We start from the raw sequence: 112,785 nt of genomic DNA, 5'->3' as shown, positions 1-112,785 counted from the left end.
GAGGACCAAAAGGCCTCAAGAATGCATCAACGCAGGTCAGGCGTGGAGAGACCGCGGTGCGTCTCAGCCTTTCGGCCCGCTGTCGGCGGTGCAGCCCGCCAGCTCGGCGCTGGTCGCCCTCGCCGTTGTACGCACCGTGACGACCTCGTCGACGCGGCTCCCGGGAGCGTCGAAACGGACGTCCCTGCGGCCGACCTCGCTGCCGTCGTCGGCGCGTGAGCGCAGAGTGCAGTAGCCCTTGACGTCCTTGTCCTTGCGGACCTCGAGATGGACCTGGACCTGGTCGTCCGCGGTCACGTCCCACTTGATCATCTCGGCGCTGATCCGCTGACCGCTGATGTAGTCGTAACCGAACCACGTGATCATGGCGAGCAGACCCGCGCCCAGCACGGCGCCCACGATCTTGAGCCCACGGTCCGCGCGCTCGTCCGCCGAGCGGCCGTAGCGGCCCCCGGGAACCTGCTCGCGCGACGGGGTCATGATCGTCCTCCCAGAGTGCGGGACACCGGAATTTTTCCGCCCCCCTATTCCGTCACTATAGAAGCCTGCCGCCGCCGCCCGACCGGCACCCCGCACCGACGGACCCGGCGGGACGGCACCGACAATTCGACCAATCGCTGAGGATCGAGTCTTGACTGAGCAGCTGCGACTTATGGCCGTTCACGCCCACCCCGACGACGAGTCGAGCAAGGGTGCGGCGACGATGGCCAAGTATGTGTCCGAGGGGGTGGACGTGCTGGTCGTGACCTGCACGGGGGGCGAGCGCGGCTCCATCCTCAACCCGAAGCTCCAGGGGGACAAGTTCATCGAGGAGAACATCCACGAGGTCCGCCGCAAGGAGATGGACGAGGCCCGCGAGATCCTGGGCGTCAAGCAGGAGTGGCTGGGCTTCGTCGACTCCGGCCTTCCCGAGGGCGACCCGCTGCCCCCGCTTCCCGAGGGCTGTTTCGCCCTGGAGGACGTCGACAAGGCGGCCGGCGAACTGGTGCGGAGCATCCGCTCGTTCCGCCCCCAGGTGATCACGACGTACGACGAGAACGGCGGCTACCCGCACCCCGACCACATCATGACCCACAAGATCACGATGGTGGCCTTCGAGGGCGCGGCCGACACCGAGAAGTACCCCGAGTCCGAGTACGGCACGGCATGGCAGCCCCGGAAGCTCTACTACAACCAGGGCTTCAACCGCCCGCGCACGGTCGCCCTGCACGAGGCGCTGCTCGCCCGCGGCCTGGAGTCCCCCTACGGCGAGTGGCTGGAGCGCTGGAAGGAGTTCCAGCGTGCCGAGCGGACGCTGACCACGTACGTCCCGTGCGCCGACTTCTTCGAGATCCGTGACAAGGCCCTGATCGCCCACGCGACGCAGATCGATCCGGACGGCGGCTGGTTCCGCGTCCCGATGGACATCCAGAAGGAGGTCTGGCCGACCGAGGAGTACGAGCTCGCGAAGTCCCTCGTCGATACCTCCCTCCCCGAGAGCGACCTCTTCGCGGGCATCCGCGACAATGCCTGACATGAGCGCAAACCTCGCTGTGACCCACCTCGTCCCGCTCGCCGCGACCGGGCTGGACAAGAACAAGGTGACTCCGGGCCTCCTCGGCTTCCTCGTCTTCGCGGCGCTCGCCGTGGGCGTGTGGCTGCTGATGAAGTCCATGAACCGGCACATGGGGCGGGTGAACTTCGAGGAGGCACCGGAGGCGGGCGCCCCGGCCGCGCCGAAGGGCGCCGCCGCGGCCGGGTCCGGGTCCGCGGCCAAGGAGTAGGCGTCGGCGGGTGACTCCCCTCTCCCCGCCGGGGCAGGTGGGAGTCACCCGTGTGCCGTCTCCACCGGCACCCCCATCACCTCCCGGGCGTGCCGGTTCGGCACCATGCCGAGCGACCAGACCTGCCAGGCGTCCTCCAGCCGCACGCCCCGCTCCAGGACCACGGCGAAGGCCTCCATGCAGTCCTCCAGCTTGCCGTCGCGGGTCCGGTGGCCTTCCTCGCGGAGCCGCGCGAGTTCCTCCTGGGCGACGACCGTGCCGATCTCGACGCCGCCCGCCGACGCGTACGGGAGGAGCGTGCAGCGCAGGAAGCGCGCCCAGTCGCCGCCGCGGCGGTCGTGGTACGAGGCGAAGAGCGCGACCGCCTCGTCGCAGAGGGCGAGCGCCTGGGACGCGCGGTCGTTGCCCGCGTCGATGATGGCGAGTTCCAGACAGGTCCAGGCCTCTCCATGCGCCACCCCGATGCGGTGGAAGTCCGCGCGGGCGTCGACGAGGAGCTGGCGGGCGAAGCCGGAATTGCGGAGGTTGCCGGTCTGTGCGGCGCGCTGGTCACGGGTGGCGCGGCCGGAGTGGTGGCGGGCACAGGCCAGGCCGTAGACGTCCCGCATCCGCGAGAACATCGTGCGGGCTCGTTCCAGTTCGCGCACCGCCTGATCGCGGTCGCCGCATTCCTCCAGGGCCTGGCCCAGGTAGTAGAGGGTCCACGCCTCGCCGCGCGCGTCCTCGCTGTCACGGTGCCGGGAGAGCGCCTGGCGCAACCGGTCGACCGCCGGTGACGGGTCGCCGTCGACCAGCCGGGCACGGGCGAGCTGGGTGAGGGCCCACGCCTCGCCCCGGTCGTCCCGCATCCGCCCGTACAGATCGAGGGCCTCGTGCAGCTCCGACTCGGCGCGCGGCACATCGCCCATGCGCAGACACACCTGGCCGAGCTGGAAGTGGGTCCAGGCCTCGCCGTGCAGGGACTCGCCACCCCGGTGCAGCGTCAGCGCGTTGGAGAGCAGGGTGAGCGCCTCGGCGAGATTGGCCCGGTCACGTTCGACGGCGGCCAGCGCGTGCAGGGTCCAGGCACGGTCGGCGGCCAGCACGTCGGACGACTGCAGCTCGATCGCCTCGCGCAGCCTGGCCGAGGCCTCCACGAGATTGCCCTGGTGGTGGAGGGTGATGCCCAGGGAACACAGGGCGCGGGCGGCGCCCGCGTCGTGCTGCGCCTCGCGGTACAGGTCCACCACCGACGACAGGGTCGTACGCGCCTTGTCGAGCTCGCCGAGCTGACGGGCGGCGATACCGGTGCGCCACTGGACCGAGCGGATCAGCAGGCCCTGGTCGACGGCCTGAGTGAGGTCGTTGATCTCGCCCAGACGGTAGAGATCGCCGCGCAGCAGGCAGTAGTCGCACAGAGCACCCAGCAGATTCAGTACGGCCTGCTGGTCGACGCCCTCCGCGTGCCGCAGCGCCGCCGTGATGAAGCTCGACTCGTCGTCCAGCCAGCGCAGCGCCGCGTCCAGCGAGGAGAAGCCGTGGCCGTCGAATTGGTTGGCGCGGGTCGAGGTCTTCCCGTCGACGAGCCGGATCACCGAGTCCGCGAGCTCGGCGTACGCGATGATCAGCCGCTCCTGCGCGGCGGTGCGCTCGGCCGGCTCGTCCTCGTCCAGGAGCCGCGCGTGCGCGAAGGCCCTGACGACGTCGTGGAGGCGGTAGCGCTCTCCCCCTACGCCCTGCGGCGTGGAGGGACCCCCACGCACATGGTCCAGCAGCCCGGCCCGGGCGAGCCCCGACAGCAGCCGCTGCCCCTCCGTCTCGTTCGTGGCCAGCAGCGCCGCCGCGGCTGCGGCCCCGAGCGACGCCCGCCCGGCGAGGGCGAGCCGGCGCAGCAGCCTGCGGGCCTGCTCCGACTGGTCGGTGTAGCGCAGCCACAGGGCCCGCTCGACCGGCCCGACCGGGCCGTACGCGGACAGGTCCGCGGCGAGTTCCTGTGCGGTGCGGGCCCCCAGCGAGGAGCCCGCGATCCGCAGCGCGAGCGGCAGCCCGCCGCACAACTCCCTTACGGAGTCGGTCGACCGGGCGTCGTAGGGGCCTTCCTGCGACTCTTCGGCCGCCGCCTTCAGCAGCTCCTCCGCACCTGCCGCGTCCAGCGCCTCCACCGGCAGCTGATGCACCCAGGCCGGGATGTCCTCCGGCAGCTCGAGCGGCTTACGGGAAGTGACCAGCACGAGCGAGTCCGAACGCTCCGGTACCAGCGTCCTGACCTGCCCGGCGTCGCTCGCGTCGTCCAGGACGACCGTGACCGGCAGCCCGGTCAGATGCTGGTGGTACAGCTCGCTCAGCCGACGCACCTGGTGCTCGGCCGAGGACCGTTCGCGGAACAGCAGCTGCTCCCGGGGAGCGCCCAGCCGGTTCAGCAGATGCAGCAGTGCGTCGCGCGTGGACAGCGGCTGCTCGTCGGCCGAGCCGCCGCGCAGATCGACGACGCAGGCGCCCCGGAACTGGTCCTTGAGATGGTGTGCGGCGCGCACCGCGAGCGCCGTCCTGCCCGAGCCGGGTTCGCCGTGCAGCACGACCACCGTCGGCTTCGTCTCCGTCGAGGCCCGTGCCGCATGCACCCACTGTGCGATCCTCGTCATCGCCTCCCGCCGGCCCGCGAACGGCCCGTCGGGCGCGGGCAGATGCCCGAACGACTGCTCGAGCACACTCCGCCTGCGTGCCGCCTGACTCCGGTCCCCACCGCGCAGGACAGGGCTGGACGCCGTCTTCTTCGCGGGCCTGGCCGTGGTGGACGTCAGCATCCGCTGCTGGTCCAGGAACGGGCGGATTCCCCTTATCTCCAGGGCGGTCAGCCACTGCAGCCGCAGCTGCTCGGGGCCGCCGGGCTGGCCCAGCGCCCCGGCCCTGCGGTGCGCGGCCGGCCAGTGCGACGCGGTCACCTTGGCCACGGTCGCGGCGGCCCCGGCCACGGCGACGACCGCCCCGGCGCCGAGGGCCGTCCCTGTCGCCGTGCCCAGCGCCATGTCCGCCCCGATCGCCGCGGCGGCGGCAACAGCGGTGACGAGTGCGGGAGTCGACACGTTCTGCCGGCTGAACCCCGCCGCCAGCGACGGCTGCCCCGCCTCCGCCTCCTCCAGGGCATGGAGGTACGCCGCGTACTCCTCGCCGGCCGTGTCCGCCATCGCCTCCAGTGAAGCCCGCCCGCGCGCCAGCAGCGCCGCGGAGTCGGAGCGTCCGCCGGAGCGCCGCGCCTCCTCCTCGACGGCACGTACCAGCAGCCGCTCGGCTTCCGCCCGATGGCTGTCCCGCATGTGTGGTCCCCCTCCGAGAGCTCGGGTCCGGACGTCAAGTGTCCTGCGTGACGCGCGTCGGCGCGAGGGAGTCCGGTGATCGTCCGCTGCCGGGGCGGCTGGGAGGTGGAGGCACCCGACGTCGAGCATCACCCGATAAGAGGACGTTTGTCCTTATTCTGGGCGGGCAGTTGATCGATACCGAAGAAATCCTCAACGAAGGGAGGCCCGCCGGTATGACCGCGAAGTACCGGACCCGGACAGTGAGGAGATCAGGCATAGGAACCGTCAGATGTCCGTCCGGCGGCGGACGGAGGCTCGCCGAAGGCCTGCTGCCGGACGAAGCTGCCACGTACCGGGCTCTGCTCATCGACCGTCATGGAGCAACAGGGAGGCTCATGAAGCGCTGAATCAGTCGAACCTCGGGGAAGTCGGAGCGGGGAGAGCCATCGGGCTCTCCCCGCTCCGCCGTTCCCCGAGTGTGTGCCTGTGCCGGACGTCGGTTACTCATGAGTTCCTCACGGGCTGTTCGTTACAGCTGTGACTGTCAGCCCCACTTCGCCCGTGACAGCCTCATGGCCGTCAGCCAGCCGAGCCGGGCGAAGGAGCGACATGAACAAGGGGTACGCCGTCTTCTGCGACGTCGACCGGCAGTTCTACGACGCTCCGCACCGGCTGGCAGAGGACGGCGACGGCACCGGCCGGCTGTACGAAGCGGCGCGCCGCGCCGCGCCGGCGGGCTGGCGGCGGCACCGCTCGGGCGACTGGCTCGCCTACCGGCCGCTCGCCGCCGAACTCCCCTCACAGGGCTGGAAGATTCACATATCCGCCTGTCTCGACAATGCGGAGAAGGTGCTCGCCCAGGTGTGGGACTACTGCGTGCCCCGGGACATCGCCTTCAAGTTCATGCCGAGCCGCTATCTGCTGCACACCCGCAACGCCAAGTACGCCGACCGCGGCGGCAGCGGCAAGTTCATCACCGTCTACCCCGCGGACGACGCGCAGTGCCGTGCCATCGCCGAGGACCTCGACGCGCTCCTGACCGGTGAGCCCGGCCCGTACATCCTCAGCGATCTCCGCTGGGGAGAGGGACCCGTACATCTGCGGTACGGCAGCTTCACCGAGCGGCACTGCCGGGACGAGCGGGGGGAGTTACGCCCCGCGATCGAGAACGCAGAGGGCCGTCTCGTACCGGACCGCAGGGAGCCCGCCTTCCACGTCCCGCCGTGGATCACTCTCCCCGACTTCCTCCGGCCGCACCTGGACGCCCGCTCCGCCACCACCACGCACGACATCCCGTACACCGTCGAGCGCGCCCTCCACTTCTCCAACGGCGGCGGTGTCTACGTTGCCCGGGACAAGCGCACGGGCCGCAAGGTGGTGCTCAAGGAGGGACGGCCGTACGCGGGTCTGGCCGCGGACGGTGCGGACGCGGTGACCCGCCTCGAACGGGAGGGTGACGCGCTGGAGCGGCTCTCGGGCCTGTCCTGCACACCCGAGGTGCTGGACCGGTTCACCCTGGGGGACCACCGGTTCCTGGTGCTGGAGTACGTCGAGGGCCGCCCGCTGAACAGCTTCTTCGCCCTGCGCCACCCTCTGATCGAGGAGGACCCGGCCCCGCAGGTGCTGGCCGAGTACACGGAGTGGGCGCTGCGCATCCACGGGCTCGTGGAGCGGGCCGTGGCGGAGGTCCATGCCCGCGGAGTGGTCTTCAACGACCTTCATCTGTTCAACGTGATGGTCTCGGAGGACGAATCGTCGGTGGTCCTGCTGGACTTCGAGGCGGCGGCGCCGATCGAGGAGGGACGGCGGCAGGTCATCGCCAACCCGGGCTTCGTGGCACCGGCCGACCGCAGGGGCGCGGACGTCGACCGGTACGCGCTCGCCTGCCTCCGACTCGCCCTGTTCCTGCCGCTGACGAGCCTGTTCGCGGTGGACCGCGCCAAGGCGGCGCATCTCGCGGACATCGTGGCGGAGAGCTTCCCGGTGGACCGCGCCTTCCTGGACGAGGCGGTCGCGGAGATCACCCGGGGACACCGTGCCTCGCGAGAGCGCCGAGGGCCGGACGGGCATCGCGCCTCCCAAGACCATCACGCCTCCCAAGACCATCGCGCCTCCGACGCACATCGCTCCCCCGAAGAGAGCTCTGCCTCCGAGAGGCGCCGGGAGACCGGGAACCGCGGCTATCTGCCCGTCGAGCCGGGGGACTGGCCGCACAGCCGCGACTCGATGGCCGCAGCCATCCGCGCATCGGCCACCTTCGGGCGGGAGGACCGCTGCTTCCCGGGCGACATCGCCCAGTTCGCCGGGCCCGCGGGCGGCAGCTGCTTCGCCAACGGAGCTGCGGGAGTGCTCCACGCCTTCGCGGAGACGGGCTGCGGCCGTTGGCCGGAGGCCGAGGAATGGCTGCTGCGGGCGGTGCGCGACCCGGCCCCCGGCACTCCGCCCGGCTTCTACGACGGACTGTCCGGCATCGCATGGACCCTCCACCGGCTCGGGCACACCGCACGGGCCCTCGAGCTGGCCGACATCGTCCTGGCCCAGGACTGGGCCGGGATGGGTCCCGACCTGCACAGCGGTCTGGCGGGCGTCGGGCTCGCACTGGACGCGCTGGCCGCGGCCACCGGCGACAGCTCCCTGCACGACGCGGCCACGCGCTGCGGACGTCTCGTCGCGGAGAGATCCGCGGAGTCCAGCGGCAGGGCGACCCGGCGGGCAGGGCTGCTGCACGGCGCGAGCGGTGCGGCGCTGCTCCAACTGCGCCTGTACGAGCGGAGCGGCGACCCCGCCCTGCTCGCACTCGCGGCCGAAGCGCTGCACCGCGACCTCGACCGCTGTGTCGTCCGTGGCGAGCGCGGGACGCTTCAGGTCGACGAGGGCTGGCGCACGATGCCGTACCTCGGCGCGGGAAGTGCCGGTATCGGCATGGTGCTGGACGACTGGCTCGCCCACGGCGACGACGAACGGTTCGCGCGGGCGCGGAGCGGGATCGTACGGGCCGCGCAGGCGAAGTTCTACGCCCAGCCCGGTCTGTTCCGGGGAGCCGCCGGCATGGTGCTGTATCTGAGCCGGACGACCGCGAGCGGCCCCGGCACCTCCGCCACCGACCTCGCCCGGCAGGTCGGCGTGCTGTCCTGGCACGCCCTCCCCTACGAAGGCGGACTCGCCTTCCCCGGCGAGCAGATGATGCGGCTGTCCATGGATCTCGCCACCGGCACGGCGGGATGCCTGCTCGCGCTGGGCGCGGCCCTCCACGACGCCCCGGTGCGGCTGCCCTTCCTGCCGCCGCTTCCCCCGGCCGCTCACGCGGCCCCCCGAACTGGCCCCTGACACAGGGGTCATGGCAAGAAACAACCGTCCCCGATGAAAGGAAGACGACATGTCGCTTCTCGACCTGCAGAGCATGGAGACCCCCAAGGACGAGTTCGGCGAGGACATCGCGACCGGTGGTGGCAGCCGCGCCAGCCTGCTGCTCTGCGGCGACAGCAGCCTGAGCGTCACCACCTGTAACTGACCCTCGGCCGCCGTGCGGAGTCCGCTCCGCAAGGCGGCGACTCGGTCCTCCGGTCCCGGGCGGTCATCCGCCCGGGACCGTTCCGCACCGACGACGAGGAACCATCCATGACTCCCAGACCGACCGGCGCCCCGGCGTCCCGTGCCGGCGACAGTGACGTTCCGGGAGGGGCCGAGGCCGGAGCCGCATCGGTGTCCGGAGCGGGCGCCGGGGCCGTGTCCGGAGCGGGAGCCGGGGCCCGGGGCCTGTTGACGGGCGCCGCCCGCGCCTCAGCCGCGCGGATCGCGGCCGTCGCGGCCCTCGGCATCGCCTCGGCGGCAGCCGCCATCGCTCTGCCCGCACTGCTGGGCCGCACACTCGACCTCGTGCTCGCCGGGGACGGGAACGCCGGAGCGTGGGCGGCGATCTGCGCCGCGCTCATCGCCGCGGACATGCTGTGCGACGCCGCCTCCGCCCTGCTCACCGGCACGGTCACGGCGCGCTCCGCCGCATGGCTGCGCCGCCGCGCCCTGCGGCATGTGCTCGCGGCGGGGCCCCGTGGTGCGGCAGGCTTCACCTCCGGGGACCTGGTGACCCGGCTGACGGGAAATGTGAACGAGGCGGCCGTGGCTCCCGCGACCGCCGCGGCTGCGGTTCCCGCCCTCGTCCTGCCGGCGGGCGGTCTCGTGGCCCTGGCCCTGATCGACGTCTGGACGGCAGCCGTCTTCGTGGTCGGGGCCCCGGTGCTGGTTCTGCTGCTGCGTGCGTTCACCCGCGACACCTCGGCCGGGGTGGCGCACTACCAACGGGTCCAGGGCGACATCGCCGCCCGGCTGGTGGAGGCGCTCGGTGGGGCCCGTACGGTCGCCGCCGCCGGAACGGAGGAGCGCGAGCGCGCCCGGGTCCTGGCCCCGCTGCCCGAACTCGCCGTGCGCGGGCGGCAGGTGTGGCGGGTGTACGGCAGGGCCGTCGCCCGGGGCGCGGTCCTGCTGCCGCTGCTGGAGACCGCCGTGCTCGCGGTCGGCGGGCTGCGGCTCGCGGCCGGTGAACTGACCGTCGGAGAGCTGCTCGCCGTCCTCCGCTACGCCGCCCTGGCCGCCGGGCTCGGGTCGGTCGTCGGACAGCTCGCGGCCCTGCTGCGCGGGCGCGCAGCCGCCCGGCGCACCGCCGAGGTGCTGGCCGCACCTGTCATGGCGTACGGGAACCGGGAACTGCCCGCGCACGGGTCGGGACGGCTGGAGTTCCGCGGCGTCGGCGTGGTGCGCGACGGGCGGCCGGTCCTCCGGGACGTGGATCTCGTCGTGCCCGGCGGCACAACCCTGGCCCTGGTCGGCCGGTCGGGCGCGGGCAAGTCGGTCCTGGCCGCGCTGGCAGGCCGGCTGGCCGATCCCGACGGCGGAACCGTGCTGCTGGACGGCGTCCCGCTGCCCGAAGCCGAACAGGGCGTGCTGCGACGCGAGGTGGGGTACGCCTTCGAGCGGCCCGCGCTCTTCGGCGGGACGGTGGGTGAGGCCATCGCCTTCGGGCCGTACGAACCGTCCGGGGACGAGGTCGTCGCCGCGGCGCGGGCGGCGGGAGCGGACCTGTTCGTCCGGCGGCTTCCTGGCGCCTACTCCACCGAGCTCGCCGACGCCCCGCTCTCGGGCGGTGAGGCACAACGGCTTGGGCTGGCACGCGCCTTCGCCCATGCGGGCAGGCTGCTCGTGCTCGACGACGCGACATCCAGTCTGGACAGCGTCACGGAACGTCAGGTCGTACGCGCGCTGATGCACGACGTCCGTCCCGGTACCCGACTGGTCATCGCCCACAGGGCGTCGTCCGCGGCCCGCGCCGACCTGGTGGCCTGGCTCGACGACGGCACGATCCGGGCCGTCGGGCCGCACGCGGAGCTGTGGGCGCTGCCCGACTACCGCGCGGTGTTCGCCGCCGCCGACGAGAACAACCACCCGTCGGAGGGGTCGCGTTGACGGCCGGGCACAGGACGACGCGGGCGCCGGAGCGGGCAGTCGTTCGGGCCGGGGCCGGGGCCGGGCCCAGGGGCGGTCGTGCCCGCGGGCCCGCCGGGAGCCACCCGCGAGGTGCGCTGCGCAGGGTGCTGTCCAGGGCGGGGCCGTTTCTCGCGCGGCGGCGCCGTGTGCTGCTGGGCCTGGCCGGCTGGTCGCTGCTGGAGTCCGTACAGACCTTCCTGGGCGGATACGGCGTGGCCCAGGCGCTGGACCGCGGCTTCCTCGCCGGGCGGCCCGGGGTGGGCCTGGCCTGGCTGGCGGTGGCGGCGGTGGCGATCGTCGCGGGCGGAACGGCCACCGACCGGGTCTTCCGCCGGCTGGCCGACCTCGTGGAGCCGCTGCGGGACGGGCTGGTGCGCCGGGTCGTCACCGCCGCCCTGAGGACCGCGGTGGCCGGTACCGGCACGCATGCCGACCGCACGGCCCTCTCCCGTCTGACGCATCAGACGGAGTCGGCGCGGGACGGCTTCGCCGGACTGGTCCTGGTCACGCGGTCGTTCGTCTTCACCTCCGCCGGGGTGCTGCTGGGCCTGGCGGCCCTCGCTCCCGCGCTGCTGCTGGTCGTGCTGCCGCCGCTGTTTCTCGGGCTGCTGCTGTTTCTCGCCGCGCTCCCGCCCATGGCCGCCCGGCAGCGGGAGTTCCTCCGTACCGACGAGGACCTCGCCCAGCGGCTCGGCTCGCTGGTCCCCGGTCTTCGTGACGTCGTCGCATGCGGCGCGGGCGAGCGGACGGCCGAGGCGGCCGGGGAGCTGATCGACGCCCAGACCCGCGCCGCCCGGTCGCTGGCCCGCTGGGCTGCCGTACGCACGCTGGCCGTCGGGGTGGCAGGGCAGTCGCCGGTCGTCCTGCTGCTGGCAGCGGCGCCGTGGCTGCTCGGGCAGGGGATCACGGCCGGGGCGCTCCTGGGGGCACTCACCTATCTGACGCAGGCGCTGCTGCCGGCCCTCCACACGCTGATGACGGGCCTGGGCGCCGCGGGCACACGGCTGCTGGTCATCCTCGACCACCTCACCGCCGATCCCGCGGGCCGCGCTGGTTGGGCTGGTCGGGCTGAGGGGGGCCGCGCCGACCGCCTTGACCCGGCCGACCGTGCCAGCCGGGCTGATTTGGCTGTGGGCGCCGACCAGGCTGACCGTACCGACCCCGCTCACCTTGCTGATGGTGCCGGTCGCGCCGAGCGCGCTGACCTGGTTGACGGTGCTGACCTCGGCTGCCGGGCTGACCGGGCTGATTGCGTCGGCCGTGTCGGCCCGGCTGACCGTACCGACCCTGTTCACCTTGCTGATGGTGCCGGTCGCGCCGAGCGCGCTGACCTGGTTGACGGTGCTGACTTCGGCTGCCGGGCTGACCGGGCTGATTGCGTCGGCCGTGTCGGCCCGGCTGACTGTACCGACCCTGTTCACCTTGCTGATGGTGCCGGTCGCGCCGAGCGCGCTGACCTGGTTGACGGTGCTGACTTCGGCTGCCGGGCTGACCGGGCTGATTGCGTCGGCCGTGTCGGCCCGGCTGACCGTACCGACCCCGCTCACCTCGCTGACGGTTCTGGACCTGCCGAGCGCGCTGACCTCGGCTGCCGGGCTGATCGCGTCGGCCACTCCCACCTCGGCCGCGACGCCGGCCGTGCCGACACCGTCGGCACCCGCGAGCCGGCCGCGCTGCTGCCTGCGCAGGCCCGCCCACCGTCGAACGGGACCTCGCCCGCCCCCGCCGGCACGGCGGGTACGGGCGCGGCGGCCCACCGGGAGGAAGCGCCGCCCGGCGGGGCCGTCGGTCCGCGCGTGGAGCTGCGGGCGGTGTCGTTCGCCTACGGGCCGGGGGCGCGGCCCGTCGTGGACGGTCTCGACCTGGTGGTGGAGCCGGGTGGGCATCTGGCTGTGGTCGGCCCCAGCGGTATCGGGAAGTCCACCCTGTTCGGGCTGGTGGCCGGGCTCCTCGTGCCCGACAGCGGGGAGCTGCGCCTCGGTGGTTCGCCCGTACGGCGCCCCGACCGGCATGAGTCCGCGTTCTCGCGGGTGCTCATACCGCAGGAGGCGTACGTGTTCAGCGGGAGTCTGCGGGAGAACCTCCTGTATCTGTCCCCCGGCGGGGCGCCCTCCGCCGCGGTCGACGCCGCGGCGGAGGCGGTCGGACTCGACTCCCTGGTGCGCAGGCTCGGGGGGCCGGACGAGCCGGTCGACCCTGCGGTCCTCTCCCAGGGGGAACGTCAGCTCGTCGCGCTCACGCGTGCGTATCTCTCACCGGCAGGACTCGTCCTCCTCGACGAGGCCACGTGCCATCTGGACCCGGCGGCCGAGGCGCGGGCCGAGCGGGCGTTCATCGAGCGGCCGGGAACGCTGATGGTGATCGCCCACCGGATCAGTTCGGCGCGGCGGGCCGACCGGGTGCTGGTGCTGGACGGTGTGCGTGCCACCTGCGGGCGCCATGAGGACCTGCTCGACCGGTCGGAGATGTACCGGGATCTGGTGGGGCACTGGGGGTCCGGGCGCGCGTGAGCCGCGTGGCGGCCCGGCCGCCGGCGGAACGCCCCCACACGGCTCACGCGCGCCCGGCGCGGCCGGTCAGACCCAGCCCGCGTGCTGCGAGATCCGTATCGCGTCCACCCGGTTGCGGGCTCCGGTCTTGCGGGTGATCGCGGACATGTAGTTGCGGACGGTCCCCAGAGAGAGATGGAGGCTGCGCGCGATCTCGGAGACCGTGGAGCCCTCGGCGGCCAGTCTCAGCACGCTCAGTTCGCGGGGGGTGAGCGGCATCTCGGCGGCCTGGAGGAAGCAGAAGGCGAGCGCTTCGTCGACGAAACGTTCACCCGCGGCGACCCGCCGGATGCCGTCGAGTAATCGCTGCGGGCCCGCGTCCTTGCTGACGTAGCCGAGGACTCCGGCGTCGAAGGCGCGGCGCAGCAGGCCGGGTCTGGAGTCCGTGGTCAGGACGAGCATGGCGGCCCCCTTCCCCGTCACGCGCCGGGCGAGACCAGCCACCGTGCCCAACACCGCAGAGCCGGGGCAGTCGACGTCCACGACGCACACATGGGGGCGCAGCGACTGCGCCCGGCCCGCGGCGGTGCGCCAGGAGGACGCGGTGACCTCGAGGTCGCCTTCCCTCCCGAGCAGCGCCGCCAGCGCCGATCTCATCAGGTGTGCGTCGTGCACCAGCAGTACCCGTATCAACGCGGTCCCCTCCCACCGCCAGTGTCCGGTGATGCGTTCCGCCGAACACATTCCGTCAACTCCTCACAGCCGGTGCCCGCTTGCGACGCAAGTACTCGGTCATGCGGAGGCAAGGGAGCGCAGACGGCTCGTATTGTGCGCCCCGCGTGCGCCAGAGAGCCCTTACGCGCGCACGGTGGCGCGTGGGGAGCATGTGGCTCCGACGGCCGGGTCATCGAGCCGATGGGACTCCTGAGGCAGGATGGACACATGCCGAACCGCCTGGCCCATGAGACGTCCCCGTATCTGCTCCAGCACGCCGACAACCCGGTCGACTGGTGGCCGTGGTCCGCCGAGGCGTTCGAGGAGGCGCGCAGGCGGGGGGTGCCGGTACTGCTCAGCGTCGGCTATTCGAGCTGCCACTGGTGCCATGTGATGGCGCACGAGTCGTTCGAGGACGACGACACCGCCGCGTATCTGAACGAGCACTTCGTGTCCGTGAAGGTCGACCGCGAAGAGCGCCCCGACGTGGACGCCGTCTACATGGAGGCGGTCCAGGCCGCCACCGGGCAGGGCGGCTGGCCCATGACCGTGTTCCTGACCGAGGACGCCGCGCCCTTCTACTTCGGTACGTACTTCCCGCCGGCCGCCCGGCCCGGCATGCCGTCCTTCCGGCAGGTGCTGGAGGGAATCTCGTCGGCCTGGAGCGGGCGGCGCGAAGAGGTCGCGGAGGTTGCCGGGAAGATCGTCAGGGATCTGGCGGAGCGGTCTCTCGCGTACGGGGGGCAGGGCCGGCCGGGCGAGGACGAGCTCGCGCAGGCGCTGCTGGGGCTGACCAGGGAGTACGACCCGGTGCACGGCGGGTTCGGCGGAGCGCCGAAGTTTCCGCCGTCGATGGCCCTCGAGTTCCTGCTGCGGCACTCTGCGCGCACCGGCGCAGAAGGCGCGCTGCAGATGGCCGCGGACACGTGCGAGGCGATGGCCAGGGGCGGGATCTACGACCAGCTCGGGGGAGGGTTCGCGCGGTACTCGGTGGACCGCCGGTGGGTGGTGCCGCACTTCGAGAAGATGCTCTACGACAACGCGCTGCTGTGCCGGGTGTACGCGCACCTGTGGCGCATCACCGGCAGCGATCTGGCCCGCAGGGTCGCGCTGGAGACGGCGGACTTCATGGTGCGGGAGCTGCGGACCCCGGAGGGCGGGTTCGCCTCCGCGCTCGACGCCGACAGCGAGGACAGCAGCGGCAGGCACGTCGAGGGGGCGTACTACGTCTGGACGCCCACGCAGCTGACCGAGGTCCTGGGCGAGGACGACGCAGGGTTTGCCGCCCGCTGCTTCGGCGTGACGGAGGAAGGGACCTTCGAGGAAGGCGCTTCGGTGCTTCAACGTCCCGAGGGGGCGGCGGGCCCGGAGGACGCCGCGCGGCTGGAGAGCGTCAGGGCGCGGCTGCTCGCCGCCCGCGACGAGCGGCCGAGGCCGGGACGGGACGACAAGATCGTCGCCGCGTGGAACGGGCTGGCGATCGCCGCGCTCGCGGAGGTGGGCGGATACTTCGACCGGCCCGATCTGGTCGAGCGGGCGACGGAGGCCGCCGATCTGCTCGTCCGGCTGCACATGGGCACGGACGCCCGGCTGGCCCGCACCTCCAAGGACGGCCGCACCGGCGCCAACGCGGGGGTGCTGGAGGACTACGCCGACGTAGCAGAGGGCTTCCTGGCGCTCGCGGCCGTCACGGGTGAGGGCGCCTGGCTGGAATTCGCCGGCTTCCTCCTGGACATCGTGCTGGACCGGTTCACCGGCCCCGAGGGGCAGTTGTACGACACCGCCCATGACGCCGAGCAGCTGATCCGGCGTCCCCAGGACCCCACCGACAACGCTGCTCCGTCCGGCTGGACGGCCGCTGCGGGAGCCCTGCTCTCGTACGCCGCCCACACCGGCTCCGAGGCCCATCGCACCGCCGCCGAGCAGGCGTTGGGCGTGGTCAAGGCACTGGGGCCGCGTGCGCCCCGGTTCATCGGGTGGGGGCTCGCCGTCGCGGAGGCACTGCTCGACGGGCCGCGCGAGATCGCCGTCGTCGGGCCGCAGGGCGATCCCGGCACACGCGAGCTGCACCGCGCGGCGCTCCTCGGCACCGCCCCCGGTTCGGTCGTCGCCGCCGGTGAGCCGGACAGCGCGGAGTTCCCGTTGCTCGCGGACCGGCCTCTGGTGGACGGGCGGCCGGCGGCTTACGTGTGCCGGCACTTCGTGTGCGCCGCACCCGTCACCGAAGTGGAAGCTCTGAGGCGGGAGTTGACGCCTGTTGAGTAAGTGGTTGCGAGGGAATCCGGTGACCTGACCCAGACGACACCGTATTCATCGAAACGACCACACCGCCGTCACAGAAGATCCGGACCGGGACGGCCGTATCTGCGGGAAGGGGGATCTGAAGAGGTGTTCAGAGGGTCAGTCCGTCCCTGAGGGTGTCGAGGGCGCGGTCCAGGAGCACGACCAGATCGTCACGCTGGTCGTGCTCCGCCCAGTAGATCGTCACCTCGCGCAGGGCGCCCGTCACGGCGGCGGTGAAGACCCGCACCTCCAGGTCGTCCGGCTCCCGGCCGGTGCGCTCGGCCAGGACCCGGGAGAGCAGGAGGGAGGTCTCGGCCATGGTCTCGGTCATCCGGGCCCGCACGGCCGGGACCTCCACCAGCAGTCTGGTCCGCTGGTACATCTCCTCCGGGTCGTTCTCCAGGACGGCCCTGACGGAGTGGGTGATGACGAACCGAAGTGACTCCAGCGGCGGCTCGTCGGCGGGGCGGCCCCGCAGCACCGACTCCATGATCGGGTCGTACTCGTCGGTGAGGACGATGTCTTCCTTGGTGGGGAAGTAGCGGAAGACGGTGGAGGGGGAGACCTCGGCCGCCGCCGCGATCTGCTCGACGGTCGTCGCCTCGTACCCCTGCTCGGCGATCAGCCGGTACGTGGCGCGCCGGATCGCGATACGGGTCCTGAGCTTCTTGCGCTCGCGCAGTCCCATCGGGGGCCGGTGTTCTTCGAGCGGTGTACCTGCGGTGGCGGCCATGGTCGTCATTGTCGGGTATCGGCCGGTGCCTCCACCATGTCCTGGCCCCCGGCCGCCCTGGCCGGGCGCCCACCAGCGACGGTTCACGCCGCCTCAAATTTTGAAGTTGACCGTGAAATGGCAGTTACTCTCAAAAGGTGGGGAGTGTCCATGCATATGCTCCGTCGCCAGGCGGGCGTGAACGCGGAACGGCCCGTGGCTGCTGCCACAGGCCGTTCCGCGAAGGAGCTCGGTGCGCGGACGTCCGTCCCGCGCGTGAGCTCAGGCGTGCCGATAGGCGACGAGTGAGATCCCCACGTAGTGGACGACGAAGGCCGCCAGCGTGAGCGAGTGGAAGACCTCGTGGAATCCGAACCAGCGGGGGGACGGGTTCGGCCGCTTCAGCCCGTAGATCACACCGCCCGCGCTGTAGAGCAGCCCGCCGACGATGACGAGCACGAGCACCGCGATGCCGCCCGTGCGCATGAAGTCGGGCAGGAAGAAGACCGCCGCCCAGCCCATCGCTATGTAGCACGGGGTGTAGAGCCACCGGGGCGCGCCGACCCAGAACACCCGGAACGCGATTCCCGCCACCGCAGCCGCCCAGACCGCCCACAGCAGTACCCGCCCGGTGGAGTCGGGGAGGAGGAGCAGCGTCAGCGGGGTATAGGTACCGGCGATTATGAGAAAAATGTTCGCGTGGTCGAGCCGGCGCAGCACGGCCGTGGCGCGCGGACCCCAATCGCCCCGGTGGTACAGGGCGCTCACACCGAAGAGCAGGCAGGCGGTGAGTACGTAGATGCCGCACGCGATCCGGCCACGCGTCGAATCCGCGAGTGCCGTCAGCACGATTCCCATGATGAGTACGGCGGGAAACATCCCGGCGTGCAGCCACCCTCGCAGCCGTGGCTTCACCGGTGGTGGATCAATCTCGGTCACTTCGGGCCCTGCTGCAGTCATGGCCGCATGCTATCTACGCGTCCGTAGGTTGCGGAGCCGAGTGGCAATGCTCACGTGAGAAGTCCTCTGGACATATGGGCGGACGACACGGATGATCAGATGAGTGCGGTCGGCACCGGATGAGCGCCAAAGAGTTCGATGCAGTGAAGCATCCGGGTCGCAGCCCCCACGGGGCAACAACCTTCAGACCCCTCACTTAGGAGCGATCGTGGCGCGCGACATCGCGGCTCCCAGCAGCGTCCCCACCCAACACCAGGAACTGATCGCCTGGGTCGACGAGATCGCGGCCCTCACGCAGCCGGACAGGGTGGTGTGGTGCGACGGCTCCGAGGCCGAGTACGACCGCCTGTCCGAGGAGCTCGTCGCCAGGGGCACGTTCAAGAAGCTGGACCCGATCAAGCGCCCGAACTCCTACTACGCCGCGTCCGACCCGTCCGACGTGGCGCGTGTCGAGGACCGCACCTTCATCTGCTCCGAGAAGGAGGAGGACGCGGGCCCGACCAACCACTGGAAGGCCCCCGCGGAGATGAAGGCCATCTTTACCGGAGGGGAGAACGGTTCCGCCGGTGAGCAGGGGATCTTCCGCGGCTCGATGAAGGGCCGCACGATGTACGTCGTGCCCTTCTGCATGGGCCCGCTCGGCTCGCCGCTCTCCGCACTCGGCGTCGAGATCACCGACTCCGCGTACGTCGCCGTCTCCATGCGCACCATGACCCGCATGGGCCAGGCCGTTCTCGACGAGCTCGGCGAGGACGGCTTCTTCGTGAAGGCCGTCCACACGCTGGGCGCCCCCCTCGCCGAGGGCGAGGCCGACGTCCCGTGGCCCTGCAACTCGACCAAGTACATCTCGCACTTCCCGGAGACCCGCGAGATCTGGTCGTACGGCTCCGGCTACGGCGGAAATGCGCTGCTCGGCAAGAAGTGCTACGCCCTGCGTATCGCCTCCGTCATGGCCCGCGACGAGGGCTGGCTCGCCGAGCACATGCTCATCCTCAAGCTGACCCCGCCGCAGGGCGAGTCGAAGTACGTCGCAGCCGCCTTCCCGTCCGCCTGCGGCAAGACCAACCTCGCCATGCTGGAACCCACCATCTCCGGCTGGACCGTGGAGACCATCGGCGACGACATCGCCTGGATGCGGTTCGGCGAGGACGGCCGGCTCTACGCGATCAACCCGGAGGCGGGCTTCTTCGGCGTCGCTCCCGGCACCGGTGAGCACACCAACGCCAACGCCATGAAGACGCTGTGGGGCAACGCCGTCTTCACGAACGTCGCGCTCACCGACGACAACGACATCTGGTGGGAGGGCATGACGGAGGAGACCCCGGCCCACCTCACCGACTGGAAGGGCAACGACTGGACCCCCGAGTCCGGCACCCCGGCCGCCCACCCGAACGCCCGCTTCACCGTCCCGGCCGCGCAGTGCCCGATCGCCGCGCCGGAGTGGGAGGACCCGAAGGGCGTGCCGATCTCGGCGATCCTCTTCGGTGGCCGCCGCGCCTCGGCCGTGCCGCTGGTGACCGAGTCCTTCGACTGGCAGCACGGTGTGTTCCTCGGTGCGAACGTGGCGAGCGAGAAGACGGCCGCCGCCGAGGGCAAGGTCGGCGAGCTGCGCCGCGACCCGTTCGCGATGCTGCCGTTCTGCGGCTACAACATGGGCGACTACATGGCCCACTGGATCAAGGTCGGGCAGGCCGCCTCGGCAAGGGGGGACCAGTCCAAGCTGCCGAAGATCTACTACGTCAACTGGTTCCGCAAGAACGACGCGGGCAAGTTCGTCTGGCCGGGCTTCGGCGAGAACAGCCGCGTGCTGAAGTGGATCGTGGAGCGCCTGGAGGGCAAGGCCGAGGGCGTCGAGACCCCGATCGGCATCCTGCCGACGAAGGAGTCCCTGGACACCGACGGCCTGGAGCTGGCAGAGGACGACCTGGACTTCCTGCTCAAGGTCGACGCCGACGTCTGGCGCGAGGAGGCCGCCCTGGTCCCCGAGCACCTCAACACCTTCGGTGACCACACCCCGAAGGAACTGTGGGACGAGTACCGCTCGCTGGTCGCCCGCCTGGGCTGACACCCACGCTCGGCATCCGGCCGGGGCCCGCTCCGTACAACGGCGTACCGAGCGGGCCCCGGCCTTTTCGCTGCCCGGCTCCGGGCGGCAGCCGGCAGACGCACGTGTGCCGTGCCCGGACGGATCCGGGCACGGCACACATCAGGTCGTCAAGGCTTCCGACCGGGTCAACCCCTGCGGAAACCCTGCCCCGTCCTCAGGTGCGGCTAGGGGGCGGGCGGGAAGAACCCGTCGGCCACGAAGGGATCGCAGGCGAAGTCGTCCGGATCGATCGCCGGGGTGCACTCTGCGACGAAGCCCTGACCCGTCGTGGTCAGCGCCTTGACCCAGACGCGGTCGTTCGGGAAGACGTTGGGGAGGGGTTCGAGGTCCACGCCGAGCAGGCGTCGCTCCTCATAGGCGATGGCGAGGGTGCAGGTGTTCGCCGGTGCATTCGCGATCGGGGTGGCTTCGCCGATGTCGGGGTCGCCCGGCGTCGACTGCTTGGCGTACACCGTCCCGTTGTAGAGAAGGGCTTCATACTGGTTGTTGACGAAGATCCCCGCGATGTCCCCGTCGAGCGGCGCGGTCAAGCCGCGGTGGGTGACAGCGTCCCACTCGATGCACGGACCCGTGGCGCCGGTGGAACCCGTGGCTCCGGTGGAACCCGTGGCTCCGGTGGCCCCCGTGGCTCCGGTGGCTCCGGTGGCGCCGGTGGCGCCGGTGGCGCCGGTCGCACCCGTGGCTCCGGTGGCGCCGGTCGCACCCGTGGCGCCGGTGGCGCCGGTGGCGCCCCTCGGACCGGTCGCGCCGGTCTTGCCCTTGCACTTGTCCCTGTCCCCGCCGCTCGCGAAGAACCCGGCGAGGTCGTCGTAGGAGGCGAGATCGGCGTAGTCGTAGTAGCACCTGTCGCTCGCCGACAGGAACACGTCGTCCACCGACTGGTGGCTGGGGGCGGCCGCCAGAGCGGGGTTGGCGAGGCCCAGCATCACGAGGGCAAGCGACGCCGTCACGCCGCTGCTGAGCACCCTTGACCGCTTCGGGCGCGGGCCAAGACCGGATCCGGTCCTGCTCTCAGGACTCATGAAGTGTCCTACTTTCTTGGTGGTTCGAACTGGTTGCGGAGGTCGGTGCGCCGGAGCGAATCACCCGTGGGCCTCCCTCCGGAATCATTCGGTCGCTTTTGCAGTGAGTAGGTAAGGCGCGCGCATTGCTCAACACAACGGCCGAGTGATAAGCGTCCAAATGGACCTGCCCGGATGGATGCAGCACGTCGGCAAGGACGCCGGATGCGACTTGGACGGGATCCTGACGGCAGGTCGGCACGCATCGCGTAGCGGATGCGAAGGACGCACTGTGGCTGAGCGATTGTCGTCGAACAAGACGCATGCCGCGGCCCCGCGGTCCCGTCGAGCGTGGCGTGGCTCGTTGAAGACCTGGCGGATCTTCCGGCATGCCCGCTGCAGCCCCACGTGGCTCACGTCAGCCGCCAAGACAGTCCTCACCCCGGCGTGCCACCGCTGAAAAGCTCACTGCCGAACTCCGCGACGCTGGCGCGCTCATCAACCACAAGCGGATCGCACGGGCTGACACACGCCCTCGGCATCCGGCCCAGGCCCCGGCTCCGTACAACGGCGTACGTGCGGCCCCGGCGATTCCCCCGCGTGCCTTGCGTGTCCAGCGGACGCACGTGTGCCGTGCCCGGAGCATCCCGGGCACGGCATCACGCTGTTTCGTCAGGGCCCCGATCGGTCGGCAGGTTCGACCGCTCAGTAGTCCTTAGTCGTTGACGTACTTGGCGACCTGCGGAACGCCCTTGATGGCCTTGTCGGACAGGAAGTTCAGGACCGTTCCCGGCTGGTCGTCAAGGATGTCCCAGTCATCATCCCAGTCGAAGGGTGCGAGGCCCGCACCGGAGTTGACCCGACCCTCGGTTTCCCAAACGGTGCCCGCGAGAGTGAGCACCTTGACGAAGGCCGTGTTGCCCTGTGCCGTGAAGGACACGGCACAAGGGACCTCGGCCACGATGGCGTCGTAGCCCTCGTTGTCGCTGAGGTTCTCCCACGAGTAGTCCCCGGTCGGCTCGAAGACGATGCCGTCACCGTCCGGGTCGACCAGGCCATCGTGGGGCCGCTGGCCGACCCAGGTTGTCCCGTCGGGCAGGAGCGCGGCGCTGAACTCCTTTGCGCCGCTGGTGGCGTAGGAGTCGATGTCGACGCACCCGCCCGTGCCGGGCGCGCCGGTGGCACCCGTCGCACCCGTCGAACCCGTGGCTCCGGTGGCTCCGGTGGCTCCCGTGGCTCCGGTGGCTCCGGTGGCTCCGGTGGCGCCCCTCGGGCCGGTCGCGCCGGTCTTGCCCTTGCACTTGTCCCTGTCGCCGCCGCTCGCGACGAGGCTGGCGAGGTCGTCGTACGTGTAGTAGCACCTGTCACTCGCTGACAGGATCACGTCGTCGATCGTCCCGTGGGCGGGGGCGGCCGCCAGAGCGGGGTTGGCGAGGCCCAGCATGACGAGGGCCAGCGACGCCACCGCGCCGCCGGTGAGCACCCTGGTCCGCTTCGGGCGCGGGCCAAGACCGGATCCGGTCCTGCTCTCAGGACTCATGAAGTGTCCTACTTTCTTGGTGGTTCGAACTGGTTGCGGAGGTCGGTGCGCCGGAGCGAATCACCCGTGGGCCTCCCTCCGGAATCATTCGGTCGCCTTTGCAATGGGCGGGTGAGGCGCGCGCATCGATCAACACAACGGCCGAGTGCCAGTGCTCGAAGGGACCAATGACCGGCGCGCCACGGCGGAGCCGGACGAACCGGTGCCTAGCCTCGCGCGCACAGACACGCGGGGATTGGGGATGCCGTGAAGCCGTCCATTTGCCTTTGCATGATCGTGAAGAACGAGTCAGGCGTCATCGAGCGCTGCCTCGCCTCGGTCCGTGACCTCATCACCACCTGGGTGATCTCGGACACGGGATCGACGGACGGCACCCAGGACCTGATCCGTCGAACACTCAAGGACATCCCCGGCGAGCTTCATGAGGAGCCGTGGGTGAACTTCGGCCACAACCGGAGCCTGAACATCAGTCATGCTCGCGGTAAGGCCGACTATGTGCTCCTGCTCGACGCCGACCTGGAGATCCGTCAGGACGGCCCCCTCCCGCCCCTGACGGCCACGTCCTACATGCTGCGCCATGAAGGCGACATGGAGTACCGCATCAAGCGGCTGGTCAAGGGCGACATCGCCTGGCGCTATGAGGGCGTAACCCACGAGTACCTGACCACCGACGAACCCGACAGCCAGGAGAACCTCGACGCCCTGGTCATCGTGGACCATGCCGACGGGGGCTCGCGTCACGACAAGTTCGAGCGTGACGCACGCCTGCTGAGCGCCGAGCTCGAACGGGACCCCGAGAACGCCCGCACCGTCTTCTACCTGGCCCAGACCATGCGCGACATGGACCGGAAGGCAGAAGCCATCGCTTTCTACGAGCGCCGCGCGGCGATGGGTGGCTGGCCCGAAGAGGTGTACTACTCACTGCTCCAGGCCGGAGTGCTCAAAGCCGACACCGGCGACTGGCCGGGTGCCATGGAGGCCCTCGTGCAGGCGTGGGAGGCGCGGCCGCACCGCCTCGAAGCCTGCTACGAGCTGGCCTCGCGGCTGCGCGTCATGGGCCGCCACCAGGCCGCGCACGCCTTCGCGCGCGCCGGAATCGGCCGGCGCGTCCCGGACGACCTGCTGTTCGTCAGCCCCTGGGTGTACCACTGGGGGCTGCTGTTCGAGTTCTCGATCACCGCGTACTGGGTGGGGGACTGGGCAGGCTCGCTCCAGGCGTGTGAGCGGCTTCTTCTGATGCCGGGTCTGCCCGACGTCCATCGCAAGCAGACGCTTGCCAACCGCGAGCACGCCCTTCAGCGCCTCTCCTCGGTCCTTCGTCCGCAGTCCACGGCATCGGCCGGGCGCAAACAGACGAAAGCGAAGGCGAAGTCCAAGCGCTAGTAGTGCTTCGTTATGTCGGATGATCTCGCCTTGTGCTGGGCATCTTGCTGTTGCCAGGTCGCGTTCAGTGTCCACGCGGCCACCGGGGGTGCCCGACGAGGTCGGGCATGCGTCAAAGACCCGTCTGGCCCTGGGCATGCTCGACCGGCTTGCCACCTGGTTGCCGCAGGTGCCGGTGATTGTGGCCGATGCGGGCCACGGCCGTAGCGTCTCGTGAGGTACTGGACCGGCACATGCAGCACCTGCGGCCACCCTCTTCACCGCAACAGAAACAGACGCAGACGGGGAAGACATCCTGGAAGCGGCCGGAGACCCGCCAGGTCAGTGGCCGCGGCCCCGGTCCTCCAGGTAGCGCGTATGGGTCTGCTGCCGGCGTGCCTCCTGCTCACGCAGGGCGGAGGCGAGGGACTCGGCCTCCGCGTGCAGGAGGCCGAGCTGCCGCTCCAGGTGGCGCTCCGGCGGTTCGCTGCCCGGGTTGAGGCGGGTCCACCAGCGTGTGCGGGTGTAGGTGTCGACGGACTCGGGGAGGTCCTGCCGGATCGCCCGGGACAGTGCGTGCACCGCCTCCGCGTCCGCGGCCAGCGCGTCGGCCACCCAGCCGGGCTCGAGCAACGCGGCCAGCAGTGCGTCCAGTTCGGTGAGCCGGCCGGCCGCGGCCGGCGGCAGGTCCACCTCCGCGAGGTAGGCGCGCAGCCTGCCGAGATCGCCGCGCAGTTCGTCGAGCTGCTCGGCGGGCTCCGGGAACCCGGGCGCCCGCGGCCGCTCCGGCGGCGCGATCAGGGCGCCCGCCCCGTACAGTCCCGCGACGACCACCGGCCAGTACGCGCCCGCGACGCCGGCGAAGGTCAGGCCGAGCCCGGCCAGACCCAGGGCGCTGCCCGCGAGGTTCTTCCTGGACTCGAGGTAGCCGAGCACCCGGTCACTGGTAGCCACGGATCTCCTCGAAGGCGCCGTCCAGCGAGCCCTTCTGCGCGTCGAAGAGCCGGCCGCCGGTGAGCTCGGCGATCCGGTTGAGCTCCGCGCGGTCGGAATCGCCGAAGAGGATGGAAAAGACGGGCGTGTGGCGCTGCGCTTGCGGCAGTGCCCGGTAGTACGACTCGAAGGCCTCGGCCGACGCGCCGGCCGTGTTCTCGCCGTCCGTCATCAGGACCACGGACGTGAACGTGTCCTCGGAGGACCTCCGGCCCAGGTAGGCGTACGCGTCCCGCAGACTGCTGAAGATCGCTGTGTCACCGTCGGCCGAGAGCTGCTGCGCGTCCTTGCGGACCGCCTCCCGCCCCGCGTCCGGGTCGGCCGGGTCCATCGTGTGGGTGAGCTGCCGCTTCACCTGCGAACCGAACGGCATCAGCGTCACCTCCTCCCGGTCCCGGAACTCCCCGGTCAGTTCCACGAGTGCCGCCTTCAGCCCGTCGAGCCTTTCACCCTCCATGGACCCCGATGTGTCGAGGACGTACACCGTGCGGGAGGGTCTGCGCAGCTTGTTCTCGTACGAGCGCAGGAGCCCGTCGGCCACGGATCGGCTGCCGGGGAAGGGAAGTTCACGCCGCCGGTCGGTCGCGATCCCGGTTGCGGGGGGTACGGAGGTGACGACCGGGCGCCGGAACGTCCGCTCGGTGATGGCCTTCTGTGCCTCAGCGCCGCGCAGATGGTCGGTCAGTGTCCTGCCCGACTCGCGGGCTTCCCGGGGCGCCGAGGCCAGCAGCGTGAACGGGTAGTCGGCCGTCACCACGCCGTCCCTGGGCCGGATGACGGTCAGCCCGGCCGCGCCGTCGCGGTTCAGCGACATCAGCACGGACTCGTAGTTGATGAGGGCGTCGACATTGCCGCGCCGGGTGTAGGCGGAGGCGAGCCAGCCCGACGAGCCGGAGGTCAGCTTCTGCCCGGCGAAGAACTCCTTGAGCCGGGGGGTGGCCTTCTCGACGTCTGCGTCGGTGAGCGCGGACTGCGCGCCGGAGAGGCCGGAGGCGACGGAGACAAGGGCGGAGAAACCGGAGTTGGACCGCTCGGGGTCCGTCATCCCGTAGGTCAGGCTGCCGTCCGTGACGGCACGGTGCAACTGCGACCAGGTGACGTCGTCGCCCTTCCAGCCGAGGCGCCGTACGGTGTCCGCCTTGACGCCGATCGCGACCGGCGACGTCATCACGGGAGTCTCGCTGCCGATCCTCGCCGCGGCTTCCGGCCGCAGCCGCAGAGGGTCGTTGGACGACAGCCACACCGCGTCGTACTTCCCGTCCGCCTTTCCGGAGGCGATCTGCTCCACGGCGTCGAGGGTCCCGGCCCAGGTGGGCCGTACCGTGACGCCGGTCTTCTCGGCGGCGGCGTCGAGGACGGGCTTCATGTCGCTGAGTTCGCTGCTCGCGAGCACACGGAGCGTGCCCGGCCGGTATTCGGTGTCGGGCTCCTGCCGGGACCCGCCGTTCTCCGCGGTGCATCCGGCGGCCAGCCCCGCCGCCATCATGGCGGCGACGGCTGTCGCGCGCAGGGCGGGGAGACGGCCGCGCAGGCGGACCGAGGGGGTGCTGGGAGTCATGTCAGTCCGCCCTCCAGCGCGTTGGTGCGGCGGGTGCGCTCCAGGTGGGCGCTCGCCGCCTGGAGCTCGGCCGTCAGCGACTCGACCGTCGCCGCCATCGACTCCGTCGCCTGGACCTTGTAGGTGTCGATCGCGTCGAGCGTCCGGTAGATCTGCTGGAAAGCTGTCCGCAGGGTCTCGGCCCCCACGGCGGGGTCGGCGGCGATGCGCTGGATCTCGCCGCTCTGGGTGGCGAGCATCTCCGCGTTGCCCCGGATCAGGTCCTCGGTCGTCGCGCGCAGGGTGTTGACCTGCTCGGTCACCTTGCGCTGGTTCTCCAGCGCCGACGAGAGCATGACCGCGATGCGCAGCGCGGAGACCGTGGTGGTCGCGGCCCGGTCGACGCCCTTGACGAGTTCCTCGTTGTTGCGTCGTACGACGTCCATCGCCAGATAGCCCTGTGCGCAGACCGCGAGCTGGGTCAGCAGGTCCTGGTGCTTCTGGCGGACCGGGAAGAGCACGTCGGCGCGGAGGGCGTCCGCCTGAGCGGGATCCGGTGTGGCGGCGATGCGCTGTTCGACGGCGTTGTCCAGGGCGTCCGTGAGCACGGCGTACTCCTGGAGCTTGCCCATGGTCTCCCACAGCCGCGTGCGCTCGGTGTGCAGGGCGGCGTTGTCGCGGCGCAGTTCGTCCTGGCCGCCGCGCAGGGCGCCGACGATCCTGTTCAGCGTCGCCTGCGAGGAGGCGTACTTGGCGACGTGGTCGCGGAACCTGTTCCCGCCCGGCAGCCTGGACAGGAACTTCCGCGCTCCCTTGCCCGGGGTCTCCCGCGGGTCCAGGTCCTCCACGGTCCTGCGCAGCTCGACGAGTGAGGAGGCGACCCGCGACTGCGTGTCCTCGCCCCCGCCCGCCAGCGAGCGGACCGTGCGGTCGAGCATCCGGTTGGACTGCTGCGCGGCGCTGCGGATCTCGCCGGCACCGAGACCCGCGATCTCGCCGATCCGGCTCGCGAACTCGGGGGATCGGGCGTCGAGCACGGCCAGCGAGCCGACGAACTCGCTCGCCTTCAGAGTCATCTCTTCCCGTACGGACTCGTCCAGCGGTACCAGTCCGGCGGCCTGTTCTGTGCGTACCGGCGCGACGGGCTCCGGCGGAGTGAGGATCAAGGCGTCGCTGTTGTTGTCGTTCATCTGTGAGCCCCCCTACGACCGGGCCCGCTGCGCCATGGTGTGCAGCACCTTGGAGGTGGGCACGGGCGCCTGGCGGACCCCGGTCAGCTTCTGGTTGAGATAGCCGGTGTGTGCGGCGGTGGCGGCGGTGAACTCGGCCGCGGCCCCCTGCGGCCGGAAGCCGTGACGCACCGCCAGCTCGCGCAACCGCTTGTCCGTGCCGAGCAGTTCGCCCAGCGCCTTCCCGTTCTCCGTCAGCGGTACGAGCGTGTGGTCGCTGGAGACGGTGGTGTCGGGATACAGCAGCACCAGGTCCCCGACGTCCTGCTTCTGCAGCAGGAGCGAGGCGACCTGCGACTCGTACACGAGCACCAGCGGATTGCCGACCCCGCTGATGAAGTCCCGGAACGGCGCGTCGGAGCTTGTCTGCTGGGCCCCCTGCACCGAGATCAGCTTCTTCAGCAGCGGCGCGGTGCGCGAGAGCGCGGCGTCGTCCGCGACGACCTTGCCGCCGTCGGCGACGTAGGAGGCCGCGGCCAGATACAGGGCGCCGGAGCTCGATGCGAGTGGATCGGTACTGGTGATGAAGAGAGTGCCGCTCAGCTCGGCGTGCCCGGCGGACCCCTTCAGCTGCTGCCACGTCCGGTCGGCCTTCGCCGCGGCCAGATACGGACCCATGCGCAGGGTCCCGGTGGCCTTGCCGCCCAGTGCGGCCAGCCCGTTGGCCGCGAGGATCCCGGCCGCGTCGCGGTGCGCGACCACGACGAGCGGCGAGTAGAAGGGCCGCAGCGGCGCGCCCTGGATCTTCGACTTCTTCCGCAGCTCGTCGGCCGGTGCCTTGGCGGCGGGGAAGGCGAAGTCGTAACCGGTAAGGGGAAGTTGCTCCATGTCCCAGGAGCCGGACGTTTCCGTCTTCACGGTGAAGCCCTTGGCAGCCAGGGCCTTCACCACCTCGGGATCGCTGAAGAACTCCGCCTTCTCCGACCCGATCACTCCGCGCACGGTCTTCGTTGCCGTGCCGTTGTCCTGGCTTTCTCGGCCTGCTACGACGGCGACTGCCACTCCGCCGATCAGCAGCACCGCCAGGACGATGCCCACGATGCGTCTCACGGGTGCAGACTGCTCGCGGAATCCCACATTCCAGGCGGAGTTGCGTACGGGAGGTGAAGCGCCTATCCCGGTATGCAACCGGAACCGGTTCTCCGGATCAGGAGTCCATGGGTGGCACCCGGTCCGCGCGCCTTCGCGGCCCGCGGACCGGGGCCGTCAGAGGGTGCCGACCAGCTGCGTGTCGCGCAGGGCGGCGGTGTGTGCGTCCATGCGCTCGGCGGCGAGGATCGCTGCGGCGGTGTCCGCGCGCGAGGCGGCGACGACCAGGGCGCGGCCGGCGAGGGCGAGGGCGCGGTCGTGCAGAGCGGCGGCGCCGGCGCCGGACGGCCCGGCGTGCCGCGTGGGCGCGGTGCCGCGGAGCCGGGCGACCTGGGCGGCTATGCGGTTGCCCTCGGTCTCGAGCCCGAGCTCGTCGGTGACGGCGAGGAGCGCCGCCAGATGACCGGCGAGCTGGATGTCCAGCTCCTCCTCGCGGGTGCGGTGGGGGAAGTCGGACGCCTCGGCCATCGAATGGGCGGACTTCGAGCGGATCGGTTCGTACATGGCGGATGGCCTCCCTCGCACTGTCAGGAGACCATCCTACCTTGGATTCAGTCTAAAGTTATGGGTGATCGGGAAAGTGTTCCCTGTGCCGTGTTGCGCCCGCCCGTCGTGGCCCGCCTTGTCGTGCCCGCCTTCTCGACGGCGACCGTGACGGCGAGGCGGCGAAGACGGCGACGGCCGGCTACGGCTGGCTGTAGCCGTTCAGGAAGGTCCCGATGCGCGTCACCGCGTCCGCCAGGTCCTTCGCGTTCGGCAGTGTGACGATCCGGAAGTGATCCGGCTCGTGCCAGTTGAAGCCCGTGCCGTGCACGACCATGATCTTCTCGGCGCGCAGCAGGTCGAGCACCATCTGCCGGTCGTCCTTGACCTTGTAGACCGCCGGGTCCAGCCGCGGGAACAGATACAGCGCGCCCTTCGGCTTCACGCATGTCACGCCCGGGATCTGCGTCAGCAGGTCGTACGCCACGTCCCGCTGCTCCAGCAGCCGCCCGCCCGGAAGCACCAGGTCCTCGATCGACTGCCGCCCCTGGAGGGCCGCGGCGACCGCGTGCTGTGCCGGCATGTTCGCGCACAGGCGCATGTTCGCCAGGATCGTCAGGCCCTCGATGTACGAGGTCGCGTGCGCCTTCGGGCCGCAGACCGCGAGCCAGCCGCTGCGGTAGCCCGCCACCCGGTAGTTCTTGGACATCCCGTTGAAGGTCAGGACCATCAGATCGGGTGCGATCGCGGCGGTCGGGGTGTGGGTGACCCCGTCGTAGAGGATCTTGTCGTAGATCTCGTCCGAGCAGACGACCAGCTGGTGGCGGCGGGCGATCTCCGTCAGGCCGCGCAGCAGCTCGTCGTCGTAGACCGCACCGGTCGGGTTGTTCGGGTTGATGATCACGATCGCCTTGGTGCGATCGGTGATCCTCCGCTCGATGTCCGCGAGGTCCGGCATCCAGTCGGCCTGCTCGTCGCACCGGTAGTGCACGGCCGTACCGCCCGCGAGGGAGACGGAGGCGGTCCACAGCGGGTAGTCGGGCGCGGGTACGAGCACCTCGTCGCCGTCGTCGAGCAGCGCCTGCATCGACATCTGGATCAGCTCGGAGACGCCGTTGCCGAGGTAGATGTCCTCGACCGAGAGCGGGATGCCCTTGGTCTCGTAATGGCTCATGATCGCGCGCCGCGCGCTGAGTAGGCCCTTCGCGTCACCGTAGCCGTGCGCGTCCCCGACGTTGCGCAGTATGTCCTCGAGGATCGCCGGAGGGCACTCGAAGCCGAAGGCGGCGGGATTGCCGGTGTTGAGCTTGAGGATGCGGTGACCCGCGGCCTCCAGCCGCATCGCCTCCTCGAGCACCGGACCCCGGATCTCGTAACAGACGTTGGCGAGCTTGGTCGACTGGATCACCTGCATGACGCGAGCTTACGGGGGTACCGGGAGTCGCGCTTCGTGTTCTGTGCCACGTCGGAGCCCGGGCCGGGCGCCGATCCGCAGGTCGTGGGGGTGGTCGAAGTCGCCCAGCACCCCTCGGGAGGGTGATACGGGTCGCCGTCGTCCCGTCACTCGGACGGCCCTGGCGCCGGGGCGTCTCAGGGGGCGGACTCCCGGTCGCGGTCAGGGAGCGGGCTGCCGGTGCTGTCCGGCGCGATGATGCGGGCCACGGTCTCCACGACAGCAGTGCGGTGCCGCTTCCTGCGCTCCTCCTGCCAGACCGAGCCGTCCGCGTCGGTGGCGGGGCCGCCGGGCGCGGCGAACCAGGCCTGGGCCAGGGCCAGTACGAGCGTGAGGATGTCGGCGGGGTCGAAGCCGGGCGCGATGCGCCCCTCTCGCTGTGCGGCGGCAACCGCGTCGATCTTGCGCCGGTACGCCTCGGTCGTGGTGGCCGTGGCGCCGGGTCGCTCCAGCTGCTTCCACGCGACGAGCCGCATCAGCGCGGGCCGCGCCGTCAGATGGTCGAAGATCACCCCGGCGTACCCGGGGAGATCCGTGACGTCGAAGGGCACCGACTCCGCGCCGAGATCCATGGCCTGCTGGATCACCAGATCGAAGAGCTGTTCCTTGTTGCCGAAGTAGACGTAGATGAGGCGCTTGTTCGCCCCCGCCGCCTCGGCGATGCGGTCCACCCGGGCCCCGGCGATGCCGTACTCGGCGAACTCGGTGAAAGCCGCGTCGAGCAGGCGTGCCTTGGTTGCGCTGGAGTCCCGTGCCATGCCCGCAGTCTACAGAGTAACTATCCAGTTATTGACATCCGGGGAAGTCACGCCTCATAGTGGAACTAACGAGTTAGTTACCAACAGAGGAGAGCGTGATGGAGCGGCGTGCACTGGGATCCCAGGGACTGGTCGTCGGGGCCGAAGGCCTCGGCTGCATGGGGATGAGCGCCTTCTACGGCGCGACCGACGAGACGGAGTCGCTGGCCACGATCGACCGCGCCCTGGAGCTCGGCGTCACCATGCTGGACACCGCGGAGGGGTACGGCCCCTTCGTCAACGAGCAGCTGATCGGCAAGGCGCTCTCCGGTCGCCGCGAGAAGGTCGTGATCGCCACCAAGACCGGCCTCGAGTTCACCGACGACGGCGCCATGACCGGCCACAACGGGCGGCGCGAATATATCCACCGGGCCGCCGACCGGTCCCTGCGCCATCTCGGCACGGACCACATCGACCTGTACTACCTGCACCGCGTCGACCCGAACGTGCCCATCGAGGAGAGCGTCGGGGCCATGGCGGAACTCGTCACCGCGGGAAAGGTCCGCTACCTCGGGATCAGTGAAGCGGCCGCCGCGACGATCCGGCGCGCCCACGCGGTCCACCCGCTGACGGCGGTGCAGACCGAGTACTCGCTCTTCGAGCGGGGCATCGAAGGCGACGGGGTCGCGGCCACGCTGACGGAACTCGGTATCGGTCTCGTCGCCTACTCGCCGCTCGGCCGCGGCTTCCTCTCGGGCGCCATCACCAGTCCCGAGGACTTCGCCGCCGACGACTTCAGGCGTATCGACCCGCGCTTCCAGGGTGAGAACTTCGCCCGCAATCTCGCCGTCGTGGACCAGGTCCGGCGTCTGGCCGAGGAGAAGTCGGTCACCCCCTCCCAGCTCGCGCTGGCCTGGGTGCTGCGCACGGGTGCCCTTCCGATTCCGGGCACCAAGCGCCGCCGCTACCTGGAGGAGAACGTCGCGGCCCTCGATGTGACGCTCACCGACGAGGACATCGCGGCCATCGAAGCCGTGGCGCCGCGCGGGGTCGCCTCCGGTGACCGCTACGCGCCCGAGCTCATGCAGTCGCTCAACGGGTGACCGTCCCTGCCGGCGGGGCGCCGCAACCGAGTGGCGCCCGGGCCGGTGGCAGGGATCCCGGCAGGTGGCCGGTGATCGATTAGCTCACTTGTTCGGTTTCTTCGTACTCTGGAGACATGGCAGCAGTCCATCTCCAGGGTTCGCTCTTCGACCAGGCCGACGAGATCCGCCTCGGCCCGCTGAAGGACGTCCGTCGCACCGTGCTCGGACAGGGCGCCTGGCTCGACGTCCTGCCGGGCTGGCTCACCGGGGCGGACGCGTTGTTCGAGGAACTGGCGGACGGCGTCCCGTGGCGCGCGGAGCGGCGCCGGATGTACGACAACGAGGTCGACGTGCCCCGGCTGCTCGCGTACTACGGCCAGGGAGTTCCTCTCCCGCACCCCGTCCTCGCCGAGGCCAGGGACGCCCTCTCCGCGCACTACACCGACGAGCTCGGCGAACCGTTCGTCACCGCCGGGCTCTGCAACTACCGTGACGGCCACGACAGCGTCGCCTGGCACGGCGACCGCATCGGGCGCGGCTCCCGCGAGGACACGATGGTCGCGATCCTCTCCGTCGGCAGCCCGCGCGACCTGGTGCTCCGGCCCCGCGGCGGCGGCCACACCACGGTCCGCAAGGCCCTCGGGCACGGCGATCTCGTGGTGATGGGCGGTTCCTGCCAGCGGACCTGGGAGCACGCCGTACCGAAGACGGCGCGGGCGGTCGGGCCGCGGATCAGCATCCAGTTCCGCCCGCGCGGTGTGAACTAGCGGGTACTCGGTGCCGAGGGCGGCCCAGGTGCGCGCCCGCAGGCTTCGCCCCGCCGGACTGCCCGCCGGGGGCCGGGAGTTAAGGTCTTCCCTTCGTCATCCTTCACTTCTGGTGATGACCACGAGACCAAGGGGGACTCCGTGGCCACCCCGCCACCACCGCACGGCGCCGACCCGCAGCCCTGGCCGCCGCAGCAGCAGCCCGTCGGCCCGTACGCCGGACATCCGGCACAGCCCGGCCCGTATGCCGCGCCGCCGCAGCCCGGCCCGTACGCCGGACATCCGGCACAGCCTGGCCCGTACGCCGGACATCCGCAGCCCGGCCCCTACCTGTCGCAGCCGCATGGTGTGTACAACGCTCCGCAGCCGCACGTCGTGTTCCCGCCGCAGGGAGCAGTTGCTGCCTGCCGGATCTGCGGGGCGGTGCCCGCCGCGCCCACGACGGTGCGCGGTCACCAGGGCTTCCTCGTGATCATGCGGTTCCTGAGTCTGCAAGGGCCGTTCTGCCGCGACTGCGGGCTCGCCACCCTGCGCCACATGTCCGCGAAGACCCTGTGGCAGGGCTGGTGGGGCCCGCTGTCCGTGGTCGTCACGCCGATCACCCTGCTGGTGAATCTCGGCCCGTGGGCCGCTTTCCGTAAGCTCCCCACTCCGGCCGGCGGTTTCCGGCCCCCGCTCGACCCGGGCAAGCCGCTGGCGCGCCGCCCTGAAGCCCTGCTGTTCCTCGTGCCGATGCTGCTCGTGGCCCTGGCGATCCCCACCCTGATCGTGATCGGCCTGCTGGTCGGCGGCGACAAGGGCTCCGAAACGGCACCGACGCTCTCCGTGGGGTCATGCGTGCGCAACGACGAGGACTGGCCCGACCAGGACCTGCAGGTCACGGACTGCGGTGCGCCCGATGCCGAGTACAAGGTGAGCCGGCGACTGGAGGAGCCCGGGTCGACCTGCGCCGACGGCGACTTCTACGCCGACCTCAAGTACGGCCCGGGCGGGGCGACCGTCTCTTGCCTGGAACCTCTTCGCTGAGCCGTGACGTCGCCGGGCCGGAGGCCGTACACGTACGACTTCCCGGCCTTCGAGCCCCGCCACGCGCCGATGGAAGGCCCCTCCTCCTCGCCGGTCGAATCCAAGGTCAACCGTTCGGAACGTTCCCTTCGCCTTCCTTGTCCAGGGGCCGCAGCCTGCACCGGGCCGGCCCCGCCGCGCGCAGGGTGATGCCCGTGTCGACGGGTACGTCCAGGTCGACGGCCTCCAGTTCGTACGCCCGCAGGATCATCGAGAGTGCGAGGACCGACTCCAGCATCGAGAAGTGCTGACCGATGCAGGCGCGCGGGCCTCCGCCGAACGGGAACCAGGCGTACCGGGGCCGCTCTTTCTCGAGCTCGGGCGTGAAGCGCTCCGGGTCGAAACGTTCCGGCTCCTCCCAGTACCGCGGATGCCGGTGCGTCACCCACGGCGCGACGATCACATCCTTGCCCGCCGGGATCGTGTGGCCGCCGATCTCGGCCGCGGCGACGGTCTGCCGGCCGATGACCGGCCCGGCCGGGTAGAGCCGCATGGCTTCCTTCAGCACCTGCGTGAGGTAGGGGAGCGCGTCGAGGTCGTACGCCTCGGGCGTCCGCCCGGACAGTACGCGCACGGCCTCGTCCCGCGCCCGTGCCTGGTGCTCGGGATGACGGGCGAGAAGGTGCAGGGCGAACGCGAGGGAGGTGGCCGTCGTCTCGTGCCCGGCGAGCAGGAACACCAGGACCTGGTCCCTGATCTCCGACGCGTCCAGGCTGCCGTCCTCCGCGCTCTCTGCCTGCGCAAGGAGGGTGAGCAAGTCGTCCCCGGTCGCCGAGTCGCCGTCCGCGCGCCGCTTCTCGATGATCCGGTCGCACACCGCGTACAGCTCGTCCATGGCGGAGGCCGCCTTGCGGTTGGCGGGAGTCGGCCAGTTGCGGGGCGGATTGACGGGCGAGTATCCGCGCTGGAGCGTGTAGTTCCCGATCACCGGGAAGCAGCGCTCCACGACATCGACCGCGGCCTCGACATCCACGCCGAACAGGATGCGGGCGACCGCGCGCAGAGTCAGCCGCGTCATCTCGTCGACGACGTCGACGGTGGCGTCGGGCGCGTCGCGCCAGCTCGCGAGGAGTGAGGCGGTCTCGCCGGTGACGGCCTGGGCGTAGCCGTCGACCCGGCGGCGGGTGAAGAGCGGCTGCACGAGGCGGCGCTGACGGAGATAGTCCTCGTCCTGGCTGGTCAGCAGACCGTTGCCGAAGGACTCCCGGACCTCTTGGTAGAAGGCGTTGTCCTTGCGGAAGTTGGCCGAGTCGGTCGCCAGCACCTGCTGAGCGCCCTCGGCGGAGAACACCGCGTAGAGCTCGACCCGCAGGCCGGGGGGCCCTGCCGTGAACCTGACGATGTCACCGTGCTCGCGGTGGGCGTTCAGGTAGGTGCCGAGCGAGTCCCGCTTGAGGTCGAGCATCGACCCGAGCAAGGGCAGACCGGTGGGGCCGGGGATGTTCGTGGACGGTGTCGTCATGCGGTGACACCACCCAGGAAGAGGGTCCACGCGGTTCCGGCGACGGCGAAGGCGGGGCTCGTCTCGCCGAGCTTGGAGTCGCGGACGTGGACGGTGCCGGGGCAGGTGGCGACCTCGACGCAGGCGGCGTCGAGGTTGTCGCTGTAGGTGGACTTGCGCCAGTCGAGGGCGACTTCGATGCAGTCGCCGCCCTGGCTGTCGCTGTAGCTGGACTTGAACCACGTGAGTCGGTTGCTCATAGTTCCTCCGCCACTTCCCTGATGAAGTCCGCCGATTCCTCGACGCTGAGGGCCTGCATGCGGATCATGCCATGCGCCTCGGCAAGCGCACTGACCTTGCCTGGCTCTGAGTGGAGGGCGCTCGTCTCCGGCGCCTCGACGTAGGCGTACCGGTCGTGGTCGGTGGTCTCCAGCAGAACCATCGAGCCGTTCAACGCGAGGCCGTTGCAGCGGCCTCGCGGCAGGACCTGGATCGACGCGTTCCGCAACGTGCCTACGTTCAGCAGATGTTCGAGCTGCGAGCGCATTGTCTCCCGGCCGCCGACCAGCGTCCGCAGCGCCGCCTCGTACAGCACGAAGCTGAACACCGTGCTGGCCTTGCGCGTCAGCGCCACCTGCCGCTGTAACCGCGCCCGCACCCGCTCCTCGACCGTCTCGTCGTCCAGCGGCGGATGGCTCGCGCTGATCAGCGCGCGGGCGTACTCCTCGGTCTGGAGGAGGCCGGGAATCAGGAGGGCGTCGTAGGAGTGGCGCGCGATGGCCTCTGCCTCGATGGCCATGAACTCCTGCGCCCTTGCCGGAAACGGCTCAGGCTTCAGGAACTCCCGCGCAGCCAGCAGCTTCCCGCTCGCCCCGCACAACTGGTCCGCCACCTGAAGCAGGCGGATGCTCGGCTTGCGGCGGCCCTGCTCCATGGACTTGACCGTCTCGTACTCGTAGTTCGCCTCCTTGCCGAGCTCCTCACGAGTGATCCCCGCCTCCGTCCGCCACAGCTTGATCTGGCTGCCGCAGTACCGCCACGCCTCGCTCACGGGCCCGCCTTCCCGGGACGTCCTGGGTACAACGGCCTTGCGTACCCATGCCGGTACTACACGAGACCTTGTGCCCGCCAGCAACCTGTGGGTCATGAATCAGCACATCGAGTGGCGCCTCCCGCGCCACCCCCGCAGCGTGGGCCGGGCCCGCGCGCTTCTCGCCGAGCAGGCGAGGGAGTGGAAGCTTCCGGAGGACATGACCGACACGGCCGTACTGCTGCTCAGTGAGCTGATGACCAACGCCTGCAGGCACGCCCGGGTCTCGCCCGGCCGTGAGATCCGGGCGCGTTGCGTGCTGCGGCGGGACGAGAGCCTGCGCGTCGAGGTCTCGGATGCGAGCGACGTACTCCCCACCCCGCGTATCGCCGCACCCGACGACGAGTCCGGCCGTGGCCTCGCCCTCGTCGCCGCGCTCGCTCACACCTGGGGAGCTCACCCTCGCGCGTGCGGCATCGGCAAGACGGTCTGGTTCGTGCTGTCGCCCCCGGGCGTGCCCGCGGCGGCAACGGCTCAGTACCCGGCCGGGCGGACGAGTCCTGTCTCGTAGGCGAAGACCGCGGCCTGGGTCCGGTCACGGAGACCCAACTTGACCAGAATGCGGCTCACATGGGTCTTCACGGTCTGTTCCGCGACGACCAGCCGCTGGGCTATTTCGTTGTTCGAAAGCCCCTGGGCGATCAGGGACAGGACTTCCGTCTCGCGCTCGGTCAGGGTGCCGACGCGGTCCTTGAGCGGGGCGCGGGGTGCCTGGGTCACCCGGGAGAACTCGCTGATGAGGCGCTTGGTGATGTTCGGGGCGAGCAGGGCGTCCCCGGCCGCCACCACCCTGACCGCCTGGGCGAGTTCGTCGGCAGAGGCGTCCTTCAGCAGGAATCCGGACGCGCCCGCGCGCAGCGCCTCGTACACGTACTCGTCGAGATCGAAAGTCGTCAGGACGAGGACCTTGACGGTGGAGCCGGCCGGTTCGGTGATGCGGCGGGTCGCCTCTATGCCGCCGAGCTCGGGCATGCGGATGTCCATCAGGACCACGTCCGGCGCGAGTTCGGCGACCTTGGCGACCGCGTCGAGGCCGTCCACGGCCTGGCCCACGACCTCGATGCCGGGTTCGGCGTTGAGCAGCACCGTGAAGCCTTGGCGGACCATCATCTGGTCGTCGGCGATCAGCACACGGATGGGGGTCGTCATGGGATGTCCTCGGCAGGGTGGACGGAGGGCTTCGGGGCGTCGGCGGGCAGGATCGCGGTGACTTCGTAGCCGCCGTCGGGGGTGGGGCCGGCGGCGAGTTCGCCGCCCAGCATGGCGGCGCGCTCGCGCATGCCGAGCAGCCCGTGCCCGGCGCCGGGCGAGGGTGGAGGCGTCGCGCGGGGAGGGGTGTTGGTGACCCGGATGGTGAGACCGTCCGGCCGGTACCGGAGCTCCACCCGTACGCCCGCCCCGGGCGCGTGGCGCATCGCGTTGCTGAGTGCTTCCTGCACGATGCGGAACGCCGACAGTTCGACTCCCGGCGACAGCGGGCGCGGTCGGCCGGTGGTCGCGGTGGTGACGGCGAGCCCGGCGCCGCGCACGTTGCCGACGAGCTCGCCCAGCCGGTCGAGGGTGGGCTGCGGGGCGTGCCGGACGCCGTCCGCCTGGGCGTCCTCCGAGCGCAACACACCCAGTACCCTGCGCAGTTCGGTCAGCGCCTCGACCGCGTTCTCACGGATCCCCGCGAGGTTCTCCTTCAGCTCACTGGACGGATTCTCGACCAGGTGCGGGGCGACCTGTGCCTGGATGGATATCACCGACATGTGGTGGGCGACGACGTCGTGCAGTTCGCGCGCGATGCGGTTGCGTTCCTCGAGGAGGGTGCGCCTCGCCCGTTCCTCCGCGGTGAGCACCTGCTGATCCACGAGCCGTGCCTGTGCCACCCTCCTCGTGCGCAGCGACGTGCCGACGAACACGGCGGTCACGAAGGAGATCATTCCCCACTCCGTGAGGACCCCGTTGTGGAAGGGGGGCGCGAGGGTGATCTGGAGCAGCCCCAGCACAACCGTGGCCACCAGCCCCGTGAAGGCGGCCCGGGGGTGGACCCGCAGGGAGAGGAGCAGCAGCACGAGGGTGTGCAGCACGATCCCGCCGATGGTCCACGGCCAGTGCGCGTCGGGTCCGGCGGACTCCCGGTACTGCGCGACCAGGACGAGCGCGAGCGTGGACAGCCACCAGGCCGGTACCGGGCGGGACAACGCCAGGACGGTGGCCGCCGACTGGAGCAGGGGGAGCAGCGTCGCGATCCACGCCGGGCCCGGGACGGCGTCCTCCAGGTTGAGCCAGAGCATCAGCACGGCGAGCAGCACCGTGTGGACGTGCGGCAGCCACCCCAGCCAGCCCCTGCGCGGCAGTGGGTCGCGCGCCGTCGTCCACAGATCGTCACGCAGCGCACGGGGGGTTGCCGCCAGCGCCCGCACCAGCCGCCGCCCCGCGCCCCTCCCGTCCCCCTCGTTCACAGTCCGCATCTTAAGGACGCCCCTTAGCCGCCGGCTGCAGAGCCCGCTGTTCGCGTACGACCCGGGAGCCGCCCCGGCTCGCCCGTCGCTTCTGCTCGTACGTACGGAATGCGGTCCAGCACACCAGCAGCGCCACTGCGAACACCGGGAGCCAGGCCAGCCGGGCGAGCACCCAGCCCGCGCCGTCGGGGACCGTGTGCAGTCCGGGCAGGGCCCCGCCCGCGAGCAGGCCCGTCGCGGTGACCGCCATCATCGCGGTCTGGTGCCACAGGAAGATCGTCATCGCGGAGAGGTTCACCAGCGCCACGGCCGCCCAGGCGCCGGGACGCCGCATCAGCCGCCGCAGCGGGCCGAGCAGCAGCAGGGCCGCCCCGCACTGGGCGAGACCGAAGGTGACCGCGGCGAGGGTGGGCGGGTTGAGGTTGGAGATCTCCGCCCCCGGGACGCCGACCATTGCTGCCGGGTAGCCGGCTGCCAGGACGAGCAGGGCGGTGGCGGCTGCGCCGCCGAGCAGCAGTGTCCATGCGGTCCTCCGACTGCGCAGGCCGCCCCGGGCCCAGCACGCGCCCAGGCAGTAGGGGACCAGCCAGCCGGCCGCCACATTGATCCAGCCGAGCCGGTCGGTCCAGCCGGACCCGGCAGCCTCGCCCAGCCCGAAGCGGGCCAGGTCGACATGGAGCACGACGGCGAGCGGCCACAGCGGGCTGAGCTTCGAGAGCAGCGGTGTGGCCGCCGTCAGCGCCGCGAAGACCAGCAGGAACCAGAGCGGGGACAGCACCAGTTTGAGCAGGGTGTGTACGGTCTCCAGCCCCACCCCGGACACCAGCATCGCGCCCGTCACCACGGCCCACACCGTCAGCAGCGCGGCGACCGGCCGGAACAACCGGGCCATTCGTGCGCCGAGCCACCGCCCGTACGTCCCTCCTCCGGCCCGCTCGGAGGCGTAACTCTGCGCGCCCACCCGCCCGCCGACCAGGAAGAAGACCGCCAGGGTCTGGAACACCCAGGACACGGGCGTGAGTCGGGGCAGGTACTGCAGGGGACTTGCGCCGCGCACCGTGCCACTGTCCGCGACCAGGGCGGTCACCAGCCAGTGGCCGAGTACCACTCCGAGGACGGCGAGGGCGCGCAGGGCGTCGACGGTGCGGTCGCGGTCGGCGGGAGTCGCCGCTTCGATCCGGCGGACGAGATCACGCATGGCGGTCTCCCTCGGACGGAACCTTTCCGGCGGCGATCAGGGCGATGTTCCGCAGGGGCACGGAACCCGGTTTCAGGTAGTCGCTGTGGCCGCCGTCGCCCGCCGCGAAGACCCGGGCGCCGAACTCCGGGGACACGGGATCGGCCCCCAGGCCGACCTCCGCGAAGGGCAGGCTCAGCCGGGTGTGCGGGACTTCGCTGATCCAGTCGTCGGCTCCCCGGCCCGCCCATACGGTGGCCGTGGTGCCCAGCGCGGCGACGTTGTCGGCACCGGATCCGGGGCTGCCGTAGAGCACGATGTCGGTGACCCGCGCGACCGGCCCGGCTTCCCGTCCCGGGGCCTTTCCCGCGGTCCTTCCTGCGGCATTTGTCCCGCCCGCGGCTCGGCCGCAGACCACCGAACCGTAGGAGTGACAGATCAGCGAGATCCGGGCGGCGGGCCTGAGCGTGCTCAACTCGGCGACGAAGGACCGCAGGAGTGGAGCGGCGTCCTCCGCGCGGCCCGGGGTCAGCACCTCCGGTCCCACCGTGGCCGGTGTCCTGTATCCGAGCCAGGCGATGACGGCGGACCGCCCGCCCAGCTCCTCCGCAAGCGCCGCCGCCCCGGCCCGGAGGCGTTCGTAGGAGTCGAGACTGGTGTCGGAGCCCGGGACGAGCACGGCGATCCGCTCCGCAGCGGACAGATCGCCGAAGACCTCGGCGCTGCGGCCGCCGTCGCGGCCGTCGAAGGACAGTAACTGCCGCGCCGGTTCCGCCATCGCCCGCAGCGTGGCGGCCCGCCGCCGGTCCCCGTGCGCGTCGGCCATCCGCTCCGCGGAACGGATGGCGTCGCGGGTGGCGGCGTACCGCTCGGCGAGGGCGGCGGGTGTCGCGGCACGGATCGGGGCGAGTGAGGGCGGGACGGGCGCGGGGACGGCGGACGGCCGGGCCGCGCCCGACAGCGGCACCGCCACCGAGGCCACGACGAGCGCGGCGAGAAGGGCGCGGTACAGCCGGCTCCTGCGCGGGCGAGTTGGCATGGCGGATGCTCCTTCGGTGCCGGACGTCTTCGCGTTCGGCACCGAAGTTATGGATCACACCCGCTGGTCGGCGTCACGCCAGGGAGCTGACCTTGCCCGTAGCTCCCAGGTATGACGAGTAGGGGGCGGGTCCCGTGCCCGCCCGCACCGGTGCACCGCCGGGACCGGGAGGGACGGTCGGGGGACGGACGCCGGTCCGGAGCGACGTCCATTGGAGGTGCCCGGTTCCCTGCCTGGCACGGGCATCGCCCCGGACCTTGCCCCGTCGCCTACCCATATCGGGCGATCACGAACAACGAGGTCCGGATGCCCACAAGAAAGCGGGGCCGCACCCGAGTCGGGTGCGGCCCCGCTTCCATGAGCCGGGTCGAGCTGCGCTCTACCAGCGGTACCAGCGGCCTCGCCTGCCTCCGGCCGGGGTGGAGCGCATGACGAAACCGAGGAGCCACACGACCAGCACGATGACGGCGATCCACCACAGAGCCTTGAGCGCGAAACCGGCGCCGAAAAGGATCAGGGCGAGCAGAAGAACGAGAAGCAGGGGAACCATAGTTATCAACCTCCGAGACGCCGTGTACCCCCCGCCCACACCGCCACACGCCCGAATTTACGCGTTTCTTATCCGGGTGCCGGGGAAGTCGTTGACGCCCGTCGCGCATCAGTGCTGCATCTCGTGGCAGGGCTGCTCCGGCGCTTCCGGCGATTGCCCGTTTAATTGTCCGATCGAGGGCAACCCGCAGTGCGGACGTTGTTTCCGCCTCAAAGGGAGTGGTCGCCGTGTCGGCAAGCGAGAAGGCGAAGGCCAAGGCCGAACAGGGCAAGGGCAAGCTCAAGGAGGCCGTCGGCCGCGCAACGGGCAACGAGCGCGTGACCGCGGAGGGTCGGGCCGAGCAGACAAAGGGCGATGCCCGGCAGGCCAAGGAAAAGGGAAAGGACGCGTTCAAGCACTAGCTTGAATGCACACGTATTCGGTGGGGGCGCTCGCGCATCGGGCGTCCCCACCGATATGTCTCACCCGGTTTTCCGGCCGGCTCCTGCGGCGGCGCATTCCGAGTGCCGCGAACGCGGATCGGTGCGGACGGGATTCACCACGTCATTCCGCGGGTCCCGCGAACCGGCGTGCTGAGGCGCACCTGTCGGCGCGCGTCACCTACGTCGCCCGCGCGGTGCCCCCCTCCACGTCGCCCCCCGTCGCCCGCGCGGTGCCGCGCACCGGGGCGGCGCCGGGCCGAGAGGTAGGCTCGGCAATCCGTGCGGACCGGCGAGCCGGGTGGGGATGAACTGACTGCTCATGTGGATGCTGAGTGCGGCCGGGGCACGCCGGCTGGGGGCGACCGGGTCGCTCGCGATCGCCATGGGCGGGCTGGCCGCAGGGACGCTGCCCGCCCGTGACCCATGGGGTCTGTGGGTGCCGCGGGGCACCGTGACGACCACCGCCGCCTCCGTCCTCGCGTACGTCGGGCTGACACTGCTGGTCGTGGCCTGGTGGGCGTACAAGGAGCACCGCGTGCGCGACACCCTGGTCACCCTGGCCTGGTGGACAGCGCCCCTGCTGCTCGCGCCGCCGCTCTACAGCGCCGATGTGTACAGCTACATCGCCCAGGGCGCGATGGTCCTCGACGGCCATGACGTCTATGCGCACGGGCCGTCGGCGCTCGGCCCGGACTCGATCGGTGCCGACGCCGCGGCGAGCGTGGGCGGGAACTGGACCGACACCCCCGCGCCGTACGGGCCGGTGTTCCTCGTCCTGGCCAAGGGTGTGACCTGGGTGACGGGTGGGAGCATCGTGCCTGCCGTGATGCTGATGCGGCTGGTGGCCGTGGGCACGCTCGTCCTGATCGTCCGGGCCGTGCGGAGCCTGGCGGTGGAGTGCGGCGCCGACGAGAGCCGCGCGCTGTGGCTGGCGGCGCTCAATCCCCTCCTGCTGATGCATGTCGTGGGAGGCATGCACAACGACGGGCTGATGATCGGCCTCATGCTGACCGGTGTCGTCTGCGCCCTGCGCGGTCGGTGGGTGCTGGGCAGCGCGGTCGTCGCCCTCGCGGCGACGGTCAAGTCACCGGCCGCGCTCGCGCTGCTCTTCATCGGCGTGATCGTCGTCCGGGGGAGCCAGGGGCCCGTCATCGGACGCGCGGCGAAAGGGCTGCTCGGACCCGGTCTGATCGCCGCCGGGGTGGCGGCGGCGGCCACCGTGCTCAGCGGCACCGGCTTCGGCTGGCTGCGGACCCAGAGCGTCGCCGCGGCCATCCACACCCCGCTCTCTCTCGTGAGCGACCTCGGCCTCGCCGCCGGGCAATTGGCGCGCCTGGTCGCCGGCACGGACCCGACGGCGGTCAGGAGCGTGGCCCACAGCCTCGGACTGGCCGCCGCGCTCGCGGTCGTCGCCGTCCTGGCCGTCCGGTCTCTGCGCGGGCGGTCGCATCCCGTACGCGGTCTGGGGCTTTCCCTGCTGGCGCTGGTCGCGCTCTCGCCCATGGTCCAGCCCTGGTATCTGCTGTGGGGCACGGCGGTGCTCGCCGCGACCGTCGGCCGGCACGCCGCGTACGACAGGGTCGTGGCCGCCGTGACGGTCCTGTCCGCCGCCCTCGTGTACGAGACCCAGCCCTCGGGCCACACCCCGGCGTACGGCTTCGTACTCGGCGCCCTCGCGGCAGCGGCCGGGACGGTGGCGCTGCGCCGCTCGTCCAGGGCGGTGGACGGTTCACACGCGAGGATCTCCGCGCCGACGGCCGCGTCCGCGGGGGGCGCGCCGGTGCGCTAGGGAGACGGTCCGGTCCTTCGTCCCTCAGGCTCCCACCACCCCGTCGATCCCCTCCCGCAGGAAGTCCGCGTGCCCGTTGTGCCGCGCGTACTCGTGGATCAGGTGCAGCATCACGAACCGTAGCGACACATCCTCGCCCCACCTGGCGACGTGCCCGGTGACCTCGAGGGAATCCGCCTCCCGCTCGATCCGGCGCGCGTGCCCGACCTCCGCCTCCCAGGCGTCGAACGCCTCCGACCGCGTGGCATGCGTCGCGTCGTAGGCGACTTGGTAGTCGCTCTCGGCCGACCAGACGAACGCGATGTCCTCGCCCGCGATCACCCGGCGGAACCAGGTCCGTTCCACCTCCGCCATGTGCCGTACGAGTCCGAGCAACGAGAGCGTCGACGGGGGCATCGACCGGCGGCGCAGATCGTCGTCGGACAGTCCTTCGCATTTCATGGCGAGGGTCGCGCGGTGGTAGTCGAGGTAGGCGCGCAGCGTCTCGCGCTCGTTGCCGTGCAGGGGCGGGGGGACACGTGTATCCGTCATTGAGCCACCGTAAGGCCGAGCCGGGGAGCGCGAGGGGCGACAACTGGCCGAAAAGGACCGCTTGATGGGGCAAGCAGGGCCCTCGACAATGCGCATGACAAGTTCGGAGCCGCTCCGGACTGCTCACGTCGCAAGAGGGGACCCCCACATGAACAAGCCTCTCGTCGGCGCGCTCCTCGCACTCGCGCTCCTCGGAGCGGGAGCCGCGCCCGCGATCGCGTCCACGCCCACCGAAGACATCACCGCCGGCAGCAATGCGGCCGTCAAGAGCATCAAGGCTGCCAAGGCCGACAAGGCCGACAAGGCTGCCGCGGCCGTCACGTCGGTCCGGGCCGTCAACTTCGCCGGAACGGTCGCGCTCAGCAACTGTTCCGGGTCCGTGGTCCGTATGCCCGACTCGCAGCCGAACGACCCGGCCCTCGTGCTCTCCAACGGCCACTGCATCGAGAGCGGCTTCCCGGGCCCCGGCGAGGTCGTCGTCGACCAGCCCTCCAGGCGCTCCTTCAGCCTCCTCAACTCCTCGGGCAGCAGAGTCGCCACGCTCCGGGCCGGCAAGATCGCATACGCGACGATGACCGACACCGACATCTCGCTGTACGAACTCACGACCACCTACGCGCAGATCCAGAGCCGGTACGGCATCAAGGCGCTGGAGCTGAACGCGGCCCACCCGGTCAAGGGCACGGCCATCAAGGTGGTCTCCGGCTACTGGAAGCGCATCTACAGCTGCAACGTCGACGGGTTCGCGTACCGCCTGAAGGAAGGCGCGTGGACCTGGAAGGACTCGGTCCGCTACACCTCCACCTGCAACGTCATCGGCGGTACGTCCGGCTCGCCCGTCATCGACGACGCCACCGGCAAGGTCGTCGCCGTGAACAACACCGGGAACGAGGACGGCGGACGCTGCACGGACAACAATCCCTGCGAGGTCGACGAGAACGGCAATGTGACCGTTCGCCAGGGCATCAACTACGCCCAGCAGACGTACATCGTCGTCCCGTGCGTCGGAATCGGCAACAAGATCGACCTCGGTCGCCCGGGCTGCACACTGCCCAAGCCCTGAGGCGAGCGGCGCGGAAGCCGGTGAGGCCCCGCGCCCGACGGGGCCCGCACCTGTGAGGCCCCGCACCGGCAAGGCCCTGGGCGCCGACTTCCGTCGGTGCCCAGGGCCTCGGCCGCGCCTGCTGCCCGCCCACGGCGGCTGCGGCGCCGCCCGGACTCAGCCGGAGACGGCCGGTGCGCTGAGGGCGAAGACGTCCTCGGCGCTGTTCAGCTCCGGGGCCGGAGAGGTCTTCGACTGCGCGCTCTTCCCGGACTTCGCCGGGGTCGCGGTCCGTGTGCCTTCCGCGAGCTCCTCCGCGGCTTCGGGATCGCGCGGGGTCTGCAGAACACCGTCCTTGGCGCTGACGACACACTTGGCCGCGGAGGCGCAGCTGTAGACCGGACCGTCCGGGCCCTGGTACCAGGACGTGAGGTAGAAGACGTACTTGCCCTTGGGCAGATCGGCGACGATGTCGTTCAGCTCGGTCCCCGGCGCCCGCGTGAACTCGACGACGGCGCCGGTCACACCCGGCTTGCTCGACTTCTCGACGCGGATGTCGATGTTGGACGTACGGTTCGGCGGCTTGCCCGCCTCGGTGTAGTCCTTGCCCTCACGGGCGCCCCCGACAGTGCCGAGGACGACCAGCTCAGAGCGGCTCGCGAGGTCCGGAATGCTCGTCGGCGGGTCCACCTCGGAGGCCGCGGCAGTGGCGTGCGTGTCCCAGAACCCGCCGGAAGCGGACCTGGCGGGGGCGTCGTCGGACTCCGGGCCGGAACCGCAGCCCGTCGTGGCCAGCAGGACGGCAAGGGTGGCGGCACCGGCGGCGGCCGGTGCGAGGCGCATGCGATGGCTCATCAGTTGCTCACTCTCCTCTTGTTCTGTATGCCCTGCTCAGTAATGGCCGTTGATGTGATTCTTGTCGTGCGTCGAGTAGTAGGTGTGGTCGGGGTTGCCACGCAGGCAGGAACGATTCGCCGATGAGTAGCTGCTGTTCTTGCCGCTGTTGTGGCCGAGGCCGACGCTGTGCCCGATCTCGTGGCAGCTCAGGGACTTGAGGTTCGAGTGCGGCTGCCTGTTGTTGAACACGATCGTGTGCTGGTCGCAGACCTCCGAGCCGCTGCGGACCCGCTTGATGCAGGTGGTCCAGGCGTAGGCGTTCTTCTGGTCACCGGTCGGGTTCCAGGTGGCGTAGGCCCACACATCCACCTTGTTGTTGTAGGTCCGGTCGACCTTCGTCGTCATGTCGGTCGGACCGGCCAGCGACTTGGTGCGCGCCCAGTCCATGCCCGAGCGCTGGGCCGACGACAGGTCGTCGTCGTAGAAGAAGCTGTGATCCTTGTTGTCGGCGTAGCCCGGCCCGAAGGAGTTGGCCGACGCCGGCTGCGCGGTGAGGAACAGCGATGCTGCCGTCGCGCCGAGCGCGGCGAGCATACGTATGCCCTGTCTCATGGATCTTCCCCGTTTCCCCGTAGTTGCTCACGTCACGAGGGGAGCGGATGCATCAGGCGTCCACGCCGTCCATGTGGATGCGCACGACCTCGTACGCCCCGTTCCCCCCGGCTGTCCCACAGCTTATACAAGGCAACTGACAATGCCCTCGGGGGTTTTGGGGACGCGGTGCCGCGACGGTCACCGGCCCTTGCGGCGGACGGAACGACCCGCGAGGACGTCCGTGCGGCGGCCGTCCTCGATCACGAAACGACCGTCTATCAGGACGTGCGGAATGCCCGTCGGAAGCTTCCGCGGCGTCTCGAACGTCGAACCCGCCGCGACCGTCGCGGGGTCGAAGAGCACCAGATCCGCCCGGTAGCCCTCGCGCACATGCCCCCGGTCGGGGAGGCGCAGCCTGGCCGCCGGGCGGGAGGTGAGGTGGGCGACGGCCTCCTCGAGGGAGAGGACGCCGAGCTCGCGTGCGTAGTGGCCGAGAAAGCGTGGGAACGTCCCGTACGCGCGCGGGTGCGGCTTGCTGCCCTGGAGGATGCCGTCAGAGCCGCCCGTGTGGGCCCGGTGGCGCATGATCGCGCGGACGTTCTCCTCATGGCCGACGTGCTGGAGGATCGTGGAGCAGAGCCGGTCGGCGACGAGGAGACGGCGGGCGGTGGTCCACGGCGTCTCACCGCGCTCGGCGGCGATCCGCAGGACGGTCCTGCCGACGAAGGACGCGAGCCCGGGGTCGGCGACGCCCGAGATCTCGATCGTGTCCCAGTCGACGGGCACGCCGTGGCAGCCGTCGGAGCCGGTGACCTCCAGATGGTGGCGGATCCTCTCCGCTGTCCCGTCGTCGTGCAGCCGCGCCAGCACCGCCTCTGGCCCGCCCTCGCCGGCCCAGCCGGGCAGCAGCGCGGCGAGCGTGGTGCTTCCGGGGGTGTACGGGTAGGTGTCGAGGGAGACGTCGGCCCCCGCGTCGATCGCCTCGTCGAGCAGGGCGAGCAGCTCGGGCGCGCGGCCCTCGTTCACGCCGAAGTTCATGGTGGCGTGGGCGAGATGCAGCGCACAGCCCGCCTCACGGGCGAGGCGCACCATCTCCTCGTACGCCTCCAGGGCGGCAGCACCGTAGGAGCGGTGGTGCGGGCAGTAGTAGCCGTCGTAACGTGCGACCACCCGGCACAGTTCGGTGAGTTCGGCGTCGTCCGCGTACATTCCCGGGGTGTAGGTGAGCCCGGACGACATACCGACCGCGCCCTGCTCCATGCCCTCGGCCACGAGCTGTTTCATGTGCCGCGTCTCAGGGTGTGTGGCCGGCCGGTCGTCCCAGCCGACCGCGTACATCCGCACCGTCCCCTGCGGGACGAGATACGCCGCGTTGACGGCGATGCCCCGGCCGCCGAAGTTGCCGTCCAGCCGGTCCAGGTACTCGCCGACCGTCCGCCAGTCGAAGTCGACGGAGGTGTCCTCTGGGCCACCGCCGTTCCAGCCGGTGACGGCCCGGCGGACGGCGTCGAGCGTGCGGTCGTCGACGGGCGCGTACGACAGCCCGTCCTGGCCGAGCACTTCGAGGGTCACGCCCTGGGCGGCCTTGGCGCTGTGATCTGGGTCCCTGAGCAGTGCGAGGTCGCTGTGCGCGTGCATGTCGATGAAGCCCGGGGAGAGGGCGAGGCCGTCGGCGTCCAGTACGCGCCGGCCCGAGGGACGCCCCCTGCCTTCACGGTGGATCGCCGCGATACGGCCGTCGGCGACGGCCACGTCCGCGCGGTAGGAGGCACCGCCGGTGCCGTCGACGACCCGTGCGTCGCGGATGACGAGGTCCATCCCAGGGCTCCCGCAGCCGGTCTCAGAGGTTTCCGGACGCCTCCGTAGGCTTTCTGAGGCTTCTAGAAGAACGTGCGGATGTAGTCGGACACCGTGCCGTCCGCCTCCACCAGCGGGATCAGCTGCCACTTGTCGAACGACGTGCACGGATGCGACAGGCCCATGCCGAGCCAGTCGCCGACCTCCAGATCCGCCCCTTCCTCCGTGCGGATCCAGGCGTGCTGGTCGGACAGGCCGGTGACCGTGATTCCGGTGGCCGGGCGGACGTCGCCGGTGCGGGCGTCCCGCACGACCTGGGCCTCGGGAAGGTCGAGGTCGTAGGCGGCGTCGCGCTTGCCCGCGTTGCCGAACGCCTGCTCCGGGGTCGGGCGCGAGACGACCTGCGCCCAGAGCCGGAACGCCGGTTCCAGGGCGCCCTCCTGCGGGACCCGGTTGAAGGGGGTGAGGTGCTTGTAGTGACCGTCGTCGTGCGAGACATAGGCACCGGAACGCAGCAGCTTCAGCACCGGCAGCGACAACTCCGGGATGTCCGCGAAGACTTCGGCGACGGTGTCGAACCAGGCGCTGCCGCCCGCGCTGACGATGATCTCCTCGGCGCCGGCGAAACGGCCCTCCTTGTCGAAGGCGGCGGCGATCGACACAAGACGGTGCAGCCAGTCCCGTACCCGCTCGGCGGTGGCTTCCGGCACCTCGCCCTCGTAGCCCGCGACACCGGTCAGGCGCAGGGTGCGGGTGGCGGCGACCGCATCGGCGACGGCGGTGCAGTCGGCGTCGGTACGGGCGCCGGTACGGGCACCCTCGCCGGCACCGAGCTCGACGACGACCTCCACGGGGCGGGTGGCGCCGGCCGCGGAGAGGGCCTCGTCCATCAGCTCGACACCGCGGACCGAGTCGACGTAGCAGACGAAGCGGAAGTCCGGGTCGCTCTCCAGCTCGGCGGCGAGCAGACGCAGGGCGGCTGCGTCCACCAGCTCGTTCGCGAGGAAGATCCGCCGGATGCCGTACGCGCGGTAGACGCGGACCTGGTGGGGGACGGCGGCGGTGATGCCCCATGCGCCGCGCTCCAGCTGACGGGCGAACAGCTGCGGCGACATGGAGGTCTTGCCGTGCGGCGCGAAGGCGAGGCCGTGACGCTCGGCGTACGTCTCGAGGAGGGCGAGGTTGTGCTCCAGCGACTCCGCGGACAGGGCGAGCACCGGGGTGGTGAAGCCCCCGGTGAACAGGTTGCGGCGCTGGGCAGCCAGCTCGCCGACCGTCAGGCCCTCGGCGTCCGGGGGAAGCCCCTTGAAGCGGTGGTCGACGCGCTCGTCCGCGAGCCGGGTGAGCTGCTCGGCGGCGACGGCGTTGTCGGCGGGCATGGAGACCTCCTCGTGGTGTTGCGGTGGGTGCAACGGTCGTTGCAAGCACCGCTCGGCGCTGTCTAACATCCGAGCCGACGCCGGGTCAACGGGCCACAGGACCAGCGAGGAGCGCCAGGTGACCGGAACAGCGGCGGAGGCGGACGGCGTCGTGGACGTCGTCTGCCTCGGCGAGTCCATGGTCACGTTCGTGCCGTCGCGACCGGGACGCCTCGCCGACGTCCCCTCCTTCGCCCGCACCATCGGCGGCGCGGAGTCGAACGTCGCGTGCGCGCTGGCGGCGGCCGGACACCGCGTGAAGTGGGTCAGCCGGGTCGGCGCCGACGGCTTCGGCGACCATCTGGTCGCCGCGGTCGCCGCGTACGGCGTCGACACCACCGCCGTACGCCGCGACCCCGCCCGCCCCACCGGTATCTACTTCCGTACCGCCACCGAGCGCACCGCCGACGCCCACGAGGTCCTCTACTTCCGGGCCGGTTCCGCCGCCTCCGCCATGTCCCCGGAAACCGTCCCCGCCGAGGACCTCGCCGGGGCGCGTGTCCTGCATCTCTCCGGCATCACGGCGGCACTGTCCCCCGGCTGCCTCTCCCTGATGCGCGCCCTGACCCGCCGCCACCCGGGGCGACCCCTGGTCTCCTTCGACGTCAACCACCGCCCGGGGCTTGCGCACCACGACCCCGTCGTCCTCCTGGAACTCGCACGGGGCGCGGACCTCGTGTTCGTCGGTGAGGACGAGGCGGAGGAGGCATGGGGACTGCGCGGCCCCGCCGCGATCCGGGACGCGTTGCCGGAGCCGGACGTACTGGTGGTGAAGCAGGGGGCACGGGGGGCGACGATGTACGACCGGGCTGCGGGGGCACGGGCCCGGGAGGGCGCGAGGCGGCCGGTACGGGAGGACGTGGGGCGGCCGGTACGGGAGGACGTGAGGCGCCCGGTACGGGAGGACGTGAGGCGCCCGGTACGGGACGGCGTGGAGGGGCGCGGCGGGGACGGTGCGGTGCCCTGGGCCCGGGACGGTGCGGTGCCCTGTGCCCGGGACCGTGCGGCGACCGCGGCGACCGCGGAGACCACGGAGACCGTGACGTTCGTACCCGCCCCCCGCGTCGACGTCCTCGCCCCGGTCGGTGCCGGGGACGCGTTCGCCGCCGGGTTCCTGTCCGCCACGCTGCGCGGACTGGACGCCCGCACGCGCCTGAGGCACGGCCATCTCGGGGCAGCCGCCGCCCTCACCGTCCCCGGCGACCTCGGCGTCCCTCCCGCCACCGCGCACGCCGACCGTCTTGCCGTCATGGACGAGGACGCCTGGGGGACACTTCACCTCCGTCCCGGCTGGACCGCGGCAGTGCGCGCCACGGAGGAGGTACGTACGTCATGAGCCAGACCGTCGACCGCGCCCTGAGCATCCTGCCGCTCCTCGCGCGAGGTCCCGCGGACCTCGGACAGGTCGCCGGCAGCCTCGGCGTCCACAAGTCCACCGCCCTGCGCCTCCTCCGCACGCTCCACGAGCACGGCCTCGTCCACCGTCAGCAGGACCAGCGCTACCGCCTCGGCGCCCGTCTCTTCGCCCTCGCCCAGGAGGCCGTCGAGAACCTCGACATCCGGGAGATCGCCCACCCCCACCTCGTCGCCCTCAACGAACAGTGCGGCCACACCGTCCACCTCGCCGTCCACGAGGAGAACGAGGTCCTCTACATCGACAAGGTCGAGAGCCGCTACCCGGTCCGTATGTACTCCCGGATCGGCAAGCCCGTCGCGATCACCGTGGCGGCCGTGGCGAAACTGCTGCTCGCCGACCTGCCGGAGCCCGAGCGCAGGGCGGTTGCATCGAGGCTCGACTACCCCAGGTACACGGCCCGTTCGACCCCGGACGCCACCGCGTTCCTCAAGGAGCTGGCGGCCGTACGCGAACAGGGCTGGGCCGGAGACCTCGGTGGCCACGAGGAGTCCATCAACTGCGTCGCGGCCCCCATCCGTGGTGCGGACGGCCGCGCGGTCGCCGCCATGTCGGTCTCGGCCCCGAACGTGGTGGTCACGGCCGATGAACTCCTTGCGCTGCTCCCGCTGGTGCGCCGCACCGCCGACGCGATCAGCCGGGAGTACTCCGGCGCCACCCCCGATCGGTAGCCCGCCCGGGGTCCGCCCAGGATGCGTAGCCGCCCCCGATCAACAGAAGACCGGCTCACAGAAGGACGTACCGCATGACCGAGAAGACGGCGATCACCCCCGCCACCCACACCGCCCCGCCCGCCAGGTTCTCCCACGGCGTCCGCAAGGGCAACATCCTCCAGGTCGCCGGCCAGGTCGGCTTCCTGCCGGCCGTCGAGGGCCGTCCCCCCGTCCCGGCCGGGCCGACCCTGCGCGAGCAGACCCTCCGGACTCTCGCCAACGTCAGGGCGGTGCTGGAAGAGGGCGGCGCGAGCTGGGACGACGTGATGATGGTTCGCGTCTACCTCACGGACACGGACCACTTCGCCGAGATGAACGAGATCTACAACGCGTACCTCGAGGAGCAGGGCCTCAAGGAGGCCCCCGCCGCCCGCACGACCGTCTACGTCGGTCTCCCCGACGGCCTGCTCATCGAGATCGACGCCCTCGCGGTCCTGGGATAGCCGGGCCCGTCCCACGGCGTCCTGAATACGGCGGATCCCCCGTCATGGCACCGACGGTTCCGGCGTCATGACGGGGGACGTGGGCCAGGGGGAGCGTCAGCCGTACGCCGTCGGTGTCAGGCGGCGCAGTACTGCTGCTCCTTGCCGATCGACCGGTACATGCAGTCCGCGTTCTCCAGGAGCTGCAGCACCGCGTCGCGGTTGCGGCTCGTCTCGCGCTCGATCACCTCGTCGGGCGGGTAGAAACCGCCACCGCCGAAGCCCGTCGGGTACATCTCGAAGGTGTATGCGAAGATCTTCTGGTTGCCCCACAGCCAGTCGTCGATCGAACCGTCCGTGATGTACAGGTCGCTCGACTGTTCGGGCGTGTAGCCGTTGCTGGCGGCCATCTTCTGGCCGACGGCGGCGAAGGCGTTGCGGTCGTCCTGGGTCATGCCCGGGGCGGTGTTGGCCGTCGTGTAGCCGTACGGCCACAGGACGAGCTCGCTGTAGGTGTGGAAGTCGATGCCTGCCTTGATCTGCTGCTTCCCGCCGACGACACGGGAGCGTACGAAGTCGGCGACCACCTTCACCTCGGGAGCCGACTCGGCGGACGCCCCGCGGTAGGTCTCCGAGCCCTTGGAGCTCGAAGACCCTCCGCAGCAGCCCCACTTGAAGTCCCAGTTGCGGTTCATGTCCGTGCCGACGTACGACGAACCGGAGTTGGGCTGCCGGTTCTTGCGCCAGCTGCGGTAGGAGCCGGTGGCGATGTCGTACTCGCCGCCGTCCGGGTTCAGGTCCGGCACGATCCAGATCTCGCGGCCGTTGACGGCGTTGGTGACGCGGGAGTCGCTTCCGTAGTCGTCGCCGAGCTCGCGCAGCAGATAGAGCGCCATCTCGACGGTGAGGTGCTCGCGGGCGTGCTGGTGGTGGGTGAAGAGGATCTCGGGCTCGTTCTCGTCCGTGCCCACGTTGTCGCTCACCTTGATGGCGATGATGTCGCGGCCCTGGTACGACTTGCCGATCACCCGTTTGCTCATGATGTCCGGGTGCGCGGCGATGCGCTGGTTGATCTCCGCGTTCATCTCGGCGTAGTTGTGGTACTTCGCGTCAGCGGACGGGAAGTCGAACGGCTGCGCGGTGGTGCCCGCCGTCCTGCGGCTGGGAGGTGCCGGCAGGCGTTCGAGCACATGACCGAGAGCGCGGAGCTGCCTCGCCTGGGCGGCGTTGGCGCTGACGACGATCGCGTGTTCGTCGACCTCGTCGATCGAGACGCCGGTCGCGGCGACGGCGGTGCGCTCGGCGACGGTTGACGGGCCGTGGATCTCGTACTGGCGGATCTGCTCCCGGGTCTCGGCGGTGGCCGATGCGGAGGGGTCGGGAGAGGGGGAGGGGGCGGCGGTCGCCGTGATCGGGACCGCCACGGCGATCGCGAGCACGGTCGCGAGGGCTGCGGACCTTCTGCCGCTGCCTCGGATACGAAGTCGCATGCTGTCTCCTGGGTAGGGAGTGTGGGGGTGGCTCAGTGCGACGTGTGCGGGTGTGCCGGTGGCGCGGTGTGACGGGCACATGGTGAGCGCATGGCATGCTCCGGTCAAGAGCGTGCTTCGGCCAGAGGTCGACGACGAGGGGGAGGCGGCCGCAACCATGGCAGGCGCCACGGAAGGAGGCGCGGGAGGGGCGATCTTCCGGCCATGCGAGGTGAGTTTAGGACATATCGGACCATAATCGTTGTTGCCGCGACGAGCGTCGCCGCTGGTGGCGCTGCCTCGACGCCGACCGCCGGCAGCACATTCGGCCTGGTCCTGCCGTGGGCGCGCGGCCATGGGCCGCCTCCCGGAGACCTCCCTGGAGGAGAGGTCGGCCGTCGGTCGACTTCCGGCCACCGGACGCCCCGTTCGGCGCAGTGGCCGGCGCTCTGGCCGCGTCACCTCCTGGCGATCATCCCTCCTTGGCGGTCACGCCCCTGGCGGTCATCCCTCCCTGGCGGTCACGCCCTCGGACCGCTCAACTCCTCACGGGCCCGTGCGCAGTGACGCATTGTCCGCATGGGTGGCGAGCGAGGCCGGTCATACTTACGTACATGACCTACGGCGGCTACCCGGACCAGCAGAACTCCCAGGGCGCACCCACACCACCCCCTCCGGGCTTCGGCCCGCCCGTCCCGGTACCGGCCCCGGGGCAGCAGGGGTACGGACAGCCGCAGCCGGCGTACGGGCCGCCGCACCCTCAGGGCCCGTACGGCGCGCCGCCGCAGCCGGGGTACGGGCCGCAGCCGGGGTACGGGATGCCCCAAGGGCCGCCCCAGCCGCAGCCGCTCGCGCCGGGAGGCCCGGGAGGCCCGGAGTTCGTCGCGCACGACCGCCAGAACTCCGTCATCGTCGACGCGACGGGTGTGGCCCTGGAGGTCCAGGGCCACACCCTGGAGTTCCCCTGGTCCGGGATCGGTACGGTCCACTTCGCCCCGGCCCCGTTCGGGACGGTCCTCATGGTGGCCGTCGCCCTCCCGGGCGGAATGCTCTACGAGTGCCGCATCGCCGCCCGTCGCAAGCCGCAGCTGCAGCAGTGGCTCGGGGCACTGGGTCCCGTGGTGCAGTACTACCTGGCGAACCGCCCACCGGCGCAGTAGGCCGATGGGCGGTCCGGTCCTCCGCTCGCGTGCGGGCGAGCGGGCGGACGGGGTCGGGCCGGGGCCCCGGGGCGGGTCCGCCGTGGTCGCCGCTACGGCAGGCCGTGCACGTGCGGTCCGACCGCGTTCGACCAGGCGTTTCCGGCCGTCGCATCCCAGTTCGTCGACCAGGTCATCGCCCCGCGCAGTCCCGGGTACGTACGCGAGGGCTTGAAGGAGCCGCAGTTCGTGCCCCGGGCGAGGCAGTCGAGGGCGTTCTTCACGATCCCCGGGTCGACGTACCCGCTGCCCGCGCCCCGCGTGGAAGCCGGGACACCGATCCCCACCTGGGACGGGTCGAGACCGCCCTCGAGCTGGATGCAGGCGAGCGCGGTGAGGAAGTCGACCGAGCCCTGGGAGTAGACCTTGCCGTCGCATCCGTTCATCGAACCGCTGTTGTAGTACTGCATGTTGACGACGGTCAGGATGTCCTTCACGTTCAGCGCCGTCCTGAAGTACTCGCTCGCGGTGGACTGCATGTCGATGGTCTGCGGCGCCATCGTCAGCACCAGCCCGGAGCCGGCCTTCTGGGAGAGCTGCCGGAGCGCCTGGGTCAGATACGTGGAGTTGATGCCGTGCTCCAGGTCGATGTCGATGCCGCTGAAGCCGTACTGCTGCATCAGGGAGTACGCGCTGTCGGCGAAGGCGGTCGCGGAGGCGGCACTGTTGATCGTGACATTGCCGCGCTCACCGCCGACCGAGAGGATCACCGACTTGCCCGCGCTCTTCTTGGCGCTGATGTCGCTCTTGAACTCGTCGACAGAGCCGTAGCCGACGGCCGGGTCCAGATTGAAGGTGATCTCACCGGGCGTCGCCGTCGAGTCGGCGAACGAGACGGCGATGATGTCGTACTGCGTCTGGACGTCCCGCAGTTTCTGCACGGTCGCGCCGTTGTTGAAGTTCTGCCAGTAGCCGGTCAGGGCGTGCTTCGGCACGGCGGGGTTCCCCGGGTTCCCGCCGCCCGACGTCGTCCCGGTCACCGCAACGGACTTCGCGGACTCACCGGCGGCGTTGGTCGCGCTCACCTGGAACTGGTACGAGGTCGACGCGGCAAGGCCCGTCACGGTCGCCGAAGTCCCGGTCGCCGCCTGGACCTTGGTGCCGTTGCGGTAGACGTTGTAGCCGGTCGCACCCGAGGAGCCGTTCCAGCTCAGGGCGACGGACGAAGAGGTGACCGCCCCGACGGAGAGCCCGCCCGGGGCCGGAGGCACGACCGGGTCGGGGTCACCGCCACCGCCCCCGTCCGGGCCGAGGACCGAGATGTCGTCCGCGTGGTAGGCGGGCTGCCCGTACCACCCATGGGTGTAGACGGTCACCGAGGTGGTGGCGGCACCGGTCGTGAAGGCGGTCGTCAGCTGCGACCACCCGGCGGCCCCGGGCGTCCACGTCGACACGTCGGTCGTCCCTGTGCCGCTCGCCCCGAGGTACACGTACGAACCCTGCACCCATGCACTGAGCCGGTACGTCGAGTTGGGCTTCACGGCCACGGTCTGGGAGCACTTCGCATGGTCCTGCCCGGAGGGCGTCGCCTTGAGCGCGGCGGCCCCGCCGTGCACGGGCGACGAGACCGTGGCCCCGGCCCCGCCGGAACAGGTCCAGTTGGCGAGCCCGGACTCGAACCCGGCGTTCTTCGCGACGTTCACATCCGCCGCCTGCGCGGTTCCTGCCCCGCCGGCCAGCCCGATCCCGGCGCCCACGGCGAGCGCCAGGACTCCGCCGAGCCATCTGCGCCTGCGGGCGGTACTGCGGTCCCTGCGGTTGGTGGGGTCCACTTGCTGCCTCCGGTGGGGGAGTTGGGGGAGGAGGACGTACGGGAACGGGTGGCCACCGCTGGGCGTACAAGTTGGTCCAGACCAATCCGCTTGTCAAGCCCTGTGGGAGAAGGCCGTATACGAAGAAGGCCCGGTCCTCACGCGGACCGGGCTCTTCGGCTTCTCAGGCCGCCCCCGTGGCCCTGCACGGGACTCAGTCGACTCTGAAGAAATCAGCCTGCGTCGACAGTGATCGACTGAATGACCTCGTCCGTGTGTCGTAGTCGACGCAGCGTGCCTCGTCCGTCCTCTCGAAGTCGACCTTCTTCTGTGAGGTGGCACCCACGCGTCCGAGGAGTATTCCCATGCCATCGAGCGAAAGAATTCCCATCCGGAGAGGAGGGTTCGCATGAGCGCGAAGATCGGCATAACCAGTGCGGCGAGAAAGTGCTGAGTCGACGAATTCCGGTGCGGGTCACGGTGCAGCCCGGCGACGGCCGGTACGCCGAGACTCCGGGCAGGCGCAGCAGGAATCGCAAGCCGATGGTGTCCAGCCCATCGGCGGTGACGAACGGCTCGGTAGCGAGGCTCAGCACGTAGCCCACGCCGTGGAACACCACCACCCCCGCGGCCCATGACCGCATCAGCGAGAAGGAGGAAGCTCGGAGCGGCTCCGGTCCGAGGTGCTCCTCCTCATGCCCGATCTCGCAGCGCGACACGTTGACGTGGGCGAAGGGCCAGGTCCTGGGTCCAGAGGCCCACAACTGGTCCCAGGCCCCATCGGAATCCGGACAAGAGCCACCGGGATCCGGGCGAGAGAGGTCCACATGTGCGGTCCCGAGCTGCTGTCGTTCGCCGCCCTGATCGGCTTACCGGTGGTCGGCCTCAGCTTTCTCTTCGTCCATCTCCTGCGCCGACTCGCGTGGCTACAGGACCGCAGTCCACTACGGCCCCGCGGACCCGGCTCGTACTGCCACGATCACGAGCCGTGATGACACGGTGCCGGTTCTGGTGCCAGGTTGTGCACTGGCCGCCGTCGGTGCATTTTTTTGGCGCTCCTGCTGTGGATCGCGCTTACGGTGCTCCTGTAGAGGGATTGTGAAATCTCCTTGGACTGAGCGAAGTTGATCGCCCGTTCACTTCGAGGCATTCATCGATCGTTTCGTCCGTTCTCTTGTGGACTGATCACGAAAAAACTCAACGCCCCCGACAGTTGGGTGCTTCTGTCCCGATTTGATGCAGAATAGTCGGTGAGTTGCTTCCCTATGCAACGGAAAGGGTGTTCACCGGTCGGTAGGACGCGGATAGGCTGCCGATGCAGCTCGATGCAGCTGCACTGAGCAGTAGGCGATCTGCGGCCGTCGGGGCACCGGCGACCGGAGTGGACGGGGAACTCAGAGTGCCGACAGTCATTGCGGCCACCAGTGTTGACCTGGTGCTGCCACCGACCGACCAACAGACGCCGACTGCTGCCGTCTTACAGTCCCCCGACACTCAGCCGCTGGACGCCGCACTCACCGAGATGCATGTCCTTCTCGAGCAGCATGGCTATGTCGTCGTCGTCTACCCGTCGTCCGTGTCGCCCGCCCTGGAACAGCGGATGTTCGCCGTCCGCGCCATGCTGGAGAGCGACCGGATCGCCCTGCTCAGATCGGACCTCCCTCCGCTTGGTACCGCCGTACTGGTACGCCAGTTGCGCCAGTTGTCGATCTGCGACTTCAGCGCCGGTGTCGTCGCATCCGCGTCCCGGCTCCTCACCCACTACATCTACGCGGGCGCGGTCCTCAACTCCGTCACCAAGCTCGACCGGGTGCCGGTCAGCCTGAAGTCGCACGCCAAGTCCTGGGTTCCAGGTTCACAGTTCGCTGTGCTGGCGGGCCCCAATCCTCAGCTGATCAAGATCGGGCAGACCGCCGGGGTGCTGGGCGGCCCCGAGTTCGGCACGCAACTCCTCGTGGCCAAGGGCCAGCTGCAGACCGACTGGGTGAGCGGAACCCTCGCCCCTGCCTGGCAGGTCCAGGGGTTGCAGGAGGCCGCTTTGCCGTCCGACTCGGCGCGCTGGTGGGGTACGGGCAAGCTCGTGGAGTTCGCGGCGTTCCTGCCGGACATCTCCGTGCTGTACCAACTGGTCGCGTCCGTAAGGCGCGTGAAGTGTCACTGGTGCTCCATGGAACTCATCGGCGACCGCTGCGGCTTCTGCTCCTCGCCTCTGCCCCAGCCCGAGAACCAAACGCATGCCACAGGTGTCCTCAACCAAGGGGCCTCCGCAAGCTCCCGGCCCTGATCCCCCACACTCAGCGCACCGCACACGCCCTGTCCGCTCTGCCCCACGTACTCGAACGAGGTTGTACGGCCCATGAATTCCCGCCAGCGCCGCGGCGTCATACTCCTGCTGTTGTCGGTCCTGTGCGCCTTCGGCGCCTTCGCCGGCGTACTCTCGGTGATCAGCGACGTGAACTCGAAGGTCGGTCCCGAGGTGACGGCGTACGAGATCAAGACCGATGTGGCGCCCTACACGGCACTCAGCGCGAGTCAGTTCGAAAAGGTCTCCATGCCCAAGCGCTGGCTCTCCGAGAACGCGGTGACCGACATCTCCGAGATCAGCGGCAAGATCGCTGTGACCCGGCTGAACAAGGGCTCGCTTCTCCAGAACGACATGATCGTGAAGCGGCCCGCCCTCCAGCCCGGTGAGCAGGAGATCGCCATCATGATCGATGCGGCGACCGGCGTGGCGGGCAAGATCAAACCTGACTCGCGGGTCAACATCTACGCCACGTTCGCCGGCGAGCAGGAGGGCGCACCCGCCCAGTCGAAGGTGATCGTGTCCAACGCCAAGGTCCTGGACGTGGGTCAGCTCACCGCGCTCGAGCCGGACCGGGACAACAAGACCAACCAGGCCACCGAGGCAGTGCCGATCACCTTCGCGCTGAACACGCTCGACGCCCAGCGCATCGCCTATGCCGAGTCCTTCGCGGAGCACGTACGCCTCGCGCTGATCGGCCAGGGCAGCGACACCACGATCCGTCCGAGCGACCGCACGTACACGCTCGACAAGGACAAGTAGGGACAAGTGAGGATTGGATGACCACCAGGATCCTCCCGGCCGTCGGCGACGCCGACGCGGCCAGGTCCGTCACCACGCTGCTGAGCCAGCTGCCCGACGCGGAGCCAGCGGCTCCGGTCGGCGACTCGACGCAGCTCATCGACACCCTCGCGCGCCTGGCGGGCGAGTCGCTCGACGAGCTGCCCGAGGTCGTGCTGGTGCACGAGCGGATCGGTCCGGTGCCGGCGCTGGAGCTGATCCGGGAGGTCGCCCTGCGCTTCCCCGCCGTCGGGGTGGTGCTCATCACCGCCGACGCGAGCCCGAGCCTTTTCTCGGCGGCGATGGACTCGGGCGCCCGGGGGCTGGTCGCGCTTCCCCTCAGTTACGAAGAGCTGGCCAACCGGGTCCAGGCAGCCTCCCAGTGGTCGGTGGGTGTGCGCCGGCACCTGGGCGCGAGCGGTGATGTCTTCACCGGACCCGGCGGCACGGTCGTCACGGTCACCGGCGCCAAGGGTGGCGTGGGAGCCACGATCACGGCGGTCCAACTCGCTCTGGCCGCAAAGGCGTCCGGACGCAACGTCGCGCTGGTGGACATGGACCTGCAGGCGGGCGACATCGCCTCGTACCTCGATGTGCAGTTCCGCCGTTCGATCGTCGACCTGGCAGCCATCTCCGACATATCCCCCCGGGTTCTGTCGGACGCGGTGTTCAGCCACACGACGGGCATGGCTCTGCTGCTCGCGCCCGGGGAGGGCGAGCGGGGCGAAGAGGTCAGCGACCGGGCGGCACGCCAGATCGTCAGCGCGCTGCGGTCCCGGTACGAGGTGGTCGTCATCGACTGCGGCAGCCAGATGCACGGCGCCAACGCCGCGGCCATCGAGATGGCGGACATCGCACTGCTCGTCACGACGCCGGACGTGGTGGCGGTGCGCGGTGCCAAGCGGGTTGTACGGATGTGGGACCGGCTCCAGATCCGCAAGGCGGAGGAGACGGTCACCGTCGTCAACCGCTACACCCGCAACACCGAGATCCAGCCGCCGCTGATCCAGAAGATCACCGGCACGCGCGTGGCGGGGACCGCCGTCCCCGCGAACTTCAAGGAGCTCCAGGGCGCGGTCGATGCAGGCCGCATGCATGAACTCGAGGCCAAGAGCGTGGTGAAGCAGGCGTTGTGGGGCCTGGCAGGGGAGTTGGGTCTTGTGAAGATCCCCGAAGGCGCTGAGAAGAGCGGTAAGTTCCGCAACGACCGGGGCTCGATCGGGGGCCGTCGTAGGCGTGGAGAGCATGGAGAGAGGGAAGGGGCTCGCTGACCGATGGTGAGCATGGGGGAACGGTTCACAAGGTCTGTAAGAAGCTCGAAGGCGCGAAGCGCCGGTCCTGAAAGGGATCGTGGCCAGACCGCGATCGAGTTCGTGGGCGTCACGCCACTGATCATTCTGCTGCTCATCGCGCTGTGGCAGTGTGCGCTGATCGGGTACACGTTCAGCTTGGCCGGGAATGCGGCGGACGTGGCCGCGCGAGCCGGCTCCGGCGCCGACAGGTGGGAGACCACACAGCGCGCGGCCTGCACGAAGGCCGCGAAGGAGGACCTTCCCGAACCCTGGGCGGAGTCGGCCGACATCGAATGTGGAACGCCTTCTCAGCCCGGCCTCTATCCGGCCAAGGTCACGTTGAAGGTGCCCGTCCTGGTGCCCGGTGTTCTCAACTTCCCGATGGACGTCGCCGGCGAAGCCGCTTCGGTGAAGGAGAGCTGAGTCATGGGCAGGTGCACAGTGATGCGACGCCGTGACCGTGGCCAGGTCGCCATTGAGTACATGGGGTTCATCCCGCTACTGCTGATCGTGGGGCTGTTCGCGATTCAGCTGGGTGTGGCCGCCTATACGGCGAACCAGGCCGGTACAGCTGCCCGCGCCGCGGCCCGAACGGCCAGTCACGACCGGCCGGAGCTCACTCCGGAGCAAGCCGGTGAACGGTCCATCAGTGACTGGCTCGCCGACGATTCGAAGTTCTTCGGATCATGGGGTGGTGACGAGGTCACGTACACGGCCAAGGTCAGGATTCCCTCGGTCGTCCCCGGAGTCGAGGACTGGGGCTGGGCCGAGCGAAGCTCCACCATGCCTATTGACTGACCTGGCCCTCACGCCACGCGCACAACCACTCAGCACAACCGAGGAGTTGCAGACATGAGCCTGCGGGCACGCATCACCGCCCCCGAGGAGAACGGCGGGGGGCGGGAGGACGGCCACATGGTCGCCACGTACCGCGCCAAGCTGCTCGAGGAGATCGACCTCGCGGAGATGTCCTCGCTCGCGGCCGCCGAACGGCGGGCACGGCTCGAGCGCGTACTGGGCCACATCATCAGCCGTGAGGGCCCCGTCCTCTCCACGGTCGAGCGCTCCCAGCTGATCCGCCGGGTCGTGGATGAAGCCCTCGGCCTCGGCATCCTGGAGCCGCTCCTCGAAGACGCTTCCATCACCGAAATCATGGTGAACGGACCGGACCAGATCTTCGTCGAGCGCAGCGGCAAGGTGGAACAGTTGCCCATGCGCTTCGGTTCGCACGAGCAGTTGATGCAGACCATCGAGCGCATCGTCTCGACGGTCAACCGCCGTGTGGACGAAGCCAATCCGATGGTCGACGCGCGTCTGCCCAGCGGCGAGCGTGTGAATGTGATCATTCCGCCGCTGTCGCTGACCGGCGCCACCCTCACGATCCGACGGTTCCCCCGGGCATTCACGCTCCAGGAGATGATCGGTTTCGGCTCGATCGACGAGCAGATGCTGCTCCTGCTCTCGGGTCTTGTGCAGGCGAAGTTCAACATCATCGTCTCCGGGGCCACAGGCACGGGAAAGACCACACTGCTCAATGCCCTTTCCGGCCTCATTCCGAACGACGAGCGCATCGTCACCATCGAGGACTCCGCAGAGCTCCAGCTCCAGCAGTCGCATGTCATCCGCCTTGAGTCACGGCCGGCGAATGTCGAAGGCAAGGGCCAGATCACCATTCGCGACCTGGTGCGCAACTCCCTGCGTATGCGCCCCGACAGAATCGTTGTCGGTGAGGTCCGTGGCGGCGAATCGCTTGACATGCTCCAGGCAATGTCAACCGGTCACGACGGATCCCTTGCGACCGTCCACGCCAACAACGCCGAGGACGCGCTGATGCGTCTGCAGACGCTGGCCTCGATGTCCGAGATCAAGATTCCGTTCGAGGCACTGCACGACCAGATCAACAGCGCCATCGACGTCATCGTCCAGCTGACCAGGCATGCGGACGGTTCCCGAAAGGTCACCGAGATCGCGTTCCTCGACTCCCACGGACGGGATGCCTACCGCATCTGCTCGCTCGCACGCTTCAACGCCCAGCCGATGGCCGCCGACGGGCGGATCTACGGCCAGTTCCAGTATCTCCCCCTCCCGCGCCGTCTCGCAGAGCGCCTCTACATGGCCAGCCAGCCCATTCCGCAGGCCTTCGGGGTCGCCGCGTCCGACGATCAGCTCGCCACCCGAGAGGCCAAGTAGGTACCGCAGGATGAACAATCTCGCTCTGCTCACGATCGGCGTCACGCTGCTGTGCTGCGTGTTCGGCGTCATAGGCCTCCAGGCATACTCCAAGGGGAAGTCCGAGCGCGAAGCCCTGGTCGACCGCCTCTCGCACACGGGCCAGATCCCGGTGGCGGGGCGTCAGCGCCGCTTCCAGGGCGTGGACCGTCGGCTGCGTAAGACCCACCTGGGACGGAAGATCGAACTGAAGCTCGCCGCCACGGGTCTGGAGATCACGCCGGGCGAATTCTTCGTCTACGCGATCGCCGCTCTGGCCGGCCTCTGGATGACCGCCTCGTCAATCCTGGCCGCCTTCTTCGGGCCGGTCGCTGCCCTTATCGGCCTCTGGGGCACCAACACCTTTCTCAACTGGCAGCGTGCCAAGCGCACGGAGCGCTTCATCAACCAGTTGCCGGAGCTGTCCCGTATCCTCGCCAACGCCACCCAGGCCGGTCTCGCCCTCCGCACCGCCATCGCCATGGCCGCGGAGGAGTTGGAGGACCCCGCGGGTGAGGAGCTGGCACGAGTGGCGCGCCGGCTCTCCATCGGAGAGTCCCTCGACGACGCACTGAGCGAGCTCACGGAGCGCCTGCCTTCGCGCGAGCTGGTCGTCCTCGTCACCACGCTCGTCCTGTCGAACCGCGCCGGCGGTACGGTCGTCAGCTCTCTGCGGAACCTCACAGAGACGCTCGAAGAGCGCAAGGAGACACGGCGCGAGGTCAAGACGCAGCTGTCGCAGGTAACGGTCACGGCCTACGCGGTTCCCGTCTTCGGGTTCGGCGCGATGCTCCTGCTCAACGCCGTGATGCCGGGCGCGCTGGACCGCATGACTGGCGCGACCATCGGTCAGGCCTCGGTCATCGCCGCGCTCATCCTGTACGCGATCGGGTTCATAGTGATCCGCCGCCTGTCCCGTATCGACATCTGAGGGGAACGACGACATGGACCTGCTGCTTGCCGCCGTCGTCGGTCTCGCCGTGTACGGAGCCATCCACGGCATCCGTATGTTCCGGGCCGACGCCAAGCTGCCCGGTGATCTCGCCGTCGCCCTGGAGGTCGGCTCCAGCCGCACCAGCGCGGTGGGATCGGGAATCGACCGCATGGGTATGCGCTGGGCTCCGACGGTGCTCAGGATGATGGGCCCCAAGGCCGTCAACAAGAAACGCCGTCAGATCGACCTCGCCGGCAACCCTGGCGGTCTGACCATCGATCGTTACGCCGCACGCCGTGCGGTGTACGGGGCGCTGGGCTTCTTCGGCGCCTTCTCGACGATCATCCGTGGTCAGATTTTCGTCACCGTGCTGCTGATCGCCTTCGGGCTCTTCTGGGTCGAGGTAGGCATCTGGTCGGCGATCCGTGTCCGAAAGGACCACATTGAACGTACACTGCCCGACTTCCTCGATGTCCTCGCTGTCGTAGTCTCGGCCGGCCTCGGCTTCCGGCAGGCACTGGAGCGGGTGGCCGACAAGTACGAGGGTCCGTGGGCTGACGAACTGCGCATCACCCTGCGCCAGATGGACATGGGCGTGAGCCGCCGTCAGGCCTTCGAGGAGTTGCGTAAGCGCAACGACTCGGAGCAGGTGGCGATGTTCGTCACGACCCTCCAGCAGGGTGAGGAACTGGGTGCTCCGATCGTCGACACACTCATCCAGATCGCCAATGACATGCGACGTAACGATGCGCAGAACGCGCGTCGGAAGGCAGCCAAGGCAGTGCCGAAGGCGACCTTCGCGGTGACGACGTTCCTGCTGCCCGGCACGCTGATTCTGCTGACAGTGGGTTTCATCTACGGCGCGAACGTGGACTTCAGCTTCCTGTCGGGTGGATGACGGAATGACGGGGACAACGGGGATGTTGCGAGCGTTGAGCAGGGGGAGGTGAGCGACTCCGTGTCATATCAACTCAGTGACGCTCACGAGGGCTTGACGGGCGCGGTCGGCCAGATCGCAGCCGATCCCAACTCACGTCCCACTTTTGCGATACAGGTCAATGCGCTCCAGGCCATGTGCCGACAGGTCTTCGGCTTCCGGCTCGCGATGATCGCTGTGGCTACGCCGTTCGCTATGGACAGCGCGGCGCCTGGACTGGCAACGTGGCTTGTCGGCGCGGCGGTCCTGATCACCTTCATGGGGTCGTACGTACTCTTCCGGGACTGGGAGCGTTTCGGCCCGCTGTTCCTGCGTCACCCCTGGCTGCTGGCGGTCGATGCCGTGTTCGGGGCTCTGCTGCTGATCACTGCTACTCCGGAGTCGACGCTTGCCTACGTCAGCGTCTGCACTCCGCTACTGGCGGGGCTGGTCTACGGCTGGCGTGGAGCGGCAGTCTTCGCCGCTCTTCAGACCGTCATCATTTTTCTCGTCTATGGTGCTGATAAGAAGCTGGAGGCGAGCAATGCCACCGGCCTACTCCTCCCGGGATTCTGTGTCATCGCGGGCGCGGTAGGCGTCACCTTGCGGAATCTCCTGCTTCGTTTCGGCACCGCGAGCCAAGCACTCACCGAGACCCGTGCCCGCCTCGCAGTCAGTGGGGCAATCGAGGGCGAACGTTCCCGACTCGCCCGTGAGATGCATGATTCGGTTGCGAAGACCTTGCACGGACTGGCACTGGCGGCCGATGGTCTCGCAAGCTCGGCGGACCGTATGGACCCACTCACCGTCAAGCACCAGGCGGAGTTGGTCGCTCGCTCGGCCCGCCGGGCCGCCGCGGAGTCGCGGGAATTGCTCTCAGACCTTCGACGTGAGTCCGGCCTTGACGGCGGCGTTGACGTGGCCGGTGAACTCACCGCACGTGTCGCGGACTTCACCCGACGCCATGGGCTCAAGGCCACGTTCCGACAACTGAGTGACGTCCCGGTGCCGATGCTGCCGCAAGCAGTCGCGCGCCAGCTGCTCACCGTCGCCTCCGAGGCGATGGAGAACGCCCACAGGCACGGGGAACCCTCCTACCTCGATGTGTCGGCCGGCGTCGTCGGTGACGTCCTGCGCGTGAGCGTGTACGACGACGGGCGCGGCCTGCCTGCCGGCACCACCCTTGACGAACTCAAGCGGGCGGGTCACTTCGGTCTGGTCGGCATGGTGGAGCGAGCCGCCTCGATCGGTGCCCGGATTCGTATCGGTAAGGGCCGGGCGGCCAAGGGCACGGAAGTCCGACTGGAACTCCCGATGGTCGCCCTTACGGCCGTCGGCTTGCACGCGCCCGCCGCACCCAGCCCACTCCGCACGCCCCACGCCTAGCCGTGCGTCCCCCACTGTCCCCCTACCACTGAGAGGAGGCCGCAGAATGCCAGATGAGATCTCCCGCGCGTCGGGTCAGCACTGGGCGCAACAGAACCACGCCTCCCAGCACACGTCCTCGCACGCCACCCCGCTCAGCTCGGAGCACAGTTCCTCCGGGTTCCCCGCTCCTCAGCAAGCCGCGGCATCCGGAGCGATGCCTGCCTTTCCCGCCGCCCCACCGGCACCTGTCCCCATGCCTTTGCGCGTAGTCGTCGCCGATGACAATCCGGTGGTCCGGGCAGGCCTGGGCGTGCTGCTCTCCGGCCGCCAGGACGTCGAGGTCGTCGCGGAAGCCGCCGACGGTCGCGCGGCCTACGAGGCCGCGGTGCAGCATCGCCCCGATGTGGTGCTGTTGGACGTCCGCATGCCTGGCGTGGACGGCATCTCCGCGCTGCCGCACCTGGTGCAGATCGCGCCGGTGATGATGCTGACGTACAGCCGTGAGAGTGAAATCGTGCACGAGGCGCTGAGGCTTGGAGCCGGCGGCTACCTTGTCCACGGGGAGTTCACCGCGGACCAACTGGTGCAGGCCGTAAAGGACATCAGAACCGGACGGGCTCACTTCACGGCCACGGCGGCGAACGCCCTGCTCCAGCACATGCGGCAGGGACCACCCGGGCCGGCCGCCAGCCCGCAGCCCCTGCCTGAGGGCCTCGGATCGGCGCTGACGACGGGCGTGTCGTACGCCGGGCCCCACCAGGAGGCCTATCCGCCTCTAGGTGCCGTGCCGGCGCCCAGGCACGCGCCTGGCGTGTCCGCAGCGCAAGGACGACCGGCCGATCAGCCTCGAGGTCTTTCGCATTTGCAATCTCCTGTGGCACAGTCTTCAACTACAGGGCGACCGGGTCTGCCACCGAACAGGGAAGAGTTCGGGCTGAGTTCACGGGAGGTGGAGGTCATGGAACTGATTGCATCCGGAATGAGCAATCAGCAGATCGCCGCCACGTGCTTCATCAGTGAGAAGACCGTCAAGAACCACATCAACCGCATCTTCACCAAGCTGCACAGCGGTAGCCGCAGCGAGGCGATCGCCCGCTGGCTCGGCACCGCGCCGACCACGGGGCACGGTCCGAGGGGGGACGGACAGGGATGACCGAACGGCGGATCCAGCACGCAGGCAGAGAGGCATGCTCGGGTGTGGGCCTAGAGGCCCAGCCCTGCACCGGGTGGGCCCAAGCTTCTCTTTGGGCCCGGGAATGGGCCCAGGGGCCCTCTGGTCGAGAGGCTGTCCCGGCGTACGTTTCTCGTGTCGCAAGCGGCACCGGCCAGGAGGAAGCCGGTAACGCGATTGGCACCGAAGAGACTTACGCGTCGGCCGGCAAGCGGTCGGCCGGACCCGGAGGGGAACATCATGAACAACACGATGCTGAAGGCCGCCGTCAACACTCAGGTCCGCGTCAACGGTTGGGCGAACACCGCCGTCACGAGGATCCAGAAGCGCTACGAGACCAAGGACCGGGGCCAGACGGCCTTCGAGTACCTGGGCATCATCCTGGTGGTCGTCGCGATCATCGGTGGTATCGCGGCGTCGGGCATCGGTACCGCGATCAAGGGCCGCATCGAGGGCCTGGTGAACTCGATCAAGGCTGGTTGATGGTTGCTCGCAAGCGCAACGATGCAGGGCAGGCCTTCCCCATCTATGTAGTGATGGTGGCGGGCCTGCTCTTCCTTGCGTTCGCCTTCTTTGCTGTCGGCCAGGCCTCGGCGACTCGCAACGGAGCTCAGGGAGCCGCTGATGCGGCTGCACTCGCCGCCGCTCAAGACGCGCGCGACCAGATGGGTCCCGGTCTTCTCGAGGCGATCCTCCTACCTGGTGGTCTTGCTGATTTCTTCGACGGCCAGAAGTTTGGGACCGAGGCCGCGTGTGCACAGGCTGAGAACTTCGCTTCCAAGAACAGGTCCGATGTCATGGACCTCGATGGCAGCGGGGACGGCGGTTGCAGTCGGAATCCTGGCTTCCTTCGCGACGAGTTCACCGTTGAGGTCAAGACGCGCTACGCCGTCAAGAATTCTCTGATCAGTGGATCCGAAGACGGGCGAGGTACAGCGAAGGCCACAGCTGTCGTCGAGTTCCGATGCGATCTGAAGCCTGTGGGCGATCCAGGTGAGGACGACACCGAGCCCAAAGAGGACGAGAAGCCTGGGCCCGTCACGTTCGAGTGCGACGGGCGAGACCTCATCATCGATCCCGAGGACCCTCTTCCACTGCCGCAGTTGGAGAAGATCTTCGCTGTGCACCTGATCGACTGATGGCGAACGACGAGTAGAGGAAGCGATATCCAATGAGCATTCGGCGTACTACGAAGGTCCGGCGGGCAGCGCTGGCTGCCTCGATGACGGCAGCGCTGGCCCTCCTCGGTACAGGTTGCGGTGGGGGCGATGACGACAAGTCGCAACAGACAGGGTCATCGTCGTCCACATCGACCGGTAGCGGGGGATCGAAGGGGGACACTGCTGCCGGGGACAAGGTAGACCCGAATGTGAAGCTCGCCGAGATCCGCGGGCAAGGAGACCTGCTGCTCGTCATCAACGAAGCCAAACGTGACTCGGGTGGGTTCGTCACTGTCAGCGGCGAGATCAAGAATCAGGGCGATGAGATTCGCAACTCGAGCGGCTGGGAGGGCGCCGAGAGTCTGATCGTCGCCAAGAATCCCAACTCGGTCGCGGGTGCCGCACTGGTGGACAAGGCCGGCAAGAAGCGCTACTACATCCTCCGGGATACTGATGGGCGCTGCCTCTGCACCACCGGCATCGGACCGATTGCTGCCGGTAAGTCGGCCCCTGTCTTCATGCAGTTCCCGGCTCCGCCGACCGGCACGAATGAAGTCGACTTCACTCTGCCGACCTTCGCCAACACCACCATCAAGATCGCCGGGTGATGGCTGAAATGACGGTCACCTGTTCTCGTCCCAAGCCGTCGCGTGCGGCGGGAACCGCTGTTGCGTCGCTGGCAGTCCTGGCAGTCACCAGTGTCTTCGGTCCCGGTGTCGCGTTTGCCGACGACGGCCCGAGCGTGCCACCTGGTACCGAGGCGTCCGCCAAGCCGCCGGTCGAGGTGGACGGCCAGGATCCCGATCTCAGGATGCCTGATGGTGCGACGTTGGCCCCCGCCAAGGTCCTTGATGTCATTCAGGTCGTCGAGGACCAGGGTGGCGAGGAGCGCCGAGAAGAAACCAATTCGACCGTGAAGTTTGCGCTTCAAGCCGAGGTCCTGTTCGGCAAGGACAGCGCGAAGCTGAGCAGCGCTGCCAATGCCCGGATCGCGGCCATCGCCGCCGAGATCAAGAAGCAGAGTGCCACCAAGGTGCGCGTCTTCGGCTTCACCGACAACCTCGGTTCCGACGCTCATGGCGATGTGCTATCCAAGCAGCGTGCCGATGCTGTGCAGGGAGTACTGAACAAGGAGCTTGGCTCCACCTCGATCACCTTCGAGATCCGCGGCTACGGCGAGCAGTACCCGATCGCCGACAACGGCACCGAAGAGGGCCGTAAGAAGAACCGTCGTGTGGAGGTCTCCTTCCCACGGGGCGAGGGCGGCTAGGCTCAACAGTCCAGCTGACGCAGCGCGGACCACCTCGTGGCAGGTGGTCCGCCCCCTGCGTCCTGGGTACCGTCGGTCCACCGACGGACGATCCGCAGTCCGGTGCCTCGGCCCCGCGAGCAACCGTCGAGGCCGGTACCGGGTGTCGACGGGCCCCGCGGTGCGTGCACAGCGGATAGGCCGGCACAGTGGCCGCTACTCCTCCAGTTCGACGATCGGCCGGTCGCTGACGACCGCTGCCATGATCATCGGGGCGTCGCCGTCGGACTGGTTCAGCGAGACCGCGACCCAGGGACCGTCGGTGGCCGAGTCGGTCGGCACAGGTCCCCACACAGCCAGGTCGCCGAGAAGGTCTTCGTCGCACAGTGCCTGGAACATGGATGGCATGGGCTCGTTCTCGGCGCTCCGGAAGACGGGCACGCGCATGCCCACCGGTCGATGGGTGCCCCATCGGCGGTCCAGTTCTTGGACGAGGTCGGCGAGATGACCTTCGGCAGCCTCCTCCACGTCATTCCACTCGGGCGCGTACACCCCTGTGAGGCTGTCGCCTTCCCAGAGCGGAATGATCACAAAGCCGGCGCCTCTGGTCACCGTCCATTCCCCGGCGACCGGATCCCCCTCAGCGACCGTCGGACCGGTCGCGGGTACGGGCTCGGCCAGCAGTGCCTCGATATCGGCCGCGGCCCGGCCGGTGTCGAACGTCTCTCCGGCCCGGGCGGTCACAGCGCGGCCCGGTCCATCGGGCGGGGCAGCGGTTGGAGCGCGCCGGCGTCCCGCAGCCGCAGGTTGGCCTGGACCACGGCTTCGGTGTGTTCGCGTGATGCGATCTCCAGCAGGGCTCCTCCGCCGGTCAGCTCTTTGCGGACGGCCGTCATGCCGGCCGGTACCAGGGCTGCGCGCCTTGGCGAGAGGTAACCGACCCAGCCGACGGCGGGATCGTCCACGCTGAAGCCGGCGTCGTCCTCCAGCGCGTCCATCACGTCGTAGTCGCTGACGTCGCCGAAGTCCGGTTCCCACACATCGGCGACAAGGGTGAGGAGTTCGGAGTCCGGGGTTCCGGCAGCGTCCGGTGATTCGATGGCGATCACTATCGACTGGAGCAGGAACGGTGAGATGCCACCTCCATTGCCGCTGACGTCGATCTCCCAGCCCTTGACACCCGCGGCGACCAGGTGAAGCGGGAAACCAACCTGGTCCGACCAGTCATCGGCTGCCTCCGCGGCGCGCAGGGCGTTGCTCAGGGGGTCCATGTCCGGCCGGAATTCGGTGGCAGGCCCGGACATGTGGATCTGCTGCCACCTCCAGGCACTGGCTCCGACCGAATCGGCCGTAGGGAGAAGCTCGGTGAGGCGGTTCACGGTCAGCTGCCACCGGCCTGCAAGCGTCTCGACCGATTCTTGCCGGGGTCCCCAGAAGCCCCGAACCACTCGTCGCATGTCCTGTCTCCTCGGCTTCTCGTCCTCGGTGCCCAGCGCTACTGCTCCGGTCACGCTAACCGAACGCCTCCGGCTTCCTGGTACCGCCTGTCGGCTTCTGCTTCGTGTGAATAACCTTGATCGGCAGCCGCGCGTCCTGGAAGGCCCTTCGGGCCGCCTTGGCCACCTCCGGGTCGGAGAAGTGCCATTCGATGGGACGACCTCCGGCAGCGGCGATCTGGCCCCGGGCCTCGGTGAGGAACTTGTCCTTGCCGGACTTGGTCAGCGTGCCCTTCTTCGACTTCGAGAGGTAGCTCTTGTAGCCGTTCTTGGCCTCGAGGAACGTCTGCCTACTGGAGTCCCAGCCGTCGTACTCCACAGGAGACTTGCCCTCCTTGGGATGCGCGACGATGTACTCCTTGCCGCGCTGCGTGCCGGTGATCTGCTCCTGGTATCGGAGCCACGACTCGTTCTTCCAGTTGGGCTTGGGGTTACGGTCCCGGCTGCCCCAGTATCCGTCGCCCTTGTCGGCCGAGCCGAGTTCCGGGTCGTTCAGGTCGTCGGCCCAGTCGGGGTCGTTGTAGTTCCGCGGGTCGGAGGTGTCGTTCTTCTTCGGGTCGGGCCAAGGCTTCTTCTTCGCCGCGGCCTTGGCCGCGCGGTCCTTCTCCTCGGCGCGCTTCTTGGCCGTCCATGCTTCCCGTTCCTGCTTGCGCGCCGCCTCCGCCTTGGCCTTGGCCTCCGTGTCGCAGCCCTCAGTGGCCAGGATCACCCGGTCCGGTGGCCCTCCCGCGAGGACGCCGGTCCCGGATCCCGCCACGCCCGCGAACCCGGGGCGTGGCGGCGGACCGGAGGCTATGGTGCAGCCCGTCCGACGAGCCTTCTCCTCGGCCTCGTCCGCCGCTTCGTCGGCCTCCTTCGCCGCCTTGCGGGCGCCGTCGACGTCGCCGGCGTCGGCGGCCTTGCGGGCCTTCTTCGCGGCCTCACCCGCGTCGCCGGCTGCTTCGGCGACCTCCTCGGCGATCTTGCCCAACTTGCCGAGTTTGCCGACCTTGCCGACGACCTTCGCGACGTCGTAGCCGGGGATGAAGAGCGATCCGACGTTCCAGACGACGTCGGTCACGGCCCGGGTCTTCTCGCCGTTGTTCCAGCGGTCGCGCACCTCGTCGCCGACGAAGACGTCGTCCCCGACCTTCACCACGGTGTTGAGCGAGGCGCCGCCCCAGTCGCCGAGAGCACCGAGGTAGTCCCCGTTGTCCCACTTCTCGCCGGCGTCCTTGGAGTCCTCCGTCCACTGGTCGCCGAGCTGGCTGCCGTAGTCGGCCATGCCGGACCAGGTTTCGGGCTTGAAGAGGTCGATGATGCCGGTTATGTCACCGCCGATGCCGTCGACGAAGATGCCCTTGACGACCTGGGTTCCGCGGTCCCAGGCACAGCCGAAGAAGCCCCAGCCGCCGCAGTCCTCCTCGTCACCCTTGTCGCCCCCGTCGCCGGCCTCGGACTCGTCGGTGGCGGAGGCCGGGACGTCGTAGGCCGCCTCGGGCTCCTCGTGGGTCTCGGGGTAGGTGTCACCACTACCGTTGGGGCCGGCGGTTGTTCCGCCATCGGGTCCGCCGCTGGTGCCGCCGTTCGTCCCGCCCGTGGCACCGCCGTTTCCGGTCGAGCTGCCGCCTGTGCCGCCGGTTGGGCCGCCATCCGCCCCACCCGTCGCACCCGCGCTACCGGTGGCCCCTGCGGTCCCTGAGGTCCCTGCCGAGCCCCCAGTGCTCCCGGTCGAACCGCCGATCCCGGAGGCACCACCGGTACCGGTGGTGCCTCCGGTCGTGGTCGAGCCACCCGTGGACCCGCCGGTGTCCGCATCGCCTGGATCGCCTGAGCCATCGGTCCCTTCGGTGCCCTCGTCGTCACCGGCTTCCACGGTGGTGGTGCCGTCGTCACCACAGTCCGAGCCGCCGCCGATCCGGCACACCTGGGCGCTGATCTTGGACGTCAGTTCCTGGCCGATCCCCGTCGCGACGAGCCCGCCGATGATCGCGACGACGATCAGGACCAGGCCGAGGTACTCCAGCGCGGTCTGACCTCGGTCGCGCCGCCAAGCGATCATGTGGGACAGCGAGAACTCGGGCTTGTCCACCCGCTCCTGTTCCGGAAGCGCGAACCACTCGCGGCTGTCCGACTGCATCAGGAAGAGCAGGATCAGCACAGGCAGGAAGAGCTGTGCGAAGCCGTGTCCGGACCCGTCGCCGATATTGGCCACGCCGCCCAGGATCAGCCACGCCTGCACCGCGATGAGACCGGTCCATACGCCTTTGCCGCCGGTCCAGATGCGGCGGGAGAGCACCCAGCCCACCACTCCGGGCGCGGCTCCGTACAGCACGAGCCCGAGGAGAAGGCCGTCCATGGCATCGGCGGAGAGAGCGGAGCCGAGCAGGCCGAGTCCGCCCAGTACCGTGGCGCCGAACAGGACGTGGACCAGCACATGTACCACTCGGAGCTCGCGCGGCAGTGCTCGCCGCCCCGCGCCGGACGTGGGCGCGCCTCCGTATGCAGGTATGCCGCCGGACACAGACATGTGTTGACCCCAACCGGTACTGACAGCAAGAGAAGTGAAGACCGATCAGGCTATGGCTGAGCACAGAGCGACGTCTTGGGCCCGAGGACCCAACCTCGGGCCCAAGGAGTACTCACAGTCATCTGGAAGGCGGTTTCACTGTGATCCGTGGAGAGCCCCGCCCGGCTTTTCACGCCTTGGATGCCCCGAGCTCTTGAGCCTCGAACACCACTGGTTCGCACGGGGCGGGCCGGGGTGGCGCTCGCGGGACAGCGGTGCTTTGTCGACAACATGGCGGAGCATCCGGTGAGTTGTGAAACTTTGGGTCCTGGGGCCCATGCCTGCGGACTGGATTTCGCAATAGCGTACGAAAATGAATCGTGCAGGTGGGGGCTGGGCCGAGACGGCGGCTCAGGCGGCGAGTGTGAAGTCCAGTACGTTTGCCAGTAGTTGGGGCGCAGGTGGCGGTGAGATCTCGGATGCGTCCGTTCGCGGTCGCGCACCGATGCCCCAGCAGCTGTTCTGGGTGCAGGGTCTGCAATGGCTCCAGGTCGCTTTGACGGCGCTGTACGTCCTGACGGTGCTGTCAATGGTGACGTACTACAACGGCGAGTTGTTCGGGATCCTGCTCTACGACTCGCTGCCCAGCGTCATCGGCGCCTACCTGGCGCATCGCGCCTGGCGCGGCGGGCTGTGGGTCAGCCGGGGGCTGATCGTGGTCCAGGGGTGGCTCCTGTGGCTGGCGTTCGTCACCCTCCTTCACCTGGACTACCGCGGCCTCAGTCAGTCGGTGATCCCGATCGCGGTGATCGTGCTGCTGCGTATGCCGGAGGTGCGCGCATGGTTCGATCTGGCTCCGGACGAGAGGAAGCGGCCGCGGCCGTTCCGTATCGAGCGGATGATCCGTTGGCGGCGTGATCAGGGCCAGACGGCCATGGAGTACCTCGGTCTGGTCCTGGTGGTCGCGGCGATCATCGGCGGGTTGGTGGCGACCGGGATCGGCTCGGAGCTCACCAACAAGATTGCCGCGCAGGTCTCCTGCATCGGCGGCGGGGATTGCGGCGGTGGCGGTGACACCGGCGGCACGAACGGCGGCGGTGACACCGAAGCCGGGCCGGCCGAGGGCGACGGTACGGGCGGTTCCTCCGGCGGTACGGGTGGCTCCGGCGGTGCCACGGGCGGTTCCTCCGGCGGTGATCTCGTCGAGGAGAACGACTTCGGCACGATGAGCGGCGACGACAGGATCCCCGTCGCGCCGGGCCCGTTGGAGCGGGAGGTCGACCCCGAGGACTTCAAGGACGACGGCACCGAGCCGATCATCCCCGAGGAGCGGCACGACAGGACTTTCTGGGACCACGCCCGGGGCTTCGTCATGGCGCCCACGGTCGGCTTCATCAACGACACGGTCGCCTTCGCCGCGAATCCGAAGAAGACCATCGAGGACACCTGGGAAGGTCTCGAGAACTACAGCCAGGACTGGTGGAAGAAGAACCGTCCCAGCGTCGGCCAGAAGTGGAAGAACGGCGACAAGCTCGGCGCCTCATGGGACGCCTTCACGGGCGGGCTGAGCTTCACCAAGGACTTCACCGTCGACATGTTCGTCGACAAGGAGAACTGGAAGAAGGGCAACTACGGGGCGTCCACCGGTAACACCATCCTCGGCGTCATCGGCATCTTCAGCCCCAAGAGCCTGAAGAAGTTCAAGAAGCTGGGCGACCTCGGCGGCAAGAGGGACTTCCCGGACACGCCGAACGGCCGGGCCGCGGAGTCCGCGCAGAAGGCCAAGGAGGAAGCCAAGCGCGGTGACCTCGACCAGGCCCTGAAACACGCCGACGAGGCACAGAAGCACGCCGACCATGCCCGCCGCATCGCCGACCGGGACCAGAAGAAGCAGTGCAAGGGTCTCGCGCTGGCCTCGGTGCAGCCGGCCGCGGCGAACACCGGCGGCCCGCGCGGCGCGACGAGGGCGATGTTGGCCGTCTACCAAGGGGGAGCCGCCGGCGGGATCGTCCGGACGGGCACGAACACCTGCGGCGATGACGACGACGATGTCGTCGAGGCCAACAAGGCCGAGCGAGAGGCCCTCAACGCACGCGCCGACGTCCTGCGCGAGGTGCTGAAGCAGGCCAAGAAGGACGACGTGCACGTCCAGTCCAATGCGCTGGACGACTTCCTGGCCCGGGCCAAGGACGACTCCATGTGGGACCAGAAGGAGTACACGAGCAAGGAGGCGGCCGACGCGCTCGACGACGTCACCAAGCTGGTGCAACGCAAGAACATCGACGGCCTGAGCCGCGAGAAGCTGGCGTACAAGGTGCTGAACTCTCCGAACAAGGACAAGCTCGCGGAGAACCTGGCCGAGGCCAACGCCACCCGCAGGATCGCCGAGAACGAGGCGGCGGACGGCACCACGGTCTACTCGGGCCCCGGCGACACTGCGAAGAACCCGAAGCACAGGGGCGAACTGTCCGACGGCAAAGGCGGCACGATCGACGTGTCCGGAATCCCGGACGCCGATGTCGCCTACCGCGGCAAGGACGGCAAGGTTCACGTCGTCGAGGTCAAGAACAGGGCCAACGCGACCACGCAGCCGTCCCTCCCCGAGCAGGTCAAGCGGCTCGGCGAATGGCAGAAGAAGGAGCCCGGCCGGCAGGCACGCTACGAGATCGAGAGCACCGACAAGTGGACTCAGATCTTCGAACAGTTCAACTACAAGAAGCAGAGCAAGACGGAGAAGCGGGAAGGCAAGCCGAAGGTCCGGCCGCCGGGCAACCCGGCGCAGGAGATGGCCAAGAACAACGTCGGTGCCCGGATCGCGGGACAGGACGTGTCGCCGTCCCAGCTCAATCGGATGGAAGCGGCCTGGAACGGCAAGTCCGACGCGGAGAAGGCCGAGGCCATCCGGTCCGGCAAGATGAAGGATCCGAAGACAGCCATGGAATACCTGGGTGTCTCCTGACGAAAGGACGGGCCGGCTCATGAGTGTGCGGCGGCAACTGGACGACCTCGCCCAGGTGCTCGCGGAGCTGCCGCCGCCCACCACGGGCTGGACCGAAGAGCTCTGGGAGCTCTACGAGAAGACCGAGGGGGAGCCGGATCTGCCCCTCACCGACGCTCAACGGCAGCGCTTCGCGGCACACCGAACGTGGGAGAAGCTGACCGGTCGCGCCCACGGGCTGTTCCGGTCGGTCCGCGGCGGACTGGAGAGCGATCCGTCGCTGCCGGCGGGCGAGGTTGCCCGTGCGGCGGAGCTGGCCGAGTCATGGGTGCGTACCGCGCCGGTGGTCAGTGACGCCGTCTGGCTGCTGTACGACGTCGGGGCCCCGCACGGCGAGGCGGCGCTGCTGCGGCTGGTGGGTGACGACTCGGTGGACGAGTACGCTCGCTTCCTCGCCCGGGAACGGCTGCTCCGGCTGCGCCGGGCCTGCTATCAGGCGCGGGCGGCCGAGCCGGTCGGGGACGACGAGGAGCCGCTGCTTCCCGAGCCCGCCCGGCGGTGGGTCAGCGGCCTGCCCGCTGCGCCGGAGTCCTTCGCGCAGGTCAGGGCGCTGCTGCTGAGCCTCCTGCCCAATGACCGGCTGAACTTCCCGGAGCCCCCGCCCGAATGGGACGGGGACTACGACGAGGACTGGGACGAGCGTCCACAGTGGCTCGACATCCGGAACGTGGTGCGTGACCTGATGCCGTCGCCGCGGCTCGTCACCCGGCAGCGGATGGCCGAGGCGCGGCGCGAGTGCGAGCTGCTCGGCCTTGACGCCGATGACGAGGACTTCACGGAGCGGTGGACCGCGCGGATCGCGGCGTGGCTCGCAGAGGACGTCTTCGACTGGCTGGTCGATCACTCCGCCGGGGCGCTGGAGGCTGCCGCCCCGTGGGCGGCCGATCTGGCGGAGTCGTACGTGCGGCGGGGTTTCGGGGCGGGCAGTGCCGTACGTCTGCTGTGGGCTGTGGACGAACTGCCGGGTAGCCGTGAGGCGCTGGACAGGATTGCGGCCGACCAATCCGTGCCGCCCGAGATCCGGGAACAGGCACGGCGGTAGCCGCTCACACCCACCCCCGCACCGCGACGAACCCGTACAGCAGCCCGAGCGCGAACACCCCGAGGCCCGTCGCGAAGGCGGCGGGCAGCAGCACCGGGCCCCAGGCGCCGGGCCCCGCCACCGTTGCCCGCTTGTCCGGGGCGACGGGGTCGTACGAGACGCGGACCGGGGCGCCGACCTCGAAGCCGAAAGGGCCGGGGGCGGTGTCGGTGAATTCGACGTCGCGGCCGTCGCCTGTACGGAATCCGAAGACGTACTCCGTGGCGTAGCGGCGGTCCGTCCCCGGGCCCCGGTCGACCGTGCGGCGCTTCGTGCACCGGCCCTCGGTGTGTTCGCCGCGCCGTACGAGCCACAGCACACGGCGGAGCCGCAGGGCGGACCGCACGGCGAAGGCGCCGAGAAGGAGGCCGAGCAGCAGCAGGAAAGTGGCTCCGCCACCAGGGAGGATCTGCATCGTTGCCTGCCTTCCGCCGCGACGTGGGCTACTTGACGGTGATCGACTCCACGAAGGTATCGATTTCGTCCTCGGTCAGGGCGTCCTTCACCGTGTTGATCCGCACGAGGAAGGGGACGCCCTTGGAGTCGACCCCGGCCACCATGACACCGGTCATGCGCGTGCCCTTCTCCGGGGTCCGCTGCTCGCCGCTCGATGTGAACTCGTAGTCGATACGGCGGGCCTGCCGGGCGCTCTCCTCGCCGTTCAGCCGTACGTCGGCGGTGTCCTGACGGGTCGCCCCGAGGCCGATGACCGCGCCGGCGGCCGTGGCGGCCTCTTCCGCGTCGTCGACGCCGGTGGCGAAGTTCAGCTGGACGGACACCATGCCGGTCCGCAGCCCGCCCTCCTCCTTGAGCGCGACCGCGGCATTGTGCTTGCTGCGTTCGGAGGCGGGCTGCTCCTGGTAGCCCGCGGCGCCGGGGTAGGCGACGGTCACGCTCTTGGTGTCGAGCGTGTCCCAGCCGTCGGGGACGGCCGCGGCGCCGGCGCCTCCGCCGCAGCCGGACAGCAGGGTGAGCAGGGTCAGTGAGAAGGCGCTGGACGCCCAGCCGGTGAGCGCCCGGCGGCCGGGGCGACAGCGGTGGCCGGACCTGGAGCGTGAGTGCTTCATCGTCGTACGTCCTTACTTCGCGCAGTAGCTGTACGGCAGGTAGGAGCGCTTGTCGCCCTGCGGGGCCCCCAGGAACCGGGCGTCCGTCAGTGTCTCCTTCTTGTGCTCGTCCGAGATGGAGAACCCGAGGCTCATGCCGAGCGAGATCTCGAAGCCGAACTCCTGGGCGTCGATCTCGCCGTGGTAGTTCATCGCACTCGACAGACCGTCCTGGAACATCATCTGTTCGAAGGGGGCGTTCCCCTCGGGCTTCTTCTGAAGCGATTCGTCGCCGAACATGTACTCGAACGGGGCGGTGTTGTTCCCGGAGCCGTCGAGCCACTTCTCGGCGACGGCCCGCTTGTCCTCGGTCGTCCGGTCGGTCTCCTTGCCGAAGACGATCGAGTTCGTCTGCACCTCGATACCGGTCGGTCCGGAGGTGTCGTTGACGCTGCCCTTGCCCTTCTTCTTGTCGTCGTCCTTCTTGCCGTTGTCATGACTGACGTCCGTCTTGTCCGACGTCTGGGTGCCCTCGAACGTCTTCGTCATGTCGATACGGACCAGTTTGCCGGTCTTCTGGTCGCGGGTGACCGTGATGGCGCCGGTGTACGAGTCCTTCGCGCCCGCCGTGCCGCCCAGCGGTCCCGCCTCGCCGCTGACCTTGCCCTCGACCTCGAGCTTGGCGGTGTACGTGTACGACTCGTTGCCGTTGACGTCGTCCTTGCTGATCGTGACGTCGGGCGAGAACTTCGCCTTGCCGCCGAGCTTGGCGCCCAGCTTGGTGTCGTCGCCCGCGCTGATGCCGAGACCGCCGTCCGCCTGGGCGTAAAGACCGATCGTCGAGTACGAGATCTTCTTGTCGCCGATCTGCTTCTCGATGGCTTCCTTCTTCTCGGCCCACTCCTTGGCGGCGTACCAGTTGCCACCGCCGTACGCGCCGCTGTGCTTCATCGAGGTCTCCCACATCTTCATTTCCTCGATGTCGTCACGCATCTTCTCGGCGTCCTCCTCGCTCTTGAAGACCCAGGTGTCGCCGTTGGTGACCTTGATTCCGCCACCGAGGTCGACATCGGCCTTGCCCAGCTTGCCGAGCTTCACGCCGGGGGTGCTGGCATTGACGCCGGCCGAGGCCGCGTCGGTGAAGGTGAGGTAGACGAGCTTGTCGTTGCCGTCGACCGTGCCGTCCCCGTTCACATCGGTGTTCGCCTGGGCGACCTTCTGCTGGAAGCCGTACTCCTCGCCCCACTCGAACCAGCCGATCTTCACCTTGCCGCCCGCCGTGTCGGAGACGTTGGAGACCTGACACAGCTTCGGCTCGTAGTCGGCGTCCGTCCTGGGCTTCGCGGTGTTGTCGGGCCCGGTGGCGCAGTTGCCGCCGCCGGAGCCCGTGAGCGAGGTGATGGCGCACCGGATGCGGTCCCCGACGCGCCCGCCGACGCCCGCAGCGGACACCGCGAGGATCAGCGCGACGACCACGACGACCACGCCGAGGTACTCGAGGGCGGTGGCACCGCGGTCACGCCAGGAGTACGGATACGCCGCCGGGGCGTCGCCGTCGGATCCACGCCCCTCCATCAGGCGGTCGAACGCGAGACCCGCGGCGGCGCCGGTGGCCAGCGCCACGACGGGCATGAACATGCCCTCCGCCGCGAGAAAGTCCCACGACACCGTGTAGCCATGGACGAGGGCGGCGACGGGCACGGCGAGGGCGGCGAGCAGGCGGGTGGCAGTGGACTCGCGCTGCGATTCGGGGAGGACGCGGGCAGCGACCAGCACGGTCAGCGTGATGGTGAGGATGCCAGGCACATGCAGCAGAGCCAGTCGCCAGCCGAAGGTCTCGAGTCGTTCGACGCTGGCCAGCGGTTCGAGGAGGGCTTTGGCGAAGAGCAGCCCGCAGGCGAAGTACACGAGGACGGCCGCGGCCCAGCTGCGTACCAGGGAGAAGAAGCGTCCTGAGTCGCCGGGACCGTGGCGCCCCGGTGGTATGGGCCCGGGACGTCCGTATCCGCTGCCGTCTCCGCTGCCCCATGCCCCGCCACCGCTCACGGCCGTACCTCTCTTGTCTCCGAAGCCCCTGCAGTCATCCGCCATCCGTGCTGCCTGCGCGGCGTGAGCGTATGAGCGCCGGCCTTCTCTGGCGTGGGCCCTCGGCCCCAATCCGGGGCCCAACCGCACCGGCGCTCCAACTGGCCGGGCGCGTAAGGAATCTGGGACCCGCTATGGGCCCCCGGGCCCATGACGCCCGGCCGTATGGCCGGTTAGCGTCGCTTGCATGTCACCAGCGGGGGTTGTGCGGCGCGTTCGCCGACGGGTACGAGCTATGGGGCCTCGGACGCAGGTGCGGCTGCTCGGGCTGCGTCGGCGCCGTGGCCGGGACCGTGGTCAGGGTGCGTTGGAGTACCTGGGACTCGTTCTGGTCGTGGTGGCGATCGTCGGTGCGCTGGTGGCGACGGGGATCGGTGCCGAGCTGACGCAGAAGATCGTGGCGCAGGTGGAGTGCATCGGCGGTGGTGACTGCGGTGGCGGCGGAGGTGACGATGCCCAGGCCGACGGCACCGCCGACGGCAACCCCGCGTCCGACACCGGCGGCAGCAACGGTGACGCTCCCAAGTCGCAGGAGCAGATCGACTACGAGAAGGCGCTGAAGGAGCTTCAGGACGCCCAGGCCGCCGAGAAGTCGGACTCGGACAAGGCGAAGGAAGCCGCCAAGGAGCTGGGCAAGATCCTTGCCGAGGAGCTCGGGATCACCGATGCGCTGAAGTGCATCACCGAGGGCGACATGGGCGCCTGCACCGAGACCCTCGTCAATGTGCTGCTCAGCCTGATCGGCGGTGCGGTCGGGAAACTGGCCGCGAAGTACGGGGCGCCGTGGAAGTGGAAGAAGGCGTATGAGCTCATCAAGAAGCTCAAGAAGCACGGCGGGGATCTCTACGACGGCCTCAAGGGGCTGATCAAGAACCGCAAACGGGTCAAGGACGCGGAGAAGGCACTCGAGGACGCGAAGAAGAAGTACGACCCCGGCAAGAAGAAACCGGACGAGAAGAAACCGGACGAGAAGAAACCGGACGAGAAGAAACCCGACGACAAGCCGACGACCTGCCCGGCCCGGCACAGCTTCCCGCCCGGCACGCCCGTCCTGCTCGCCGACGGCCGCCGCGTCGCCATCGAGAAGGTCCAGGTCGGCGACGAGGTCCTGGCGACCGAGCCGAACACGGGCCGTACCACCGCCCGGCCCGTCGAGCAGGCCATCACCACCTACGACGACAAGCACTTCACCCGGCTCACCGTCCGTACGTCCGGCGGCCCGGCCGTCGTCACCGTCACCGACACCCACCCCTTCTGGGTCACCGACCAGCGACGGTGGCTCGATGCCGGCGACATCCGGACCGGTGCCACACTGCGCAGCGAGAACGGGCTGGGGCTGCCCGTGGTCGCGGTCTCCCGGTTCACCCAACGGCAGACCACGCACGACCTCACCGTCGCCGACGTCCACACGTACTATGTCGTCGCCGCGGCCAGCGGGATCCTGGTCCACAACAACGACGGCGCGACGAAGCCGACGGCCGAGCACCGAAAGCTGCAGAACATCATCAACACCCTCTACAAGGGGGTGGGCAGCCCGGATCAGATCGGTGACGGAAGCGCGATGGCGGCGGCCGACCACGAGGCGAAGGGCGGCCCCAAGGTCGAGGGCAGGGACCATGTGCAGAAGGCGAAGGAGATGAGGGACTCGCTCAAGAACTTCCTCACCGACACCGAGTGGAAGCCGAGGAAGGGCGGGCGGAAGGAACCGCTGATCCGGACGCCCGAGGACGAGCGACTGGCCAGGACACTCATCCAGGCCCTCGACGACGCCATCGAGGGCAAGTACAAGGGCTACAAGAACTACCCCGGACTGGACTGCTGATGACGACCTCTGATGTGTCTCCGGACGTGCGACTGGTGCAGGACCTCGTCGCCGCGATCCCCGACTTCGAGGACACCTACGACGCCCATGTGTTCAACGAGCACGGCGTTCTGCCGCACGTGTTCTTCATCGATGTCGTGGAGGAGACCGTCCTGGCGTTCCTCGGTGAGGAGTCCGAGGTGCCGGACTGGCGCCGCACTCTCGACTTCCTGGAGGAGCAGAGCGCTCGCGGGGTGCCGGAGGTCGACGCGGTCATCGTGACGTCGTTCCTGAACGACCTGCCCTACCCCGGTCAGCCCGGGAACGACATCGTCCGGCAACTCGGCCCGGTCATGGCGGCCAAGTTCGCGAAGATCCGGCCTTCGGGCTGACCGTCGCGCCGTGCCTGTACGAGACCGTCGGAAGGTGCCGTCGTCGTCGCGCGGGAGGAATCGCGCCCCGCGATGACGGCGACCGGGCCCGGCGGCCTCGACGGTCCACGGTGGCCCGGGGGACCGGGCCCGGCCGGTCCGCCCGTCATAATCGACCGCATGTCCCAGCAGCCCCACCCCCTGTCCGTCCGCCTGCGCGCTCTCCCCGCCGCACCGGCACTCCTCGGGTACGCGGCCGTGCGGCTGACGGGCGTGGTGATCCTCGCGATCGCCGCCGCGGTCACCGGGAAGGACGGGCTGCACCGGCTCCAGGGCCGCTGGGACGCTGTCTGGTACGTCCGGATCGCCGCGCACGGCTACGGGTACGAAGTGACGCTCCCCGACGGGAGCGTCCATTCCGACCTCGCCTTCTTCCCTCTGCTGCCCGCGCTGGAGCGGGGCCTCTCCGAGATCGTGCCGGCGGTCGACACGGCTACGGCCGGGCTCGTGATCGCCTGGGTGGCGGCATTCGCTGCCGCTTGGGGTGTCTACGCCGTCGGGACGCACATCGCCGGACAGCGGGCCGGGGTACTGCTCGCGGTGCTGTGGGGGGTGTACCCGACCGCGTTCGTGCAGTCCATGGCGTACACGGAGACCCTGTTCACCGCGCTCGCGGCCTGGTCGCTGTACGCGGTGCTCAACGGCCGCTGGATCATCGCCGGTGCGCTCTGCGCGCTCGCCGGGCTCACCCGGCCGTCCGCCGCGGCGCTGGTCGCGGCCATCGGGATCACCGCGATCGTGGACCTGGTCCGCGGCCGTCCGACCTGGCGGATGGCCGCGGGTGTGCTGCTCGCGCCGCTCGGCTGGCTCGGGTACGTGGTCTTCGTGGCCGTACGCGAGGGCAGCCCGACCGCGTACTTCCAGGTCCAGGCGGCCTGGGGCAACAACATCGACGGCGGACTCGCGCTCGCCCGTTTCGTCGGCGAGCAGCTGACCGGGCCGAACCCGCTCGCCGGGATCGGGCTGATCGCCGCGCTCGGGCTGCTGGGCTGGGCGGTGTGGCTGTGCGTGCGGCAGCGCCAGCCGTTGCCCGTGCTCGTGTACGGGATCGGCATCGTCGTGATCTCGCTCATCGGGGCCGCCTACTTCGGATCCCGGCCGCGCCTGATCATGCCCGCCTTCCCGCTGCTGCTGCCCCCGGCCGCGGCGCTGGCCCGGCTTCGCACCCGCTGGTCGGTGGCCGTGACGGGGCTGCTCGCCGTCGCCTCCGGTCTGTACGGGGCGTTCACACTTCTCGGATCGGGGCCACCGTGACGCGACTGCCTCTCGGAGAACGGCTGCGCGGCGAGTTGGGGACACCGCGAAGGGTCCGCGCCATCGGCAGCAGCCCGCGCTCGCACGTCTGGCACGTCGAACTGGACGGAACCCCGGCCGTCGTCAAGCAACTGGCCGCCGGCGACGGGGACAAGGACGGCGCCGACGAACGCTACGCCCGCGAGGTGGCCGCGTTACGGCTCGCCTCCCGCGTCGACCCGCCCGTGGTGCCCCGGCTGCTCGGCGCGGATCCCGTCGCCCGCGTCCTCGTACTCGAACATGTCGAGCACCGGCGTCCGGCAGAGGGATGGGTCGTCGCCTACGCGGAGGCGCTCGCCCGCCTGCACGGAGCCGCCACCCTCGGTGCGCGTCCCGCTGCTGCCGGCCTGCCCGCGTGGGGCGGGCCCGGAGAGGGCGACGTCGAGGCGTTCCTGCGGCTGGCCCGTACGCTCGGCGCCGCCGTGGCGCCGGGGGTGGAGGAGGAGCTCGGCCGGCTCGTCCAACGGCTGCGCGAGGACACCGGGTGCCCGCCCGCACTGCTGCACGGCGACCCCTGTCCCGGCAACGACCTGCACACTCCCGAAGGCATCCGCTTCGTCGACTTCGAGCAGGCGTCGCTCGGCAACGGGCTGACGGAACTCGCTTACGTGCGCATCGGATTCCCGACCTGCTGGTGCGTCACCGCCGTGCGGGAGCCCGAACTGGCACGCGCGGAAGCCGCATACCGCCGTGCCTGGCGCGCCGCCACCGGCACGGATGTGACGGGCGACCTCACCGACGCCTGTGCGGGCTGGCTCATTCGCGGCGATGCGCTGGTCCAGCGGGCGCAGCGCGGGAGCACCGACCAGTTGGCGCGCCTTGCCCGCAAGGACTGGAGATGGGGGACGGTGACGGCCCGGCAGCGGCTGCTGCACCGGCTCGGTGCCGTGGCCGACATGACCCGCGAGGGCGGCGGTCGCGGCACCCTCACCCGGACCGGACGGCTGTGCGCGGAGCTGCGGGAACGGATGCCGGCCCGGCGGCGGCTCGGACCGGTACCCCCGCCGAGCGTGCGCGACACATGAAGGCGGATGCGGAATGGGTCCCTGGGCCCATGCGCCGCCACGAGGACCGTTGTTAGCTTCCGGTGGTGGGCCACACAGGAGATGGGGACGCGATGATCACGGGGACCGCGGGTACGGCACGGCGCATCGCGATCGCAGCCGTCGCCGCCGCGATGACGATGGGACTCGTCACCGCATGCGAGGGCGACGACAAGGGCAGGCCCGCCAAGGGGGCGGCAGAGTCGGTCAGCCCCGGCGGGTCGGCGAAGCCGTCCACGGAGCCCGCCGCCCCGCCCGCCGACGAGAAGCCGAGCAGCGGCAGGACGCTGAGCAAGGCGGAGCTGGCGAAGGCGGCCCTCGCGACCGGTGACGTACCCGGCCTCGTCGTCACGCCCATGCAGGGCGGCGAGGACCCCGGTACGGAGAAGGCCGACAAGCCCGGGTGCGAGCCGCTGGCCGCCCTCATCAACGGCGCGCCCGAGCCGGCGGCGGCCGCCACCGTTTACCGCACGATCGTGGACAAGTCGGAGGAGGGCAAGGAGACCCAGACGGTCGTCACGGAGATCCTCACCTCCCACGCGAACGGTTCCGCCGGCGCTGTGCTCGAGTCCCTGCGTACCGCCGTGGCCGCCTGCGCGGCCGGCTTCACCACCCATGGCGGCGGCGACGGGGCATCCACCTACTCCGAGGTGAAGCAGCTCCCGGCACCGCGGGCGGGCGAGGACGCGATCGCCTGTCAGGTGACGGGCGCCGTGGACGGGGCCAAGGTGCCGCTCGTCCTCCACGTCGTACGGAAGGGGGCGAGCGTCGCCACCTTCTACACCGCGAACTTCATCGACGCGAGGACCCCGGAGGTCCCGGCCGCGCTCTTCGCCGAGCAGGCGGCCAAGCTGCCGTAACAGCTGTCGGGGCGGGAGCTACCGGGGCTCGATCGCCAGCTGTACGCCCGGTCGCACTCCCCAGTCCGCCATCGCCCCCGCCTCCGCCTCCAGCACATGGCGGGAGCGGAGCCGCAGCATGCCCAGCCGCCCCGGCTTCATCGTCCGGACGTCGATGACGCGCAACCGCTTGTCCAGATACGCCACATCGATGGTGAAGCGCATCCGGAAGGTGTGCACGCTGTTCGCCGGTGTCAGCATGATCGCGCCGTCGATGCCGTCCCTGCCGAGCAGACCACGGGACCGTGCCCGGTACGACGCGGCTATCACCAGATCCACCGGTTGCTCGCGGCCGGGGATCCTCAACTCGCCCTTGCTGTCATGCCAGATGCCCATGGACAGACCGTAGCGCCGGTCCCGCGGCCGTGGGCCCTGGATGACGGTGAGTGGGCCCCAGGGCCCATGACCGGCGAGCGGGACGGCTCTAGGGTCGGGTGGGTGGAGTACGGGTACGTCGTCGTCGCGCTGATCGTCGTTGCCGCCGCCTGGGGCGCCGGGGCAGGGGCCCTCGTGCCGCGCGCCGCCTACCGGCTGTCCGTCGAGCCGGAGGAGGGGTGGCGGGACGCGTGCCCGGCCGGGCATCCGATCCTCGGGCCCGTGAACGGCTGGCTGGGCACGGCCCGGTGTGCCAACTGCGCCGCGTCCGTGGTGCCGGCCCCCGCTCAGGCACCGGCCACGGCAACGGCCGCTGCCTCCGGCCCGGAGCAGGCCGCGGCGGAGGGCGCCATGACGGGGGGCGAGCCGGTGCCGTACCGGCCCTCCGTCCTCGTGCCCGTCGTCACCGCACTCGTCTGCGGCGCGCTCGCAGCCGCCGCCGGACCGCGGCCGGAGGCCGCCGTCTGGGTGCTGCTCGCGCCCGTCGCCGTACTGCTCGCGCTCATCGACCGCAACGTCCACCGGCTGCCGGACACGCTTACGCTGCCGCTCGCGGGCGCCGCGGCGGTGCTGCTCGGGGGTGCCGCGCTGGTGCCCGGGGCGGCCGGGTCGTGGACGGGGGCGCTGCTCGGCGGACTCGGCCTCTGCGCCGCGTACTTCGTGCTCTTCCTCATCAACCCGAACGGCATGGGCTTCGGCGATGTGAAGCTCGCGCTCTCGCTCGGGGTCGCGCTCGGCTGGTACGGGTGGGGAGTGCTCTTCGTGGGGGCCTTCGCGGGATTTCTGCTCGGGTCGTTGTACGGGCTCGGTCTGGTCGTCCTCCGCAAGGCCGGCCGCGGGACGGCGATCCCGTTCGGACCGTTCATGATCTCGGGGGCGCTGATCGGGCTGCTGCTGGGGGCGCTGGCGGCGTAGGGCCGCCAGGTGCGCGCACATCCCTACGCAAGCACCCACGCACAGGCGTACAAGACATCGCTCCGAGCCGCCCGCAGACTCGCCTCATGGACACCGAGCCCGTCAACCTCACCGCAGCACTCGCCTCCTTCGACGACGTCTACAGTCCGCGCATCGTGGCCCGCATGAACGACTACGACGTCCGCATCGCGCACACCGCCGGGGAGCACATCTGGCATGTGCACGAGGACACCGACGAGTTCTTCCTCGTCCTCGACGGCCGCTTCGACATCGCGATGCGGACCGCCGACGGGGCGGAGACCACGGTCGAGCTCCGCGAGGGTGATGTCTTCGTCGTGCCGAAGGGCACCGAGCACAAGCCGTCCTCGCCGGGCGGTTCGATCCTGATGTTCGAGCCGTCGGGGACCGTGTCGACGGGGGACCGCCACGAGGGGGAGATCCCCGGCCATGTGGACAGCACGACAGGCCATGCCCTCTAGCATTCGGGCGTATGCGGACATTCTCTGACAGTGCGACGATGCCGTCTGCGCAGACGACGACGCCTCGGGCTCCCGTCGCACGGCCGCCCGCCGGCCGTCCCGCCGCTCTCCTCGCCTGGGGATGGGCGGCGGCGCTGTTCCTCCTCTACGCCACGGTCGCCGTACGCCGCCACCAGCTCCTGCGCACGACCGGCTACGACCTCGGCATCTTCGAACAGGCTGTACGCGCCTACGCGCACTTCCAGGCCCCGGTCGTCCCGCTGCGCGGCGAGAACTTCAATCTCCTCGGCGACCACTTCCACCCGCTCATCGCCGTCCTCGCACCGCTCTACCGGATCTGGCCGTCCCCGCTCTGCCTCCTCCTCGCCCAGTCCGCGATGCTCGCTGTCGCCGTCGTCCCGCTCGCCCGCTGGGCCGTCCGCGCGCTCGGCCGCCGCGCGGCCCATGTCGTCGCCTTCGGATACGGCGCGAGCTGGGGCATCGCCTCGGCCGCCGCTTTCGACTTCCACGAGGTGGCCCTCGCCGTCCCGTTGCTCGCGTTCGCGCTCGAGGCCCTCGGGCGCGAACGGTGGCGGCACGCCGTGGCCTGGGCGGCGCCCATGCTGCTGGTGAAGGAGGACCTGGGGTTCACGCTGGCCGCGGTCGGGGCGTACATCGCGTGGAAGGGCCCGCGAAGGCTCGGCATCGTCACCGCGGCGGCAGGGCTGGCCGGCAGCGCGATCGCGATCAAGCTGCTGCTCCCGGCGTTCAACCCCGGCGGCGGATACGCACACGGCGCCAACCTCGCCGAAGCGCATGGCTCGCTTCTCGCGACGGTCGCGTTCGCCCCCCTGGACGCCCTTCGGCCCGACATCAAGGCCATGACCCTCGTCCTTGTCTTCGCGCCGAGCGCGCTCATCGCCCTGCGCTCTCCGCTCTCGCTGATCGCCGTACCGACGCTGGCCTGGCGGATGCTGTCGGAGAACGGCTTCCACTGGGGCACCGCCTTCCACTACAGCGCCGTTCTGATGCCGGTCGTACTCGCCGGACTCATCGACGCCCTCACCCGCTACCGGACGTCCGGCCACCCTCTCGCGGCTCGCCACGTCCGGGCCTCGCTCGCGACGGTCATCGCCGTGACGGTGGTGATGCTCCCGTCTTTCCCCCTCGCCCAGCTGGCCCAGCGCGCCACCTGGCACACCACCGCGCACCTCGAAGCCGCACGCTCGCTGCTCCGCCGCATCCCGGACGGCGTGACGGTCGCCGCGTCCAACCGGCTGGCCCCGCAGCTCACTTCGCGCTGCGAGGTCGTGATCTTTCCGACCTGGCCGGTCGAGGGGCGGCTCTACGAGTACGGGAGAAAGCGGCTGCCCCGGCCCACCGCGGAGTGGATCATCCATGACCGCAGAGCTCCGGAAGCCTGGCCCTACAAGGCGGGGCACTGGCCCTACCCGCCCGAGCAGCAGCTCGCCGAGCTGGACGCCGCGAAGCGCTCCTACGGCTACGAGGTCGTCGCAGAGCGGGACGGGATCACCCTCCTGCGCCGCTCCTGACAGCGCGCCCCAGCGGGCACCCGCCCCCATCGGGCGGGCTCGCGCGTGGCCGCTCGCCACGACCGGCCGACGGGGCGGCGGCCGCACGGAGCGGATTCCGGCCAAGAAGAAGCGGATCCCGGTCGGGGCCGCCCGGCCCGTCCCGGTCGGCCCTCGTTCCCGGACGCCTCGGCGTCAACCCTGTGACCAGCCGGGAAGGTCCCCCGTGGGGAGTAGTCGAGGGCTCCGCACCGGTACGCCACGCCCATGCCGCGCACGGCTTTTCCGGCAGGTTTCCGCCTGCTCGCCGCAGTCCGGTGCTTTCGGAGAGTAGTTGTGGCATGCCGTGGCACGCGATATCCCTCACGAAGGGTTATGGTGGAAGCCCCCCTCGGGCCGGTCCGTATCCCCCCCACGGACCGGCCCGTTTTCTTGTGCCGCGGCGCACGCCGGGCGCACGGGTCAGCGTCGGCCGGCCCAGATGTTCGTCCCCGCGGTGTCCACGGCGAAGGTGTCGATCTCCTTCAGTTCCTCGTCGGAGAGCGGCGGTCCGGCGAGTGCCGCCACGTTCTCCTCGAGCTGCTTCACGCTGCTGGCGCCGATCAGGGCGGAGGTCATCCGCGGATCACGCAGCACCCACTTCAGGGCCAGCTGGGCCGGCGACTGGCCACGGCGCTGCGCGATCTCGTTGAGCCCGCGCAGCCGTCGGAGCACCTCGTCGGACAGAAGCCCCGGGTCGAGGGACTTGCCCTGGGCTGCCCGCGAGCCCTCCGGGATGCCGGTCAGGTACTTGTTCGTGAGCAGCCCCTGGGCGAGCGGGGCGAAGGCGATACAGCCCATGCCGGCCGCCTCGAGGCTGTCGAGCAGACCGTCCTCCTCGATCCAGCGGTTGATCATCGAGTAGGACGGCTGGTTGATGAGCGCCGGGACGCCCATCTCCTTCAGGATCAGGGCCGCTTCTGCGGTCTGCTCGGCGTTGTACGAGGACACACCGGCGTAGAGCGCCTTGCCCTGCCGGACGGCGGACGCCAGCGCGCCCATCGTCTCCTCGAGCGGGGTGTCCGGGTCGAACCGGTGGGAGTAGAAGATGTCGACGTGGTCGATGCCCATCCGCTTCAGCGAGGCGTCGAGCGACGACAGCAGATACTTGCGGGAACCCCACTCACCGTACGGGCCGGGGTGCATGAGGTAACCGGCCTTGGTCGAAATGATCAGCTCGTCCCGGTAAGGGGCGAAGTCCTGGGCGAAGATCTTTCCGAAGTTCACCTCGGCGGAGCCGGGCGGGGGACCGTAGTTGTTCGCCAGGTCGAAGTGGGTCACTCCCAGATCGAAGGCGCGGCGCAGGATCGCGCGCTGCGAATCGAGGGCGCGGTCGTCGCCGAAGTTGTGCCAGAGACCCAGGGAGATCGCGGGGAGCTTGAGGCCGCTGTGCCCGCTGCGTCGGTACTCCATGGAGTCGTAGCGGTCCGCGGCGGCGCGGTAGTAGGGGGAATCGTTCACACTTCCCTGCTTATCACGGACTTGTGACAGACCGGGTTGGGCCCCCGTGGCCGGTGCCCAGTAGTGTGACGGCTTCGGGGGCAGCCACAGCGCACGAGGGGTGTCGCTGCGCGGCGGGCCGGACCTTACAAGGGTTGTGCCGGCCCGGACGGAACCGAGAGGGTGGACGACGTGAACTTGCGCGACCTGGTGTACGGGCTCTACGCGCGCCGTGTGGAAGGCCGCCTCGACCACGCGCAGGTGCCCAAGCACATCGGCGTCATCCTGGACGGCAACCGTCGCTGGGCGAAGGCGTCCGGTGGTACGACCGAGCAGGGTCACAAGGCGGGCGCCAGCAAGATCCACGAGATGCTCGGGTGGTGTGCCGAGACCGATGTCGAGGTCGTCACCCTCTGGATGCTGTCCACCGACAACCTGGACCGCCCCGAGGAGGAGCTGGTCCCGCTGCTCGGCATCATCGAGGACGCGGTGCGCGGGCTCGCCGCGGACGGCCGCTGGCGGGTGAACCACGTCGGCACGCTGGACCTGCTGCCTGCCAGGACCCAGTCCGTGCTGAAGGAGGCCGAGCAGGCGACCGTCGGCATCGACGGGATAATCGTCAATGTCGCCGTCGGCTACGGCGGCCGGCAGGAGATCGCGGACGCGGTCCGCTCGCTGCTGACCGAGCACGCCGCGAAGGGAACGACCTTCGAGGAGCTCGCGGAGATCGTCGACACGGACCTCATCGCCTCGCACCTCTACACCCGGGGCCAGCCCGACCCCGACCTGGTGATCCGCACGAGCGGCGAGCAGCGCCTCTCGGGCTTCATGCTCTGGCAGAGCGCCCACTCCGAGTACTACTTCTGCGAAGTCTTCTGGCCCGCCTTCCGCAAGGTCGACTTCCTTCGCGCCCTGCGCGACTACGCCGCACGCCACCGCCGCTACGGCACCTGACGGAAGCACGGGACCCGGACCCGCAGCTCGCCCGGTGCCGCCTCACGCCCCTGGGCCGGTTGCGGGTGTTTCGTTCGCATACGCCGTCGCCGGTTGATTCCAGGCGGCGATCCGTCGCACCGCGCCGACGGGCGTTCCCCCAACTGGGCGCGGCCCGACCGGGCGATGTCGAACGGCTCCGCGGGCGCCGGTGCGGCGCCCTCCTCCTCGGCACAAGGCGCCCATGCGGCAGCCGTGGGGCGCCGGGGCGTCACCCGTTCGCCCGTGCAACGGCGGTTTCGCGCCGACGGGGCCCAGGGGAGCGCCCGCCGCCACCGCACCGCGCTGCCGCGCACGCCCGGCGCTCGTACGCGCGCGGGTTCATGGTCATCGCCTGTTCATCGACGCGTCGTCATATGCCATGGCATGGCCGCGCGTGTTCGAGGGAATACCCCTGACAGGTCGACATCCGGACACCAGAGCCGGATGCCGTTCTAAGCGAGTGGCGCCGAGCCGCTCGCCCGGGAGGCCCTTTGCGCCAGGACGACCATGCGGTCAGCATGGAAGGAACGGAGGGCCGGTGCCCGGCCCGTGCATCGCGGCCGGACACCGGTCCAACTGCCCGCGACGCCGTCGCACCCCGATCTCAGCCGAGGGGGTACGTCCTTCCGTGGTGAACAGCACTAAGCGCCGCATGCCCGACAGGCGCACCTACGTTCTCGACACCAGCGTCCTGCTGGCCGACCCGAACGCACTGACCCGCTTCGACGAGCACGAAGTCGTGCTCCCGATCGTCGTGGTCACGGAGCTGGAGGCCAAGAGGCACCATCCGGAACTCGGTTACTTCGCCCGTCAGGCGCTGCGCCTGCTGGACGACTACCGCGTCCGGTACGGCCGGCTGGACGCCCCCATCCCGATGGGCGACCTCGGCGGCACGCTGCGCGTCGAGCTCAACCATTCGGACCCGGGCGTGCTCCCGGCCGGCTACCGGCTGGGTGACAACGACTCACGGATTCTCGCGGTGGCGCGCAATCTCCAGGCCGAGGGATACGACGTCACGGTCGTCTCCAAGGACCTGCCGCTGCGTATCAAGGCCTCCTCGGTCGGCCTCCTCGCGGAGGAGTACCGGGCGGAGCTCGCCATCACGGATTCCGGTTGGACCGGAATGTCCGAACTGGCCCTGTCCGCCGAACAGGTGGACATCCTTTACGAAGAGGAGACCCTGTACGTCCCCGAGGCCGCCGAGCTGCCCGTCCACACCGGCCTCGTTCTCCAGTCCGAGCGCGGCAAGGCTCTCGGCCGCACCACGGCCGAGGGAAATGTCCGTCTCGTCCGCGGCGACCGGGAGGCCTTCGGCATCCGCGGGCGGAGTGCCGAACAGCGGATCGCCCTCGATCTGCTGCTAGACCCGGACGTCGGCATCGTCTCGATGGGCGGCCGGGCCGGCACCGGCAAGTCGGCGCTGGCGCTCTGCGCGGGCCTGGAGGCGGTGCTGGAGCGCCGGCAGCACCAGAAGGTGATGGTCTTCCGGCCGCTGTACGCGGTCGGCGGGCAGGAGCTCGGCTATCTGCCGGGCACCGAGGCCGAGAAGATGAGTCCCTGGGCTCAGGCGGTCTTCGACACGCTCTCCGCGGTGGCCGGCCGTGAGGTCATCGAGGAGGTGCTCGGCCGCGGCATGCTCGAGGTGCTGCCGCTCACCCATATCCGAGGGCGTTCGCTGCACGACGCGTTCGTCATCGTCGACGAGGCCCAGTCGCTCGAACGGAATGTCCTTCTGACCGTTCTGTCCAGAATCGGGGCCAACTCCAGGGTTGTTTTGACCCACGATGTGGCACAAAGGGACAATCTGCGTGTCGGGCGCTACGACGGAGTTGTCGCCGTGGTGGAGAAGTTGAAGGGGCATCCACTGTTCGCGCATGTGACGCTGACCCGCTCGGAGCGCTCGCAGATCGCCGCACTGGTGACCGAAATGCTGGAGGACGGGCCGATCTGACCCGGTAATCCCGTCAGGGGAGTTGGCGCCGCCCGGCAAAGCCCAGGAGCTTAGCCGGGCGGCGTCGTGCTGCGCGCCACTTTCCGTAAAACCCCTGAGGCAAACGGGGTGTGAGCTTTCCCACGTAACGAATAATTGCCTTGCGCCCTCGCCTTCCGGCAGAGTCTTGCTTCCGTCAGGCCCCGCATACGGCACTCCTGCATCCCCAGGGATGTGGAACCACACAACTCAACAGACGCCGCCGTATGCCGCCCGAGCACCACGCGGCGCTCCCGCAAGGGAGTTGCCCACCGGGCCCGTGCCCCCCGTGACCTAGCAAGTGGGGGTGCCAGTGTCAGGGGCAAGATTGCGTCCGTGAGGTCACCTGTGCGGACGATGCTGGAAGGAAACCGTGTGAGCCGGATCTCGGTCCGGGGATTCGCAGTGGCCTCCGCCACTGCGGTCACCACAGTCGGCGCCGTCGTCGGCGTTGCTTCGGGTACGCCGCAGTCCGCGGCCAACGACTTCGAGGCAACCGCCGCCGACTCGACGCTCCTTGCGGACATCCCCGTCGGTGAGCAGGCCCAGGTTCAGGTCGCGTCCCTGACGCAGCAGGCCGATGCACAGGCCGCTGCCGCGGACGCGGCTGCGAAGAAGTCCGCCGAGGAAGCCGCCCGCCTCCAGGCTGCCAAGGACGCCGAGGCGAAGAAGCAGGCTGCCGACGACAAGGCCGAGCGTGAGGCCGCGGAGAAGGCCGAGGAGGAGGAGCGGGCCAGCCGTTCCTCCGCCCGTGACGCCTCGACCTTCGCGACCCAGTCGTCGTACACCGTCGCCGAGGTCCAGGCGATGGCCCGGCAGATGATCCCCGGCGACCAGTTCCAGTGCTTCAGCAACATCGTGGACCACGAGTCCAGCTGGAACTACCGCGCCCAGAACGCGTCTTCCGGTGCCTACGGTCTGGTCCAGGCCCTCCCGGGCTCCAAGATGGCCTCGGCCGGCGCCGACTGGCAGACCAACCCCGCCACGCAGATAAAGTGGGGCCTCAACTACATGAACGACCGCTACGGCAGCCCCTGCGGCGCCTGGTCGTTCTGGCAGGCCAACCACTGGTACTAGGCCTCAGGCCAGGCCCACGGGCCGCAGCTCAACTTCATGGAGCCCCTCGCCGTCCTACGGTGAGGGGCTCCGTGCGTGTACGGTCGTGGCGGAGCCAGGGGGAGAGGGAAGGGCGATGTCGAAGATGCCAGGGTGGCTGGACCGGCTGGGGGCCGGACTGTCCCGGCTGGGGGCACGGTTGGAGGAGCGGCGGGCCGAGGCTGCCGCGGGCGGAGACGGCGACGACGAGCCGTCGGGGTCCGAGACACCCGACCACGTCCCACCGCCGCCTGCGTACGCCCCCTCCGTCCCCGCCGTCGCGGCCCGGCCCGATCCGGCCACCGCGATCCCCTGGGGAATGAGGGTGGCGGCCGAGGCCGGTTGGCGCCTGCTCGTCCTCGCGGGCACGCTCTGGGTGCTGATGCGGGTCATCAGCGCCGTCCAGCTCGTGGTGCTCGCCTTCGTCGCCGCCCTGCTGATCACCGCTCTGCTCCAGCCCACGGTGGCCCGCCTCAAGGGACTCGGCCTGCCGCGGGGTTTGGCCACCGCCGTCACCACGATCCTCGGCTTCGTCGTCATGGGCCTGGTCGGCTGGTTCGTGGTCTGGCAGGTCATGGACAACATCGACAACGTCGCCGACCGGGTCAAGGACGGCATCGAGGAACTCAAGCGGTGGCTGCTCAACAGCCCGTTCCATGTGACCGAGCAGCAGATCAACGACATCGCCAAGAACCTCCAGGACACCATCGGCACCAACACCCAGGAGATCACCTCCGCCGGTCTCGAGGGTGTGAGCGTGATGGTCGAGATCCTCACCGGGATGCTGCTGGCGATGTTCTCGACCCTCTTCCTGCTGTACGACGGGAAGCGGATCTGGCAGTGGTCGCTGAAGCTGGTGCCCGCGCAGGCGAGGCCGGGCGTGGCCGGGGCCGGCCCGCGCGCCTGGCGCACGCTCACGGCCTATGTGCGGGGCACGGTGGTGGTGGCCCTCATCGACGCCATCTTCATCGGCCTCGGCATCTATTTCCTCGACGTCCCACTGGCGGTGCCGCTCGCCGTCTTCATCTTCCTCTTCTCCTTCATCCCGCTGGTGGGCGCCGTCGTCTCCGGGGCTCTCGCGGTCGTGGTATCGCTCGTCACCCAGGGCGTGTTCACCGCCCTGATGGTGCTGCTCGTGGTTCTCGCCGTACAGCAGATCGAGGGCCATGTGCTGCAGCCGTTCATCCTCGGCCGCGCGGTACGGGTCCATCCGCTCGCCGTCGTCCTCGCGGTCGCCGCGGGCGGTCTGACGGCGGGGATCGGCGGTGCGGTCGTGGCGGTGCCGCTGGTGGCGGTGACCAACACGGTGGTCGGTTATCTGCGCGCGTACGCCCATGAGCCGGGCCTTCGCTACGAGCCCGCGCCGCACGGCGCCACGGTCATCGACGTGGCACCCACTCCGTCGCCGACGTCGCCGACGTCGCCGCCCACGCCCACGTCGAAACCGGAAGAGCCTCCGACGGCTCCCCCCGAGGACAAGCAGTGATCTCAGAGCCGGAACTGGTCGGAGGCGGTGAGTTCTCCGCACCGGCCACGGCCGATACCGTCGTCGCCGGCGGTGACGAGGAGCCGAACACCCCCCGTCCCGGACGCTCCTGGCTGTGGGCTCTCGGCGGCGCGGTGGTCGCGTCCGCGGTGTGGGCGGGCGGTCTGTACGTGTACGAGCGCCTCGGCCCCGACCTCGGGGGCTACCGGGCGAGCGCCGAGCTGTGCCAGGACGCGGAGTTCAAGGCCATGACGGCGGCGCTCGGCAAACGGGCAGAGGGCTGGGCGCAGGCCGATGAGCACCGGGCGGTCGACCGTTCGGTGTGCGGCGCCGACTTCGGGACGGACAGGGACGCGCAGTACTCGGTACTGGTCCACTACGAGTTGCACAAGGAGACCGATCCCCAGCCGGATTTCGAGTCCCGGGCCCGCCCGACCGAGGTGGGCGAGGAGCGCGAGGGCGAATGGATCAAGGGCCTCGGTGAACGCGCCTATCTGGTGATGCCCGAGTCCGACGGTGACAGCCTTGAGCTGATGGTGCTCGACGGCCGGGCCACCTTCGCGCTGAGCGTCTCCGCCCAGTACGCCTATTCCGAGGACGAACTCGAGGCGGAGGAGCCGCCGGCGGTCGACGTCACGCCCGCCAGGGGGCCACTCATCGAGGACATGAAGGCGTTGCTGGCCAGGCTCAAGCGTCCCGCGTGACGGCCTCCCGTCACCGGACGCGCCCAGTCGCGCCCTGAGGCCTGATCCCCGGCCATGCCCCCCCCGCGGTCACCGCGCACCGCGAGAACGCATGTGTCCGCGGGGCGCAGCCCTTGGGGAAACCGATCACTGCTCGCGGGACCTGTGACGTCTGTCCAAGGGCACGCGTGTTCCGGTCGTACGGGTTCCGGACCGGGAGCATCTACGTGTGGCGCGCGAGAGGGGCCCACCGGCCGTGTCGGCGGTGGGCCCCTCTCGCGTCATGCACGGCGCGCTCACCGCGCTGCCGCGTCTACTGCGCGAGGACGGCCTCGGCGTCCAGCGTCGTGCCGACCGCCTGGATCACCGCGGCGATCTTGAAGGACTCCTGGATGACGTCGCGTTCGACGCCCGCCTTGCGCAGGACCTGCTCGTGCGAGTCCAGGCACTGGCCGCAGCCGTTGATCGCGGAGACCGCGAGCGACCAGAGCTCGAAGTCGATCTTCTCGACGCCCGGGTTGCCGATGACGTTCATCCGCAGTCCGGCGCGCAGCGTCCCGTACTCGGGGTCCGACAGCAGGTGCCGGGTCCGGTAGAAGACGTTGTTCATCGCCATGACGGCGGCGGCGGCCTTGGCAGCGGTGTACGCCTCTGCGGACAGGTTGGCCTTGGCCTCAGGCTCCAGCTCACGCAGCACGATCGGCGAGCGCGAGGCGATCGCGCAGGCCAGGACCGTGCCCCACAGCTGCTGCTGCGGAAGCTCGCTGTTGCCGATCACCGAACCGAGGTTCAGCTTCAGGTCCTTGGCGTAGTCCGGCAGAGCGGACTTCAGCTCATCGAGGGCCATGCTCACTCACCGGCCAGCAGCTTGACCGGGTCGAGGGTGGTCTCGCCCTTGGTCCAGTTGCAGGGGCACAGCTCGTCGGTCTGCAGGGCGTCGAGGACCCGCAGGACCTCCTTGGGGTTACGGCCCACGGAACCGGCGGTCACCATCGTGAACTGGATCTCGTTGTTCGGGTCGACGATGAAGACGGCGCGCTGCGCGAAGCCGTCCTCGCCCTCGATGCCGAGGTCGCGCATCAGCTCGTGCTTGGAGTCGGCCAGCATCGGGAAGGGCAGGTCACGCAGGTCGTCGTGGTCCTTGCGCCAGGCGTGGTGGACGAACTCGGAGTCGCCGGAGAAGCCGAGGATCTGGGCGTCGCGGTCGGCGAACTCCTCGTTCAGCTTGCCGAACGCGGCGATCTCGGTGGGGCAGACGAAGGTGAAGTCCTTGGGCCACGCGAAGACGACCTTCCACTTGCCCTCGTAGGACTTGTGGGTGATCTGCTCGAATTCCTTGCCGCTCTCAAGCGAGACGCAGGCGGTCAGCTCGAACGTGGGGAACTGGTCACCGACAGTGAGCACGCGCTCTCCTTGCTGGTTGGAAGGCCCTTTTTGGGGGCGGGCTTCCGAGGGGTTGGACGGACCCCGATCGTGGCACAGGGTGCATTGATCACGGAAATAGCTAGACTGGGTCATCGTGATCGGAGGTGCTTATCAGTGGGGTGGCGGCAGCAGGGATGAATACGGTGAACCGGGGCAAGCAGCCCAGTCTGGCGCAGCTTCGCGCCTTCGCCGCCGTGGCCGAGCATCTGCACTTCCGGGACGCGGCGGCCGCTATCGGGATGAGTCAGCCCGCGCTGTCCGGTGCCGTTTCGGCGCTGGAGGAGGCACTGGGTGTCCAGCTGCTCGAGCGTACGACGCGCAGGGTGCTGCTCTCGCCGGCAGGGGAGCGGCTCGCGGTGCGGACCAAGGCGGTGCTCGGCGCGGTGGGGGAGCTGCTGGAGGAGGCCGAGGCGGTCCGTGCGCCCTTCACGGGGGTGCTCCGGCTCGGCGTGATCCCGACCGTGGCGCCCTATCTGCTGCCGAACGTGCTGCGGCTGGTGCACGAGCGCTATCCCGAACTCGACCTCCAGGTGCACGAGGAGCAGACCTCGTCCCTGCTGGAGGGGCTGGCTGCGGGGCGACTCGATCTGCTGCTGCTCGCCGTACCCCTCGGGGTGCCGGGAGTGACCGAACTCCCGCTATTCGACGAGGACTTCGTCCTCGTGACGGGCGAGGACCACTGGCTCGGCGGGCGCCAGGACATCCCGCGCGAGGCGCTGAAGGAACTTTCGCTGCTGCTGCTCGACGAGGGTCACTGTCTGCGTGACCAGGCCCTGGACATCTGCCGCGAAGCGGGCCGCACGGACGGGGCCCCGGTCACGACGACCGCGGCCGGTCTGTCCACCCTGGTGCAGCTGGTCGCGGGCGGACTCGGCGTGACGCTGCTGCCGCGCACCGCCGTCCAGGTCGAGACCGGCCGCAACCCGGCCCTGGCGACCGGGTACTTCGCGGATCCGGCCCCCGCGCGCCGTGTCGCCCTGGCGATGCGCACGGCAGCGGCCCGCCACGGCGAGTTCGAGGAGTTCGCCGAGGCGCTTCGGGAGGCCCTTGCCGACCTTCCGGTGCGGGTGCTCTCCGCCGAGGACGCGTGAGCGCCTCCGGTTCTTGCGACGGACGGCAATCGTCGGCGGCCGGTCGGATTTCCGCTCGGCGGAGTACGGGGAGTCCGGTCCCGCCTCGTTCCACAGCACGGTGCGGTCCCTCCCTCGAGGGAAGGACCGCACCGTGGTGCGGACGGGGACGCTACTCCGTCCGCAGACCCTCCGGCCGCATCATCCGCCACAGCGGCGGCAGGCTGAGCGCGGTCACGGCGAGGACCACGGCCGCGCCGATGCCGGTCATCGCGGCCACGGAGCCCCAGTCGAAGCTCACCGGGCGGCCCACCATGCGCAGCAGGACCGCGCCGAGGGCGAGCCCGGTGGTACAGGCGAGGGTGAGGCCGAGCAGGATCGGGACGGCGGTCTGCCAGAGGACGGAGGCGCCGAGGGTGCGGCGGCGGGTGCCGAAGGCGACGAGCGCCGCGAGCAGCTTCCTGCGTTCCCGCAGCTGTTCCATCTGGGACACGAAGAGGCTGGCCCCGATCAGCAGCAGCACCGCGGTCGAACCGATCAGCAGGCCCCGCTTCACCGCGGCGAAGCGGTCGTTGACCTGGATCGCCCGCAGGGTCATCGGCACAAGCATCGGGTCGGCCTGGGCGATCGCGTTCCGGGCGTGTTCGACGGCGTCGGGCACGCTCTCGTCGAGGGTGACGTAGGTGGTGTGGCTGAGGATGCCCCCGGCGAGCTCGGGCAGTGCGGACGGGGTGGCGATGATGCCGCCGCGCGCGTAGCCGTTGGGGTCGGGGCGGGCGTCCACGGCGGGGGCGTCCGCCGGGACCGTCCAGGCGACCGCCTCGAGCGCTGCCGTGTCGTCGGTGAGCGGGTTGAGGAATGCCTTCTGGCCGGGCTTAGCGCTGGGCCCGGCGTCGGACAGCTCGGACAGCTTCGGGTCCGGCCGGAGCAGGAACACGTCCCCGTCCTCGCAGGTGCTGAGCCGGGCGATCTCCCGCAGTGAGACGCAGTCGGCGACGGTGAGCCGGATGAACGAGTCGGGGTTGCGGGCCTTGTCGCCGAGCTCCGTCGAGGCGAGGGACACGACGTGCTTCACGCCCGTCGCGGAGGAGATGTGCTCCACGATCTTCGGCATCCGGGAGCCCGCCACCTGCGAGGGGGCGAGCACCTGGAGCTGCGCGCGTTCGAGGTCGGCGCCCGTGGGCTTGGTGTACTGGCTCTCCACGCCGGTGAACAGGGACTGCAGGGCGATCGCCCCCGCCACTGCCACGGCGATGCCGTTGACCGGGCGGACGGCGATGCCGCTGCTCAACTGGAGGCGGCGGACGGCGAGCTGCCAGGAGACGGAGCCGCCGCCGAGCCGGGACACGGCGAACTCGACCAGCCAGGGCAGCAGGGCGGTGATGCCGACGAGGAGCAGGACCACACCCCCGGCGACCTGCCACTGGTTGAACTGCTCGTCCTCGTCCTGCCCGATCATCGGGTAGAGGAGTGCCAGGCCGGCCAGTGGCATCACCAGCCGCCACCACAGCCGCCGCCGCGGGGGCCTGGAGACGCGGACCACGCCCAGCGGTTCGATGACGACGCCGCGCATCGTGAAGAGGGTGACGGCGACGGAGGCGATGGGCACGGCCACGGCGACGAGGAGGGTGAGCATCAGGCTCGGGTTGAGGTCCGAAGGGTAGATCCCGGTCTCCAGGATGCCGACCTGGTCGGTCAGTTGGCGTCCGGCGAAGAAGAGGACGAGCCCGACGAACAGCCCGAGCACGGCGCCCCCCAGCGCCTCGCCCGCCGCGATCCTGCGGGTCGTCGCCCCGTCCGCGCCGATCAGTCGCAGCGCGGCCAGCCGCCGGTCGCGGCGTTCGCCGCCGAAGCGGACCGCGGCGGCGATGAAGACGGCCACGGGAAGCAGCAGCACGACGAAGATGATCAGGACGAGCAGCACGAGGACGGGGTCCCAGGGCTCCTTCGGCTGCGTGTCACCGAAGCCGTCGATCTGCTGGACGAAGTCCTCGCCCGCCTCGATGGTGCTGCTGCCGGCGTAGTACGCCAGTTCGTGCGGGCCGATCAGGCCCTCTTCCCCGATGGTGCCGACGTTCTTGTACGGCAGGCGGGGCTCCAGCAGCTTGCCCTCTGACGAGTCGAGGAGCGCGGCGAGCGCCGGGGAGACCATCATCTCGCCGGGGCCGGGGAAGCGGCTCAGCCCGGGAGGCAGCGGGGCCTCGTCGCCCTGCGGGCGTACCAGCCGGCTCACGACGTTCCGCTCGTGGAAGGTGCTGTCGTTCTGGGCGATGAGCAGGGTGTCGTCGCCGGCCTGCTCGGTCACGGTGTAGGTGTTGCGGGTGTCGGCCCGGTCCGTACGGGCCCCGATGGCGCCGGGGATGGCGGTGGTGAAGAGCAGCAGGGCCACGCCGAGGCCGACTCCGACGGCGGTCAGCAGGGTCCGTGTCCACCCCTCCCGGCCCCCGGTGACGGAGAACCTGGCGCCCATCACCAGGTCGTGCGCCCAGGATGTGCCGCGGTTCGCGCTCATACGGCGCGCTCCATGTCGCGTGACTTCCCGTCGCGTACGACGATCTCGCGATCGGAGTAGGCGGCGACGCGCGCCTCGTGGGTGACCAGGACGACGGCGGCACTGGTGGAGCGCGCGGCCTCGGTGAGGAGCTCCATCACGCGTTCGCCGTTGAGGGAGTCGAGGGCGCCGGTGGGCTCGTCCGCGAAGACCACCTTGGGCCCGGTGACCAGGGAACGGGCGACGGCGACGCGCTGGCCCTGGCCGCCGGAGACCTCGCCGGGTCGCTTCTTCGCGAGGTCGGCGACCTCGAGGCGCTCCATCCAGGCCAGGGCGGTGCGTTCGGCGTCCTTGCGTCCGGTGCCGTTCAGGCGCAGCGGCAGGGCGACGTTCTCGACGCAGGTGAGTTCGGGGACGAGCTGGCCGAACTGGAAGACGAAGCCGAAGTCGCTGCGGCGCAGGGCGCTGCGCTCGGAGTCGTTCATCGCGGACAGCTCGCGTCCGGCGTAGGTGATGGTGCCGGAGTCGGGGGTGACGATGCCGGCGAGGCAGTGCAGCAGCGTGGACTTGCCCGAGCCGGAGGGGCCCATGACGGCGACGACCTCGCCGGGGTGGATGGAGAATTCGGCGCCGTCGAGGGCGGGGGTGGGGCCGTACGCCTTGCGCAGGGCGACGGCGGACAGCAGAGAACCGGCGGGAGTCATCCGCGAACCTCCTTGGCGAGGCCTTCGAGACGGGCGCCGGTCAGTTCCAGCCAGCGCAGATCGGCTTCGAGGTGGAACAGGGCGTGGTCGCAGATCAGCTGGTCGGCGAGGTCGCCCCGGCGCTTGCGGTCGGTCAGGATGCGCATCAGCCGCAGATGCTCCGAGCGCTGTGTGTCGAGCATGTCCGCGGCGCTCCGGCCGGTGAGCAGGGCGAGGACGACCTTGGTGTAGAGGGTCGACTGGAGGTACGGCTCCGGCTTCTCCGGCTGGGCGAGCCACTGGGAGACATCGGTGATGCCCGCATCGGTGATTGCGTACCGCTTCCGTTCGGGGCCGCCGCCGGCCTCGATGCCGTCGACCTCGACGAGGCCGTTCTTCAGCAGGCGCGACATCGTCGAGTAGACCTGCCCGTAGTGCAGGGGCCTGTCGTGGCCGAACTTCTCGTCGAAGGCGCGCTTGAGGTCGTAACCGTGGCGCGGGCCGGACTCCAGGAGTCCGAGGAGCGTGTGACCGATTGACATGGCAGTGACTCTACACAGTGGGTATACACGCGATGTATACCCACTGTGTAGAGTCGATCTTCGGACATCCTTCCTTCGCAGGTCAGAGGCGATTGTCACGGTTCGGAACGGCCGGACCACGGCCGTCGATCAACGTCGCGCGGGCCGGTGATGCCCGGATATGCGCCGTGAATCCGACGGCGATGGGCAAGGCGACGGGCGTGGGCGAGGCGTCCTACTCCGCTCCGGGATCCGGCGGGGCGCCGGGCGTCGCCTTCGGGGGCCGGCCCCGCGGCGGGATCGGCCTGACGCCGCCGGGGAGGCGTCCCGTCTCCGCGAGTGCGCGCCGCAGCAGGAACTCGATCTGCGCGTTGGCGCTGCGCAGCTCGTCGGAGGCCCAGCGGGCGAGCGCCTCGTAGACCGCCGGGTCCAGCCGCAGCAGCATCTGCTTGCGCGCCTGCCTGCGCTCGGTCACTGGTAGAGCGTGCCCGTGTTGAGGACCGGCTGCGCGGCACGGTCCCCGCACAGCACCACCATCAGGTTCGACACCATGGCCGCCTTCCGCTCGTCGTCGAGCTCCACGAAGCCCTGCTCCCCGATCCTTGTCAGCGCGGCCTCCACCATGCCCACCGCGCCGTCCACGATCTGCCGGCGCGCGGCGACCACGGCGCCCGCCTGCTGGCGCTGGAGCATCGCCGACGCGATCTCCGGAGCGTACGCGAGGTGCGTGAAGCGGGACTCGATGATGCGGACACCCGCCGCCTCGACCCGGGCGTGCAGTTCGACCGCGAGCTTCTCGGTGATCTCCTCGGCGTTGCCGCGCAGCGACAGGCCGTCCTCCTCGTGGGCGTCGTAGGGGTACTCGATGGCTATGTGCCGTACGGCGGCCTCGGTCTGCGTGGACACGAACTCCAGGAAGTCGTCCACCTCGAACAGCGCCTGCGCGGTGTCCTCGACCTTCCACACCACCACCGCGGCGAGCTCGATCGGGTTGCCGTAGGCGTCGTTGACCTTGAGGATCGCCGTCTCGTGGTTGCGGACCCGGGTGGAGATCCTCTCCCGCGAGGTCAGCGGATTCACCCAGCGGAGTCCGTCGGTGCGGATCGTGCCGCGGTAGCGCCCGAAGAGCTGGACCACCCGGGCCTCGCCCGGCGCCACCATGTTCAGCCCGCACATGGCGAGGAACGACGCGAAGACGACCACGATGCCGAGGACGGCCAGGCCCACCTTCGCGGCACCTTCCCCGAGTGCGGCGCCCGACACGATCAGGCCGATGCCGGCCGCCAGGCCGACGAGGCCGAGCAGCAGGGCGAGCCCACCGCCGATGCTGTGCGCCGCGAATTCCCGTACCCGCGGCTCGGGCATCTCCGGGACGTCGTTCGGCAGGGAAGTGCTGGTCGCGGACATGTCCGTCCCCCGTTCCCCGGCCGCGGTGCGCGGCCGGTAGCGCTAGCAATGTGATTACACATTACCGCGTCTGGCAACCCTGCACGCCTCTCGTGAGTCGGTTCCATCGGGGCAGGTGCTCATTCTCACGTCCGGAAAAGACGGGATCGGTTGCCCTTTGTCTTGAGTAGCGGTGTTAGTTTTCTGAGCTGATCTGACGACGAGCTGATCTGACGACGAAGAGCGGAGCGACGGAGCGATGGGCCGAGCGGATGCGCGACGAGCCCGGCAGCGCGGGGCGCGCCGGGTGGAGAGTGGTGGGGGCATACGCCGCTTCTTCAGCTGGAGGAGGGTGCTGGGAACCTTCCTCGGCCTCTGCCTTGCCCTGATGGCCGCGGTCCTCGTCATCTACTGGCTGGTGCCGGTCCCCGAGGCCAATGCAAAGGCCGAGATGCAGAGCAACGTCTACAAGTTCGGCAACGGCAAGGTCCTCGCCCGTACGGGCGAGATCAACCGTGAGATCGTCGGCCTCGAGAAGATCCCCGACGAGGTTCAGAAGACCTTCATCGCCGCCGAGAACAAGAGCTTCTACCAGGACTCCGGCATCGATCTGAAGGGCACCACCCGAGGCGTGCTCAACACCCTCACGGGCAAGGGCAAGCAGGGCGGTTCGACGATCACCCAGCAGTACGTCAAGAACTACTACCTGAACCAGGATCAGACCGTCACCCGGAAGCTCAAGGAACTGGTCATCTCCATCAAGGTGGACCAGCAGAAGGAAAAGAACGAGATCCTCGCCGGGTACATCAACACCAGCTACTACGGGCGTGGCGCGTACGGCATCCAGGCCGCGGCGCAGGCGTACTACCGGGTCGACGCCCAGAAGCTGACCGTCGCTCAGGGCGCCTATCTCGCCGCTCTCCTCCAGGCCCCGAACCAGTACGACTGGGCGGTCGCGTCCGGCACGGGCAAGCAGCTCGTGACCGAGCGCTGGAACTATGTGCTGGACAACATGGTCGAGGAGAAGTGGCTGGATTCCGCCAAGCGCGCGGGCCTGAAGTTCCCCGTGCCCAAGGCCCCGAAGGCCGCCCCCGGCATGGAGGGCCAGACCGGCTACCTCGTCGCCGCGGCCAACAAGGAGCTCGAGCGCCAGGGTGTCAGCGAGAAGGACATCGAGGCCGGCGGCTGGACCATCACGCTCAACATCGACGAGAAGAAGCAGAAGGCCCTGACCAAGGCCGTCGAGGACCAGATGGAGGCCAAGCTCGACCGCAAGGGCGACAAGCGGGACGCGACCGTCCAGGCCGGTGCGACCTCCGTCGACCCGAAGACCGGGCATGTCGTGGCCCTGTACGGCGGTGCCGGCGCGACCGAGCACTGGCTGTCGAACGCCACGCGCCGCGACTACCAGCCCGCCTCGACCTTCAAGCCCGTCGTGCTCGCGTCCGCCCTGGAGAACGAGTCGGTGACCCAGGACGACCGGCCGATCACGCTCGACACGATCTACGACGGCACGAGCAAGCGGCCCGTCGAGGGCAGTGACGTCCCCTTCGCCCCGGAGAACGAGGACGACGTGAGCTACGGGCCGGTGACCGTCCAGAAGGCGACCAACAAGTCGATCAACTCGGTCTACGCCCAGATGATCGTGGACGTCGGTCCGGGCAAGGTGAAGAAGACCGCACTCGACCTGGGCATGAAGGACGGTGCGGGCTGGCCGGAGCAGCCCGCCATGTCGCTCGGCACGATGGGGGCGTCCCCCTGGGACATGGCCGGGGCGTACGCGACGCTCGACAACCACGGCAAGAAGACGACACCGACGATCGTCAAGTCCGCCGAGCACAGGGACCGCACGGTCGAGATCGCCGACCCCATCGGGGCACAGGTGATCAGCCGTGAGGCGGCCGACTCCGTGACCGAGGCCATGACCGGCGTCGTCGACAGCGGCTCCGGCCGGAACGCGCTCGGCGAGTATCACGCGGCGGGCAAGACCGGTACGTCGGAGAACAACCGCTCTGCCTGGTTCGTGGGGTACACCCCCGAACTCGTCACCGCAGTGGGCCTCTTCGGCGAGAAGCCCGACGGCACCGGGCAGGTCACCCTGACCGACACCATCAACGAGGGCCGTGCCAACGGTGGTGGCGTCCCGGCCCTCATCTGGAAGCAGTACACGACAGGCGCGCTCGACGGCGGCTCCGACAAGGAGTTCGACCTGGAGATCCCGGAGCCGGTACAGGAGCAGCTGCCGAGCACCCCGAGCGACGAGGCGTCGAAGTCGAAGGAGCCGGACGACCCGGACGACAAGCCGAAGAAGCCGAAGGACCCGGCGGACCGTCCGCCCCACAAGCCGGACGAGCCGACCCGTACCCCGCCGTCCGATCCCGGTGACTCGTCGGGGAACGACACTGAAGGCGCCGACGAGGGAACGACGGACGGGACCACAGAGGGAACCACGGACGGGACCACAGAGGGAACCACGGACGGGACCACCGAAGGAACGACGGACGGGACCACAGAGGGAACCACGGACGGCACGGCCGGCCGACCGCCGAGGCCCTAGACGGGACCTGTGCCGGACGGGGTCCGACAGGACACCGGGAGGGGTCCTGTGCGCAGGGCCCCTCCCGGTGTCCGGTGGTCGCCGCCTCGCGCCGCCTCGCGCCGGTACGCGGTCGGCGCGAGGCCGCGGCCGGCCTCAGCCGCCGTTGACGTTCTTGGCGACCTGGTCGCCGAGATCCCTGTCGACGTTGCGCCAGTACTGCACCGCCCGGTCCAGCACGGGCCGGGAGACGCCCTGCTTCAGATGACCGCTGATGTTGGACGCCAGCCGGTCGCGCGCCGCGTCGTCCAGCACCTGACGGACCATCGTGCCCGCCTGGCCCCAGTCGTCGTCCTCCCGGTGCGGCTTGTACGCCTCCCGCACCAGCTCACCCGCGGCTTCCCAGCTCGCCGGCTCACCGAACCGCTGGAAGTCGGCCGCCGGTCCCCCGTACGAGTTCGGGGCGTAGGGCCGCGCCGCGTTCGACGCCACGTACCTCATGGGTCCGTCCTTGGCGTACGAGTTCACCGGCGCGTGCGGCCGGTTGGGCGGCAGCTGCGCGTAGTTCGGGCCGATCCGGTACCGGTGGGTGTCCGGATAGGAGAACAACCGGCCGAGCAGCATCTTGTCCGGGGACGGGCCGATGCCCGGCACCAGGTTGGACGGCTCGAAGGCGGCCTGCTCGATGTGGATGAAGTAGTCCTCGGGGTTCCGGTCCAGCGTCATCCGCCCGACCTCGATCAGGGGGTGGTCGCCGTGCGGCCACACCTTGGTCAGATCGAAGGGGTTGAAGCGGTAGTCCGCCGCGTCCTCGAAGGGCATGACCTGCACCTTGAGGGTCCACGACGGGGCGTTCCCGGACTCGATCGACTCGAACAGATCGCGCCGGTGCTTGTCGGCGTCGAACCCGGCCAGCTCGTCGGCGTCCTCCTGCGTGAGGAAGTCGATCCCCTGGTCGGTCTTGAAGTGGTACTTCACCCAGAACTTCTCGCCCCCGCCGTTGATCCACATGTACGTGTGGGAGCTGTAGCCGTTCATATGACGGTAGGTCTTCGGGATGCCGCGGTCGCCCATCAGCCACGTCACCTGGTGCGCGGACTCGGGGGAGAGCGTCCAGAAGTCCCACTGCATGTCGTTGTCACGCAGACCGGTCACCGGATGGCGCTTCTGGGAGCGGATGAAATCCTGGAACTTGATCGTGTCGCGTACGAAGAAGACCGGCGTGTTGTTGCCGACCATGTCGTAGTTGCCGTGCTCCGTATAGAACTTGAGCGCGAATCCGCGTGGATCGCGCCAGGTGTCGGGGGAGCCCTGTTCCCCGGCGACCGTCGAGAAGCGGGCGAGCACCTCGGTACGCCTGCCCGGCTGGAACAGATCGGCCTTGGTGAACTGACTGACGTCGTTGGTGACTTCGAAGAAGCCGTAGGCACCCGACCCCTTGGCGTGCACCACCCGCTCGGGGACCCGTTCACGGTTGAACTGGGCCATTTTCTCGATCAGATAATGGTCCTGGAGAAGGATCGGTCCGTCAGGGCCCACGGTGAGCGAGTGCTCGTCACTCTCCACCGGGATGCCGGCGTTGTTGGTCGTGTACGGAGCCCTGGGGGATGACTCGGTCACAGCGTCCTCCCGTCGATCGAGGGATATGTGGTCGCTCCGGCCGTCTTCCCCAGTCAACGGCGAAGATGCGAACTCGGCAACTTTTGGACCTGGTCCAGGCTTCGGTTCGGTCCTGCTACGGGTGGGTCGGCAGCTCGAACCACACGACCTTGCCGGTCGACAGCCGGGTCGCCCCCCAACGCCGGGCCAGCCGGTTCACCAGGAACAGCCCGCGCCCGCCCTCGTCGGTGTCCCGTGCGCGCCGCTGGCGAGGCAGCTGCGGAGAGTCGTCGCCGACCTCGCACCGCAACACGTCCGTACGCAGCAGCCGCAGCGTCACCGGCCGCTCCGCGTACCGCACGGCGTTCGTGACCACCTCGCTGACCAGCAGCTCCACCGAATCGGAGAGATCCTCCAGGCCCCAGCGTGCGAGGGCCCTGCGGGCGAGCCGGCGGGCCCGCCCCGGAGCGGCGTCCTCCGGCTCCAGGAACCAGTACGCGACATCGCTCGGCGCGATCCCGTCGAAGCGGGCGGCGAGCAGCGCGATGTCGTCGTCCCGGTCACCGGGGCCGAGCATGTCGAGGACGTCGTCGCAGAGCGCCTCCAGCGGCGGTGAGTGGTCGGGGCCGGTCAGCTGCGCGGTCGCGGCCAGCCGCTCCCTCAGCTGCTCGATCCCCGTCCAGACGTCACGCAGCCGTGACTCGACCAGCCCGTCCGTGTACAGCAGCAGCGTCGCCCCGGCGGGCGCGTCCAGCTCGACGGCCTCGAAGTCCACCCCGCCGACGCCGATGGGCGCTCCGGGCGGAACCCGCAGCACCTCGGCCCGGCCGCCCAGATGCAGCAGTATCGGCGGCGGATGGCCGGCGTTGGCGATGGTGATCCGGTGCGAGACCGGGTCGTACACCGCGTACAGGCAGGTCGCCATGCGGTCGGTGCCGAGGCGCTGTGCCTGCTCGTCCAGATGGTGCAGCACCTCCTGCGGCGGCAGATCCAGACCGGCGAGGGTCTGGGCCGTCGTCCGCAGCTGGCCCATGATCGCGGCCGATGTCATGGAGTGGCCCATGACATCGCCGACGACGAGCGCCACCCGGCTGCCGGGCAGCGGGATCGCGTCGTACCAGTCCCCGCCCACCCTGGCCGTCTCGGCCGCCGGGAGATAGCGGGAAGCCAGCCGCACACCGGTGGGCTGCGGCAGGCCCTCGGGCAGCATGGTCCGCTGCAGCTCGTCCGCGATGTACGCCTCACGCCCGTACAGCACGGCCTTGTCGATGCCGAGCGCGGTGTGGGTCGCCAGCTGGGCGGCCACCAGCAGGTCGTTGGGCTCGAACGCGGGCCGGTCGGGGCGGCGCAGGAAGATCGCGGCCCCGATGACCCGCCTGCGGCCGCGCAGCGGGGCCAGGATCGCCCGGTGCCCGGTCGGTACGGTCTTGCCGTCACCCAGCAGTTCGGGCAGGGCCGCGCGGGCCGCGGCCGAGTCGCCGAACACGGGCCGCACGCCACGCAGTACCTCGGCGAGCGCCCCGCCGGCCTGCACCTCGCACAGCTCCGCGGCCGGCAGCTCGGGCTGCGAGCTGAACACCGGCACCTGTACGGCGTTCGTCACCAGCGCGTTCTCGGTGTCCTCGTCGGTTAAACGCAGCCGGTCGGTACGGCGCAGCCGCAGCACGAACGGCGCCACCGGCCGCTCGTCGCCGACCGGCAGCGGATCACGCAGATAGACGAGGATCGCGTCCGAGAACGTCGGCACGGTGGCCCGGCACAGGCCGAGCACGATCTCGTCCAGGTCTATCCCGCGGGCGATCCGTCTGGTCGCGGCCCCGACGAAGCGCAGTCGGTCGCCCTCCCGCCGCGCGACCCCCGTGGGGTCCTGCGGCGGACCCGCCTGCGCCGCGGAGGCCCCCGGCGCAGGCACCGCGGCCGAGGGCGCGGTCGCGGGCGGGGCCGTGGGGGCGGGCGGTGCGGGCGGCTGGGCAGGCACGCCGCCGGCCGCCGGCTTGGGCGCGTGCGCAGCCGCCTCCTGCCGCGGCCGGGCGCGCTCCTGCGACCGGGCAGCCAGTGGCTGCCGGCCTTCGTGGGAGGTGGGATGCTCCGTCACGCGTGGGATTCCGTCCGTCCGGGCCGGTGGTGCGAGGCTGGGGCCTGTCTTCCGGATCTTGCCGGGCCGGTCGGGAGGACAGGCCTCGGTGCCTCGGGTGCCGCTGTGTGCGTCCGGGGGCGCCGGCGAGCGCCGCGCCGCCGATCCCCGGGCCGGCGGGCGGAGGGTCCGCCCGTGGTCCGGGACGGCAGCGCCCCTGGACGGTCGATATAGCCCATACCCAGTACGGGCGATGCGTCGACAGGTTGAGGGAGATCCGAGCGCAGATCGAGCACGGTTTCAGCCCCCTCGTGATGACTTACGGTCAGTTCCGGTGCGATGCTCAGTCGTTGAAGCGACGCGGCCTTGCGGAGGACGATCCTACGTTTGAACCCCGGGGGCGCATCAAGGGTCTCACGACGACGTCATGCGGACGTGCGAGCCGGGGTGCGATTCCAGTCGACCGGCAGCTCGGGGACGGGCCAGCGCGGATCGGGCCTCCAGTCCTCCCAGCCGTCGGAGAACGGCGGCCCCCACGCGTGGATCAGTGCGACCGCCGACTGCCCCGCCTCCTGCACGCGCAGGGCCTGCCCGGCGTCCATCAGCCCGGCCTGCTGCGCCTGGGCGAACTCGTCCTCGTCCAGCCAGCGCCAGGTGCGGTCGGGAAGCACCGCGATGTCGAGGAAGTGGTCCTCCGAGTCGACCCCGCCCGACCAGCGGGTGCGCGG

The 112,785-nt window shown here is 69.9% G+C and carries 99 protein-coding genes and 1 pseudogene (1 of these 100 running past the window's edge); 53 read left to right on the top strand and 47 right to left on the bottom strand.

Going from position 1 to position 112,785, the window contains the following annotated elements; genetic code table 11:
* Nucleotides 1–63 precede the first annotated feature (63 nt).
* Nucleotides 64–480 carry a DUF4307 domain-containing protein gene (locus ACFU5O_RS09090; protein WP_384238247.1) on the bottom strand — a complete coding sequence of 139 codons (417 nt, stop codon included), beginning with the start codon at nucleotides 478–480 and terminating at the stop codon, nucleotides 64–66.
* 151 nt (nucleotides 481–631) lie between these two features.
* Here ACFU5O_RS09090 and mca point away from each other — a divergent pair, with 151 nt between their 5' ends.
* Nucleotides 632–1,513, top strand: a complete 882-nt coding sequence (gene mca, locus ACFU5O_RS09085) for a mycothiol conjugate amidase Mca (RefSeq protein ID WP_384238245.1) — start codon at nucleotides 632–634, stop codon at nucleotides 1,511–1,513.
* Complete coding sequence (locus ACFU5O_RS09080) at nucleotides 1,506–1,763, top strand: hypothetical protein (protein ID WP_384238243.1); 258 nt, start codon at nucleotides 1,506–1,508, stop codon at nucleotides 1,761–1,763. Before mca ends, ACFU5O_RS09080 begins: the two co-directional genes overlap by 8 nt.
* 44 nt (nucleotides 1,764–1,807) lie before the next feature.
* Here ACFU5O_RS09080 and ACFU5O_RS09075 read toward each other — a convergent pair whose 3' ends face one another.
* A complete protein-coding gene (locus tag ACFU5O_RS09075) occupies nucleotides 1,808–5,056 on the bottom strand; it encodes a tetratricopeptide repeat protein (RefSeq protein WP_384238241.1) in 3,249 nt (1,082 codons plus the stop codon).
* A gap of 591 nt (nucleotides 5,057–5,647) precedes the next feature.
* On the opposite strand from ACFU5O_RS09075, the gene lanKC reads away from it, so the two are divergent.
* The 4 genes from lanKC (at nucleotide 5,648) to ACFU5O_RS09055 (ending at nucleotide 13,026) form a co-directional block, all read left to right on the top strand.
* The gene (gene lanKC / locus ACFU5O_RS09070) at nucleotides 5,648–8,365 is read left to right on the top strand and encodes a class III lanthionine synthetase LanKC (protein ID WP_384238239.1); all 2,718 of its coding nucleotides are present in this window, start codon (nucleotides 5,648–5,650) and stop codon (nucleotides 8,363–8,365) included.
* 49 nt (nucleotides 8,366–8,414) lie between these two features.
* Nucleotides 8,415–8,549, top strand: a complete 135-nt coding sequence (locus tag ACFU5O_RS09065; RefSeq protein ID WP_384238237.1) for a SapB/AmfS family lanthipeptide — start codon at nucleotides 8,415–8,417, stop codon at nucleotides 8,547–8,549.
* Nucleotides 8,550–8,656: 107 nt separating this feature from the next.
* The gene (locus ACFU5O_RS09060; RefSeq protein ID WP_384238235.1) at nucleotides 8,657–10,495 is read left to right on the top strand and encodes an ATP-binding cassette domain-containing protein; all 1,839 of its coding nucleotides are present in this window, start codon (nucleotides 8,657–8,659) and stop codon (nucleotides 10,493–10,495) included.
* 125 nt (nucleotides 10,496–10,620) lie between these two features.
* Nucleotides 10,621–13,026, top strand: a complete 2,406-nt coding sequence (locus tag ACFU5O_RS09055) for an ATP-binding cassette domain-containing protein (protein WP_384238233.1) — start codon at nucleotides 10,621–10,623, stop codon at nucleotides 13,024–13,026.
* Nucleotides 13,027–13,092: 66 nt separating this feature from the next.
* Here ACFU5O_RS09055 and ACFU5O_RS09050 read toward each other — a convergent pair whose 3' ends face one another.
* Nucleotides 13,093–13,662 carry a LuxR C-terminal-related transcriptional regulator gene (locus ACFU5O_RS09050; protein ID WP_384238927.1) on the bottom strand — a complete coding sequence of 190 codons (570 nt, stop codon included), beginning with the start codon at nucleotides 13,660–13,662 and terminating at the stop codon, nucleotides 13,093–13,095.
* Between the two features lie 285 nt (nucleotides 13,663–13,947).
* Here ACFU5O_RS09050 and ACFU5O_RS09045 point away from each other — a divergent pair, with 285 nt between their 5' ends.
* Nucleotides 13,948–15,984, top strand: coding sequence for a thioredoxin domain-containing protein (locus tag ACFU5O_RS09045; RefSeq protein WP_384238231.1), 2,037 nt, complete (start codon nucleotides 13,948–13,950; stop codon nucleotides 15,982–15,984).
* Nucleotides 15,985–16,111: 127 nt separating this feature from the next.
* On the opposite strand, the gene ACFU5O_RS09040 is transcribed toward ACFU5O_RS09045, so the two are convergent.
* A complete protein-coding gene (locus tag ACFU5O_RS09040) occupies nucleotides 16,112–16,735 on the bottom strand; it encodes a TetR/AcrR family transcriptional regulator (RefSeq protein WP_384238230.1) in 624 nt (207 codons plus the stop codon).
* 261 nt (nucleotides 16,736–16,996) lie between these two features.
* Nucleotides 16,997–17,674: a hemolysin III family protein gene (locus ACFU5O_RS09035; protein WP_384238228.1), complete on the bottom strand. Its 678-nt coding sequence runs from the start codon at nucleotides 17,672–17,674 to the stop codon at nucleotides 16,997–16,999.
* Between the two features lie 208 nt (nucleotides 17,675–17,882).
* Here ACFU5O_RS09035 and ACFU5O_RS09030 point away from each other — a divergent pair, with 208 nt between their 5' ends.
* Nucleotides 17,883–19,739, top strand: coding sequence for a phosphoenolpyruvate carboxykinase (GTP) (locus ACFU5O_RS09030; protein WP_384238226.1), 1,857 nt, complete (start codon nucleotides 17,883–17,885; stop codon nucleotides 19,737–19,739).
* A gap of 206 nt (nucleotides 19,740–19,945) precedes the next feature.
* On the opposite strand, the gene ACFU5O_RS09025 is transcribed toward ACFU5O_RS09030, so the two are convergent.
* A complete protein-coding gene (locus ACFU5O_RS09025; RefSeq protein ID WP_384238225.1) occupies nucleotides 19,946–20,731 on the bottom strand; it encodes a hypothetical protein in 786 nt (261 codons plus the stop codon).
* Between the two features lie 386 nt (nucleotides 20,732–21,117).
* Here ACFU5O_RS09025 and ACFU5O_RS09020 point away from each other — a divergent pair.
* Nucleotides 21,118–21,242: pseudogene (locus tag ACFU5O_RS09020) on the top strand (IS5/IS1182 family transposase); the annotation flags it as partial.
* A gap of 255 nt (nucleotides 21,243–21,497) precedes the next feature.
* Here the strand turns inward: ACFU5O_RS09020 and ACFU5O_RS09015 are convergent.
* Nucleotides 21,498–22,322: a hypothetical protein gene (locus tag ACFU5O_RS09015; RefSeq protein ID WP_384238223.1), complete on the bottom strand. Its 825-nt coding sequence runs from the start codon at nucleotides 22,320–22,322 to the stop codon at nucleotides 21,498–21,500.
* A 270-nt stretch (nucleotides 22,323–22,592) separates the two neighbouring features.
* Between ACFU5O_RS09015 and ACFU5O_RS09010 the strand changes: the two genes are divergently transcribed.
* Together ACFU5O_RS09010 and ACFU5O_RS09005 are read left to right on the top strand one after the other, a co-directional pair.
* The gene (locus tag ACFU5O_RS09010; protein WP_384238221.1) at nucleotides 22,593–23,705 is read left to right on the top strand and encodes a glycosyltransferase; all 1,113 of its coding nucleotides are present in this window, start codon (nucleotides 22,593–22,595) and stop codon (nucleotides 23,703–23,705) included.
* 19 nt (nucleotides 23,706–23,724) lie between these two features.
* A complete protein-coding gene (locus ACFU5O_RS09005; protein WP_384238220.1) occupies nucleotides 23,725–23,922 on the top strand; it encodes a transposase in 198 nt (65 codons plus the stop codon).
* A 104-nt stretch (nucleotides 23,923–24,026) separates the two neighbouring features.
* On the opposite strand, the gene ACFU5O_RS09000 is transcribed toward ACFU5O_RS09005, so the two are convergent.
* The 7 genes from ACFU5O_RS09000 to ACFU5O_RS08970 all read right to left on the bottom strand — a co-directional run bounded on the left by ACFU5O_RS09000 (nucleotide 24,027) and on the right by ACFU5O_RS08970 (nucleotide 31,226).
* Nucleotides 24,027–24,638, bottom strand: a complete 612-nt coding sequence (locus ACFU5O_RS09000; RefSeq protein ID WP_384238218.1) for a hypothetical protein — start codon at nucleotides 24,636–24,638, stop codon at nucleotides 24,027–24,029.
* Entirely contained in the window at nucleotides 24,625–26,235 is a 1,611-nt protein-coding gene (locus ACFU5O_RS08995) for a substrate-binding domain-containing protein (protein WP_384238216.1), read from the bottom strand. The genes ACFU5O_RS09000 and ACFU5O_RS08995 overlap by 14 nt, the downstream gene beginning before the upstream one ends.
* Nucleotides 26,232–27,404, bottom strand: a complete 1,173-nt coding sequence (locus ACFU5O_RS08990) for a toxic anion resistance protein (protein WP_384238214.1) — start codon at nucleotides 27,402–27,404, stop codon at nucleotides 26,232–26,234. The genes ACFU5O_RS08995 and ACFU5O_RS08990 overlap by 4 nt, the downstream gene beginning before the upstream one ends.
* A 12-nt stretch (nucleotides 27,405–27,416) precedes the next feature.
* Nucleotides 27,417–28,520, bottom strand: coding sequence for a hypothetical protein (locus ACFU5O_RS08985; protein WP_384238212.1), 1,104 nt, complete (start codon nucleotides 28,518–28,520; stop codon nucleotides 27,417–27,419).
* Nucleotides 28,521–28,649: 129 nt separating this feature from the next.
* On the bottom strand, nucleotides 28,650–29,036 hold the full coding sequence (locus tag ACFU5O_RS08980) for a hypothetical protein (protein ID WP_384238211.1): 387 nt from the start codon (nucleotides 29,034–29,036) through the stop codon (nucleotides 28,650–28,652).
* A 181-nt stretch (nucleotides 29,037–29,217) separates the two neighbouring features.
* The gene (locus ACFU5O_RS08975) at nucleotides 29,218–30,429 is read right to left on the bottom strand and encodes a pyridoxal phosphate-dependent aminotransferase (protein WP_384238209.1); all 1,212 of its coding nucleotides are present in this window, start codon (nucleotides 30,427–30,429) and stop codon (nucleotides 29,218–29,220) included.
* A 176-nt stretch (nucleotides 30,430–30,605) separates the two neighbouring features.
* Nucleotides 30,606–31,226, bottom strand: coding sequence for a TetR family transcriptional regulator (locus tag ACFU5O_RS08970; RefSeq protein WP_384238207.1), 621 nt, complete (start codon nucleotides 31,224–31,226; stop codon nucleotides 30,606–30,608).
* A 98-nt stretch (nucleotides 31,227–31,324) separates the two neighbouring features.
* Here ACFU5O_RS08970 and ACFU5O_RS08965 point away from each other — a divergent pair, with 98 nt between their 5' ends.
* The 3 genes from ACFU5O_RS08965 to ACFU5O_RS08955 all read left to right on the top strand — a co-directional run bounded on the left by ACFU5O_RS08965 (nucleotide 31,325) and on the right by ACFU5O_RS08955 (nucleotide 34,083).
* On the top strand, nucleotides 31,325–32,308 hold the full coding sequence (locus ACFU5O_RS08965) for an aldo/keto reductase (RefSeq protein WP_384238206.1): 984 nt from the start codon (nucleotides 31,325–31,327) through the stop codon (nucleotides 32,306–32,308).
* A gap of 116 nt (nucleotides 32,309–32,424) precedes the next feature.
* Nucleotides 32,425–33,057 (top strand): alpha-ketoglutarate-dependent dioxygenase AlkB, encoded by a 633-nt coding sequence (locus ACFU5O_RS08960; RefSeq protein ID WP_384238204.1) that lies wholly within the window; start codon nucleotides 32,425–32,427, stop codon nucleotides 33,055–33,057.
* A gap of 141 nt (nucleotides 33,058–33,198) precedes the next feature.
* Nucleotides 33,199–34,083, top strand: coding sequence for a hypothetical protein (locus ACFU5O_RS08955; RefSeq protein ID WP_384238203.1), 885 nt, complete (start codon nucleotides 33,199–33,201; stop codon nucleotides 34,081–34,083).
* A gap of 106 nt (nucleotides 34,084–34,189) precedes the next feature.
* Here ACFU5O_RS08955 and ACFU5O_RS08950 read toward each other — a convergent pair whose 3' ends face one another.
* Genes ACFU5O_RS08950 through ACFU5O_RS08940 form a run of 3 tightly spaced genes read right to left on the bottom strand, consistent with a single transcriptional unit; the run spans nucleotide 34,190 to nucleotide 36,614 of the window.
* Nucleotides 34,190–35,584 (bottom strand): cytochrome P450, encoded by a 1,395-nt coding sequence (locus ACFU5O_RS08950; protein WP_384238202.1) that lies wholly within the window; start codon nucleotides 35,582–35,584, stop codon nucleotides 34,190–34,192.
* On the bottom strand, nucleotides 35,581–35,823 hold the full coding sequence (locus ACFU5O_RS08945) for a DUF397 domain-containing protein (RefSeq protein ID WP_384238201.1): 243 nt from the start codon (nucleotides 35,821–35,823) through the stop codon (nucleotides 35,581–35,583). The genes ACFU5O_RS08950 and ACFU5O_RS08945 overlap by 4 nt, the downstream gene beginning before the upstream one ends.
* Nucleotides 35,820–36,614, bottom strand: coding sequence for a helix-turn-helix domain-containing protein (locus ACFU5O_RS08940; RefSeq protein WP_384238199.1), 795 nt, complete (start codon nucleotides 36,612–36,614; stop codon nucleotides 35,820–35,822). Before ACFU5O_RS08940 ends, ACFU5O_RS08945 begins: the two co-directional genes overlap by 4 nt.
* A gap of 94 nt (nucleotides 36,615–36,708) precedes the next feature.
* On the opposite strand from ACFU5O_RS08940, the gene ACFU5O_RS08935 reads away from it, so the two are divergent.
* Nucleotides 36,709–37,164, top strand: coding sequence for an ATP-binding protein (locus ACFU5O_RS08935; RefSeq protein ID WP_384238197.1), 456 nt, complete (start codon nucleotides 36,709–36,711; stop codon nucleotides 37,162–37,164).
* Here ACFU5O_RS08935 and ACFU5O_RS08930 read toward each other — a convergent pair.
* The 5 genes from ACFU5O_RS08930 to ACFU5O_RS08910 form a co-directional block, all read right to left on the bottom strand.
* A complete protein-coding gene (locus ACFU5O_RS08930; RefSeq protein WP_384238195.1) occupies nucleotides 37,128–37,802 on the bottom strand; it encodes a response regulator in 675 nt (224 codons plus the stop codon). The genes ACFU5O_RS08935 and ACFU5O_RS08930 overlap by 37 nt on opposite strands.
* A complete protein-coding gene (locus tag ACFU5O_RS08925; RefSeq protein WP_384238194.1) occupies nucleotides 37,799–39,109 on the bottom strand; it encodes a sensor histidine kinase in 1,311 nt (436 codons plus the stop codon). The genes ACFU5O_RS08930 and ACFU5O_RS08925 overlap by 4 nt, the downstream gene beginning before the upstream one ends.
* Nucleotide 39,110: 1 nt before the next feature.
* A complete protein-coding gene (locus ACFU5O_RS08920) occupies nucleotides 39,111–40,298 on the bottom strand; it encodes an acyltransferase (protein WP_384238192.1) in 1,188 nt (395 codons plus the stop codon).
* Complete coding sequence (locus tag ACFU5O_RS08915) at nucleotides 40,291–41,316, bottom strand: alpha/beta hydrolase (protein WP_384238190.1); 1,026 nt, start codon at nucleotides 41,314–41,316, stop codon at nucleotides 40,291–40,293. Before ACFU5O_RS08915 ends, ACFU5O_RS08920 begins: the two co-directional genes overlap by 8 nt.
* Before the next feature lie 379 nt (nucleotides 41,317–41,695).
* Entirely contained in the window at nucleotides 41,696–41,866 is a 171-nt protein-coding gene (locus tag ACFU5O_RS08910; RefSeq protein ID WP_384238188.1) for a hydrophobic protein, read from the bottom strand.
* Between the two features lie 227 nt (nucleotides 41,867–42,093).
* Here ACFU5O_RS08910 and ACFU5O_RS08905 point away from each other — a divergent pair, with 227 nt between their 5' ends.
* A complete protein-coding gene (locus ACFU5O_RS08905; RefSeq protein ID WP_384238186.1) occupies nucleotides 42,094–42,267 on the top strand; it encodes a CsbD family protein in 174 nt (57 codons plus the stop codon).
* 340 nt (nucleotides 42,268–42,607) lie between these two features.
* Entirely contained in the window at nucleotides 42,608–44,077 is a 1,470-nt protein-coding gene (gene mptB / locus ACFU5O_RS08900; protein ID WP_384238184.1) for a polyprenol phosphomannose-dependent alpha 1,6 mannosyltransferase MptB, read from the top strand.
* 24 nt (nucleotides 44,078–44,101) lie between these two features.
* Here the strand turns inward: mptB and ACFU5O_RS08895 are convergent, their stop codons facing one another.
* On the bottom strand, nucleotides 44,102–44,608 hold the full coding sequence (locus tag ACFU5O_RS08895; protein WP_384238182.1) for a DinB family protein: 507 nt from the start codon (nucleotides 44,606–44,608) through the stop codon (nucleotides 44,102–44,104).
* A 148-nt stretch (nucleotides 44,609–44,756) separates the two neighbouring features.
* On the opposite strand from ACFU5O_RS08895, the gene ACFU5O_RS08890 reads away from it, so the two are divergent.
* Nucleotides 44,757–45,671, top strand: coding sequence for a serine protease (locus tag ACFU5O_RS08890; protein ID WP_384238180.1), 915 nt, complete (start codon nucleotides 44,757–44,759; stop codon nucleotides 45,669–45,671).
* A 156-nt stretch (nucleotides 45,672–45,827) separates the two neighbouring features.
* On the opposite strand, the gene ACFU5O_RS08885 is transcribed toward ACFU5O_RS08890, so the two are convergent.
* The 4 genes from ACFU5O_RS08885 to ACFU5O_RS08870 form a co-directional block, all read right to left on the bottom strand.
* Complete coding sequence (locus ACFU5O_RS08885; RefSeq protein ID WP_384238179.1) at nucleotides 45,828–46,505, bottom strand: hypothetical protein; 678 nt, start codon at nucleotides 46,503–46,505, stop codon at nucleotides 45,828–45,830.
* A 36-nt stretch (nucleotides 46,506–46,541) separates the two neighbouring features.
* On the bottom strand, nucleotides 46,542–47,099 hold the full coding sequence (locus tag ACFU5O_RS08880) for a hypothetical protein (RefSeq protein WP_384238177.1): 558 nt from the start codon (nucleotides 47,097–47,099) through the stop codon (nucleotides 46,542–46,544).
* A gap of 180 nt (nucleotides 47,100–47,279) precedes the next feature.
* Nucleotides 47,280–48,899: an amidohydrolase family protein gene (locus ACFU5O_RS08875; RefSeq protein WP_384238175.1), complete on the bottom strand. Its 1,620-nt coding sequence runs from the start codon at nucleotides 48,897–48,899 to the stop codon at nucleotides 47,280–47,282.
* A gap of 62 nt (nucleotides 48,900–48,961) precedes the next feature.
* Nucleotides 48,962–50,257 carry an alanine racemase gene (locus ACFU5O_RS08870; protein ID WP_384238173.1) on the bottom strand — a complete coding sequence of 432 codons (1,296 nt, stop codon included), beginning with the start codon at nucleotides 50,255–50,257 and terminating at the stop codon, nucleotides 48,962–48,964.
* A gap of 178 nt (nucleotides 50,258–50,435) precedes the next feature.
* Here ACFU5O_RS08870 and ACFU5O_RS08865 point away from each other — a divergent pair, with 178 nt between their 5' ends.
* From ACFU5O_RS08865 to ACFU5O_RS08855, 3 genes are all read left to right on the top strand, one after another.
* Nucleotides 50,436–51,632, top strand: coding sequence for a sugar kinase (locus ACFU5O_RS08865; RefSeq protein WP_384238925.1), 1,197 nt, complete (start codon nucleotides 50,436–50,438; stop codon nucleotides 51,630–51,632).
* Nucleotides 51,629–52,381, top strand: coding sequence for an IclR family transcriptional regulator (locus ACFU5O_RS08860; protein WP_384238172.1), 753 nt, complete (start codon nucleotides 51,629–51,631; stop codon nucleotides 52,379–52,381). Before ACFU5O_RS08865 ends, ACFU5O_RS08860 begins: the two co-directional genes overlap by 4 nt.
* 74 nt (nucleotides 52,382–52,455) lie before the next feature.
* Nucleotides 52,456–52,866, top strand: a complete 411-nt coding sequence (locus ACFU5O_RS08855) for a RidA family protein (RefSeq protein ID WP_384238170.1) — start codon at nucleotides 52,456–52,458, stop codon at nucleotides 52,864–52,866.
* 116 nt (nucleotides 52,867–52,982) lie between these two features.
* Here ACFU5O_RS08855 and ACFU5O_RS08850 read toward each other — a convergent pair whose 3' ends face one another.
* Nucleotides 52,983–54,335 carry a M14 family metallopeptidase gene (locus ACFU5O_RS08850; protein WP_384238168.1) on the bottom strand — a complete coding sequence of 451 codons (1,353 nt, stop codon included), beginning with the start codon at nucleotides 54,333–54,335 and terminating at the stop codon, nucleotides 52,983–52,985.
* A gap of 593 nt (nucleotides 54,336–54,928) precedes the next feature.
* Here ACFU5O_RS08850 and ACFU5O_RS08845 point away from each other — a divergent pair.
* Nucleotides 54,929–55,474, top strand: coding sequence for a hypothetical protein (locus ACFU5O_RS08845; RefSeq protein WP_384238167.1), 546 nt, complete (start codon nucleotides 54,929–54,931; stop codon nucleotides 55,472–55,474).
* A 92-nt stretch (nucleotides 55,475–55,566) separates the two neighbouring features.
* On the opposite strand, the gene ACFU5O_RS08840 is transcribed toward ACFU5O_RS08845, so the two are convergent.
* A complete protein-coding gene (locus ACFU5O_RS08840) occupies nucleotides 55,567–57,285 on the bottom strand; it encodes a chitinase (RefSeq protein ID WP_384238165.1) in 1,719 nt (572 codons plus the stop codon).
* Between the two features lie 1,378 nt (nucleotides 57,286–58,663).
* Here ACFU5O_RS08840 and ACFU5O_RS08835 point away from each other — a divergent pair.
* The 14 genes from ACFU5O_RS08835 (at nucleotide 58,664) to ACFU5O_RS08770 (ending at nucleotide 70,665) form a co-directional block, all read left to right on the top strand.
* Nucleotides 58,664–59,548, top strand: a complete 885-nt coding sequence (locus ACFU5O_RS08835; RefSeq protein WP_384238163.1) for a hypothetical protein — start codon at nucleotides 58,664–58,666, stop codon at nucleotides 59,546–59,548.
* Nucleotides 59,549–59,620: 72 nt separating this feature from the next.
* Nucleotides 59,621–60,328 carry a Flp pilus assembly protein CpaB gene (gene cpaB / locus ACFU5O_RS08830; RefSeq protein ID WP_384238162.1) on the top strand — a complete coding sequence of 236 codons (708 nt, stop codon included), beginning with the start codon at nucleotides 59,621–59,623 and terminating at the stop codon, nucleotides 60,326–60,328.
* Nucleotides 60,329–60,345: 17 nt separating this feature from the next.
* Nucleotides 60,346–61,617 carry a CpaE family protein gene (locus tag ACFU5O_RS08825; protein ID WP_384238160.1) on the top strand — a complete coding sequence of 424 codons (1,272 nt, stop codon included), beginning with the start codon at nucleotides 60,346–60,348 and terminating at the stop codon, nucleotides 61,615–61,617.
* Between the two features lie 3 nt (nucleotides 61,618–61,620).
* Nucleotides 61,621–62,061: a TadE/TadG family type IV pilus assembly protein gene (locus tag ACFU5O_RS08820; RefSeq protein WP_384238158.1), complete on the top strand. Its 441-nt coding sequence runs from the start codon at nucleotides 61,621–61,623 to the stop codon at nucleotides 62,059–62,061.
* A gap of 3 nt (nucleotides 62,062–62,064) precedes the next feature.
* Complete coding sequence (locus ACFU5O_RS08815) at nucleotides 62,065–62,436, top strand: TadE/TadG family type IV pilus assembly protein (RefSeq protein WP_384238156.1); 372 nt, start codon at nucleotides 62,065–62,067, stop codon at nucleotides 62,434–62,436.
* A 54-nt stretch (nucleotides 62,437–62,490) separates the two neighbouring features.
* A complete protein-coding gene (locus ACFU5O_RS08810) occupies nucleotides 62,491–63,828 on the top strand; it encodes a CpaF family protein (protein ID WP_384238154.1) in 1,338 nt (445 codons plus the stop codon).
* A 10-nt stretch (nucleotides 63,829–63,838) separates the two neighbouring features.
* Entirely contained in the window at nucleotides 63,839–64,777 is a 939-nt protein-coding gene (locus tag ACFU5O_RS08805) for a type II secretion system F family protein (protein ID WP_384238153.1), read from the top strand.
* Between the two features lie 13 nt (nucleotides 64,778–64,790).
* A complete protein-coding gene (locus ACFU5O_RS08800) occupies nucleotides 64,791–65,678 on the top strand; it encodes a DUF5936 domain-containing protein (protein ID WP_384238151.1) in 888 nt (295 codons plus the stop codon).
* 60 nt (nucleotides 65,679–65,738) lie between these two features.
* Entirely contained in the window at nucleotides 65,739–67,082 is a 1,344-nt protein-coding gene (locus ACFU5O_RS08795; protein ID WP_384238149.1) for a sensor histidine kinase, read from the top strand.
* A gap of 46 nt (nucleotides 67,083–67,128) precedes the next feature.
* Nucleotides 67,129–68,217, top strand: coding sequence for a response regulator (locus ACFU5O_RS08790; protein ID WP_384238147.1), 1,089 nt, complete (start codon nucleotides 67,129–67,131; stop codon nucleotides 68,215–68,217).
* Nucleotides 68,218–68,475: 258 nt separating this feature from the next.
* Nucleotides 68,476–68,718 (top strand): hypothetical protein, encoded by a 243-nt coding sequence (locus ACFU5O_RS08785; protein WP_384238146.1) that lies wholly within the window; start codon nucleotides 68,476–68,478, stop codon nucleotides 68,716–68,718.
* A complete protein-coding gene (locus ACFU5O_RS08780; RefSeq protein WP_384238144.1) occupies nucleotides 68,718–69,374 on the top strand; it encodes a pilus assembly protein TadG-related protein in 657 nt (218 codons plus the stop codon). The genes ACFU5O_RS08785 and ACFU5O_RS08780 overlap by 1 nt, the downstream gene beginning before the upstream one ends.
* A gap of 32 nt (nucleotides 69,375–69,406) precedes the next feature.
* Complete coding sequence (locus ACFU5O_RS08775) at nucleotides 69,407–70,003, top strand: hypothetical protein (RefSeq protein WP_384238143.1); 597 nt, start codon at nucleotides 69,407–69,409, stop codon at nucleotides 70,001–70,003.
* 8 nt (nucleotides 70,004–70,011) lie between these two features.
* The gene (locus ACFU5O_RS08770; RefSeq protein WP_384238923.1) at nucleotides 70,012–70,665 is read left to right on the top strand and encodes an OmpA family protein; all 654 of its coding nucleotides are present in this window, start codon (nucleotides 70,012–70,014) and stop codon (nucleotides 70,663–70,665) included.
* A 195-nt stretch (nucleotides 70,666–70,860) separates the two neighbouring features.
* Here ACFU5O_RS08770 and ACFU5O_RS08765 read toward each other — a convergent pair whose 3' ends face one another.
* The 3 genes from ACFU5O_RS08765 to ACFU5O_RS08755 are packed head-to-tail and all read right to left on the bottom strand — an operon-like array spanning nucleotide 70,861 to nucleotide 74,649.
* Nucleotides 70,861–71,388 (bottom strand): hypothetical protein, encoded by a 528-nt coding sequence (locus tag ACFU5O_RS08765; RefSeq protein ID WP_384238142.1) that lies wholly within the window; start codon nucleotides 71,386–71,388, stop codon nucleotides 70,861–70,863.
* On the bottom strand, nucleotides 71,385–72,101 hold the full coding sequence (locus ACFU5O_RS08760) for a hypothetical protein (RefSeq protein WP_384238140.1): 717 nt from the start codon (nucleotides 72,099–72,101) through the stop codon (nucleotides 71,385–71,387). Before ACFU5O_RS08760 ends, ACFU5O_RS08765 begins: the two co-directional genes overlap by 4 nt.
* A 55-nt stretch (nucleotides 72,102–72,156) precedes the next feature.
* Complete coding sequence (locus tag ACFU5O_RS08755) at nucleotides 72,157–74,649, bottom strand: Tox-REase-5 domain-containing protein (RefSeq protein WP_384238138.1); 2,493 nt, start codon at nucleotides 74,647–74,649, stop codon at nucleotides 72,157–72,159.
* A gap of 484 nt (nucleotides 74,650–75,133) precedes the next feature.
* On the opposite strand from ACFU5O_RS08755, the gene ACFU5O_RS08750 reads away from it, so the two are divergent.
* Nucleotides 75,134–77,587, top strand: a complete 2,454-nt coding sequence (locus tag ACFU5O_RS08750; protein ID WP_384238136.1) for a hypothetical protein — start codon at nucleotides 75,134–75,136, stop codon at nucleotides 77,585–77,587.
* 19 nt (nucleotides 77,588–77,606) lie between these two features.
* Nucleotides 77,607–78,668, top strand: coding sequence for a hypothetical protein (locus ACFU5O_RS08745; RefSeq protein WP_384238134.1), 1,062 nt, complete (start codon nucleotides 77,607–77,609; stop codon nucleotides 78,666–78,668).
* 4 nt (nucleotides 78,669–78,672) lie between these two features.
* Here the strand turns inward: ACFU5O_RS08745 and ACFU5O_RS08740 are convergent, their stop codons facing one another.
* Genes ACFU5O_RS08740 through ACFU5O_RS08730 form a run of 3 tightly spaced genes read right to left on the bottom strand, consistent with a single transcriptional unit; the run spans nucleotide 78,673 to nucleotide 81,799 of the window.
* The gene (locus ACFU5O_RS08740; protein ID WP_384238132.1) at nucleotides 78,673–79,122 is read right to left on the bottom strand and encodes a DUF3592 domain-containing protein; all 450 of its coding nucleotides are present in this window, start codon (nucleotides 79,120–79,122) and stop codon (nucleotides 78,673–78,675) included.
* A gap of 28 nt (nucleotides 79,123–79,150) precedes the next feature.
* Entirely contained in the window at nucleotides 79,151–79,774 is a 624-nt protein-coding gene (locus ACFU5O_RS08735; protein WP_384238130.1) for a hypothetical protein, read from the bottom strand.
* A gap of 12 nt (nucleotides 79,775–79,786) precedes the next feature.
* A complete protein-coding gene (locus tag ACFU5O_RS08730) occupies nucleotides 79,787–81,799 on the bottom strand; it encodes a hypothetical protein (protein ID WP_384238128.1) in 2,013 nt (670 codons plus the stop codon).
* Nucleotides 81,800–82,073: 274 nt separating this feature from the next.
* Here ACFU5O_RS08730 and ACFU5O_RS08725 point away from each other — a divergent pair, with 274 nt between their 5' ends.
* The 5 genes from ACFU5O_RS08725 (at nucleotide 82,074) to ACFU5O_RS08705 (ending at nucleotide 87,266) form a co-directional block, all read left to right on the top strand.
* On the top strand, nucleotides 82,074–83,660 hold the full coding sequence (locus ACFU5O_RS08725) for a polymorphic toxin-type HINT domain-containing protein (protein WP_384238126.1): 1,587 nt from the start codon (nucleotides 82,074–82,076) through the stop codon (nucleotides 83,658–83,660).
* Nucleotides 83,660–84,031 (top strand): hypothetical protein, encoded by a 372-nt coding sequence (locus ACFU5O_RS08720; RefSeq protein WP_384238124.1) that lies wholly within the window; start codon nucleotides 83,660–83,662, stop codon nucleotides 84,029–84,031. Before ACFU5O_RS08725 ends, ACFU5O_RS08720 begins: the two co-directional genes overlap by 1 nt.
* Before the next feature lie 159 nt (nucleotides 84,032–84,190).
* A complete protein-coding gene (locus ACFU5O_RS08715; protein ID WP_384238122.1) occupies nucleotides 84,191–85,324 on the top strand; it encodes a hypothetical protein in 1,134 nt (377 codons plus the stop codon).
* On the top strand, nucleotides 85,321–86,388 hold the full coding sequence (locus ACFU5O_RS08710; protein WP_384238120.1) for an aminoglycoside phosphotransferase family protein: 1,068 nt from the start codon (nucleotides 85,321–85,323) through the stop codon (nucleotides 86,386–86,388). Before ACFU5O_RS08715 ends, ACFU5O_RS08710 begins: the two co-directional genes overlap by 4 nt.
* A gap of 92 nt (nucleotides 86,389–86,480) precedes the next feature.
* Complete coding sequence (locus ACFU5O_RS08705) at nucleotides 86,481–87,266, top strand: hypothetical protein (RefSeq protein WP_384238118.1); 786 nt, start codon at nucleotides 86,481–86,483, stop codon at nucleotides 87,264–87,266.
* An 18-nt stretch (nucleotides 87,267–87,284) separates the two neighbouring features.
* Here ACFU5O_RS08705 and ACFU5O_RS08700 read toward each other — a convergent pair whose 3' ends face one another.
* Nucleotides 87,285–87,641, bottom strand: a complete 357-nt coding sequence (locus ACFU5O_RS08700) for a DUF192 domain-containing protein (RefSeq protein ID WP_384238116.1) — start codon at nucleotides 87,639–87,641, stop codon at nucleotides 87,285–87,287.
* A gap of 102 nt (nucleotides 87,642–87,743) precedes the next feature.
* On the opposite strand from ACFU5O_RS08700, the gene ACFU5O_RS08695 reads away from it, so the two are divergent.
* From ACFU5O_RS08695 to ACFU5O_RS08685, 3 genes are all read left to right on the top strand, one after another.
* Complete coding sequence (locus ACFU5O_RS08695; RefSeq protein ID WP_384238115.1) at nucleotides 87,744–88,595, top strand: prepilin peptidase; 852 nt, start codon at nucleotides 87,744–87,746, stop codon at nucleotides 88,593–88,595.
* An 86-nt stretch (nucleotides 88,596–88,681) separates the two neighbouring features.
* Nucleotides 88,682–89,074 (top strand): cupin domain-containing protein, encoded by a 393-nt coding sequence (locus tag ACFU5O_RS08690; protein ID WP_384238113.1) that lies wholly within the window; start codon nucleotides 88,682–88,684, stop codon nucleotides 89,072–89,074.
* A gap of 38 nt (nucleotides 89,075–89,112) precedes the next feature.
* Nucleotides 89,113–90,606 carry a DUF2079 domain-containing protein gene (locus ACFU5O_RS08685; protein WP_384238111.1) on the top strand — a complete coding sequence of 498 codons (1,494 nt, stop codon included), beginning with the start codon at nucleotides 89,113–89,115 and terminating at the stop codon, nucleotides 90,604–90,606.
* Between the two features lie 441 nt (nucleotides 90,607–91,047).
* Here the strand turns inward: ACFU5O_RS08685 and mgrA are convergent, their stop codons facing one another.
* Entirely contained in the window at nucleotides 91,048–92,085 is a 1,038-nt protein-coding gene (mgrA, locus tag ACFU5O_RS08680; protein WP_384238109.1) for an L-glyceraldehyde 3-phosphate reductase, read from the bottom strand.
* Between the two features lie 171 nt (nucleotides 92,086–92,256).
* Here mgrA and ACFU5O_RS08675 point away from each other — a divergent pair, with 171 nt between their 5' ends.
* The 5 genes from ACFU5O_RS08675 to ACFU5O_RS08655 all read left to right on the top strand — a co-directional run bounded on the left by ACFU5O_RS08675 (nucleotide 92,257) and on the right by ACFU5O_RS08655 (nucleotide 98,293).
* Nucleotides 92,257–93,018 carry an isoprenyl transferase gene (locus tag ACFU5O_RS08675; RefSeq protein WP_384238108.1) on the top strand — a complete coding sequence of 254 codons (762 nt, stop codon included), beginning with the start codon at nucleotides 92,257–92,259 and terminating at the stop codon, nucleotides 93,016–93,018.
* Between the two features lie 649 nt (nucleotides 93,019–93,667).
* A complete protein-coding gene (locus ACFU5O_RS08670) occupies nucleotides 93,668–94,990 on the top strand; it encodes a PhoH family protein (protein WP_384238106.1) in 1,323 nt (440 codons plus the stop codon).
* 393 nt (nucleotides 94,991–95,383) lie between these two features.
* Nucleotides 95,384–96,085 carry a transglycosylase SLT domain-containing protein gene (locus tag ACFU5O_RS08665; protein WP_384238104.1) on the top strand — a complete coding sequence of 234 codons (702 nt, stop codon included), beginning with the start codon at nucleotides 95,384–95,386 and terminating at the stop codon, nucleotides 96,083–96,085.
* A gap of 115 nt (nucleotides 96,086–96,200) precedes the next feature.
* Entirely contained in the window at nucleotides 96,201–97,589 is a 1,389-nt protein-coding gene (locus ACFU5O_RS08660) for an AI-2E family transporter (RefSeq protein WP_384238102.1), read from the top strand.
* Complete coding sequence (locus ACFU5O_RS08655) at nucleotides 97,586–98,293, top strand: hypothetical protein (protein WP_384238100.1); 708 nt, start codon at nucleotides 97,586–97,588, stop codon at nucleotides 98,291–98,293. The genes ACFU5O_RS08660 and ACFU5O_RS08655 overlap by 4 nt, the downstream gene beginning before the upstream one ends.
* A gap of 292 nt (nucleotides 98,294–98,585) precedes the next feature.
* Here the strand turns inward: ACFU5O_RS08655 and ACFU5O_RS08650 are convergent, their stop codons facing one another.
* On the bottom strand, nucleotides 98,586–99,119 hold the full coding sequence (locus ACFU5O_RS08650) for an alkyl hydroperoxide reductase (protein WP_384238098.1): 534 nt from the start codon (nucleotides 99,117–99,119) through the stop codon (nucleotides 98,586–98,588).
* A gap of 2 nt (nucleotides 99,120–99,121) precedes the next feature.
* Nucleotides 99,122–99,676: a peroxiredoxin gene (locus ACFU5O_RS08645; RefSeq protein ID WP_384238097.1), complete on the bottom strand. Its 555-nt coding sequence runs from the start codon at nucleotides 99,674–99,676 to the stop codon at nucleotides 99,122–99,124.
* 155 nt (nucleotides 99,677–99,831) lie between these two features.
* On the opposite strand from ACFU5O_RS08645, the gene ACFU5O_RS08640 reads away from it, so the two are divergent.
* Nucleotides 99,832–100,788, top strand: coding sequence for a hydrogen peroxide-inducible genes activator (locus ACFU5O_RS08640; RefSeq protein WP_384238096.1), 957 nt, complete (start codon nucleotides 99,832–99,834; stop codon nucleotides 100,786–100,788).
* A gap of 151 nt (nucleotides 100,789–100,939) precedes the next feature.
* Here ACFU5O_RS08640 and ACFU5O_RS08635 read toward each other — a convergent pair whose 3' ends face one another.
* The 5 genes from ACFU5O_RS08635 to ACFU5O_RS08615 form a co-directional block, all read right to left on the bottom strand.
* Nucleotides 100,940–103,279 (bottom strand): FtsX-like permease family protein, encoded by a 2,340-nt coding sequence (locus ACFU5O_RS08635; protein ID WP_384238094.1) that lies wholly within the window; start codon nucleotides 103,277–103,279, stop codon nucleotides 100,940–100,942.
* On the bottom strand, nucleotides 103,276–103,962 hold the full coding sequence (locus ACFU5O_RS08630; protein WP_384238092.1) for an ABC transporter ATP-binding protein: 687 nt from the start codon (nucleotides 103,960–103,962) through the stop codon (nucleotides 103,276–103,278). Before ACFU5O_RS08630 ends, ACFU5O_RS08635 begins: the two co-directional genes overlap by 4 nt.
* Entirely contained in the window at nucleotides 103,959–104,483 is a 525-nt protein-coding gene (locus ACFU5O_RS08625) for a PadR family transcriptional regulator (protein WP_384238090.1), read from the bottom strand. Before ACFU5O_RS08625 ends, ACFU5O_RS08630 begins: the two co-directional genes overlap by 4 nt.
* A gap of 214 nt (nucleotides 104,484–104,697) precedes the next feature.
* Entirely contained in the window at nucleotides 104,698–104,988 is a 291-nt protein-coding gene (locus ACFU5O_RS08620) for a hypothetical protein (protein WP_384238088.1), read from the bottom strand.
* Nucleotides 104,934–105,869, bottom strand: a complete 936-nt coding sequence (locus ACFU5O_RS08615; RefSeq protein ID WP_384238087.1) for an SPFH domain-containing protein — start codon at nucleotides 105,867–105,869, stop codon at nucleotides 104,934–104,936. The genes ACFU5O_RS08620 and ACFU5O_RS08615 overlap by 55 nt, the downstream gene beginning before the upstream one ends.
* Before the next feature lie 238 nt (nucleotides 105,870–106,107).
* Here ACFU5O_RS08615 and ACFU5O_RS08610 point away from each other — a divergent pair, with 238 nt between their 5' ends.
* Nucleotides 106,108–108,405, top strand: coding sequence for a transglycosylase domain-containing protein (locus ACFU5O_RS08610; protein WP_384238085.1), 2,298 nt, complete (start codon nucleotides 106,108–106,110; stop codon nucleotides 108,403–108,405).
* A gap of 135 nt (nucleotides 108,406–108,540) precedes the next feature.
* On the opposite strand, the gene ACFU5O_RS08605 is transcribed toward ACFU5O_RS08610, so the two are convergent.
* The 3 genes from ACFU5O_RS08605 to ACFU5O_RS08595 all read right to left on the bottom strand — a co-directional run.
* Nucleotides 108,541–110,004 (bottom strand): catalase, encoded by a 1,464-nt coding sequence (locus tag ACFU5O_RS08605; RefSeq protein ID WP_384238083.1) that lies wholly within the window; start codon nucleotides 110,002–110,004, stop codon nucleotides 108,541–108,543.
* Nucleotides 110,005–110,119: 115 nt separating this feature from the next.
* Entirely contained in the window at nucleotides 110,120–112,078 is a 1,959-nt protein-coding gene (locus ACFU5O_RS08600) for a SpoIIE family protein phosphatase (RefSeq protein ID WP_384238081.1), read from the bottom strand.
* Nucleotides 112,079–112,482: 404 nt separating this feature from the next.
* Nucleotides 112,483–112,785: the end of a DUF402 domain-containing protein gene (locus ACFU5O_RS08595; RefSeq protein ID WP_384238079.1), read on the bottom strand. The gene runs 363 nt beyond the window's last position; 303 of the gene's 666 nt are visible here — the last part of the coding sequence; the start codon falls outside the window, past its right edge — the gene reads right to left on this strand; its stop codon occupies nucleotides 112,483–112,485.

Source organism: Streptomyces sp. NPDC057445, from assembly GCF_042802855.1.
Classification (GTDB): Bacteria; Actinomycetota; Actinomycetes; order Streptomycetales; family Streptomycetaceae; genus Streptomyces.
Note: the sequence above shows the minus strand (reverse complement) of the source record. Positions and strands in the feature narration are given on the sequence as shown.

Bases quoted from the DNA above. Each gene is read 5' to 3' on its own strand.
- ACFU5O_RS08975 (WP_384238209.1), bottom strand. From the start codon at position 30,429: ATGCAGGTGATCCAGTCGACCAAGCTCGCCAACGTCTGTTACGAGATC.
- ACFU5O_RS08850 (WP_384238168.1), bottom strand. From the start codon at position 54,335: ATGCGACTTCGTATCCGAGGCAGCGGCAGAAGGTCCGCAGCCCTCGCG.
- ACFU5O_RS09040 (WP_384238230.1), bottom strand. From the start codon at position 16,735: ATGGCCGCCACCGCAGGTACACCGCTCGAAGAACACCGGCCCCCGATG.
- ACFU5O_RS08855 (WP_384238170.1), top strand. From the start codon at position 52,456: ATGACCGAGAAGACGGCGATCACCCCCGCCACCCACACCGCCCCGCCC.
- ACFU5O_RS08635 (WP_384238094.1), bottom strand. From the start codon at position 103,279: ATGAGCGCGAACCGCGGCACATCCTGGGCGCACGACCTGGTGATGGGC.
- ACFU5O_RS08700 (WP_384238116.1), bottom strand. From the start codon at position 87,641: ATGGGCATCTGGCATGACAGCAAGGGCGAGTTGAGGATCCCCGGCCGC.
- ACFU5O_RS09060 (WP_384238235.1), top strand. From the start codon at position 8,657: ATGACTCCCAGACCGACCGGCGCCCCGGCGTCCCGTGCCGGCGACAGT.
- mptB (WP_384238184.1), top strand. From the start codon at position 42,608: ATGTGGATGCTGAGTGCGGCCGGGGCACGCCGGCTGGGGGCGACCGGG.
- ACFU5O_RS08750 (WP_384238136.1), top strand. From the start codon at position 75,134: ATGCCCCAGCAGCTGTTCTGGGTGCAGGGTCTGCAATGGCTCCAGGTC.
- ACFU5O_RS08935 (WP_384238197.1), top strand. From the start codon at position 36,709: ATGAATCAGCACATCGAGTGGCGCCTCCCGCGCCACCCCCGCAGCGTG.
- ACFU5O_RS09010 (WP_384238221.1), top strand. From the start codon at position 22,593: ATGATCGTGAAGAACGAGTCAGGCGTCATCGAGCGCTGCCTCGCCTCG.
- ACFU5O_RS08760 (WP_384238140.1), bottom strand. From the start codon at position 72,101: ATGCGACGAGTGGTTCGGGGCTTCTGGGGACCCCGGCAAGAATCGGTC.
- ACFU5O_RS08995 (WP_384238216.1), bottom strand. From the start codon at position 26,235: ATGACTCCCAGCACCCCCTCGGTCCGCCTGCGCGGCCGTCTCCCCGCC.
- ACFU5O_RS08805 (WP_384238153.1), top strand. From the start codon at position 63,839: ATGAACAATCTCGCTCTGCTCACGATCGGCGTCACGCTGCTGTGCTGC.
- ACFU5O_RS08725 (WP_384238126.1), top strand. From the start codon at position 82,074: ATGGGGCCTCGGACGCAGGTGCGGCTGCTCGGGCTGCGTCGGCGCCGT.
- ACFU5O_RS08705 (WP_384238118.1), top strand. From the start codon at position 86,481: ATGATCACGGGGACCGCGGGTACGGCACGGCGCATCGCGATCGCAGCC.
- ACFU5O_RS08735 (WP_384238130.1), bottom strand. From the start codon at position 79,774: ATGAAGCACTCACGCTCCAGGTCCGGCCACCGCTGTCGCCCCGGCCGC.
- ACFU5O_RS08860 (WP_384238172.1), top strand. From the start codon at position 51,629: ATGAGCCAGACCGTCGACCGCGCCCTGAGCATCCTGCCGCTCCTCGCG.
- ACFU5O_RS09065 (WP_384238237.1), top strand. From the start codon at position 8,415: ATGTCGCTTCTCGACCTGCAGAGCATGGAGACCCCCAAGGACGAGTTC.
- ACFU5O_RS08720 (WP_384238124.1), top strand. From the start codon at position 83,660: ATGACGACCTCTGATGTGTCTCCGGACGTGCGACTGGTGCAGGACCTC.
- ACFU5O_RS08825 (WP_384238160.1), top strand. From the start codon at position 60,346: ATGACCACCAGGATCCTCCCGGCCGTCGGCGACGCCGACGCGGCCAGG.
- ACFU5O_RS08790 (WP_384238147.1), top strand. From the start codon at position 67,129: ATGCCAGATGAGATCTCCCGCGCGTCGGGTCAGCACTGGGCGCAACAG.
- ACFU5O_RS09045 (WP_384238231.1), top strand. From the start codon at position 13,948: ATGCCGAACCGCCTGGCCCATGAGACGTCCCCGTATCTGCTCCAGCAC.
- ACFU5O_RS08715 (WP_384238122.1), top strand. From the start codon at position 84,191: ATGTCCCAGCAGCCCCACCCCCTGTCCGTCCGCCTGCGCGCTCTCCCC.
- ACFU5O_RS08930 (WP_384238195.1), bottom strand. From the start codon at position 37,802: ATGACGACCCCCATCCGTGTGCTGATCGCCGACGACCAGATGATGGTC.
- ACFU5O_RS08770 (WP_384238923.1), top strand. From the start codon at position 70,012: ATGACGGTCACCTGTTCTCGTCCCAAGCCGTCGCGTGCGGCGGGAACC.
- ACFU5O_RS08925 (WP_384238194.1), bottom strand. From the start codon at position 39,109: ATGCGGACTGTGAACGAGGGGGACGGGAGGGGCGCGGGGCGGCGGCTG.
- ACFU5O_RS08875 (WP_384238175.1), bottom strand. From the start codon at position 48,899: ATGGACCTCGTCATCCGCGACGCACGGGTCGTCGACGGCACCGGCGGT.
- ACFU5O_RS08880 (WP_384238177.1), bottom strand. From the start codon at position 47,099: ATGAGACAGGGCATACGTATGCTCGCCGCGCTCGGCGCGACGGCAGCA.
- ACFU5O_RS09015 (WP_384238223.1), bottom strand. From the start codon at position 22,322: ATGAGTCCTGAGAGCAGGACCGGATCCGGTCTTGGCCCGCGCCCGAAG.
- ACFU5O_RS08610 (WP_384238085.1), top strand. From the start codon at position 106,108: ATGGGCCGAGCGGATGCGCGACGAGCCCGGCAGCGCGGGGCGCGCCGG.
- ACFU5O_RS09080 (WP_384238243.1), top strand. From the start codon at position 1,506: ATGCCTGACATGAGCGCAAACCTCGCTGTGACCCACCTCGTCCCGCTC.
- ACFU5O_RS08845 (WP_384238167.1), top strand. From the start codon at position 54,929: ATGACCTACGGCGGCTACCCGGACCAGCAGAACTCCCAGGGCGCACCC.
- cpaB (WP_384238162.1), top strand. From the start codon at position 59,621: ATGAATTCCCGCCAGCGCCGCGGCGTCATACTCCTGCTGTTGTCGGTC.
- ACFU5O_RS08965 (WP_384238206.1), top strand. From the start codon at position 31,325: ATGGAGCGGCGTGCACTGGGATCCCAGGGACTGGTCGTCGGGGCCGAA.
- ACFU5O_RS08685 (WP_384238111.1), top strand. From the start codon at position 89,113: ATGCCGTCTGCGCAGACGACGACGCCTCGGGCTCCCGTCGCACGGCCG.
- ACFU5O_RS08755 (WP_384238138.1), bottom strand. From the start codon at position 74,649: ATGTCTGTGTCCGGCGGCATACCTGCATACGGAGGCGCGCCCACGTCC.
- ACFU5O_RS08980 (WP_384238211.1), bottom strand. From the start codon at position 29,036: ATGTACGAACCGATCCGCTCGAAGTCCGCCCATTCGATGGCCGAGGCG.
- ACFU5O_RS08890 (WP_384238180.1), top strand. From the start codon at position 44,757: ATGAACAAGCCTCTCGTCGGCGCGCTCCTCGCACTCGCGCTCCTCGGA.
- ACFU5O_RS08990 (WP_384238214.1), bottom strand. From the start codon at position 27,404: ATGAACGACAACAACAGCGACGCCTTGATCCTCACTCCGCCGGAGCCC.
- ACFU5O_RS08945 (WP_384238201.1), bottom strand. From the start codon at position 35,823: ATGAGCAACCGACTCACGTGGTTCAAGTCCAGCTACAGCGACAGCCAG.
- ACFU5O_RS08815 (WP_384238156.1), top strand. From the start codon at position 62,065: ATGGGCAGGTGCACAGTGATGCGACGCCGTGACCGTGGCCAGGTCGCC.
- ACFU5O_RS09050 (WP_384238927.1), bottom strand. From the start codon at position 13,662: ATGAGATCGGCGCTGGCGGCGCTGCTCGGGAGGGAAGGCGACCTCGAG.
- ACFU5O_RS08740 (WP_384238132.1), bottom strand. From the start codon at position 79,122: ATGCAGATCCTCCCTGGTGGCGGAGCCACTTTCCTGCTGCTGCTCGGC.
- ACFU5O_RS08885 (WP_384238179.1), bottom strand. From the start codon at position 46,505: ATGAGCCATCGCATGCGCCTCGCACCGGCCGCCGCCGGTGCCGCCACC.
- ACFU5O_RS08915 (WP_384238190.1), bottom strand. From the start codon at position 41,316: ATGCCAACTCGCCCGCGCAGGAGCCGGCTGTACCGCGCCCTTCTCGCC.
- ACFU5O_RS08775 (WP_384238143.1), top strand. From the start codon at position 69,407: ATGAGCATTCGGCGTACTACGAAGGTCCGGCGGGCAGCGCTGGCTGCC.
- ACFU5O_RS09005 (WP_384238220.1), top strand. From the start codon at position 23,725: ATGATCTCGCCTTGTGCTGGGCATCTTGCTGTTGCCAGGTCGCGTTCA.
- ACFU5O_RS08660 (WP_384238102.1), top strand. From the start codon at position 96,201: ATGTCGAAGATGCCAGGGTGGCTGGACCGGCTGGGGGCCGGACTGTCC.
- ACFU5O_RS08865 (WP_384238925.1), top strand. From the start codon at position 50,436: ATGGTCACGTTCGTGCCGTCGCGACCGGGACGCCTCGCCGACGTCCCC.
- ACFU5O_RS09035 (WP_384238228.1), bottom strand. From the start codon at position 17,674: ATGACTGCAGCAGGGCCCGAAGTGACCGAGATTGATCCACCACCGGTG.
- ACFU5O_RS08970 (WP_384238207.1), bottom strand. From the start codon at position 31,226: ATGGCACGGGACTCCAGCGCAACCAAGGCACGCCTGCTCGACGCGGCT.
- ACFU5O_RS08895 (WP_384238182.1), bottom strand. From the start codon at position 44,608: ATGACGGATACACGTGTCCCCCCGCCCCTGCACGGCAACGAGCGCGAG.
- ACFU5O_RS08640 (WP_384238096.1), top strand. From the start codon at position 99,832: ATGAATACGGTGAACCGGGGCAAGCAGCCCAGTCTGGCGCAGCTTCGC.
- ACFU5O_RS08870 (WP_384238173.1), bottom strand. From the start codon at position 50,257: ATGCCCGCCGACAACGCCGTCGCCGCCGAGCAGCTCACCCGGCTCGCG.
- ACFU5O_RS08920 (WP_384238192.1), bottom strand. From the start codon at position 40,298: ATGCGTGATCTCGTCCGCCGGATCGAAGCGGCGACTCCCGCCGACCGC.
- ACFU5O_RS09090 (WP_384238247.1), bottom strand. From the start codon at position 480: ATGACCCCGTCGCGCGAGCAGGTTCCCGGGGGCCGCTACGGCCGCTCG.
- ACFU5O_RS08690 (WP_384238113.1), top strand. From the start codon at position 88,682: ATGGACACCGAGCCCGTCAACCTCACCGCAGCACTCGCCTCCTTCGAC.
- ACFU5O_RS08785 (WP_384238146.1), top strand. From the start codon at position 68,476: ATGAACAACACGATGCTGAAGGCCGCCGTCAACACTCAGGTCCGCGTC.
- lanKC (WP_384238239.1), top strand. From the start codon at position 5,648: ATGAACAAGGGGTACGCCGTCTTCTGCGACGTCGACCGGCAGTTCTAC.
- ACFU5O_RS08615 (WP_384238087.1), bottom strand. From the start codon at position 105,869: ATGTCCGCGACCAGCACTTCCCTGCCGAACGACGTCCCGGAGATGCCC.
- ACFU5O_RS08820 (WP_384238158.1), top strand. From the start codon at position 61,621: ATGGTGAGCATGGGGGAACGGTTCACAAGGTCTGTAAGAAGCTCGAAG.
- ACFU5O_RS08780 (WP_384238144.1), top strand. From the start codon at position 68,718: ATGGTTGCTCGCAAGCGCAACGATGCAGGGCAGGCCTTCCCCATCTAT.
- ACFU5O_RS08625 (WP_384238090.1), bottom strand. From the start codon at position 104,483: ATGTCAATCGGTCACACGCTCCTCGGACTCCTGGAGTCCGGCCCGCGC.
- ACFU5O_RS08910 (WP_384238188.1), bottom strand. From the start codon at position 41,866: ATGGTTCCCCTGCTTCTCGTTCTTCTGCTCGCCCTGATCCTTTTCGGC.
- ACFU5O_RS08810 (WP_384238154.1), top strand. From the start codon at position 62,491: ATGAGCCTGCGGGCACGCATCACCGCCCCCGAGGAGAACGGCGGGGGG.
- ACFU5O_RS09075 (WP_384238241.1), bottom strand. From the start codon at position 5,056: ATGCGGGACAGCCATCGGGCGGAAGCCGAGCGGCTGCTGGTACGTGCC.
- ACFU5O_RS08800 (WP_384238151.1), top strand. From the start codon at position 64,791: ATGGACCTGCTGCTTGCCGCCGTCGTCGGTCTCGCCGTGTACGGAGCC.
- ACFU5O_RS08960 (WP_384238204.1), top strand. From the start codon at position 32,425: ATGGCAGCAGTCCATCTCCAGGGTTCGCTCTTCGACCAGGCCGACGAG.
- ACFU5O_RS08745 (WP_384238134.1), top strand. From the start codon at position 77,607: ATGAGTGTGCGGCGGCAACTGGACGACCTCGCCCAGGTGCTCGCGGAG.
- ACFU5O_RS08630 (WP_384238092.1), bottom strand. From the start codon at position 103,962: ATGACTCCCGCCGGTTCTCTGCTGTCCGCCGTCGCCCTGCGCAAGGCG.
- ACFU5O_RS08950 (WP_384238202.1), bottom strand. From the start codon at position 35,584: ATGACGACACCGTCCACGAACATCCCCGGCCCCACCGGTCTGCCCTTG.
- ACFU5O_RS08650 (WP_384238098.1), bottom strand. From the start codon at position 99,119: ATGGCCCTCGATGAGCTGAAGTCCGCTCTGCCGGACTACGCCAAGGAC.